This is a genomic window from Neolewinella marina, assembly GCF_002631205.1.
Classification (GTDB): domain Bacteria; phylum Bacteroidota; class Bacteroidia; order Chitinophagales; family Saprospiraceae; genus Neolewinella; species Neolewinella marina.
The window spans coordinates 519,044-633,518 of the sequence record NZ_PDLO01000002.1 but is presented as its reverse complement, the minus strand read 5'-3'; the positions used below and the strand labels follow the sequence as shown (position 1 = coordinate 633,518).

The 114,475-nt window shown below is 61.6% G+C and carries 97 protein-coding genes, 2 tRNA genes and 1 riboswitch (2 of these 100 cut by a window edge); of the genes, 49 read left to right on the top strand and 50 right to left on the bottom strand.

The features are described from left to right. From rpsE to CGL56_RS08060, 6 genes are all read left to right on the top strand, one after another. A protein-coding gene (gene rpsE / locus CGL56_RS08085; protein ID WP_099106015.1) for a 30S ribosomal protein S5 crosses the window boundary here: on the top strand, nt 1-434 show its 3' portion. The gene continues 142 nt to the left of window position 1, outside the view; 434 of the gene's 576 nt are visible here — the last part of the coding sequence; its start codon lies off the left edge, out of view; it ends in the stop codon at nt 432-434. 43 nt (nt 435-477) lie between these two features. After that, nucleotides 478-654: a 50S ribosomal protein L30 gene (gene rpmD / locus CGL56_RS08080; RefSeq protein ID WP_099106014.1), complete on the top strand. Its 177-nt coding sequence runs from the start codon at nt 478-480 to the stop codon at nt 652-654. A 113-nt stretch (nt 655-767) separates the two neighbouring features. Then, a complete protein-coding gene (rplO, locus tag CGL56_RS08075; protein ID WP_099106013.1) occupies nt 768-1,214 on the top strand; it encodes a 50S ribosomal protein L15 in 447 nt (148 codons plus the stop codon). A gap of 11 nt (nt 1,215-1,225) precedes the next feature. Continuing rightward, nucleotides 1,226-2,596, top strand: a complete 1,371-nt coding sequence (secY, locus tag CGL56_RS08070; RefSeq protein WP_099106012.1) for a preprotein translocase subunit SecY — start codon at nt 1,226-1,228, stop codon at nt 2,594-2,596. Between the two features lie 110 nt (nt 2,597-2,706). Further along, nucleotides 2,707-4,098, top strand: coding sequence for an MATE family efflux transporter (locus tag CGL56_RS08065; protein WP_245851942.1), 1,392 nt, complete (start codon nt 2,707-2,709; stop codon nt 4,096-4,098). Between the two features lie 3 nt (nt 4,099-4,101). After that, entirely contained in the window at nt 4,102-5,346 is a 1,245-nt protein-coding gene (locus CGL56_RS08060; protein WP_099106010.1) for a BaiN/RdsA family NAD(P)/FAD-dependent oxidoreductase, read from the top strand. A 601-nt stretch (nt 5,347-5,947) separates the two neighbouring features. Here the strand turns inward: CGL56_RS08060 and CGL56_RS08050 are convergent. Next, entirely contained in the window at nt 5,948-7,513 is a 1,566-nt protein-coding gene (locus tag CGL56_RS08050; RefSeq protein WP_099106008.1) for a sodium:solute symporter family protein, read from the bottom strand. 77 nt (nt 7,514-7,590) lie between these two features. Here CGL56_RS08050 and CGL56_RS08045 point away from each other — a divergent pair, with 77 nt between their 5' ends. From CGL56_RS08045 to CGL56_RS08020, 6 genes are all read left to right on the top strand, one after another. Continuing rightward, entirely contained in the window at nt 7,591-8,292 is a 702-nt protein-coding gene (locus CGL56_RS08045) for a M15 family metallopeptidase (RefSeq protein WP_245184063.1), read from the top strand. Nucleotides 8,293-8,307: 15 nt separating this feature from the next. Then, nucleotides 8,308-9,849, top strand: coding sequence for a BCCT family transporter (locus tag CGL56_RS08040; protein WP_099106007.1), 1,542 nt, complete (start codon nt 8,308-8,310; stop codon nt 9,847-9,849). Between the two features lie 121 nt (nt 9,850-9,970). Next, the gene (locus CGL56_RS08035) at nt 9,971-10,942 is read left to right on the top strand and encodes an AAA family ATPase (RefSeq protein WP_099106006.1); all 972 of its coding nucleotides are present in this window, start codon (nt 9,971-9,973) and stop codon (nt 10,940-10,942) included. A 26-nt stretch (nt 10,943-10,968) separates the two neighbouring features. Continuing rightward, on the top strand, nt 10,969-11,334 hold the full coding sequence (locus tag CGL56_RS08030; protein WP_099106005.1) for an SET domain-containing protein: 366 nt from the start codon (nt 10,969-10,971) through the stop codon (nt 11,332-11,334). Nucleotides 11,335-12,181: 847 nt separating this feature from the next. Continuing rightward, the gene (locus CGL56_RS08025) at nt 12,182-12,835 is read left to right on the top strand and encodes a hypothetical protein (RefSeq protein WP_143470661.1); all 654 of its coding nucleotides are present in this window, start codon (nt 12,182-12,184) and stop codon (nt 12,833-12,835) included. An 85-nt stretch (nt 12,836-12,920) separates the two neighbouring features. Further along, nucleotides 12,921-13,793 carry a glycosyltransferase family 2 protein gene (locus CGL56_RS08020; protein ID WP_099106003.1) on the top strand — a complete coding sequence of 291 codons (873 nt, stop codon included), beginning with the start codon at nt 12,921-12,923 and terminating at the stop codon, nt 13,791-13,793. Here CGL56_RS08020 and CGL56_RS08015 read toward each other — a convergent pair. The 3 genes from CGL56_RS08015 to CGL56_RS08005 are packed head-to-tail and all read right to left on the bottom strand — an operon-like array spanning nt 13,759 to nt 16,281. Continuing rightward, a complete protein-coding gene (locus CGL56_RS08015; RefSeq protein ID WP_099106002.1) occupies nt 13,759-14,727 on the bottom strand; it encodes an L-histidine N(alpha)-methyltransferase in 969 nt (322 codons plus the stop codon). The genes CGL56_RS08020 and CGL56_RS08015 overlap by 35 nt on opposite strands. A 3-nt stretch (nt 14,728-14,730) precedes the next feature. Continuing rightward, the gene (gene egtB, locus CGL56_RS08010) at nt 14,731-15,984 is read right to left on the bottom strand and encodes an ergothioneine biosynthesis protein EgtB (protein ID WP_099106001.1); all 1,254 of its coding nucleotides are present in this window, start codon (nt 15,982-15,984) and stop codon (nt 14,731-14,733) included. A 9-nt stretch (nt 15,985-15,993) separates the two neighbouring features. Beyond that, nucleotides 15,994-16,281 (bottom strand): DUF427 domain-containing protein, encoded by a 288-nt coding sequence (locus CGL56_RS08005; RefSeq protein WP_099106000.1) that lies wholly within the window; start codon nt 16,279-16,281, stop codon nt 15,994-15,996. Between the two features lie 76 nt (nt 16,282-16,357). On the opposite strand from CGL56_RS08005, the gene CGL56_RS08000 reads away from it, so the two are divergent. Then, complete coding sequence (locus CGL56_RS08000) at nt 16,358-16,978, top strand: TIGR04282 family arsenosugar biosynthesis glycosyltransferase (RefSeq protein ID WP_167641597.1); 621 nt, start codon at nt 16,358-16,360, stop codon at nt 16,976-16,978. Nucleotides 16,979-16,990: 12 nt separating this feature from the next. Here CGL56_RS08000 and aroC read toward each other — a convergent pair whose 3' ends face one another. Together aroC and CGL56_RS07990 are read right to left on the bottom strand one after the other, a co-directional pair. After that, nucleotides 16,991-18,073: a chorismate synthase gene (aroC, locus tag CGL56_RS07995; protein ID WP_099105998.1), complete on the bottom strand. Its 1,083-nt coding sequence runs from the start codon at nt 18,071-18,073 to the stop codon at nt 16,991-16,993. Nucleotides 18,074-18,126: 53 nt separating this feature from the next. Continuing rightward, on the bottom strand, nt 18,127-19,104 hold the full coding sequence (locus tag CGL56_RS07990) for a glycosyltransferase family 2 protein (RefSeq protein ID WP_099105997.1): 978 nt from the start codon (nt 19,102-19,104) through the stop codon (nt 18,127-18,129). Between the two features lie 48 nt (nt 19,105-19,152). Here CGL56_RS07990 and CGL56_RS07985 point away from each other — a divergent pair, with 48 nt between their 5' ends. Further along, on the top strand, nt 19,153-20,052 hold the full coding sequence (locus CGL56_RS07985; protein WP_099105996.1) for a glycosyltransferase family 2 protein: 900 nt from the start codon (nt 19,153-19,155) through the stop codon (nt 20,050-20,052). 2 nt (nt 20,053-20,054) lie between these two features. After that, nucleotides 20,055-20,534: a pantetheine-phosphate adenylyltransferase gene (gene coaD / locus CGL56_RS07980; RefSeq protein WP_099105995.1), complete on the top strand. Its 480-nt coding sequence runs from the start codon at nt 20,055-20,057 to the stop codon at nt 20,532-20,534. On the opposite strand, the gene recR is transcribed toward coaD, so the two are convergent. Beyond that, the gene (gene recR, locus CGL56_RS07975) at nt 20,499-21,098 is read right to left on the bottom strand and encodes a recombination mediator RecR (RefSeq protein WP_099105994.1); all 600 of its coding nucleotides are present in this window, start codon (nt 21,096-21,098) and stop codon (nt 20,499-20,501) included. The genes coaD and recR overlap by 36 nt on opposite strands. 157 nt (nt 21,099-21,255) lie before the next feature. Here recR and CGL56_RS07970 point away from each other — a divergent pair, with 157 nt between their 5' ends. Continuing rightward, nucleotides 21,256-22,584 (top strand): pyruvate dehydrogenase complex dihydrolipoamide acetyltransferase, encoded by a 1,329-nt coding sequence (locus CGL56_RS07970; RefSeq protein WP_099105993.1) that lies wholly within the window; start codon nt 21,256-21,258, stop codon nt 22,582-22,584. Between the two features lie 29 nt (nt 22,585-22,613). Here the strand turns inward: CGL56_RS07970 and CGL56_RS07965 are convergent, their stop codons facing one another. Continuing rightward, nucleotides 22,614-24,794: a T9SS type A sorting domain-containing protein gene (locus tag CGL56_RS07965; protein ID WP_167641598.1), complete on the bottom strand. Its 2,181-nt coding sequence runs from the start codon at nt 24,792-24,794 to the stop codon at nt 22,614-22,616. Nucleotides 24,795-24,943: 149 nt separating this feature from the next. Here CGL56_RS07965 and CGL56_RS07960 point away from each other — a divergent pair, with 149 nt between their 5' ends. After that, nucleotides 24,944-25,930: a TerC family protein gene (locus CGL56_RS07960; RefSeq protein WP_099105991.1), complete on the top strand. Its 987-nt coding sequence runs from the start codon at nt 24,944-24,946 to the stop codon at nt 25,928-25,930. Between the two features lie 7 nt (nt 25,931-25,937). On the opposite strand, the gene CGL56_RS07955 is transcribed toward CGL56_RS07960, so the two are convergent. From CGL56_RS07955 to CGL56_RS07945, 3 genes are read right to left on the bottom strand one after another with little or no spacing between them, the layout of a single operon-like run. Further along, nucleotides 25,938-27,044, bottom strand: a complete 1,107-nt coding sequence (locus CGL56_RS07955) for a TRAP transporter substrate-binding protein (protein ID WP_099105990.1) — start codon at nt 27,042-27,044, stop codon at nt 25,938-25,940. A gap of 55 nt (nt 27,045-27,099) precedes the next feature. Further along, the gene (locus CGL56_RS07950; RefSeq protein ID WP_099105989.1) at nt 27,100-27,783 is read right to left on the bottom strand and encodes a LytR/AlgR family response regulator transcription factor; all 684 of its coding nucleotides are present in this window, start codon (nt 27,781-27,783) and stop codon (nt 27,100-27,102) included. After that, nucleotides 27,780-28,805: a sensor histidine kinase gene (locus tag CGL56_RS07945; RefSeq protein ID WP_099105988.1), complete on the bottom strand. Its 1,026-nt coding sequence runs from the start codon at nt 28,803-28,805 to the stop codon at nt 27,780-27,782. Before CGL56_RS07945 ends, CGL56_RS07950 begins: the two co-directional genes overlap by 4 nt. Nucleotides 28,806-28,993: 188 nt before the next feature. On the opposite strand from CGL56_RS07945, the gene CGL56_RS07940 reads away from it, so the two are divergent. Next, the gene (locus CGL56_RS07940; RefSeq protein WP_099105987.1) at nt 28,994-31,372 is read left to right on the top strand and encodes a TonB-dependent receptor domain-containing protein; all 2,379 of its coding nucleotides are present in this window, start codon (nt 28,994-28,996) and stop codon (nt 31,370-31,372) included. Nucleotides 31,373-31,375: 3 nt separating this feature from the next. On the opposite strand, the gene CGL56_RS07935 is transcribed toward CGL56_RS07940, so the two are convergent. Then, nucleotides 31,376-32,044, bottom strand: a complete 669-nt coding sequence (locus CGL56_RS07935) for an IMPACT family protein (protein WP_099105986.1) — start codon at nt 32,042-32,044, stop codon at nt 31,376-31,378. A 578-nt stretch (nt 32,045-32,622) separates the two neighbouring features. Between CGL56_RS07935 and queE the strand changes: the two genes are divergently transcribed. Then, nucleotides 32,623-33,258, top strand: a complete 636-nt coding sequence (queE, locus tag CGL56_RS07930; protein WP_099105985.1) for a 7-carboxy-7-deazaguanine synthase — start codon at nt 32,623-32,625, stop codon at nt 33,256-33,258. Between the two features lie 119 nt (nt 33,259-33,377). Continuing rightward, entirely contained in the window at nt 33,378-33,587 is a 210-nt protein-coding gene (locus CGL56_RS07925; protein ID WP_099105984.1) for a hypothetical protein, read from the top strand. 64 nt (nt 33,588-33,651) lie between these two features. Here the strand turns inward: CGL56_RS07925 and CGL56_RS07920 are convergent, their stop codons facing one another. Continuing rightward, nucleotides 33,652-35,121: an NAD-dependent succinate-semialdehyde dehydrogenase gene (locus CGL56_RS07920; RefSeq protein ID WP_099105983.1), complete on the bottom strand. Its 1,470-nt coding sequence runs from the start codon at nt 35,119-35,121 to the stop codon at nt 33,652-33,654. 91 nt (nt 35,122-35,212) lie between these two features. Here CGL56_RS07920 and CGL56_RS07915 point away from each other — a divergent pair, with 91 nt between their 5' ends. Both CGL56_RS07915 and CGL56_RS07910 read left to right on the top strand, forming a co-directional pair. Next, the gene (locus CGL56_RS07915) at nt 35,213-35,764 is read left to right on the top strand and encodes a type 1 glutamine amidotransferase domain-containing protein (RefSeq protein ID WP_099105982.1); all 552 of its coding nucleotides are present in this window, start codon (nt 35,213-35,215) and stop codon (nt 35,762-35,764) included. A gap of 167 nt (nt 35,765-35,931) precedes the next feature. Continuing rightward, nucleotides 35,932-36,005: transfer RNA gene (locus CGL56_RS07910), tRNA-Asp, on the top strand. 108 nt (nt 36,006-36,113) lie between these two features. Here CGL56_RS07910 and CGL56_RS07905 read toward each other — a convergent pair. Then, complete coding sequence (locus tag CGL56_RS07905; RefSeq protein ID WP_099105981.1) at nt 36,114-36,677, bottom strand: hypothetical protein; 564 nt, start codon at nt 36,675-36,677, stop codon at nt 36,114-36,116. Nucleotides 36,678-37,140: 463 nt separating this feature from the next. Between CGL56_RS07905 and CGL56_RS07900 the strand changes: the two genes are divergently transcribed. The 3 genes from CGL56_RS07900 to CGL56_RS07890 are packed head-to-tail and all read left to right on the top strand — an operon-like array spanning nt 37,141 to nt 41,982. Further along, the gene (locus tag CGL56_RS07900; protein WP_099105980.1) at nt 37,141-37,794 is read left to right on the top strand and encodes a DNA methyltransferase; all 654 of its coding nucleotides are present in this window, start codon (nt 37,141-37,143) and stop codon (nt 37,792-37,794) included. After that, nucleotides 37,791-39,407, top strand: a complete 1,617-nt coding sequence (locus tag CGL56_RS07895) for an Eco57I restriction-modification methylase domain-containing protein (RefSeq protein ID WP_099105979.1) — start codon at nt 37,791-37,793, stop codon at nt 39,405-39,407. The genes CGL56_RS07900 and CGL56_RS07895 overlap by 4 nt, the downstream gene beginning before the upstream one ends. Continuing rightward, complete coding sequence (locus CGL56_RS07890) at nt 39,397-41,982, top strand: DEAD/DEAH box helicase family protein (protein WP_099105978.1); 2,586 nt, start codon at nt 39,397-39,399, stop codon at nt 41,980-41,982. The genes CGL56_RS07895 and CGL56_RS07890 overlap by 11 nt, the downstream gene beginning before the upstream one ends. A gap of 86 nt (nt 41,983-42,068) precedes the next feature. Here CGL56_RS07890 and CGL56_RS07885 read toward each other — a convergent pair whose 3' ends face one another. The 11 genes from CGL56_RS07885 to CGL56_RS07835 all read right to left on the bottom strand — a co-directional run bounded on the left by CGL56_RS07885 (nt 42,069) and on the right by CGL56_RS07835 (nt 54,470). Next, nucleotides 42,069-43,214, bottom strand: coding sequence for a BT4734/BF3469 family protein (locus CGL56_RS07885; protein WP_099105977.1), 1,146 nt, complete (start codon nt 43,212-43,214; stop codon nt 42,069-42,071). Then, nucleotides 43,211-44,728, bottom strand: a complete 1,518-nt coding sequence (locus CGL56_RS07880) for a DUF3987 domain-containing protein (RefSeq protein ID WP_099105976.1) — start codon at nt 44,726-44,728, stop codon at nt 43,211-43,213. The genes CGL56_RS07885 and CGL56_RS07880 overlap by 4 nt, the downstream gene beginning before the upstream one ends. Nucleotides 44,729-44,829: 101 nt before the next feature. Then, on the bottom strand, nt 44,830-45,111 hold the full coding sequence (locus CGL56_RS07875; protein ID WP_099105975.1) for a helix-turn-helix transcriptional regulator: 282 nt from the start codon (nt 45,109-45,111) through the stop codon (nt 44,830-44,832). Between the two features lie 90 nt (nt 45,112-45,201). Then, nucleotides 45,202-46,857, bottom strand: a complete 1,656-nt coding sequence (locus CGL56_RS07870; protein ID WP_143470659.1) for a hypothetical protein — start codon at nt 46,855-46,857, stop codon at nt 45,202-45,204. A gap of 218 nt (nt 46,858-47,075) precedes the next feature. Next, on the bottom strand, nt 47,076-48,566 hold the full coding sequence (locus CGL56_RS07865) for a site-specific integrase (RefSeq protein ID WP_143470658.1): 1,491 nt from the start codon (nt 48,564-48,566) through the stop codon (nt 47,076-47,078). A 165-nt stretch (nt 48,567-48,731) separates the two neighbouring features. Then, nucleotides 48,732-49,253: a DUF937 domain-containing protein gene (locus CGL56_RS07860; RefSeq protein ID WP_099105972.1), complete on the bottom strand. Its 522-nt coding sequence runs from the start codon at nt 49,251-49,253 to the stop codon at nt 48,732-48,734. A 79-nt stretch (nt 49,254-49,332) separates the two neighbouring features. Further along, entirely contained in the window at nt 49,333-49,572 is a 240-nt protein-coding gene (locus CGL56_RS07855) for an anti-sigma factor (protein ID WP_099105971.1), read from the bottom strand. 93 nt (nt 49,573-49,665) lie between these two features. Beyond that, on the bottom strand, nt 49,666-50,100 hold the full coding sequence (locus CGL56_RS07850) for a DUF2147 domain-containing protein (RefSeq protein WP_099106095.1): 435 nt from the start codon (nt 50,098-50,100) through the stop codon (nt 49,666-49,668). Between the two features lie 163 nt (nt 50,101-50,263). Next, entirely contained in the window at nt 50,264-51,661 is a 1,398-nt protein-coding gene (locus CGL56_RS07845; RefSeq protein ID WP_099105970.1) for a peptidylprolyl isomerase, read from the bottom strand. Between the two features lie 8 nt (nt 51,662-51,669). Then, entirely contained in the window at nt 51,670-52,530 is an 861-nt protein-coding gene (locus CGL56_RS07840; protein WP_245184065.1) for a hypothetical protein, read from the bottom strand. After that, on the bottom strand, nt 52,527-54,470 hold the full coding sequence (locus CGL56_RS07835; RefSeq protein WP_099105968.1) for a peptidylprolyl isomerase: 1,944 nt from the start codon (nt 54,468-54,470) through the stop codon (nt 52,527-52,529). The genes CGL56_RS07840 and CGL56_RS07835 overlap by 4 nt, the downstream gene beginning before the upstream one ends. Before the next feature lie 131 nt (nt 54,471-54,601). Between CGL56_RS07835 and CGL56_RS07830 the strand changes: the two genes are divergently transcribed. Beyond that, complete coding sequence (locus CGL56_RS07830; RefSeq protein WP_099105967.1) at nt 54,602-57,502, top strand: FAD-binding and (Fe-S)-binding domain-containing protein; 2,901 nt, start codon at nt 54,602-54,604, stop codon at nt 57,500-57,502. Between the two features lie 7 nt (nt 57,503-57,509). Here the strand turns inward: CGL56_RS07830 and CGL56_RS07825 are convergent, their stop codons facing one another. The 4 genes from CGL56_RS07825 to CGL56_RS07810 all read right to left on the bottom strand — a co-directional run bounded on the left by CGL56_RS07825 (nt 57,510) and on the right by CGL56_RS07810 (nt 61,373). Beyond that, nucleotides 57,510-58,112, bottom strand: a complete 603-nt coding sequence (locus CGL56_RS07825; RefSeq protein ID WP_099105966.1) for a trimeric intracellular cation channel family protein — start codon at nt 58,110-58,112, stop codon at nt 57,510-57,512. A 296-nt stretch (nt 58,113-58,408) separates the two neighbouring features. Then, nucleotides 58,409-59,005 (bottom strand): DinB family protein, encoded by a 597-nt coding sequence (locus CGL56_RS07820; RefSeq protein ID WP_099105965.1) that lies wholly within the window; start codon nt 59,003-59,005, stop codon nt 58,409-58,411. Nucleotides 59,006-59,040: 35 nt separating this feature from the next. Beyond that, a complete protein-coding gene (locus tag CGL56_RS07815; protein ID WP_099105964.1) occupies nt 59,041-59,835 on the bottom strand; it encodes an SDR family NAD(P)-dependent oxidoreductase in 795 nt (264 codons plus the stop codon). A 56-nt stretch (nt 59,836-59,891) separates the two neighbouring features. Next, complete coding sequence (locus tag CGL56_RS07810; RefSeq protein ID WP_099105963.1) at nt 59,892-61,373, bottom strand: alpha-amylase family glycosyl hydrolase; 1,482 nt, start codon at nt 61,371-61,373, stop codon at nt 59,892-59,894. 176 nt (nt 61,374-61,549) lie between these two features. Between CGL56_RS07810 and CGL56_RS07805 the strand changes: the two genes are divergently transcribed. Together CGL56_RS07805 and CGL56_RS07800 are read left to right on the top strand one after the other, a co-directional pair. Further along, nucleotides 61,550-62,065, top strand: a complete 516-nt coding sequence (locus CGL56_RS07805; protein WP_099105962.1) for a PepSY domain-containing protein — start codon at nt 61,550-61,552, stop codon at nt 62,063-62,065. Between the two features lie 45 nt (nt 62,066-62,110). After that, on the top strand, nt 62,111-62,752 hold the full coding sequence (locus tag CGL56_RS07800; protein ID WP_099105961.1) for a DedA family protein: 642 nt from the start codon (nt 62,111-62,113) through the stop codon (nt 62,750-62,752). A 15-nt stretch (nt 62,753-62,767) separates the two neighbouring features. Here the strand turns inward: CGL56_RS07800 and CGL56_RS07795 are convergent, their stop codons facing one another. From CGL56_RS07795 to CGL56_RS07785, 3 genes are read right to left on the bottom strand one after another with little or no spacing between them, the layout of a single operon-like run. Next, nucleotides 62,768-63,736 (bottom strand): succinylglutamate desuccinylase/aspartoacylase family protein, encoded by a 969-nt coding sequence (locus CGL56_RS07795; protein ID WP_099105960.1) that lies wholly within the window; start codon nt 63,734-63,736, stop codon nt 62,768-62,770. Next, a complete protein-coding gene (locus CGL56_RS07790; RefSeq protein ID WP_099105959.1) occupies nt 63,723-64,691 on the bottom strand; it encodes an ATP-grasp domain-containing protein in 969 nt (322 codons plus the stop codon). Before CGL56_RS07790 ends, CGL56_RS07795 begins: the two co-directional genes overlap by 14 nt. Next, nucleotides 64,688-66,127 carry an ATP-grasp domain-containing protein gene (locus CGL56_RS07785; protein WP_099105958.1) on the bottom strand — a complete coding sequence of 480 codons (1,440 nt, stop codon included), beginning with the start codon at nt 66,125-66,127 and terminating at the stop codon, nt 64,688-64,690. The genes CGL56_RS07790 and CGL56_RS07785 overlap by 4 nt, the downstream gene beginning before the upstream one ends. Before the next feature lie 200 nt (nt 66,128-66,327). Between CGL56_RS07785 and CGL56_RS07780 the strand changes: the two genes are divergently transcribed. Beyond that, a complete protein-coding gene (locus CGL56_RS07780; protein WP_143470656.1) occupies nt 66,328-66,822 on the top strand; it encodes a hypothetical protein in 495 nt (164 codons plus the stop codon). A 72-nt stretch (nt 66,823-66,894) separates the two neighbouring features. Next, nucleotides 66,895-69,717 (top strand): TolB family protein, encoded by a 2,823-nt coding sequence (locus CGL56_RS07775; RefSeq protein ID WP_099105956.1) that lies wholly within the window; start codon nt 66,895-66,897, stop codon nt 69,715-69,717. 16 nt (nt 69,718-69,733) lie between these two features. Here CGL56_RS07775 and CGL56_RS07770 read toward each other — a convergent pair whose 3' ends face one another. The 4 genes from CGL56_RS07770 to CGL56_RS07755 are packed head-to-tail and all read right to left on the bottom strand — an operon-like array spanning nt 69,734 to nt 74,921. Beyond that, nucleotides 69,734-70,393, bottom strand: a complete 660-nt coding sequence (locus tag CGL56_RS07770) for a CBS domain-containing protein (RefSeq protein WP_099105955.1) — start codon at nt 70,391-70,393, stop codon at nt 69,734-69,736. Nucleotides 70,394-70,419: 26 nt separating this feature from the next. Then, on the bottom strand, nt 70,420-71,346 hold the full coding sequence (locus CGL56_RS07765) for a TPR end-of-group domain-containing protein (protein ID WP_099105954.1): 927 nt from the start codon (nt 71,344-71,346) through the stop codon (nt 70,420-70,422). A 41-nt stretch (nt 71,347-71,387) separates the two neighbouring features. Next, entirely contained in the window at nt 71,388-72,635 is a 1,248-nt protein-coding gene (locus CGL56_RS07760; protein WP_099105953.1) for a PP2C family protein-serine/threonine phosphatase, read from the bottom strand. A 45-nt stretch (nt 72,636-72,680) separates the two neighbouring features. After that, a complete protein-coding gene (locus tag CGL56_RS07755) occupies nt 72,681-74,921 on the bottom strand; it encodes a patatin-like phospholipase family protein (RefSeq protein ID WP_099105952.1) in 2,241 nt (746 codons plus the stop codon). 23 nt (nt 74,922-74,944) lie between these two features. Here CGL56_RS07755 and CGL56_RS07750 point away from each other — a divergent pair, with 23 nt between their 5' ends. From CGL56_RS07750 to gyrB, 3 genes are all read left to right on the top strand, one after another. Further along, nucleotides 74,945-76,177: a class I SAM-dependent rRNA methyltransferase gene (locus tag CGL56_RS07750; protein ID WP_209280325.1), complete on the top strand. Its 1,233-nt coding sequence runs from the start codon at nt 74,945-74,947 to the stop codon at nt 76,175-76,177. A 51-nt stretch (nt 76,178-76,228) separates the two neighbouring features. Next, nucleotides 76,229-76,927, top strand: coding sequence for a glycosyltransferase (locus tag CGL56_RS07745; protein ID WP_099105951.1), 699 nt, complete (start codon nt 76,229-76,231; stop codon nt 76,925-76,927). Between the two features lie 143 nt (nt 76,928-77,070). Next, complete coding sequence (gene gyrB / locus CGL56_RS07740; protein ID WP_099105950.1) at nt 77,071-79,035, top strand: DNA topoisomerase (ATP-hydrolyzing) subunit B; 1,965 nt, start codon at nt 77,071-77,073, stop codon at nt 79,033-79,035. A 93-nt stretch (nt 79,036-79,128) separates the two neighbouring features. On the opposite strand, the gene CGL56_RS07735 is transcribed toward gyrB, so the two are convergent. Further along, the gene (locus CGL56_RS07735) at nt 79,129-79,647 is read right to left on the bottom strand and encodes a Dps family protein (RefSeq protein ID WP_099105949.1); all 519 of its coding nucleotides are present in this window, start codon (nt 79,645-79,647) and stop codon (nt 79,129-79,131) included. A gap of 79 nt (nt 79,648-79,726) precedes the next feature. Between CGL56_RS07735 and CGL56_RS07730 the strand changes: the two genes are divergently transcribed. Next, nucleotides 79,727-80,152 carry a ribonuclease P protein component gene (locus CGL56_RS07730; protein ID WP_099105948.1) on the top strand — a complete coding sequence of 142 codons (426 nt, stop codon included), beginning with the start codon at nt 79,727-79,729 and terminating at the stop codon, nt 80,150-80,152. Here CGL56_RS07730 and CGL56_RS07725 read toward each other — a convergent pair. Next, a complete protein-coding gene (locus CGL56_RS07725; protein ID WP_099105947.1) occupies nt 80,135-81,385 on the bottom strand; it encodes a dipeptidase in 1,251 nt (416 codons plus the stop codon). The genes CGL56_RS07730 and CGL56_RS07725 overlap by 18 nt on opposite strands. Before the next feature lie 210 nt (nt 81,386-81,595). Here CGL56_RS07725 and CGL56_RS07720 point away from each other — a divergent pair, with 210 nt between their 5' ends. Next, a complete protein-coding gene (locus CGL56_RS07720) occupies nt 81,596-83,809 on the top strand; it encodes a transferrin receptor-like dimerization domain-containing protein (RefSeq protein WP_099105946.1) in 2,214 nt (737 codons plus the stop codon). Nucleotides 83,810-83,857: 48 nt separating this feature from the next. Continuing rightward, nucleotides 83,858-84,346: a hypothetical protein gene (locus tag CGL56_RS07715; RefSeq protein ID WP_099105945.1), complete on the top strand. Its 489-nt coding sequence runs from the start codon at nt 83,858-83,860 to the stop codon at nt 84,344-84,346. A 6-nt stretch (nt 84,347-84,352) separates the two neighbouring features. On the opposite strand, the gene CGL56_RS07710 is transcribed toward CGL56_RS07715, so the two are convergent. Next, on the bottom strand, nt 84,353-85,459 hold the full coding sequence (locus CGL56_RS07710; protein WP_099105944.1) for a VWA domain-containing protein: 1,107 nt from the start codon (nt 85,457-85,459) through the stop codon (nt 84,353-84,355). Then, nucleotides 85,452-86,771 (bottom strand): serine hydrolase domain-containing protein, encoded by a 1,320-nt coding sequence (locus CGL56_RS07705; protein ID WP_099105943.1) that lies wholly within the window; start codon nt 86,769-86,771, stop codon nt 85,452-85,454. Before CGL56_RS07705 ends, CGL56_RS07710 begins: the two co-directional genes overlap by 8 nt. Nucleotides 86,772-87,266: 495 nt before the next feature. Here CGL56_RS07705 and CGL56_RS07700 point away from each other — a divergent pair, with 495 nt between their 5' ends. Together CGL56_RS07700 and CGL56_RS07695 are read left to right on the top strand one after the other, a co-directional pair. Beyond that, the gene (locus tag CGL56_RS07700) at nt 87,267-89,552 is read left to right on the top strand and encodes a DUF5682 family protein (RefSeq protein ID WP_099105942.1); all 2,286 of its coding nucleotides are present in this window, start codon (nt 87,267-87,269) and stop codon (nt 89,550-89,552) included. Between the two features lie 264 nt (nt 89,553-89,816). Then, a complete protein-coding gene (locus tag CGL56_RS07695; protein WP_099105941.1) occupies nt 89,817-90,929 on the top strand; it encodes a DmpA family aminopeptidase in 1,113 nt (370 codons plus the stop codon). A gap of 5 nt (nt 90,930-90,934) precedes the next feature. Here the strand turns inward: CGL56_RS07695 and CGL56_RS07690 are convergent, their stop codons facing one another. Then, a complete protein-coding gene (locus CGL56_RS07690) occupies nt 90,935-92,842 on the bottom strand; it encodes a TonB-dependent receptor plug domain-containing protein (protein WP_099105940.1) in 1,908 nt (635 codons plus the stop codon). Between the two features lie 140 nt (nt 92,843-92,982). Further along, nucleotides 92,983-93,179: riboswitch (cobalamin riboswitch) on the bottom strand. A 104-nt stretch (nt 93,180-93,283) separates the two neighbouring features. Here CGL56_RS07690 and CGL56_RS07685 point away from each other — a divergent pair. After that, nucleotides 93,284-95,506 carry a DUF5916 domain-containing protein gene (locus tag CGL56_RS07685; protein WP_187305574.1) on the top strand — a complete coding sequence of 741 codons (2,223 nt, stop codon included), beginning with the start codon at nt 93,284-93,286 and terminating at the stop codon, nt 95,504-95,506. A gap of 88 nt (nt 95,507-95,594) precedes the next feature. Beyond that, complete coding sequence (gene porG / locus CGL56_RS07680) at nt 95,595-96,470, top strand: type IX secretion system protein PorG (protein ID WP_143470655.1); 876 nt, start codon at nt 95,595-95,597, stop codon at nt 96,468-96,470. Here porG and CGL56_RS07675 read toward each other — a convergent pair whose 3' ends face one another. Together CGL56_RS07675 and CGL56_RS07670 are read right to left on the bottom strand one after the other, a co-directional pair. Then, nucleotides 96,471-97,568: a quinone-dependent dihydroorotate dehydrogenase gene (locus CGL56_RS07675; RefSeq protein ID WP_099105939.1), complete on the bottom strand. Its 1,098-nt coding sequence runs from the start codon at nt 97,566-97,568 to the stop codon at nt 96,471-96,473. 9 nt (nt 97,569-97,577) lie between these two features. After that, entirely contained in the window at nt 97,578-98,393 is an 816-nt protein-coding gene (locus tag CGL56_RS07670; protein ID WP_099105938.1) for a universal stress protein, read from the bottom strand. A 95-nt stretch (nt 98,394-98,488) separates the two neighbouring features. Between CGL56_RS07670 and CGL56_RS07665 the strand changes: the two genes are divergently transcribed. The 3 genes from CGL56_RS07665 to lpdA all read left to right on the top strand — a co-directional run bounded on the left by CGL56_RS07665 (nt 98,489) and on the right by lpdA (nt 102,405). Further along, nucleotides 98,489-99,637 carry a DNA polymerase III subunit gene (locus CGL56_RS07665; protein ID WP_099105937.1) on the top strand — a complete coding sequence of 383 codons (1,149 nt, stop codon included), beginning with the start codon at nt 98,489-98,491 and terminating at the stop codon, nt 99,635-99,637. An 87-nt stretch (nt 99,638-99,724) separates the two neighbouring features. Continuing rightward, the gene (locus tag CGL56_RS07660; RefSeq protein WP_245184067.1) at nt 99,725-100,930 is read left to right on the top strand and encodes a PSP1 domain-containing protein; all 1,206 of its coding nucleotides are present in this window, start codon (nt 99,725-99,727) and stop codon (nt 100,928-100,930) included. Between the two features lie 71 nt (nt 100,931-101,001). Further along, nucleotides 101,002-102,405, top strand: a complete 1,404-nt coding sequence (lpdA, locus tag CGL56_RS07655) for a dihydrolipoyl dehydrogenase (protein ID WP_099105935.1) — start codon at nt 101,002-101,004, stop codon at nt 102,403-102,405. A 32-nt stretch (nt 102,406-102,437) separates the two neighbouring features. On the opposite strand, the gene CGL56_RS07650 is transcribed toward lpdA, so the two are convergent. The 5 genes from CGL56_RS07650 to CGL56_RS07630 form a co-directional block, all read right to left on the bottom strand. Beyond that, the gene (locus tag CGL56_RS07650; RefSeq protein ID WP_143470654.1) at nt 102,438-103,478 is read right to left on the bottom strand and encodes an endonuclease/exonuclease/phosphatase family protein; all 1,041 of its coding nucleotides are present in this window, start codon (nt 103,476-103,478) and stop codon (nt 102,438-102,440) included. Between the two features lie 8 nt (nt 103,479-103,486). Beyond that, a complete protein-coding gene (locus tag CGL56_RS07645; protein ID WP_099105933.1) occupies nt 103,487-104,500 on the bottom strand; it encodes a rhomboid family protein in 1,014 nt (337 codons plus the stop codon). Nucleotides 104,501-104,583: 83 nt separating this feature from the next. Continuing rightward, nucleotides 104,584-105,450 (bottom strand): rhomboid family intramembrane serine protease, encoded by an 867-nt coding sequence (locus CGL56_RS07640; protein WP_099105932.1) that lies wholly within the window; start codon nt 105,448-105,450, stop codon nt 104,584-104,586. Nucleotides 105,451-105,520: 70 nt separating this feature from the next. Next, entirely contained in the window at nt 105,521-107,365 is a 1,845-nt protein-coding gene (mutL, locus tag CGL56_RS07635) for a DNA mismatch repair endonuclease MutL (RefSeq protein WP_099105931.1), read from the bottom strand. 42 nt (nt 107,366-107,407) lie between these two features. Beyond that, nucleotides 107,408-107,728, bottom strand: coding sequence for a hypothetical protein (locus CGL56_RS07630; RefSeq protein ID WP_099105930.1), 321 nt, complete (start codon nt 107,726-107,728; stop codon nt 107,408-107,410). 174 nt (nt 107,729-107,902) lie between these two features. On the opposite strand from CGL56_RS07630, the gene CGL56_RS07625 reads away from it, so the two are divergent. The 5 genes from CGL56_RS07625 (at nt 107,903) to CGL56_RS18630 (ending at nt 111,465) form a co-directional block, all read left to right on the top strand. Further along, nucleotides 107,903-108,388 carry a DUF6702 family protein gene (locus tag CGL56_RS07625; protein ID WP_099105929.1) on the top strand — a complete coding sequence of 162 codons (486 nt, stop codon included), beginning with the start codon at nt 107,903-107,905 and terminating at the stop codon, nt 108,386-108,388. Between the two features lie 40 nt (nt 108,389-108,428). Beyond that, nucleotides 108,429-109,505, top strand: coding sequence for an ATP-binding protein (locus tag CGL56_RS07620; RefSeq protein ID WP_099105928.1), 1,077 nt, complete (start codon nt 108,429-108,431; stop codon nt 109,503-109,505). 156 nt (nt 109,506-109,661) lie between these two features. Further along, nucleotides 109,662-110,624 carry a methylenetetrahydrofolate reductase [NAD(P)H] gene (metF, locus tag CGL56_RS07615; RefSeq protein WP_099105927.1) on the top strand — a complete coding sequence of 321 codons (963 nt, stop codon included), beginning with the start codon at nt 109,662-109,664 and terminating at the stop codon, nt 110,622-110,624. 68 nt (nt 110,625-110,692) lie between these two features. Further along, nucleotides 110,693-110,766, top strand: a tRNA-Met gene (locus CGL56_RS07610). Nucleotides 110,767-111,138: 372 nt separating this feature from the next. Beyond that, entirely contained in the window at nt 111,139-111,465 is a 327-nt protein-coding gene (locus CGL56_RS18630; protein WP_099105926.1) for a GIY-YIG nuclease family protein, read from the top strand. A gap of 133 nt (nt 111,466-111,598) precedes the next feature. Here CGL56_RS18630 and CGL56_RS07600 read toward each other — a convergent pair whose 3' ends face one another. Beyond that, nucleotides 111,599-112,363, bottom strand: a complete 765-nt coding sequence (locus CGL56_RS07600) for an NIPSNAP family protein (protein WP_099105925.1) — start codon at nt 112,361-112,363, stop codon at nt 111,599-111,601. A gap of 109 nt (nt 112,364-112,472) precedes the next feature. Here CGL56_RS07600 and CGL56_RS07595 point away from each other — a divergent pair, with 109 nt between their 5' ends. Further along, nucleotides 112,473-113,744, top strand: a complete 1,272-nt coding sequence (locus tag CGL56_RS07595; protein ID WP_099105924.1) for an alpha-amylase family glycosyl hydrolase — start codon at nt 112,473-112,475, stop codon at nt 113,742-113,744. Between the two features lie 68 nt (nt 113,745-113,812). Here the strand turns inward: CGL56_RS07595 and CGL56_RS07590 are convergent, their stop codons facing one another. Then, nucleotides 113,813-114,475, bottom strand: the 3' portion of a protein-coding gene (locus CGL56_RS07590; protein WP_099105923.1) for an aldo/keto reductase. It continues 201 nt past the right edge of the window; only the last 663 of its 864 coding nucleotides appear in the window; the start codon falls outside the window, past its right edge; the stop codon is at nt 113,813-113,815.

Here is a 114,475-nt window from a genome sequence, read left to right as displayed (position 1 = left end):
TAACCAAGGGTGGTCGTACCTTCACCTTCGCCGCCATCGTGGTGGTGGGTGACGGAAAAGGCAAAGTTGGCCACGGCATGGGCAAGGCCCGTGACATCTCGGAGGCCATCCAGAAAGCCACCGACGTAGCCCGCAAGAGCATGATCAAGATCCCGCTCTTCAAGGGTACCATCCCCCACGAGCAGCTGGGTAAGTACGGCGCCGGTAAGGTGCTCCTGAAGCCTGCCAGCGAGGGTACCGGTGTAATCGCCGGTGGTGCCATGCGCGCCGTCCTCGACATCGCCGGGGTACACAACGTACTGGCCAAGTCGCAGGGTTCTTCCAACCCCCACAACGTGATCAAGGCCACCATCGATGCCCTGCAGAAACTGCGCAGCCCCCAGCTGATCGCCAAGCAGCGCGGCATTTCCATGGAGAAACTTTTCGAAGGCTAGCCCTCATCCACCCCCCGACTCCCGTCGGAACAAACCATGTACAATGGCAACCCTTAGAATCACCCAGGTCAAAAGTGTCATCGACCGGCCCAAGAGCCAGAAAGACACGATGAAGGCCCTCGGTATCAAAAAAATGCACCAGACCGTCGAGCGTGAGGATACTCCGGTAATCCGCGGAATGGTTAACAAAGTGTCCCACCTGGTCGTCGTAGAAGAGTAGTGCCCCGCGCCGGCCGTCACCACGGGTTTTCCCGTCCTACCACTGCCCACGCGGGTAGTGAAATCCCCGGCCTGCGCCAGCTATTCCCCTCCAGCGACCTAAACTAAGAAGCAATGGAACTCAATAATCTCAAACCCGCCGCCGGCTCCACCAAGTCGGGCAAGCGGATCGCTCGCGGACAAGGTTCCGGACGCGGTGGTACCTCCACCCGCGGCCACAAGGGCGCCAAATCCCGCAGCGGCTACAAGAGCAAGCGCAACTTCGAAGGTGGCCAGATGCCCCTCCAGATGCGGCTGCCCAAGCGCGGTTTTAACAGCCCGAATCGCGTAGAATACGTAGCTTTGAATCTCGGCAACCTCCAGGCCATTAGCGAAAAGCACGGTCTGACGGAAATCACTCCCGTAACCCTCTTTGACGCCGGTATCCTCAAGAAGGACGTCCGCTTCAAAGTACTCGGAAACGGTGAGCTGACCACCGCGCTGACCATCACGGCTCACGCCGTCAGCGCCACCGCCAAAGAGGCCATCGAGAAAGCAGGTGGTACCATTACCATCGCCTAAACTACCCTGCCATGAGGTTTTTCGAGACAATTAAAAATATCTGGTCGATTGAGGAGTTGCGGAACCGCATCCTCTTCACCCTCGCCCTTATGGCCGTTTACCGCCTTGGTTCTTTCATCGTTCTTCCCGGAGCGGACATTGCCGCTCTCGAGGCCAGCCTGGCCAACCGGGGAGACGCCAATGACCTGCTGGGACTGATCAACCTCTTCACCGGCGGGGCCTTCAACAACGCTTCGATCATGGCCCTGGGCATCATGCCCTACATTACGGCCAGCATCATCGTGCAGTTGCTGGGCTTTGCGGTCCCTTACTTCCAGAAGCTTCAGAAGACGGAAGGAGAGTCGGGCCGGAAAAAGCTGACCCAGATCACCCGGGCCCTTACGGTGGCCATCACCCTGGTACAGGGTGCCGGTTACCTCACCTACATCCGGTCACAGGGAGGCGTAAGCCCCGCCGTGTCCGAATCGGTGTTCTGGATTTCCGGCATCATCATCCTCTCTACCGGCACCATCTTCGCGATGTGGCTCGGTGAGCGGATCACGGACCGCGGCATCGGCAACGGTGTATCCTTGCTGATTACGGTCGGCATCATCGTCGGACTGCCCGCCGCCCTCGGCTTCGAGTTGCAGTCGCGGTTGCAGGCCGGAGCCCTGCTCATCTTCGTTCTGGAGATGCTCGGCTTCTTCCTGGTAACCATGGCTACGGTGATGATCGTGACCGGTGTCCGCAAGATTCCGATTCAGTTCGCCAAGCGTATGGTGGGACGGGGAGTCGGTGCGGCCCCCTCTACCACGGCCCGGGATTACATCCCCCTGAAGGTAAACGCCTCGGGCGTCATGCCGATCATCTTCGCCCAGGCGCTGATGTTCGTACCCGCCAGCCTGGCCGGCTTTGCCGGTGGCGACGCGGAGACCAGCTGGCTTGCCCTGCAGTTCAACGACTTTACTTCCCCGCTGTACAACATCGTATACTTTGTACTGGTGGTGGCCTTCACTTACGTCTACACGGCGCTGGTGGTCAACCCCAGCCAGTACACCGAATACCTGAAGCGCCAGAATGCCTTCATTCCCGGCGTGCGCGGCGGCACGGAAACCGAAGAATACATCGACTCGATCACCAGCCGGATCACCCTTCCGGGATCCATCCTGCTCGGCCTGATCGCCATCCTCCCCGCTTTCGTAGCCGGGGTTGGCATCAACCAGCAGTTCGCCATCTTCTTCGGGGGTACCTCCCTGATCATCATGGTGGGTGTGGTGCTCGATACCCTACAGCAAATTGATACATATCTGCTCATGCGGAAGTACGACGGACTTTCTAAAGAAGGACGTCTGCAGGGCCGGGGAACCGGCAGCCGGATGCAGCAGATCGGTGCCGATTTCTAGCCTTCAAAATCATAAGTGTTACGGAACGGATGTCCCCCGCGGGGCATCCGTTCTTTTTTGGGACCGACCGCCGGTCTTCCCGCCTTAACTTCCGGAAACCCTCCCCCCCCGTGCGTAACAACCGCTTTGTCCAACTCGTCTTGTCGGCTGTACGCGGAGAAGCCTACGACTACACCTCGGGGAGTATCCGCAAGTCGATCGTCCTGCTGTCCATCCCGATGATGCTCGAGATGGCCATGGAAAGCGTCTTTGCCCTGGTGGACACCTTTTTCGTCGGGCGCATCGGGGTGGAGGCCCTCACCACCATCGGCCTGACGGAGGTGATGATGACCCTCATTTACAGCATCGGCCTGGGGCTGAGCCTGGCCCCCATGGCCTTGATTGCCCGTTTCGTGGGCGAAAAGAATCCGGCCCTGGCGAGCCGGGCGGCCGGTCAGTCCATCGTCCTCACCCTGGCCATCAGTCTGCTCATCGCGGTACCGGGCTACCTCTACGCCGCCGAACTCCTTGCCCTTATGGGGGCTGATGCCTCCGTGGTAGCCGCCGGGGTGGGGTACACCCGAATCATGTTCGCCAGCAACGGCGTCATCATGCTGCTCTTCCTCCTCAACGGCGTGTTCCGGGGGGCGGGGGAGCCCGCGACGGCCATGCGCGTTCTCTGGCTCGCCAACGGGATGAATATTCTGCTCGACCCCCTCTTCATTTTCGGTCTGGGGCCGATTCCCGGATTCGGAGTCGAGGGGGCGGCCATTGCCACGACCATCGGTCGCAGTGTGGGGGTGGGGTACCAGCTTTACATACTCTTCAGTGGCCGGTCGGTGGTCCGTTTGCGGCTGGGTGGGTGGCGGCTCGACCTGGGGATGCAGGCCCGCGTACTCCGCGTTGCCGCTACCGGGGCGTTTCAGTACCTCATCGGCTCGGCCAGCTGGATCTTCCTGGCCCGGATCGTTGCCAGTTTCGGCCCTTCGGCGGTGGCCGGCTACACGGTTGGCATTCGCCTCATTCTCTTTACCCTGCTTCCCGCCTGGGGCATCTCCAACGCGGCAGCGACTTTCGTGGGACAGAACCTCGGGGCGGCCCGGCCCTTACGGGCCGAGCGGGGCGTTTGGTGGGCGCTGGGCATCACCAGCCTTTACCTGGGGCTGCTCTCCATGGGGTACTACTTTTTGGCGCGGCCGCTGGTGCAGGGGTTCACCCAGGATCCCGTGGCCATCGGCTACGGGGTGGATGCCCTGCGGATATTCGCCATTGGTTACGTCGTCTTTGGGCTGGGCTTGATTCCCATTCAGGCCTTCAACGGGGCGGGGGATACCGCTACCCCCTCCCTGCTCAACTTCATCTGCTTCTGGCTCATTGAAATACCCCTGGGCTACTATCTGGCCATCAACCTGGGATACGAGGTCAGCGGGGTAGTCTGGGCGGTAGTACTCGCCGAATGCGTACTGGCGGCCATCGCCATAACGCTGTTCCGCCGGGGCCGCTGGAAAACCAAAGTAATCTGACCTATGACGACGGACACCCTGATCATTGGTGGCGGAGCCGCCGGCTTCTTTGCCGCAATCCACCGCGCGGCCAACCGACCCGGAGAACGGGTGGTCATCCTGGAACGCGGCCGGGCGGTACTTGAGAAAGTTCGCATCAGTGGCGGCGGGCGGTGCAACGTCACCCACGCCTGCTGGGAACCCCGGGAGCTCGTGAAGTTTTACCCCCGGGGCGGTCGGGAATTGCTGGGGCCCTTCCACAAGTTCGCCTGTGGAGATACCATGGGCTGGTTCGCCGACCGGGGGGTGGAACTGAAGATCGAGGACGACGGCCGGGTGTTTCCAGTGTCCGACGATTCCCAGACCATCATCGACTGCCTGTGGCAGGAGGCGAAGCGGCTGGGGGTGGTGGTGGTTACCGGCGCCCGGGTGGATTCCATCGCGGCACCCGCGCCCCGCCGCCCGGATGCTGCCGCGGAACCGTCGTGGTGGACCGTAGGGGTCGGCGGACAACGCTACGCCTCCCGGGAGCTCGTGGTGACCAGCGGCAGCAACCCTGCGGTGTGGAAAATGCTGGCCGGACTGGGGCATACCGTCGTGGATCCGGTCCCCTCCCTTTTCGCCTTCAACATCCGCGATCCCCGGCTGCAGGGACTGGCGGGCATCAGTCTGCCCTGGGCCCAGCTGCACATTACCGGTGATGACCTGCGGGCGGAGGGCCCCCTGCTCATCACCCACAAGGGGCTGAGCGGACCAGCGGTGCTGCGCCTCAGCGCCTGGGGTGCGCGGCAATTGCATCCCCGGAGCTATAACTTCGACCTGGTGGTCAATTGGATCGGGCAGCGGGCCCAGGACGTAAGTGCCACCCTCGCGGAACTGCGGGGAGAACGCAGCCGGCAGCAGATCGGCAAGCGCGCCCAATTCGAGATTCCCCTGCGCCTGTGGCAGTCCCTGCTCGCCGCCGCCGGCATTCCCGAAGACCAGCAATGGGCCCAGCTCTCCAACGACCAACTTGACGCCCTTACGGAGCAACTTGCCGGGGGCATATACCGGGTGACGGGGAAAGCAACCAACAAGGACGAATTCACCACAGCGGGCGGCGTGGACCTGCGGGAGGTGGACTTCCGCACCTTCCGCTCCAAGCGCTACCCTTCTCTCTCCCTGGCGGGGGAGGTACTGGACATAGACGCCATTACCGGCGGATTTAATTTTCAGGCGGCCTGGACGGGTGGTTGGCTCATTGGCCAGCAGCCACCGCTTGCGGACTAGAGACCCTCTACAAGCAGCAGGGAGGTCTCCGGCAATGCCTGCTGGGGGGCGGGGGCAACGGGATCTTGAACGGCGTAGGCGGTCGTATCTCTGCTACTGGCCGGCGCGCTCTCCGCAAGCACGGCGGTGGGGGCGGTATGCTCGCACTCCGGCCGTGGCTCAAGGCGGTGGCCGGTCAAATGGCCGGCCGCCTCCGGGGAGTAGGAAGTAAAGGATGTGATAAAGGTGGATGGTGAAGCGGTCGCGGCGGGTGGTCCGGCCAGGAAGGGACCTGAGTTCGCAGGCGGGGGAGCCGATACAACGGGTGTCTCGGGAGAGGGGAAGTAGGCATCCCTGACAGTTCCAACTACCATATAGATGATAGTTGCCACCGCCATCATATACGGCGAGGTAAAAAACTTCATGTTGTGTTGTTCAAGCGAACCAAAAGGTTCAGTGTTGCGTAAGTCAAAACCTAATAATCGGAATTGGCAATAGACCAACTCCACAAGTAATATACGGCCTTGGATGTTCAATAGTCAAGGGCGAAATACAGAAATTGCCCAGACGTTCATCTATTTTGGCTGAAGTGCGACAATTAACCGCTTTTTCCGGGGGCGGCTTATCGGTGGCTGGAGTCCGGAAGCCGCTGGTTAGGGGTCAGGCGGGACACGGCCATGCTGGCCAGCAATCCGGCCAGCATGGCCGTGGTCCGGAAGGGGAAGTCGGCGGGGTAGGGCAGGAAGGCTGGTAACCCCAGGGTAGCGTCACCACCGCCGAAACGCAGCAGGGCGGCCAGCCCAAAACCGGCCAGGGCACCGTAGCGGTTGGTCCGGGGATCGAAGAGGGCGCAGACCAGAGCCGGAAAGAGCAGGCAGTAGACGAAGTCGGAACACAGGAACCAGAGGGCGTAGACGCTCCTTACCTGGAAAGCGATTAGGGTGGCCGCCACTCCGACGATCCAGATACACCGTTGAATCAATACGGCCAGCCGGCTGTCCGGCATCCCGGGATCCACCAGGGGTTTGTAGACGTTCCAGACTCCCATGCTGCTGGCGCTGAGCACGCTGCTGTCTACGCTGGACATTACGGCAGCGGCAACGGCTCCGAGGCCGATGACCGCCACTACCGGATTGGTCAGGTAGCGCACTACCCAGGGCAGGGTGGCGCTGGCGTCGGGGGGAGGCCCGGCGGCGATCAGCGACCAGTCGACCGTGGCGGAGATCATTCCGATCAATACCGGAGCGACGGCGGCCAGCAGGCACACCACGCCGGCAATCAGACTGAGACGGACGGCCGTGTTCTCATCCCGGGCCGCCAGTACCCGCTGGAAGTAGACCTGCCAGGGGATACCGCCGAAGACGAGCAGCAGGGCATAATCCCACCACGTCCAGTACGCCCCGCCAAGCGCCTCCCGCGAAGGGAAGGGACTGGCCGCCGCGCCGAAGGTGTCGCGGTAAGCAGTCCAGGTAGCCCCGAGCCCTCCGGTGTACGACAGGGCAAAGGGTACGATGAGGGCCAGGCCGATGAAGAGGATAAGCAACTGCACCACGTCCGTCATGGCTACCGCCCACAATCCCCCCAGGGCGGTATAGGCCACGGCAATAGTAGCCGAAAGCAGGATGGCGGTGGTGAGGTCGATGCCGAGTACGGTGCCGAAGGTGGCCCCCAGGGCGGTGAGGATGGCGGCGGTCCAGAATAGCTCCCCCGTGAGGGCGGGCAGGAACAGCACGGCCGTCAGCCGCTCGCCGTAGCGCTCGGTCAGGGGGTCGAGCATGGTGCGGTAGCGCCGCCGCCGCATGGTGCGGGCGAAGAATAGTCCGCCGATCACCAGCGAGAGGGCGTAGCCCCAGGGGGCCTGTACCCACACCAGCCCCTGGGTGGCGGTGTATTCCGCCGTCCCGTTGATGAAGCCGCCGCCGACCCAGGTGGCGCTCATGGTGAAAATGGCCAGGTAGAGGGGCAGGCTGCGGCCGGCCAGCATCATGCCGTCGGCGTCGTTGTCCTCCTCCCGCCGCCGTCCAGCGGCCCGGGCGCCGATGTAGTAAACTACGGCGTAGAAGACCGCCATGCTGAAAAAGGCCGGCCAGTGCACGTCCTCCTCGGTAAACCAATAGAGGTAGGCCGCCGCCCCCCCCAACAGGGTGCCGAGGAGCAGCAGGGGAAGTCCTTGGGAACGGAGGGGCATGGGGCAGTTGCGGGGTGAAGGGCACAAAGTACTCTGCCGGGACCTTACTCGCCGGCAAAATCCATACTTTACCCACCATGCCACGCCTTGCCTTTTCCCTGCTGCTTGCCCTGCTGTTCACCGCCTGCGACCGCGGCAACCCGGAGCCGGGTGGACAGGAGGTGCCCTTTCCCGTAGCTCTGGCTCCGGCCCCGCCTCCACCACCATCGCTCCCGGCTCCGGTGGACTACGACACTTCGGAGTGGACGGAACTGATCCGGCTGGATTCCAGTATCGTTCTCGAAATCCGCTACGCTACCGACAACAACTTCATGGAACAGCAGATCTACGATTGTGGCCGCTGCTTTTTCCGGCCGGCGGTGGCCCGGGCCCTGCTGGCGGTCCACGAGGACCTGGGCAGGCGCGGGCTGGGCCTCAAGCTGTTCGATTGCTACCGGCCGGGCCCCTACCAGCAGCGGCTGTGGGACGTGATGCCCGACGCCCGCTACGTGGCCCACCCGGCCCGGGGCAGCGTCCACAGCCGGGGCGCGGCGGCCGACCTCACCCTGGTGAACCGGACGACGGGTGAGGAACTCGAGATGGGAACCCCCTACGATTTCTTCGGGGAGGAGGCCTATACCACCACTACCAATTTGCCGGCGCCAGCGGGCGAAAACCGCCGCATCCTGCAGGATGCGATGGTACGGTATGGCTTCGCCACCATTCGAACGGAGTGGTGGCATTTCAACTTCCGGGGGCCCCGTTTTCCGCTCAGCGAGTGGACGTGGCCCTGTCCGTAGGCAAAACGCTCCCTCTTGCCCGATACCCTCTCCCGCATCCGCTACGCCGTTCTGCTGCCGCCCCTGCTGCCGCTGCTCGGCTGTGCCGTGGTGGCCCTGCGGGAGCCGGTGGGCCTGATCGCGGCGGCCCAGGGCGCGAGCGACTGGGTGCTGGCCCACTTCGACTGGCTCTTTTCCTGGTCGTGTACCGCTTACCTGCCCCTGCTGCTGGCCGTCTACCTTTCTCCGCTGGGCCGGACCGTCATCGGTGGGGCCGGAGCCACCCGCCTGCTCACCCCCTGGCGCTGGTTTGCCGTCACGGCCTGTACCACCATTGCTACCGGCATCCTGTTCTGGGGGATTGCCGAGCCGATCTACCACTTCAGTGACCCACCCCCGGCCGGGGAGGAGAATCCGGCCGTATTTGCCCTTTCCACCCTGTTCCTGCACTGGACCCTCACGCCTTACGCCATCTATACGGTGGGCGGACTGTTATTTGCCCTCGGGTTTTACAGTCACGGACAGCCCTTTTCCCTCAGTACCCTGCTGCGGCCGCTGCTGGGGCCCCGGGTACACACCCACGGCGGGGCCATCATCGACGCACTGTGCCTGTTCGCCCTGGTGGCCGGGATGGCCGCGGCCCTGGGCGCGGGGAGTCTGGCATTGAGCGGGGGGCTGTCTGGCTACTTCGGCGGCGGAGCGACGGGTGCCACACCCGGTCGATTGGCCGTGATCATTGGCGTGGTGGTCACCGCCTTCAGCATCTCGGCGGCCACGGGCCTGCAGCGGGGTATCCGGCTCCTTTCCAATTACAACATCATCGGCTTCATGCTGCTGGCGGGTTTCGTCTTTCTCGCGGGCCCTACCCTCGACACCCTCCGGCTGGCGGGCGGGGGGCTGGCCGACTACCTGGCTACCTTCTGGGCGCGGAACCTGGGCTTCGACTCCGGCATCCCCGAAGCCTGGAGCCACGCCTGGACCGGCTTCTACTGGGCCAACTGGTACGCCTGGGCGCCGATCACCGCCCTCTTTCTGGGGCGGCTGGCCCGCGGCTATACGGTGCGGCGCTTCATCGAAGTGAACCTCCTGTTCACCTCCCTCTTCGGGGCGGGATGGATGGTGGCCTTCGGAGGCACGGCCGTGATGATCGATGGGCAGGGTGGGGGCGTGCTCACGACGGCCCTCACCGCCGGTGGGCCGGAGGCGGTGGCCTACGCCCTGCTGGCGGAACTGCCGGGACTAGCCGTAACTGCCCTGCTGTTTCTCCTACTGGTGTTCCTGTCCTACGTGACGGCGGCGGATTCCAACGTGTCGGCGATGAGCGCCCTCTGCATGCGCGATACCGGGCCGGCCTCCGCCGAGGCGCCCCTGGGGATGAAGCTGCTCTGGGGCGCCACGATTGGTCTCACGGCCTGGGTGCTGGTCAGCTACGCGGGGCTGGACGGCATACGCCTCATTTCCACCCTGGGTGGTTTCCCGGCCATGCTGTTGTTCCTGCTGGGAGCGGTGGGCCTGGGGCGACTGGCCTGGAAAAGCTGGCGGGGGGCAACAAACGGAGCGACCAACCGTAAACTATGACATACCTTGAATGCGGATTGCCCGTTTTCCGTACGGCGCTGGCCTGACCCGGCCATCTGCCCTGCTGTAAGTGGACCACTCCACCCCGAATTAACCCAAACCCCACGCTACCGTACCGCCCATGGCCACCCCCCGATATTCCTCCGACGTCGAAGCCGTCGATGCCCTCGCCCAAGCTTACCAAGACCTGCGTACCGAGATCGCCAAGGTGATCGTGGGGCAGCAGGAAGTAGTTAAATCGGTTTTGATTTCCCTGTTCAGCAATGGGCATTCCCTGTTGGTGGGCGTGCCCGGACTGGCCAAGACGCTGCTCGTCTCCACCATTTCCGAGGTGCTGGAACTCGACTTCAAGCGGGTGCAGTTCACTCCCGACCTGATGCCCACTGACATCACGGGCTCGGAGATCCTGAACGACGCGCGCCACTTTGAATTCAATCCCGGGCCACTATTCGCCAACATCGTGCTGGCCGACGAGATCAACCGCACGCCCCCCAAAACCCAGGCCGCCCTGCTGGAAGCGATGCAGGAGCGGTCGGTGACCGTGAGCGGGGTGCGCCACCCCCTGCCGGCCCCCTTCTTCGTATTGGCCACCCAGAACCCCATTGAACAGGAAGGCACCTATCCGCTGCCCGAAGCCCAGCTCGACCGCTTCATGTTCAACATTCCCCTGGATTACCCCTCTTACGAGGAGGAGCTTGCCGTCGTGCGGGGCACCACCGGGGTTACCCGCAACAGCGTACAGCACGTGCTCAGCGGCGCGGACATCCTCTACTTCCAGCAACTGGTCCGCAAGATCCCCGTCAGCGACAACGTACTGGAGTACGCCGTGAAGCTGACCGGCAAAACCCGGCCCAACACCAGCCGGGCCGGCAAGGACGTCAACGAATACATCAGCTGGGGAGCGGGCCCCCGCGCCAGCCAGTACCTGGTCCTGGGCGCCAAGTGCCACGCCGCCATCAACGGGAAGTACAGCCCGGACATCGAGGACGTACAGGCCATCGCCAACTACGTCCTCCGCCACCGCATCGTACGCAACTACAAGGCCGAAGCCGAGGGGGTAACCGAGGAGCAGGTCATCCAGGGCCTGTTCTAGGGTAGCGGCGCTGCCAAACCCCAACCATGCTTCACCTCCCCTTTCTCTACATCCGGCCCAGCCCCCTCGGGGGGCGGGGGGTTTTTACCGCGGAGGCCATCGCGGCGGGCACCGTTGTGGAGCTGGCCCCCGTGGTCGTACTCAGCGCCGAGGACCGGCAAGCCATCCACGCCACGGGGCTGCACGACTACTACTTCGTTTGGGACGGAGAAGGGGCCGCCATTGCCCTGGGGTACGGCTCGCTCTATAACCACTCCACCACCCCGAACCTGGATTTCGAGATGGATTACGACTTCGACCAGATCCGGTTTACGGCCCGGATGCCCATCGCCGCGGGGCAGGAATTGCTCATTGACTACGTGGTTGGTGGGGGGGAAGAGGTGTGGTTCTGAATCGGAGGGAAAGACCCCGCGCATATTGCCCGGAAACAGTCTTGTCAATTATCGAAAGGGAATGCGGGAAATGGGTATCGTTTTGAATTTAATCAAAGATATATGGCGTTTCATTTGATGAACGATAAATCTAATCCAAAATCATTGCGAAACGTTGTATGTTTGGGGTCAATGATTGCATCTTTGCTAATGCAAGGACGAAGCAACGGCGGCGTTCATAATTTGTAAGGTGATGAAATTGGCAGCCATGCCCGCTTGTCTCGCGGGTGGGGAGGTCGGGATAAACCCAGTTCAGCGCTCCGCGTGAGCGATGCTCTCCGGAGCACTGAAACGGGCTAACCGCCCCGTGCAGGTTCGACTCCTGCCCTTACAGCGATAACGTACCCATTATTGGAGAAGCACGATTTTCCAGCGGGTACCATTTTGTAAGGTGATGAAATTGGCAGCCATGCCCGCTTGTCTCGCGGGTGGGGAGGTCGGGATAAACCCTATTCAGCGCTCCGCACGAGTGATGCTCTCCGGAGCACTGAAACGGGCTAACCGCCCCGTGCAGGTTCGACTCCTGCCCTTACAGCGATAACGTACCCCTTTCCGGAGAAGCACGATTTTCCGATGGGTACCATTTTGTAGGGTGATGAAATTGGCAGCCATGCCCGCTTGTCTCGCGGGTGGGGAGGCCGGGATAAACCACCGTCCAGTGCTCCGCGTGAGCGCCGCTCTCCGGAGCGTTGAAAAGTGGCTAACCGCCCCGTGCAGGTTCGACTCCTGCCCCTACAGCTACGCTTTATTCGGGTTTCCCGACATACGAATGGGCGGCCGCGTTGTTTGCATGCCGCAACCCGAAGCCTTGATCTCCATCATAAGCATCCTTTCCCGCATCCGCCTGCGGTGGCGCCGTCTGCGCCGGCCCCTGCCCCCTTCCGTCGTCGCGACGGCCTGGGCGGACCGGGCTTTTCAGTTCCTCGACCTGCTGTTCGTCTTTGACCTTTACGAGGCCGTGAGCAACCGGCTCACCCCGGGGTTGCGGCGACTGAGCCCCCGGGAGAGGATACTGCTGCAGCCGATTTTTGGCGACAGCGTTCCCTACGACCTTATCCGCATCGACGAGCGGGCGCAGCTGGGGCCGCGGCAGTACCGCTTTCTGTACGTCAGTTTTCACACCATAAACTCCTGGGGCCCGATTTCCGAGCCCACCCTGGTGCACGAGGTGGTCCACGTGTGGCAGTACGTCCACCACGGCGCCCTTTACATTCCCCGGGCCCTGGCCGCCCAGCGCACGGCGGCGGGCTACGACTATGGGGGATTGCCCGGTCTGCGGGCGGCCGAATCCCTGCTGTCCTTCAACTACGAGCAAATGGCGGACGTCATCGAGGACGCCTACCGCCTCGCCAACGGTTACCCGGCCCAGTGGCTGGGCGGGCGAACCGCGGAGGCGCTGCCGAACTATTATCGGTTTATGTACGATCTTCGGGTACGCCAGCTGCCGCAACCCTATTGGTAGTCCCGGACGCGCAATCCGGAGCGGCCGACGTTAGTAGGGTCAGGGCGATCCCCGACCCCATTTTTGACCACGATTACTGAGGTATATGCTTTCCATTTGTATTCCCGTCTTCGGGTACGACGCCCGCCCCCTGGTGCGGGAACTGCTGCGGCAGGCAGAGGCCGTAAGCGAATCGCTCGAGATCCTGGTCTACGATGACCACAGCGAGGACCGGTGGCGGGAGCTGAACCGGGAACTGCGGGAAATGCCGCGGGTCCGCTATACCGAGCTACCCCAGAACGTGGGCCGCGCCGAGATCCGCAACCGGATGGTGCGCGCCGCGGCCGGCAACCGGCTGCTGATGCTGGATGTCGACAGCTGGCCCAACCCCGAACTGCTCGTGCGCTACCTCAGCGCCCCGCCCGCGGCCGTGCTGGTGGGCGGTACGACCTACGCCGAAGAGCCGCCGGAGAATCCCGATTACCTCCTGCACTGGCGCTACGGCCGTCACCGGGAAACCGTGGCACCCGCGCGCCGCCGCCAGGGGCAGTACCTGCAGTTCCAGAGCAACAATTTCATGGCCGAGCGGGACGTATTGCTCACCCACCCCTTCCCCCAGGTAAGGGGGTACGGCCACGAGGATACGCTGTGGGGGCAACTGCTGGCGCCCGACGGGATCGAAATCACCTACATCGACAACCCCGTCGACCACCTGGGGCTGGAACCCACGGAAGTCTTCCTGGAAAAACAGCGGCAGGCCATCGAGAACCTCAAGCAGCTGCGCCGGTCGTATCCTACCCTCACCACACGGCTTACGCGGTTCGCGGATCGTTACCCGGTGCTGTCCCAGGTGGCGGAGTACATTCCCGAGCGGGTACTGCTGCGCTATCTGCTGCGTACCCGCAACCTGAAGGCCCTCGACGTGCTGAAACTGAAGTGGTGGATCAGTGCGTGGGTACCCGCCATAAACTATCGGTGAAGTAGCCCCGGGCGTCCTGCAGGTGGCGCAGGCAGGTGAATTGGGCGGCTTCGGCCATGCCCTCGATTTCCCGCAAACTGTACTTCTGGCTGATCTCTACGGCAATCGCCTGCCATGCCCGAAAGGTGAAGGTTTGGTTGAGGGCCCGGATGGTGACCTCCTGGGCACTGGTGGGCAGCAGGTAGCTGCACGCGGCCCCGGTGGCGGGGTTATAGGTTTCCCAGTGCCGCCAGTGGTCGAGGTCAAAATTACCTTCCAGTTCGCGGTTGATGCGGTGGAGGAGGTTGAGGTTGAAGGCGGCCGTGTGGCCCGTCGGGTCGTTGTAGGCGGCCAGGATCACCGCCGGATCCTTTTTTAGGTCGAAACCGGTCAGCAGCAAATCCCCCGCCGCCAGGAACCCGCGGATGCGCTCGAGCATCCGGACGGCCTCGCCGGGATGGAAGTTGCCGATGTTCGCCCCGGGGAACAGTACCAGGCGGCGGCGACTACCCGTAGAGCGGCCCAGACGATCGAGGGCCTCAAAGTAGTCGCCCTGGATGGCCTGGAATTCCAGTTTTGGCCACCGCAGCCCAATGAGATCGCGGACTTCGGCCAGGGCGGCGGCGTTCAGGTCGATGGGGCGGTAGGCGAAGCGGGCCCCGGCCGCCAGGAATTGCTCGATGAGGAGCTGGGTCTTGCTGCCGTCGCCGGCGCCGAGTTCGATCAGGTCGAAGGGGGCGCCGTCCAGTTCCTCCAGCAGGGCGGGGGCGCAGCTACGGTAAATCTCCGCTTCGGCCCCCGTGAGGTAGTACTCCGGGCAACGCATGATCTGCTGGAAGAGCGCATTGCCGCGCTCGTCGTAAAACCACTTGCTGTTGAGGGTGGGTTGGGGTTGGGAGAGGCCCTGGAGTACGTCCTGTCCGAAAGGGGTAAGGGTGGTAGCGGAGGCGGTCATGGGTTAGCGGTCTGTGGCGAGCCGAATGCCGGTGAATTGCCAGCGTTTGTCGGTTTGGAAGAAGTTGCGGTAGGTCGGCCGGATATGACTCAGGGGGGTGGCGCAGCTGCCGCCGCGGAGGACCATCTGGTTGACCATGAATTTTCCATTGTACTCCCCCAGGGCGCCCTCGGGGCGGGGGTAGCGGGGGTAGGGCAGGTAGGCCGAGTTGGTCCACTCCCAGCAGTGACCGAGTAGCTGGTGGTCGTCGGCGTGGCGGGCGGCGGTGGGGTGGTAGCTGCCCCTTTCCACCCAGTTGCCGTCGCGGTCGGGCTGGGGTTCGTACTGCCGGCAGGCCACTTCCCACTCGAATTCGGTGGGCAGCCGCGCCCCGGCCCAGCGGACGTAGGCGTCGGCTTCGTACCAGCTGACGTGGGTGACGGGCAGGTCCGGATCGATGTCCACCAGTCCGCCGTTCAGGGTATACTGCCGCCATGCGTCGCCCTCCGGGTACCAGTACAGCGGGGCTTTCACCTCCAGGGTGCGCGCCCATTCGATGCCCTCCATCTGCCAGAGCTCAAAGCGGGAGTAGCCCCCGTCGCGGATGAACGCCAGGTACTCGCCATTGGTCACCAGGCGGGAGCCGATGCCGAAATCCTGCAGCAGTACATCGTGGCGGCTGAGCTCATTGTCCCAGCAGAAACCACCCCCCGCGTGCCCGATGGAATAGCGTCCTCCGCTTACCGGGAGGAAGCGGTGGGCAACGGGTGGGGGGCTTTCTGCTTCCCGGGGTTGGTAGATGGGGTACAGGGGGTTGCTGCCGAGGATGTACTTGATGTCGGTCAGGAGCAGTTCCTGGTGCTGCTGCTCGTGGTGAAGGCCGAGTTCGGTGAGGGTGTGGACGGTTTCGTTGCCCTCCTGCAGCAGTTTGCGCATGGCCGTATCCACGTGCCGCCGGTATTCCAGGATCACCTCCAGGCCCGGGCGGGTCATGTTGCCGCGTTGGCTGCGGAGGATGCGGGGTCCCTGGCTCTCGTAGTAGCTGTTGAAGAACCAGTTCAGCCGCTCGTCGAACCGCCGGTAGCCGGGGAGGTGGTCGGCCAGGATGAAGTTCTCGAAGAACCAGGTGGAATGGCCGAGGTGCCACTTGGGCGGACTGACGTCGGGGGCGGGCTGTACCGTGTAGTCTTCGGCGGTCAGGGGTTCACACAGGCGGACCGACTGCCGGCGGACGCGGTCGAAGTGGGGGAGGATACTGGGGCTGCTGGCTACTGTCACGGATATTGGTTATTGCTCCTTCACCTCCACCCCTTTCCAGAACGCAAGGTGGCCTTTGATGTGTTCGGCGCGGGGGTAGGGCTCCGGATAGTACCAGGCCGCGTCGGGGTTGGTCTGCCCGTCGACCGACAGGTGATAATATTTGCAGTCGCCTTTCCAGCCGCAGAAGGTGGTGGTCTCGCTGGCTTTGAAGTACTCGGGACGAATGCTTTCGGGGGGGAAGTAGTGGTTGCCTTCCACCACTACGGTGCGGTCGCTTTGGGCCAGCAGTTGGCCCTTCCAGGTTGCTTGCATCATGATCGGTCTGCTCGGAGGTCATGTAACCCGACCTTGGGCGCGGGGGTTTGGCCCGGCGGTGGCTTATCTTGTCGCCATGCAGCAACCCGCCGTGATCGTAATGGTCAAGAACCCCATTCCCGGAAAAACCAAGACCCGCCTGGCCCAGGACGTGGGCAACGACATGGCCCTAGAAATGTACGGCATCCTCTGTCGGCACACCCGCGATCAGCTGCTGGCCCTCGAGGGGGTGACGCGCTACCTCCACTATTCCGACCACGTAGCGGTGGACGACGACTGGCCCAACCGCGCCTTCATCAAGCTGGTGCAGGTGGGGCAGGGACTGGGCGAGCGCATGGCCGCGGCCTTCGACCACGCCTTCGTGCGGGGGCACGAGCGGGTCATCATCATCGGCAGCGATTGTCCGGGGCTGACGGCCAATATCCTGCGCCAGGCTTTGTCCGAACTGGAGCGCCACGCCCTGGTGGTCGGTCCGGCCAACGACGGGGGGTACTACCTGTTGGGGATGCGGCATCCGCATCCGGAACTGTTCGCTGATATGGAGTGGAGTACCTCGGCAGTGCTCGATGAGACCCTGGCGCGGGCGCAGGTGCAAGGTCTCCCGGTGGCCCGCCTCCCGGTACTTTCCGACGTCGACCACCTGGAGGATTGGTTGGGCTACGGCTGGCCCCTGCCCGAAGGGCTGGAGGAGGAATAGGCGATTTGTACGCTACAGCCGGTTGACCCGGGCGCGCAGGCAGTGGTCGGCCAGGACCAGGGCGGCCATGGCGTCCACGATGGGCACCGCCCGGGGCAGTACGCAGGGGTCGTGGCGGCCCTTGCCGACGACGGTCACCGATTCACCGGCCTCATTCACGCTTTCCTGGTCGGAAATGATGGTGGCCACCGGTTTGAAGGCCGCCCGGAAATAGATGTCCTCCCCGTTGGAAATGCCTCCCTGGATGCCCCCGCTGCGGTTGGTGCGGGTGCGCACCCGGTCGTCGGCGTCGGTATAGAAGGCATCGTTGTGGGCGCTGCCGCGCAGGGTCACCCCGGCGAAACCGCTGCCATACTCGAATCCCTTGCAGGCGTTGATGCTCAGGATGGCTTTGCCGAGATCGGCGTGCAGCTTGTCGAAAACGGGCTCGCCCCAGCCGGGGGGTACCCCGCTGATTACGCACTTGACCACGCCGCCGATGGTGTCACCCGCCTTGCGGACGGCCAGGATTTCCTCCTCCATCCGTGCCGCGGCTTCGGGGTCGGGGCAGCGTACGTCGTTGGAGTCGATGAGCGACAGGTCCAGTTCTTCGTGTTCCTTGCCGGTGCGGATGTCGCCGACCTGGTCGACGTAGCTCCGGATCTTGATGCCAAAACCCGCCAGCAGTTGCTGGGCTACGGCGCCGGCCGCTACGCGGGCGGCGGTTTCCCGGGCCGAGGAGCGGCCGCCCCCCCGGTAGTCGCGGTGGCCATACTTGGCAGCGAAGGTATAGTCGGCGTGGCTCGGCCGGTACTTGTCGTAGATGTGACTGTAGTCCTTGCTGCGCTGGTCCTGGTTGTAGATCACCATTCCGATCGGGGTACCGGTGGTCTTGCCCTCGAAGGTACCTGAGAGCAGTTCCACGCCGTCGCCCTCCTTGCGTTGGGTGACGATCCGGCTTTGGCCGGGGCGGCGGCGGGCCATTTCCCTCTGGATGGCCTCTACGTCGAGGGACAGTCCGGCCGGGCAGCCGTCGATGGTTACCCCCAGGCCAACGCCGTGGCTTTCTCCGAAGGTGGTGACGCGAAACAGGGTACCGTGGGTGTTGCCGGACATGAGGAGCGCAGGATCTGGGGCGGGGGTTCAGGAAGGGCCGCTAAGGTAATCGATTAGGCTTTCAGCCGGCGCTTAAGCGCGGCGGGTAATACGGTAGCCAACGCCAGCCGCAGCCGCTCGAGGTTGCGGAATCCCAGATAGGGGTAAAGCCGGGTATAGCGGCCCACCAGTTCGTAGGGGCGGTCGATGGCCCATTTTGCCGCCGGGCCAAAATGGATGCGATAGGCGACCGTTGCCGCATCGAGATCATAGGTGGCCAGGATGCGGATGGCGCGCAGTAGTGCTCCGAGGAAGAAAGGCGCGTTTTGCTGGAAATAATCCGGCCGGTTGCTGCTGAGGAAATTAATGGTCTCCACGATCAGATCAACAGCTTGGGAGGTTTGGAGGGCCTTGTTGTTGTTGGTTACCCGATGCTCTCCAGCGTGGTGGCGGTAACAGCTACGCACAACCGGATCAATGACGTAGTTGGTCCCCGCCTTTAGCAGCCGAAGGTGCAGATTGGGGTCGTCATAATACGGAGTAGCTTCATTCCAGTTGTTGACCCGGGCCAGGGCCTCACGGCGGTACAGGTTGGCGTTGGTGTTGCCGACGCGGTGGTTCATCACCAAACCGCGAAAAGGGTCCGGATCGGGGATGGATGTGTCGGTCGATCCGTCGGGCCATAAGTTATAGTAGGCTCCAATGACCCACTGGGTTCCTTGATCGACCATTTTAAGTTGGGCGGCTATTTTATCCTCTTCTAAGAAGTCATCAGCGTCTAGAAACTGGACCCACTGTCCCGAAGCGACCGCAAGACCGACATTTCTCGCTGCAGGAGCCCCTTGTTTGTCAGCTGTCAATAGGCGGACGTGATTAGGGAATCGATCCCGAAAATGATGTAGAATATCAGGACTTCTGTCCGTGGAATTATTATCAACCAAAAGGAGTTCCCATCCCCCCGGCACTTGTGACCCTGCCCGAATCGCCGACTCTATTGCTTCGCATAAATAGTTCTCGGCATTGTAAACAGGGATGATTACGGATAGGTCCATAGTCTAGAGAGTTTGCACTGTTATTGGTGCGAAGCTTACCTTTAACCGATGCAATTAACGGTGATTATCTGCACTTACGCTCGTGAGAGTCTATTGGAAAACAGTTTAAAGACTTTGTGTAAACAGACGATTGACCGGTCCCACTATGGTATTGTGGTCGTTGATAATGCGTGTCGCCCGGAAACCCAACAAGTGGTAGAAAAGTACGGAGCGCAGTACGTAATGGAACCTAAGATTGGGCATAGTGTAGCGCGGAACCGTGGAATGCAAGTTACGCGAAGCCCCTGGGCACTTTATCTTGATGATGACATTCAAGCTCCGGTAGATCTAATTGAAAAGTTCCTGGCTAGGATAGTCACTGCACACTACGCCGCCTTGGGGGGTGAGGTGCGCCACTGGTTTTTAACTACCCCACCTAGGTGGCTCGTCCGATACTATAATAAACCTTACCGGCCTGTTGGTCAGACTGAGTATGGGGAACTAAAAGGTGAAGAATATCTTATCGGATGTTTGATCGCGGTTCGGAAATCAGCATGGGAGGCTGTAGGAGGATTTTCAGATAGCGTAGGCATGCATGGAAAGGAGGTAGGTCGTGGAGATGAGGATGAATTTCAACTCCGATTACGGGCAGCAAACTACAAGATTTATTATGACCCTGAGATCTATATTGACCATTTAGTCCAACCCTATAAATATACGCTAAAGGGTCAACTCCAGTTAGCGTATGCATCAGGCCGGGATGGAATAGGGATGCGCGGTAATCATGTTTTGAGCTTGTGGGAATTGTTCCTTCGCCTGGCTTTAATTACTGGTTACAGTGTGCCTTTTAATGTAGCAAGGGTTCTATTTAAACCGGGCTATTACTGGCAGAACGGGATAGTGGATTGCCTTACAAAATATTATTTCGCGTGGGGAGAATTTTTCCCCCACAGGTACAGCAAACGCTAGACATGAAAACCGCCGTCTTCCCCGGATCCTTCGACCCCATTACCCGTGGCCACGTAGAGCTCGTCAAACGGGCCGTACCCCTGTTCGACCGGATCGTGGTGGCCGTCGGTACCAATAGTCAAAAACAGACACTGTTTGATCTGGAGCAGCGCATGGCGTGGTTGCGGGAGGTTTTCGCCGACGAATCGAAGGTAAGCGTGGACAGCTTCGAAGGACTTACCGCCCATTACTGTAGCAAGATCGGAGCCCGCTACCTGCTGAGGGGGCTCCGCAACGCCAGTGACTTCGATTACGAAAAGACCATCTCTCAGCTGAACGAGATCGTGGGGGAGGGGCTGGAGACGATCTTTCTAATCAGCCAGCCGGCCTACAGCCACATCAGTTCCACCATCGTACGGGAAATCATCAAGGGCGGCGGTAATGCCCGGCCTTTCCTTCCGGAAGAGTTACAGCTTCCGGCGCGCTACGATACTACGACCTAGCGTCACCTCGTCGGCGTATTCGAGCTCACCGCCGAAGCTTACCCCCCGGGCGATGCTGCTGATCTGCACCTCGGCCTCCGCGAGCTGCTTGTTCAGGTAGAAGATGGTGGTGTCGCCCTCGATGGTCGGACTGATGGCCATGATGACCTCCTCCACCTCGCCGTCCCGGGCCCGGCTGATGAGGGTGTCGATGTTCAGGTCGGCCGGCCCCACGCCTTCAATGGGGGAAATTACCCCGCCCAGCACGTGGTAAACGCCCCGGTACTGCTGGGTTTCCTCGATGGCCATCACGTCACGGATGCTCTCCACTACGCAGATGATCGACCGGTCGCGGCGCTGGTCGCGGCAGATGCTGCAGGTGGTCTGGTCGCTGAGGTTGCCGCAGGTGATGCAGTGCTGGATATTTTCCCGCATGCGGGCCACGGCGTGGGCCAGCTGGACACTGTCCTCGGTGGGGCGTTGTACCAGGTCGAGGACGAGCCGCAGGGCCGTTTTCTTGCCGATTCCCGGCAGGGAGGCAAAGGCATTGACGGCGTCTTCAATGAGGCGGGAGGAAAATTGCATGCAGAAAAGTGATCTAGAAGGGTAGAAGCGGTAGGTTAGGGGCGTAAAGAGAAGCAGGGCCCGGGGAAAAAACAATCGGTGAGACAATGAGTTTGTTTATCCCGGGAATAGGCCGCAAATTTGCCGCTCCCCGACAACGACCTAAAATAAAGAGATTATGGCTGAGGTGATACGCATGCCCCGGATGAGTGATACCATGGAAGAAGGCAACATCGTAGCCTGGCTCGTGGAAGAAGGTGACGCCGTGGAACCCGGCCAGACGCTCGCCGAGGTGGAAACCGATAAGGCCACCATGGAGCTGGATTCCTTCTTCGAGGGAACCTTGCTCCACATCGCCGTAAAGGAAGGTGCCGTGCCCATCGACGGCGTCATCGCCGTAATCGGAGAGGAGGGTGAAGACTGGAAGGCCGCCATCGAAGGCGCCGGCAACGGTTCCAGCGGAGAAGCTGCTTCCGGACCGTCGGATTCCGCCGAAAGCGACAACACCGCTCCCGCCGAGGCCGCCCCGGCGACCCCCGGTCGGACCACCACCGACGAACAAGGCGGCGACGACCGCCTGAAGGCCAGCCCCCTGGCCCGCGCCATGGCCAAGGAGGCCGGCATCGACCTCAAGGGCATCAGCGGCACCGGTGAAGGAGGCCGCATCGTGAAGCGCGACGTGGAGGAAGCCCGGACGGCACCCGCGCCCGCCGCCCAGCCCCAAACGGCCCAGCCCGCCCCCGCCCCCGCCCAGCAGCCCAGCCCCAACGTGACCGTGGAGCAACCCGCCGCCAAGGTGCCCGGATTCTCCTTCGGCGGTGGAGAGGCCAACTTCGAACAGACCACCGTCAGCCAGATGCGCAAGGTGATCGCCCGCCGCCTGGGCGAATCGAAGTTCACCGCCCCCCACTTCTACGTGACCGTAGAGATCGAAATGAGCAAGGTCTGGGAGCTGCGCAAGCGCATCAACGAGGTTGCCCCGGTGAAGATCAGCTTCAACGACCTGGTCGTCAAGGCCTGCGCCGTCAACCTGCCCAAGCACCCGGCCATCAACTCCAGCTGGCAGGGCGACCACATCCGCGTGAACAAGGACGTGAACATCGGCGTCGCCGTAGCCATTCCCGACGGACTGCTGGTCCCCGTGATCCGCTACGCCAACATGAAGTCGCTGAGCCAGATCAACACCGAAGTGAAGGAGCTGGCCGGCCGCGCCAAGAACAAGAAACTGTCGCAGGACGAGATGACGGGTAACACCTTCACCATCTCCAACCTGGGCATGTTCGGTATCGAGGAATTCACCGCCATCATCAACCCGCCCGACGCCTGTATCCTGGCCGTTGGCGGCATCAACGACAAGCCCGTCGTCCGCGACGGTGAGGTAGTTCCCGGCAAGATCATGAAGGTGACGTTGAGCAGCGACCACCGCGTGGTTGACGGAGCTTCCGCCGCCGGATTCCTTAACGACGTGAAAGCTACCCTGGAAGACCCCATCCGCCTGATGGTGTGAGGGGCTGACCGCCGTGCCGGTGGTCTACCCTAGCGTACCTGAACCTTAACCGCCAGTTGCCGCTGGTGGCTACGCACCCGTAGCAGATAGACACCCGGAGCAAGTCCCGCGGTGGATATCCGCTGCGGGTGCCCTGCTTTCGGGGGGTAGGTGGCCACCCGTTGCCCGAGCGCGTTGTACAGCTCAAGGTCAAGGGGAGTTTCGGTTTCTGCCGTCACTACGGTTAGGGGTGAGCCGGCTGCCACGGGATTGGGGTAGACGGCCAGTAAGTTTTTCCCCTCCTCCGGATCGGTAGTGGGCGTAGCGTCTCCCCGGAAAAGTTTATCGGCCCGCTCGTAAGCGTCGCGACCGACCAGGCGACCGATGCGCCGCCCCGGAATGTCATCGGCCGGAGGGTGGATGCCGCCCCAGATCCGACTCAGGCTGGTTTCCGCCGCCGCGTCCTGGTAGGTGGCCCACTGGAGTACGATGTCTTCGCTGGGGCCTTCCTCGAATACCAGAAATTCATTCTTGCGCGCCACGAATTCACCCACTCCGCCGGGAAAATAGGGGGTGCCCGTCAGGGCGGTCAGCACGGTGGCGGCCGCGGCGCTGAAGGTGGAGTGGCCGGATACGTAGCCCGCGAAGTTGGGGGTCACGAAGTTGGGCCGCTGATAGGGCTCCCAGACCGATGGATTGATCCAGTCGACCCCCGCCGCTTCGATGTCGGCGTCGTCGATGAAGGAATTGCCGATCCAGGCACGGGCCTTCACGGTCATCAGGGCGGTACTGTTCACCACCTCCTGCCCGCTTTCGACCAGCTCGATGAAGCCGGGGTCGAGACGAATGCCCCCGGGGTGGTAGAAGCGGTGGTCTTCCACGGTGGCCTGTCCGCGGCTGGCCAGGAAGCGGATGGCGCTGATCGGGCGGATGTAGTCGTATTTCCCCTTGATGCTCCAGGCCGTGATGGCGGCGTCGTGCATGGCGCCGCCGAGGGTGAGGTAGGCCTTGACGTCGTATTCCAGGGTAGGCAGTTCTTCCCCTTCCCCCCAGAGGCGGCGACTGAACTCGGGGTGATCCATCACCTGATTGAAAATGGTGAACCAGTGGCCGGGCGGGGTCTCCGAATCGGGGCCGTCGGCCCAGAATTCGGCCAGCACCCTGGTGTAGTCGCCCCGCAGCACGAAATTGTCGGGATAGGGTTCCCCGGTGGCGGGGTTTACCGGGTGGCCCGCCCCCGGCTGCCCCCCGGCGTGCTCGTCGTAGAAGGCCCGGTATTCGGCGGCGGTTTCCGGGAGGTCGTCAGAAGCGTTTCCGCGCGCTCCGGGAGAAATGTTCCAGCGGACACTATCCGCGGGGTCGAGGTGGCTGGACCACTTCAGCACCGTCTCGAAGTTCCAGCGGTAGAGGTTGAGGGCGGCGGTATCGGTGGGGTCGTAGTAGGGCGGCGGACCGGGGTCGTGGTACACCGGATTGTTGCCGTAAATCGGCCGGCTGGCGGAGGGTAGGGTCCGGGCCGCGGCGGGGATGGCGAAGGGGGTGACCCGGCCCCAGCTGGCCCCGAGAAAGCCGGGGATGTTGCCGATGGGATTGCCCGACTGGTCGACCACCGTGCCGGGAAAAGCCAGGGGCTGCCAGTGGTTGGGGTCTTCCAGGGTCAGGATGCTGAAGGGGCGGTCGAGGAACAGCGGGGGATTTACGGGGTCGGGGTAGCCGGCATTGGCGTAATCCAATGCCTCGTTTGCCCCGTCGGTCATCCCGTGGGCAATGATGCGGGCGGCGACGTGGTTGCCCAGGGCGGCGGGTCGCGCCCCGTCGGTGTAGTCGGCGGAGGTGTAGGTGGGGTCGTAGCCCAGGCGCTGCATCAGTCGGTCGGCGGCCAGGCGGATGGTATCGTAGCCGGGCGCCCTGGTGTAACGGTGCAACAGCAGCCGGTAGGCCGCGTAACTGAGGGCTTCCTCCGTGGCTGCGTGGGCATTGGGGTAGGGGGGCAGCCCGGAGGAGTCGAGGCGCACCAGAACCGGCGTTCCGCGGCGGTTAACGGTAGCCCAAACATCGTACATGGCCGCCGCGCCGTGGTAGAGGTTGCGGGCGTGGACCACCGGGCGGGCAAAGTCGTGGCGGATGGCCAGGAGGTACACCTCATTCCACTGCCGGGCTACGGAAGGTTCGGACTGAGCAGTCAGGCCGCAACTCAGCGCAAAAGATAAAATCAGGCAGCAAAGGCGCATCAAGACAAGGTTCGTGTACCGGTGTAAAGGTAACGACAGGGGGCGGGGCGGCGGGGCGCGGGTGCCGTGAATAATGGTCGGGTAGTAGGCACCGTGGGCGGGAAACATCCCTTCGGGCCATCTGTTAATAAGGCCTACAACCATCGCCAATGCCCATTCTCTGGATCAGCTTTGCCATTTTCGTGGCATTGCTACTTTTCCTGGACCTGTTTGTTCTCAACGCCAAGGACCACGTACCCCGTACCCGGGAAGCCCTGGCCCAAACGGCAATCTGGATGTCGATCGGCCTGGCGTTCAGCGGGGTGATCTACCTCGCCTACGACAATGGGTGGGTGACTTCCGACCAGCTTCCCCGCACCGCCATGATCAACTACCTTACCGGTTACCTGGTGGAGTTGTCGCTGAGCATGGACAACGTCTTCGTAATTGCGGTCATCTTCGGCTATTTCCGGGTGCCAGCCAAGTATCAGCACCGGGTGCTCTTCTGGGGTATCCTCGGCGCGGTGTTCTTCCGCCTGGCCATGATTCTGGCCGGAGTATATCTGCTGGAGCAGTTCGACTGGATGTTCTACGTCTTCGGCGTGTTGTTGCTGTACAGTGCCTACAAGATGGTGGGCAAGGGCGATGAGGTACATCCGGCGGAAAACCCCGTAATCCAGGTCGTCAAGCGGGTAGTGCCCGTTACCCACGAGTACCACGGCCACGATTTCTGGATCCGCCTGCACGGCAAGCTCCACGCGACCCCCCTGTTCGTCGCCCTGGTGATGGTGGAAACCACCGACATCATTTTTGCCGTCGACTCCATCCCGGCCATTCTGGGTATCACGACCGACTCCTTCATCGTCTTCTCCTCCAATATTCTGGCCGTACTCGGACTACGGGCCCTCTACTTCGTCCTTTCCTCGATGATCGACAAGTTCGGCCTGCTCAAGTACAGCCTCGCCCTCATTCTCACCTTTGTCGGCATCAAGCTGATGCTCCACGAGGTGTGGCATCCGGCGGAGTGGGTCAGCCTGACGGTAATTTTCGTTACCCTGACGGGGGGCATCCTGCTCTCGCTGCTGCGCAAGGCACCCACTCCCCATCCCCCCGATCCCACGGAGATCCGCGAACCCACCGAAGTACCGGATATCTAGGCCTGGCTCAGCTCAGGCTGTCGTAGAACCACTGTTCCGTAATCTCATTCCAGGGTTTGGCCTGCTGCCGGAACCGCTGGATGGAATCGTACACCTCGCCGGTAATGGCGTCAGTGGCGGCGTATTCCTCCATGACCTCCGCCGCGGCCCGGCGGGCCCGGTCGAGTACTTCCGGGGGGTAGGGGCGGATGGAGAGCGTTGGGACCTGCTGTAGCCTGGCCAGGTATTCGGCGTTCTTCGACTCGAAGGCCGAGAGCGTATACAAATTGATGTAGTGGGTGGCCACCTCAAAGATGCGCTGGAGGTCGGCCGGCAGGGATTCGTACTTATCGCGGTTCACGAAGAACTCAAAACTCGTTCCCGGCTCGTGCCAGCCGGGATAGTAGTAGTAACGGGCGATTTCGTGGAACCCCATCACGTAATCGTGGTAGGGACCTACCCATTCGGTGGCGTCGAGGATGCCGCGTTCCAGTCCGGTGTAGATCTCACCCCCCGGCAGAAGCACCGGCGTTCCGCCCAGCCGTTCCAGGACGCGACCGCCGAGTCCGGGCATGCGCATCTTGAGTCCCCGGAAGTCGGCAATGCCCCGGATTTCCCGGTTGAACCATCCGCCCATCTGTACGCCGGTGTTGCCCCCGGCGAAGGGAACCAGCCCAACGTCGGCGTACAGCTTCCGCCACAATTCCATGCCGCCGCCGGCGATCAGCCAGGCGTTCATCTGCTGGGCATTTAAGCCGAAAGGAAAGCCCGCGAAGAACTGTGCGGCCGGAAGCTTACCGGCCCAGTAGTAGGCCGCGCCGCTGCCCACCTCCGCAGCCCCCTGACGCACGGCGTCGAAGGCCTCCAGGGCAGGGACGAGCTCACCGCCGCCGTAGACGGTGATGTTGAGGCGGCCGCCGGACATCTCGCGGCACAGGTCGGCCAGCATCTGGCACCCTTCTCCGAGGATCGGAAAGCCGGGGGGCCAGGTGGTGACCATCTTCCAGTTGTATTGCTCACCGCTAACGGTGGCGGTGGCCGTCTGGGCCTGTCCCCGGCCGCCGAGCAGCCGCAGGGCCACCGGTAAACCAATGGTGCCGGCGGCCACACCCTTGAGTACTGATCTGCGGTTCATGGAGGTTAAGGTACGGTGCCCCAGGGGTTCCCCGGCGGTCCACTGGGTGCCCCGCCTAGCGAACCAGCCGTTCCAGGAAATCATCCTTGTACGTACGCCCGATGGGGATGGTGAGGTGGTCCGGCAGGAAAATTTCGTTGCCGATGACCCGCTCGACGTGGTGGAGGTTGACCACGAATGACTTATGGACCTGCAGGAACTGCTGTCCGTCCAGCCGGTCGAGCCAGGCCCGCAACGAATCCGTGGAGAGGTGCTTTTTCTGGGCGGTTACCAGCTCGGTATAGTCTGCTCCGGCCTGGAGGTAGAGCACCTCCTGGAGGTTGATGCGTACGTGCTCGTGGCCCGATTTGATGAAGATGTCGACGGGATGCTCCGCCGTCGGGGCCGCCGGGCGTTGGGTGGGGACCTTGTTCACCGCCTTGACGAAGCGCTGAAAACTGAAAGGCTTCAGGAGATAGTCCACTACGTCCAGCTCGTAGCCTTCCAGGGCGAATTCGGAATAGGCCGTAGTGAGGATGACGGCGGGCGGGTGGGGAAGCGACTTGAGAAAATCGAGGCCGGACAGCTTCGGCAGGTTGATGTCAAGGAACATCAGGTCAATGGATTCCCGGCGCAGGTGGTCGGCGGCCTGGAGGGCATCCGGGTAGGTGGCCCGCAGGTCGAGGCTGCCGTAGTCGGTAATGTACTTCTTCAGGATCCGCTGGGCGGGCGGCTGGTCTTCGACGATCAGGCAATTCATGGGGCGGCGGTGCTGGTGAGTTGCAGACGGAGGTGGACGACGAAACGGGTGCCGGAATCCTCGATGCGGAGTTCGTGGGCCGGGCCGGGGTAGAGCAGCTGAAGGCGCTTGCGGACGTTGGCCAGGCCAATTCCACCCACAGCCGGGGTGTCGGCAATAACCGGGGCATAGTCGTTGGCGCAGCGAAAGACCAGGGTGCCGTCGGGCGTAAGCCGGAGGTCAATGTCGATGCGGATGTTGTCGGACTGCCCCGCCTGCCCGTGCTTGAAGGCATTCTCGATGAAGACCAGGAGGATGAGGGGGGCGATGCGGTGGTTTCCCGCGGACACCGGAGCCTGGAAGGATACCTCCCCCCGGTCTTCGATCTGTAATTCGTACAGGCGGGTGAAATTGCGCAGCTGCTCGATCTCCCGCGACAGGGGCACGTACCGCTGCCGGCACTCGTAGATCATGTAGCGGAGCACGGCGCTGAGCTCCAGGATGATTTCGGGCGTCTTGGGCGATTGTTCGATCGCGTAGGAATAGAGGTTGTTCAGGTTGTTAAACAGGAAGTGGGGGTTGATCTGGGATTTGAGGAACTCCAGTTCACTCTCCTGCATCAGACTCCGCAATTGCTGCACCTCCCGCTGCCCCCGGGCGGCGTCCCAGGCGAACTTTCCCGCCGCCAGGATGGTCATGATGGGCAGAATCTGGGAGAGGGTAAACAGGACGCCGGGGAAACTCCCGGCCCGCTTGCCCGCGAAGTAGATGGGCTCGAGGATGAGTTCCTCGGTCACGATCACCAGCACGATCACGGTGGCAACGCCGAGCAGGAAGCGGCCGTAACGGTGGCGGTAGATGTAGCGCGGCAGCAACCAGTAGCTGATCAGCAGGGTGGCCAGGGTGTACTGGATGAAATAGGTGACCTCAAAAGGCTCCAGATGGGGACTGGTCCGGTCGAAGGCGTAGAACAGGAACACCACCAGGTGCAACAGGAGCTGGTAGCCGATCTCGGAAGCCGTAATGGGAGAGCGGGCGGGCATGGTGACCAAGGTAAGTATCCCGGGAACGCCAGGACAAACCGCTTCCGGTGAACGGCACAATCCCTCCCCCCAACGCCGGGTGGCGGGTCGGACTGTCGTTGGCGGGGCGGGGATTGCCGTTCGGGGGAATGGATTTGCCGGTTACTGTGGGGAGTTCCATTTTTGAGGGACAATCAAGTTATACCCCGATGCACCACTTTACGCTGTCTGCTGCCCTTACCCTGCTCCTGGTCCTCTTGCACGGCACCTGCGTCCGCGCCCAGACCACGGTAACGGGCAGGGTGGTCGACGCATCCGGGGGGCAACCCATCGAATTCGCTACGGTGATGGTGGCCGATGCCGCTACCGGTACTTCCCGCGGCGGGACGACTACTGACCCCACCGGGAATTTCAGCGTAACGGCACCCCAGGGAGATTTCTACGTGGAGGTCAGCTTTATCGGCTTTCAAACCGCCCGCATCGACGACATTGAGGTAGCGGGGGGCGAGGCCAGTCTGGGCGTAGTTGAACTGGTCTCCCAGGGACAGACCCTGGACGAGGTGACCGTCCGCGCGGAGAAGTCCCAGACCGTATTCAAGCTCGACAAGCGGGTGTTCAACGTGGGGCAGGACCTCAGCAGTACCGGGGCCAGTGCCCTGGAGGTGCTCAGCAACGTCCCTTCGGTGACCGTAACCATGGAGGGGGCCGTACAACTGCGGGGAAGCGGCGGCGTGCAGATCCTGGTCGACGGCAAGCCCTCGGTGATCGCCAGTGAACAGGGTAACCTGCTGGGCACCCTGACCGCCGACATGATCGAGAGCGTGGAGGTGATCACCAACCCATCGGCCAAGTACGACGCCGAGGGGACCAGCGGCATCATCAACATCGTGCTGAAGAAGGAAGAGAAAAAGGGGCTCAACGGGGCCGTCTCCGTAAATACCGGCGTACCCGACAACCACAGCGTCGGGCTGAGCCTGAACCGGCGCACCGAAAAGTTCAACCTCTTCAGCCAGCTGGGCGTCGGCTACCGCTCCCTGCCCGAGGACATCACCACCGTCAACCGGGACCTGAGCGACAACACAAGTTTGTACAGCACCGGGGAGGAATTCCGCAACGAGACCTTCTACAACGTGGTGCTGGGCACCGATTACCACATCAACGAGCGGAACGTGCTGACGCTGTCGGGTAACTTCGCCTACGAGGTGGAAGACCAGCCGTCCTTCACGGAATTCCGCCTGGAGGACGCCGCCGGGGAAACCGCCTCGCGCTGGAACCGGGAGGAAACCACCGAAGCCACCAACCCCAAGTACCAGTTTGAATTCCAGTACAAGCGGGATTTTGAGGACCACAAAGACCACGACCTGCTCTTCAGCGCCATCGGCACCCTGTTCAGCAAGGACCAGGCCTCGGAATTCGTCAACACCACCCTGTCCGGGGACGACAGAAGCGGCCGGCAGCGCACGCGCACCGATTTCGGCGAGCAGACAAACACCTTCAAACTCGACTACACCCGGCCCTTCACGGAAAAGCTCACCGTGGAAACCGGGACCCAGTACGTCACCGACGACGTGCAGAACGACTATTCGGTCAGCAACTACCTGAACGAGGTCTTCGTCGAAGACCCCAGCCTGACCAACGTCTTCAACTGGCGGCAGAACGTGATGGCCGCCTACGCTACCGCCGGCTACGACCTGGGCGACTGGGGCGTGAAAGTGGGCCTGCGGCTCGAGAACACCGACCTGGAAACCGTACTCGAGACCACCGACGAGACCAACACCCAAAACTATACCAACCTCTTCCCCAGCGCCCACACTTCCTACCAACTGACGGAGGCCATCTCCTTCCAGGGGGGGTACTCCCGGCGGGTATTCCGGCCCCGGATGTGGGACCTGAACCCCTTCTTCAACCTCCGCAACAACTTCACCATCCGCACCGGTAACCCCAACCTGCAGCCGGAGTATACCGACAGCTACGAGCTGACGAGCATTTACATCCTGGAGCAGGCCTCGCTGAACTTCGGGGTGTACCACCGCTACACCACCGACGTAGTGGAACGGGTGACCACTTTCCAGGACAACGTGAGCATCAGCAAACCCATCAACGTAGGCACCAACCGGGCCACCGGGGTGGAATTCAATGCCAAGTACGAGCCATTTGAATTCGTGACCCTGACCGGCGACGTGAACTACAACTATTTCAAGCGGGAGGGGGAGCTGGAGGACGTCTCCTTCGACTTCAGTGCCGACCAGCTCAACGGGCGGGTAAGCGGAAAATTCGACCTGCCGCTGGACATCGACTTCGAAGTGACCGGCAACTACCAGAGTGCTTACCAGACCGTCCAGAGCGAAGTGTCCAGCTTCGTGTTCATGGACCTGGGCCTGCGCAAGCGGCTGTTCGAGGGCCGGGGGGCGATCAACTTCAGCGTACGCGACCTCTTCGCCTCCCGCATCGAGGAGCGGGTACTGGAGCAGCCCACCTTTTACCAGTACAGCCGGGAACTCCGGGGCACCTTCGTGACCCTTGGCTTCAGTTACGGATTCGGCAAGGGGGAAACCATGGAGTACCTCGGGCAGCGGCGGCGGTTCTGATCCTCAGCCGTCCGTTTCCACGGACACGGTCAGCCCGTCAACGGCATAGTCGTCGTCCACCGTCTCCAGATATACCCCCGCCACGGCGGCCTTCAGGCTCCGCAGGGTGGCGGCGGCCTGGGAGCGCGGCAATTCCAGGGTTACGGTGGCCCGCTCGGAGAAGTCCTGAGCGGCCATTTCCAGGTTCAGCTGACTCAGGGCGCCCATGACCGGCGTCATGAGGGCGTAGCCGAATTCCAGCGTCACGGTAGTGGTAATGGTACGTACGCCAAGGGGGGCTTCCTCGATACACTGGCGGGCGGCCTCGCGGTAGGCATTGATTAGTCCGGAGGTGCCCAGTTTCGTCCCGCCGAAATAGCGCGATACCACGATGACTACGTCGCTGATGCCGGCCCGGTCGATTTGTCCCAGAATGGGCTTCCCGGCCGTGCCGCCGGGCTCTCCGTCGTCGTTGGTGCGCCAGCGGTCCGGCCCCGGCCCCAGGCGGTAGGCGTAGCAGTGGTGGTTGCACTTCGGATGAGCGCGCCGCTGCTCTTCCTGTACGGCCAGGGCCTCTGCTTCATTGCGGACGGGGCGCAGTACCGCTACGAACTTGCTGCCGCGATCCCGGAATTCACCTTCGGACGGGCCGAGGGGGATGCGGTACTGGTCTTCGGGGAGCTCGGTTTCCATGGTGGGGCAATATACGCCGGGGTGGCCCGGGGCGAGGGGGCAGCCGCTCTCCTGGAAAGGAGGCAAACGACAGCTGTGGGACTGGTGAGATGGTCACGGTCAGACCTTTTGGGAAGGGTGCACTGTAGGGGTTGGTAGGGGAAGCGGTGCGGAGGTAGGGGCGGGGCCCGGGGGATAGTGGCCTGGGGATAGAAGTTTCGGGATAGTCTTCCGCGGATGGACGGCTCCCCTGAGTGGGTGGGAGAACCCACCCGACCGCCGCCGCGCTGGCTCCCCCCATCCGTCCTTACCACCGCCCACGCCGGTGGCCCTTCATCTCCTGGCAAAGGAGAACGAATCGGAGGGCAAAGGACAACCCGCACCCTTTCCGTCCGGTACCGGGGCACGGAGGGCAGATCGTCTATACTGTTGTATTGGTCCGACGGGGATGGGGGCAATCCGGAGGTAATTGATGCAGCAGGGGCACCGTCGGCAGACTTTCAAGGTAGGGTTCATGAATGAATAATGCAAACATTTTGTGGTATTTACTGCGACGAATACCGATCAACCCCGGGTGCCGCTCAGTTGTCTCCATTGCCATGTCGCGTACCTACAAGATCAAAGAGTGCTTCTACACCCTCCAGGGCGAGGGGGCGCAGGCCGGCCGGGCGGCCGTGTTCCTCCGGTTCACGGGGTGTAACCTGTGGAGCGGGCGGGAAGAGGACCGCCACGCCGCCGTCTGCAAGTTCTGCGATACCGACTTCATCGGCACCGATGGCACCAATGGGGGGCGCTACACGCTGGTGCAGTGCGTGGAACTGGTAGCCTCCCTCTGGCCCGGAGGTGGTCGTCCCTACGTGGTGTGCACCGGGGGGGAACCACTATTACAACTCGACGTGCCCCTCATTGAGGCGTTCCAGGCCGCGGGATTCGAGGTGGCCGTCGAAACCAACGGTACGCTGCCCGTTCCGGAGCAAATCGACTGGGTTTGCGTGAGCCCCAAGGCCGATGCTACCCTGGCCGTTTCCGTAGGGGATGAACTGAAGCTGGTTTACCCGCAGACGGAACCTTCCGCCCACCCCTCCCGGTTTGCCGAGCTGGCATTCTCCCACTTCTTCCTCCAGCCGAAAGACGAGGCCGGACAGAACCACCTGTCCGCTACGGTAGCCTACTGCCTGTCGCACCCCCAATGGCGCGTAAGCCTGCAGACCCACAAGATCATGGGCATCGAATAGGTAGAACCGGCTTATTTAGTCTGTTTACAAACTACGGCGTATCAGCTGTTTAGCCGAACAATAAATTGCCGGCAGGCCTTTTATTGGTGTATCTTTTAACCAATAAAACTACATACGACATGGAAGCCACCTGCAAAAATTGTAACCACTGGGAACACGAAGCTCCCGCAGTACAGAACCGGGAAAATTTCGGCGAGTGTGAAGTGCTCAGCGAAAGCGGCATGAAGTACGTTCTGCCCGTGCTGCAGAACCAGTCTGCCCCCACCGGTGCTGAATTCCTGACCGAAGCCAACTTCGGCTGCAATCACTTTTCGCCCGGACGTTCCTGATTACCCACGACATTTATCGACCGTCGAAGCCACGTTTCCTCCCGGAAGCGTGGCTTCGGCAATTCTAGCCCCCGCCGGGCCCAATGCCGCCCCAGCACAGGTACTTGATGGTGAGGTAGTCGTCGAGTCCGTATTTGGAGCCCTCCCGGCCAAATCCGCTTTCCTTGACGCCACCGAAGGGGGCAACCGTGGTGGAGATCAGACCGGTATTGATCCCGACCATCCCGTATTCCAGGGCTTCGGCCACCCGCCAGATGCGGGCGTGATCGCGGCCGTAGAAGTAGGCCGCCAGGCCGTAGGGGGTGTCGTTGGCCAGGGAAATGACCTCGGCCTCCGTATCAAAGCGGAAAACGGGGGCTACGGGCCCGAATATTTCCTCGCGAGCAAGGTCCATGGTAGCGTTCGCATCCAGCAGTAGCGTCGGCTGGTAACAGAGGGCGGCGGCGTCCGACCGGCCCCCGCCGAGGACAACCCGGGCACCCTTTTCCACCGCATCAGCCACCATTCCTTCCACCTTTTCCAGGGCGGCGGTATTGATCAAAGGGCCGATGTCGGTGCCCGGGGCGGTACCCTCCCCGACGCTCAAGGTGGCCACCTCCCGGTGGAGCGCCGCCACGACGGCATCATAAATACCCGATTGTACGTAGATGCGGTTGGCGCAGACGCAGGTCTGCCCCCCGTTGCGGTATTTGGAGACCATGGCACCCGCGACCGCGCCCTCAATATCCGCATCGTCGAAGACAATGAAGGGGGCGTTGCCTCCCAGTTCCAGCGACAGCCGCTTCAAGGTGGCGGCCGACTGCTCCATCAGCGCCTTGCCGGTAGCGGTACTCCCGGTGAAGCTGAGTTTCCGGATGCGGGGATCACTGGTCAGCACCTGCCCCACTTCCCGGGGGCGGCTCGTCGTCACTACGTTGAATACCCCGGCCGGAAACCCCGCCTCGGCGGCCAGGTAGGCCAGGGCCAGCGCGCAGAGGGGCGTATCCTCCGCCGGCTTCACCACTACCGTACAACCGGCTGCCAAGGCCGGGGCTACCTTGCGGGTAATCATGGCGATGGGGAAGTTCCAGGGGGTAATGGCGGCTACCACTCCCACGGCTTGCTTGATGGTGAGGATGCGTGAATCGCTCCGGTGGCTGGGAATAACGTCGCCGTAGGCCCGCCGCCCCTCCTCGGCGAACCACTCCAGGAAGCTCGCTCCGTAAGTGACCTCCCCCCGCGCCTCACTAAGGGGTTTGCCCTGTTCCGACGTCATCAACAACGCCAGGTCATCACGGTGGGCGTGCAACAGGTCGTGCCAACGGCGCAGCAGCGCGGAGCGTTCGCCTGCGGGCCGGGTACTCCAAGCGGGGAAGGCTGCCTGGGCGGCGGAAACCGCTCGTTCCGTTTCCGCTGCCCCCAGATCGGGTACTTCCCCGAGGGTGACCCCCGAAAAAGGGTTGTGCACGGGGAAGCGTTCACCGCTGTCCGCCGGGATCCAGTTCCCGTTTACGTAGGCGGCGGATCGCAAAAGACTGGGATGCTGAAGGTTCATGGCTAGGACTTTTGGTTCGGGTGGCGCTATCGAACACCGGAATTGGGGCAAGAGTACTATGGATACACCTGAACAACCAAAACAACAAAATATGCAACTCAAGAACCTGAAAGTCGCCGCCCTGGCCACCACTGGATTCGAGGAAGTAGAATACACCAAGCCCCGCAAGGCGCTGGAGGACGCCGGTGCCCAGGTTTCTCTCATCAGCCCGCAGTCCGGCAAAATCAAGGCCTGGGACGGCGACGACTGGGGAGGAGAACACGAGGTGGACGTAGCCCTTGACGCCGCCGATCCCGCCCATTACGATGCCCTCCTCCTGCCCGGGGGCGTGCTGAGCCCCGACGACCTGCGCATCAACGACCAAGCCCTTAAATTCGTGAAGGCGTTCTTCGAGCTGGACAAGCCCGTGGCCGTGATTTGTCACGGAGGGCAAACCCTGATTTCCGCAGGATTGGTCAAGGGTCGGACCATGACGGGCTACCAGTCCATCCGTCCGGACCTCGCCAACGCCGGCGCTACCGTTAAGGATGAAGAGGTGGTCGTCGACGGCAAGCTGGTTTCGAGCCGGAATCCCGGCGACCTCCCCGCCTTCAACCGAAAAATGATTGAGGTTTTCGCCCAGCGGGCGGCGGCCACTGCCTGATAAGGCGGGCAGAAAAAATTATATCGGATTAACTTTCTGAACGTCAGTGAACTACCCATGAATGAGCCCTGAAAGACTAAATTTTTGTCTGAAATGCTTGCACCATCGAATTCAGTGATGGTATATTTGCGTCGCAATCGGGCAGGAAGCTGCTCAAAAGCACACCAGGTTTGGTAGTTCAGTTGGTTAGAATGCCGCCCTGTCACGGCGGAGGTCGCGGGTTCGAGTCCCGTCCAGACCGCTCCCTGGTAACCCAACTCCTTGTACATCAAGGGGTTGGGTTTTTTTATTGTCAAAATTGATGTCAAACGCCTCTTGTCTTTGGCAGTAGCCCACTAACAATGGTCGCCTAAGACCAACCTTTGAAGCGGGCCAGGCGAAAGAAAGCATCGTCATGCTGCCACTGAGCCTGCATGTGTTTGACGTAGGCTTTTGTGTAAAGCCCTTTGTACTTCTTTGGCTTGCCTTTTGGCCAAGGTTGGGGAGCGGGCTTTGCCAGCCGCATCATCTTGCTTTCTGTCTGGCTAGCATACATCGCAGATGAAAAAGCTTTTTGACTGTAAAAGTGCCGGCCAATCATGTAGAGCTTGCGGCACTGGTTACCTGTTTTCGGGCAGATAAAGTACCAAACTTTTCCACGATCCTTTCCTAGGTTGCTGGGTTGGGGTGAAAGTCGTACCTGTTGCCTGACTATCTCTTCCGCCTTGGTTTGATAGCCGATGGTCAAGTATGCCACATCTTCGTGGGTTTCCATTAGTAGGGAAGCACTCCCATCGCTGCGGCCGCAATAGGACCACTGAATTGTTCCGTAGATACGCTCCCCTGTCCGAAAATACTTTCGATCAATCAGAAAGCGGAGGGGGATTGATTTATGGTGCTCGATGATCGGCGTACCGGGGCTGGGTCTTCCCATAATATATAACCTAGATAGTTAAGGATGCACTAAACTCAAAGGTACGAAATTTACTTCCAATATTTGGTGTAATTCACTGATAGATAGGTTATTGTAAATTGAATTGCCTGGATATTGTATCGGTTTGAAAAATTTAGGGTTGTAAAGTTGTTCTACCCCCGCCAACCCCCATCAATCAACTCCGCCTGTCCCAAGCTGCTCATCATCTCCGGAGCTTTTCCGCTTCCTGCTGCTGCTTTGCCGTTTACTGAGGCATGAAGGCCGTAGCGATAGCCTCCAGGCCCAGTGGGGCGTCCCCGGCCTACCATAGCAGGTCGCGGAGGGTGGTCACCTGAGCGGTGAGGTCGTTCGCCGGTCCACTTCCGCTTTTCGGCTATCACGTCCATGGGGACTATTATTTGGCTAACTTGCAGTAATCGTTTCAATAGGAAAACCTAGTTTTAGCACCTCGTTACTTATAAATATGAGTCTAGTCAAGTCCAAAAAGCGAGTCGCAGACCATGGGGAGGTGTTTACGCCGCAGTGGATGGTAGAGGCTATGCTCGATCTTGTCAAAGCTGAAACGGAGCGTATTGACGCCCGCTTTCTTGAGCCAGCTTGCGGTAGCGGCAACTTCTTAGTAGCTGTCTTGCGCCGCAAGCTTGCCGCCGTTGAGATGCGGTACGGGCGGTCCCAATTCGAGCGGAGGCAATTCGCGCTCCTTGCGCTTATGAGCCTGTACGGGATCGAATTACTGGCGGATAACATCGCCGAATGCAGGGCTAACCTTTTGGATACGCTGGTCGAAGCACAGGATTTGGACGAATCGGACGACCTTTACCGCGCTGCCTCTCATGTGCTCAACTATAACCTCGTCCACGGCGACGCGCTTGCCATGCACACAATCGCAGGCGAGCCAATCACGTTCGCCGAGTGGGGATACTTGGGGAAGGGAAAATTTCAGCGGCGCGATTTTCGGCTTGATGTGCTGACCCAATCAGCGGCCTTCAGCGCCAAGGATTCACTCTTCGCGCATGTGAATAAGCATGAACTTTTCACGCCCATTCAGACTTACCCGCCAGTAACGTTACGCGACCTTGCCGCAGCAGCGAATACCAACCTTTTGCAATCCCCATGAGTCAGCAAGCCCGGTTCGTCCTCCGGAGTCGCAACCCTGACGTACTCTCGTGCATCGCGAACCTTTCCAACGACGAGGTCTTCACGCCGCCCGAGTTTGCGAGTAAGATGCTCGACACCCTCGCAGATGCGTGGGCCGCCGATCACAATGGGGCCAACCTTTGGGCCAATTCCGACGTGCGATTCCTCGATCCGGTCACGAAGTCCGGTGTGTTCCTCCGCGAGATCACCCGCCGCCTGTCCGACGGGCTGGCTGAGCAGATGCCGGACCTCGAAGCGCGCGTAAATCATATCCTGACGAAGCAGGTCTTCGGCATAGGCATCACCCAGATCACGGCACTGCTCGCGCGGCGAAGCGTGTACTGCTCGAAGCGCGCCGACGGCCAGCACTCCATCGCCCGCAGCTTTGACGATGCCGACGGCAACATCTGGTTCGAGCGCACAGAGCACACTTGGGAGAAGGGACGGTGCGTCTTTTGCGGCGCGAGCCGAGATACCTTAGACCGAGGCGATGACTTTGAAACCCACGCTTACGCCTTTATCCACACCAACAACATCACCGCTCGCATTGCCGGGCTATTCGGAAACGACATGCAGTTCGACGTAATAATTGGCAACCCTCCTTACCAACTTTCAGACGGCGGCCACGGAACGAGTGCCGCGCCCATCTATCAACTATTCGTGGATCAGGCTAAAAAGCTCGATCCGCGCTTTCTTGTGATGATCATCCCATCTCGATGGTTTTCGGGAGGGAGGGGGCTGGCCGAGTTCCGCGACTCGATGCTCAACGACGACCGCATCCGCTCAATTGATGACTACCTCAGCGCATCCGACGTATTTCCCGGCGTCGGTCTGAAAGGCGGTGTCTGCTATTTCGTATGGAATCGGGACAATCCAGGCCGCTGCCGCATTCGTACCCATTATAAGGACTGGCCTGTCTCGGAGGCTTCGCGTTCATTAATAGAAGAAGGGGCAGACATTTTTCTTCGGTTCAATGAAGGAGTTTCGATCCTAAAGAAGGTTATTAGTGTAGAGAGTGGCAACGACGAATTTCTAGCACTTCCTGAAGGAAAGCGCTTCGCCGATCTCGTCAGTTCATTGAGGCCATTTGGATTTCGGACCTATTTTCGCGGCAAGAAGGTTAAATCGACAAACGATGTTCTGATTTACCAGAACGGAGGAATAGCTTACGTAGATCGCGACTCTATCTCGACCGGCCAGGAGTTAATCGATAAATGGAAGATCTATATTGGCCGCGCCGCACCAGGGACAGGAAACAAAGACACGTACCCACACCGCATTCTCAGCACGCCTTTTGTGGGAGAGCCCGGTTCCGTCTCGTCAGAAACTTACCTGTGTATTGGGCCTTTCGACTCAAAGACAGAGGCTGAGAATGCATTGTTGTATATCACATGTCGCTTGACTCGCCTTCTGGTTCTCCTTCACAAGCCGTCTCAAGACGCGACGCGGAGGGTGTACACATTTGTACCTAAGCAGGACTGGACTAAACAGTGGACCGACGAGATGCTGTACGAAAAGTATGGCATCACAGAAAACGAGGTTACGTTCATTGAGTCCATGATCCGCCCGATGGAAGTTGCCAATGACAAATAAGCCTTCAATTGAAGAGATACTCGCGCCCAAACCCGAGGTGCGCCTTTACATCTACGCATGGTCACCCGACGAGCCGCCTGCTGCATACGAAGGGTTGATCAAAGTAGGACAGACAACGTTGGACGACGTTAATTTCCGAATAAGGCAGTCACAGGGTCAAATGCGGCAAGCGTACACGCTGCACTTGACCGCCCAAGCGGAGCGTCATGACGGGACGACCTTTCGGGACAAAGACGTGCGGCAGCGCCTTATAGAAAAGGGCTTTGAGAACGTCATTGTTGAAGGGTCAATTGAGTGGATGCGCTGTACCCCGGACGATGTGAAGACGGCCGTTACCGAATTACAACGGGGGCTCCGGCTAACCGGCACACACCATCAGACGTTTTTGATGCGCCACGAGCAGCGTGAGGCCGTCGAAAAGACACTCTCATACTACAACTCGATCTGGGAGGAGGACTCGAACGCCGTCCCACGCTTTCTTTGGAACGCTAAGATGAGATTTGGCAAGACGTTCACTACCTATCAGCTTGCCAAGCAAATGAACGCACGGCGCGTGCTCGTGGTCACATTCAAGCCAGCCGTAGCCGATGCGTGGCAAAGCGACCTCGAACAGCATGTCGACTTCGACGGCTGGCAATTCTTCTTACGCACAACGGACAGCAATCCCGAAGCCGCCGACCCTGACAGACCGCTTGTCTACTTTGGATCGTTCCAGGATTTACTCGGTACCGATGAAGCAGGCAACATTAAGCTCCGGAACGAGTGGCTGCACACCCTAAATTGGGACCTAGTTGTGTTTGACGAATATCACTTTGGCGCGTGGCGCGAGACGGCCCAGGAGCTTTTCGAGGGAGAAGAAAACGCAAGCGCTGACCTCAAAGGCGAATATGGCACTAACCTGTCCGGCCGTAAAAATAAAAAGGCCACCATTGAGGACTTTGAGAAAGAGTTCACCGAGTTAGGGGACTCGGAGACCAACTTCTTACCCATCACCACGCGAGCTTATCTCTACCTCTCCGGCACTCCGTTCCGTGCCCTCTCCACGGGCGAGTTTATCGAGGAGCAGATATTTAACTGGACCTACACCGACGAGCAGCGCGCCAAAGAACAGTTTGCGATAGAGCATCCTGAAGAGATCAATCCTTATGCCGCGCTCCCCCAGCTCCGCCTCTTAACCTACCAAATGCCGGATGAGCTATTAGCGATTGCCTCAGGAGGGGAATTTGATGAGTTCGACCTCAACGAGTTTTTCAAGGCCTCGGGACGAGGCGCAGCCGCGCGATTCAGGTATGAGCGTGACGTCCAGAAGTGGCTAGACGTCATTCGCGGTGACTACGCCCCGGCAGCACTCGACAATCTCAGAACCGGGACGCGCCCTCCTTTCCCATATTCGGATGTTCGGCTCTTGCCCTATCTCCAACATGCCTTTTGGTTCATGCCGAACGTGGCCGCCTGCCACGCGATGGCGAACCTGTTAAGGGCGCGGCATAACATATTTTGGCGAGATTATACCATCGTCGTTGCCGCCGGGGCGTCTGCGGGAATCGGGCTGGATGCGCTTCCACCCGTTCGCCGGGCTATCGGAAGTGGGTTTGATACGAAAACTATTACGCTCTCTTGCGGCAAGCTAACAACAGGTGTTACAGTTCCCCAGTGGTCGTCGATCCTCATGCTCCGCAACTTGCGGTCGCCAGAAACCTACTTCCAGGCCGCTTTCCGCGTACAATCACCGTGGTCCATCAAAAATCCTCATGGTAATAACCCTAACGAAGAGGAAGTCCTGAAGCCAGTCTGTTATGTCTTCGACTTCGCACCTACGCGAGCTCTCCGCCAACTCTCCGAGTACGGAATTGGACTTTCTCCAAATGAGCCCAACCCTGAACAGGCAGTTAGCGATCTTGTTTCTTTTTTGCCTGTCCTCGCTTATGATGGCGCGAACATGACTCAAATTGATGCGGGCGGAATTCTAGACATAGCAATGGCGGGCACATCAGCCACTCTGCTGGCTCGCAAGTGGGAGAGCGCGCTGCTAGTCAACGTGGACAATGAAACCCTTCGGCGCGTATTAAACGATCCCGAAGCTCTTGCGGCCGTGGAGCGGATCGAGGGCTGGCGTTCCCTAGGTGACAATATTATTGAGACCATCATCAACAAGAGTGATAAGATTAAGGAGATCAAAGCAAAAGGTAAAGAGCGAGACCTCTCCACGAAAGAGAAGAAAGAACTGACGGCTGAGGAAAAAGAGTTTAAGTCGAAGCGCAAACAGATTCAGGCGAAGCTGATCAAGTTCGCTACGCGAATCCCCGCATTTATGTATCTGACCGATTATCGCGAAAACACGTTGCAGGACGTAATAACTAAGCTTGAACCCAACCTCTTTCTGACCGTCACCGGTCTGACCGTTGAAGACTTCCATCTCCTTGTAAGATTGCGGGTATTTAACACCGAACAAATGAACGCGGCTGTTTTTGCGTTCCGGCGTTACGAAGATGCTTCACTACGTTATACAGGAATTGAGAGTCACGAAGGGCTTACTCACTACGGGCTGTACAACACCGTGGTAGCAAAAGAGTGAGAGTTTATTTTCCCCTCATCCCCTTCACGAATGAAAAAATCATTCTCGACTAGCAATAGGTGAAACATAGGTGGGTCGTGAAATTCTCAAGAAATATGGAGAGGCATCCATTGGTTGTCATATTTCAGAAATGCCCGCTCATCAGCAGTAAGTTCCTTCAAGTCATCATTGGCGTACCAAGCATTGATGGGTAAATCATCAGCGTCAAGAAGTTCCCCGGCCTGATTGCGGCTCCAGCCCGCTGGCATCTGCGGCGGACTCGGCTGAGAGTTTTTTTCCGTGGGCTTTATCACTGCTTGCCCATGCATCCTTTGGTGAAATTTATGTGTAGGCGTTGGGGTCAAGTCTTTGTAGCGGATCCCATGGTCAGCACATAGAGCAAAAAGTGTTCCTAAGGTTGCACTACCAGGGCTCCGGAGAGCGGCATCAAATTGCTTATCGGCTTGTCCATGCCGGTATTTTGGATAGAATCGTGAAAGGCGGTGAAAGTACCCCCTTCCCCCTTCGCCTAAACCGGCGGCTAGTGAGCGAGCTAGTCCAAACCAATCAAGGTAACTAGGTGCTATGTCGATTTGCGATTGCTCAACTGCGTCTACGCAGACCTTAACGCGTTCTTCCTCCGTGGTCCGGGGAGTTGTAATAACACACAGCTTTGGCGCTTCAGGAAAACCATCAAAAGCTGGAGCGTGATGATTGAAGTACGCATCAGGATCGTAGCTGTAGAACCTTGCACGGGCTACGTTACGGCAAGCAGAATCCACTCGGATACCATAGGTTAGGAGCCACGATTTGAGCGCATCAAAATGATCTTGGTGGAGTTGGGGATACTTTATTGGCACGATAACCATATAGCCATTGCCCCGTACGGATCGGCCGACATAGGCGGCATTGGCGAGATTGCGAAGTTGCCCATCCAGTACGTCCCAGTTCTCAAGGTGCGGGTTATCGTCAGCATCAATGTCCAAACAGATAAGCCCAGAATGCTGCAGTAAGTCCTCATCTTTTCGTCCATCTGAAAAGGTGCCGGAAACAGTTACCAGGGGCAGCTCCTTTTTCATTTTCTTCTGCCTGGTAGGGTCGGCTTCGGCACGGATCGCTTCGACTAGTCCTCGGTGCTTATCTGAGGTTAACCAGGTAAGAAGGTTTATTGTCTTCGCTTCGTTCGTGGACAGCACGTTGGGATAAGAACTGACCAAAACGTTCAGGACGGAGGTGTCTGTCGCAGTACTCATACTTTTCCCGATTTAGCGTTGAGAATGGCAGGCTGAGGATTACCCACCGGGACAATGGGACGTTGGGACGGTATCCAGGGGGACGCCTTGGGTGTCTGATTATCAATGCTTTGCAATGTCCCTCTGCCAACTGTCTCGCTGTCCCATCGTCCCAGGGGGGACTCCTTGTGGGTAGGAGTGCCGCCCTTGTTTCCGCTCTTTACCCCTAAGGATTTACAGTACCTATGCAGTTTGCTTTTTGACACCTTCGCGTGTCGTGCCGCATCGCGAATGCTCATCCCGCTTCGCACCAATTCGGCACCTAACTTTTCGGCTTCGCTTGCCGGTTCATCAGCTTCAAGACTCTCTTTACTATCTGGGAAAGAGTGATAGACGTCCAAGCTCACTTCCGTCAGTATTTCAGTAATCCGGAGGGCGGCAGTAAAATCCTTATCTGTGCATACGATTCGCTCTGGTAGCTCTTCTAGGCTGTGGTATATTCGTAGCGTAGACAACAGCATGGCAACCCGGAAATGAATGAGGGCGAGACGGGTAAATACTCCAAAGGCATCCTGACCAGTGGCGCTCAAGAAAATGGGGAGTTTTTTCCGGTAGTACGCCACAAAGGCTTCCTCTTGCTCTTTGGTACAGCAAAAAATAATGTGCTCGTCTAGACCTTTCAGGTAAGTGTAGAGCTGATAAACTTCTACCCCCAGCTTCTTGAACTCATCTTCGTAACTGGCTTTTGAAGGGTCGAAGACATTCCGAAACGATGTCTCCGGTTCGATGGTCAAGTAAAGGAAGCGGCTGAATAGGCCATTGCGAACGTTCGGAGTCAACCGGCGTTGTTGATCCGGGGTGCCGGTTAGTAGAACGGCAAGCTCCGGCCGTTTGATTTTCGCACTCCGGTCTACGTCCCGGCGGGTCATGGACACTGGCTCATGGTGAAAGCATTTACGTAAAACGTCGGAGTATTTTCCATGGTCGCTGGCCAATGTCTGAGCTAGGGTATCACCCTCCGTTTCGCACATTATTCCCTTGCCGCCGTTGTCGGCTAAGGTTTGAATAAAGGCGGACGCGGAGGAGTTGGCAGCGATAACCAGCCCCACTTCTTGCGGCCGGCTTCCTTTACGTTCCTCCGCGTCCAAGGCAGCCCAGGCTTTGCAGTTGCGTTCGTATTCCCTTTCGAGTTCATCTTCGATAGGTGCAAGGAGGTGGCGTGCAAAGCTCGCACCGCCCTTTCCAGTACCGTAGTCCCCAATGATAAACACGTACAGTTGGGGAGAAACTAGTTTCCCGTCGTAAACACCTTGGATGTTCGGCGTCACACCTGACAGCAATGCAAGGGCACTGACGAGAAAAACCTGTTTATCGTTCGGCTCTACTAGCAGATGGACGCCTTCGCGAAGTACATAGGGAAGGGCGTCGATAAGGTCCGCATCAAGTAAAGCAGGTGATGGTTTGGGGCTATTACTTTTCTCTCCATACGAAGCTCCGGGAGGGATGATAGCTTTGGTTGTTTGGTTAAGATTCATGTTTCCACGTTTGTGGACCTTCCAGCTACTCCTTACCTTTAATCCGTCACAGATTTTATAGGAAAGGGGTTGCTTACGGGCGGCCCTTTTTTATTGGTAGGTTACTGTTTGATGAGGGCTAAGACTTCCTGCCTTTTGAAGCGGACTTGCTGATTGCCGAAAGGATACTTGGCCAGCTTTCCTCGCCGCACATAATTGTCTATAGTTGCTGTGCTTACATTCAGCAAGCGGGCAGCTTCTCTCTTTTTCAGGTACTCCTCCCCCTGGCCACCAGTGGGCAGCTTCATCAAGGTCAGGCAAGCCTTAACGGCGCGAAGGGTGGTTTGCTCCAGAAGCTCTTCCAGTTCGGCCGGCGTAGTAAGGATGATGTTGTTTGTACTCATGGCATCATTGATTTAGTGATGCCACAAAGAAGGGGGGGGCGCTTTCTGCCAAATCTGCCATTTCTGTTTTTGGCAGTTTTGGCAGTTTTTCTACAAGGCGGAGTGCAACTCTACTCGGTCTTCTTTTTGGTCTTCAAGAGAGTACAATGGCATTCGACTAGAGCCATCACTAATATTAGTGTGAAAGTGAGTGGCAGCGACGGGGCAAAACTCTTGAACGGTCGGGGTGGGTCCCATGAACAGCCCTTTCATTCTAATCACGTCCCATAGGATCGGTAATCTATTTTTCTTTTTAAGCCACTTACCGTTTTCGGTAATCCACCGCAGTTCGGTAAGTGCGGTTTCAACCTTGTTTAAGGTGATTCTGTCGAAATAAGCTAAGAGCCCATTTGACTCTTCCGGCTGTTGTAGCTTGGTAGTCGCTCCTCCTACTGCCCTCAAATAGTCATTGAGAAAATCCCGGTAAACGCTATACATGAAATAGGTGTGGTCAGCATTTCGCCGCGCTATCTCAGCCTCCCGCTGTTGGGTTACGATGCCGCTATCTCTAACCTTTTTAGTGTCGCGTGGGGTGTTGTCAGCAACTTCTTTTTCGTGAGCTATCTGCTGTTGCTGCTGTAGAAGTTGTTCCCAGCGAGATAAGAACTCGGCTACTTGTTCTTCAACCACTTCGGGCCGATCTTCATACTTGGCGAGCACCTCCTTCCAGTGGGCGCATTGTCCGGCAAGGATGGCTTGTTCACTTATACCGCTCCATTTTGCATTGTCAGGATAGAGGTTCCAGTTGGCGCGAATAATTTCAGCAACCCGGTCCCATGTTTCAACTCCTACTCGCCGTTTGGTAGCTTCAAGGGCAGTCAAGGCTTGCAAGTGTTTCGTACGCTCGATGTCATCTAATGGCGGACGGTAGTCCTCCGGAACGGCTTCCCAACTAAGGTGCCAAGGCAAGATCGTTTCCCTGGGTTCTCCGCCGGCAAGAAGGTTCCAATGCCTAGCGCTTAGCTCCCCCTGTAAATAGTCCAGGGCGACTTCGGCGTCTTCTCCGCATATTCCTTCTAGGTACAAATGTGGTGCTTCGCTCTGCGTTAACTCCTCTAAGTAGGTGACAAAATGGGTTGGGGGGGTAGGCCATTCCAAGCCGATTTCCCCGGCTGCTTCCCCCCGTCTCCACGCGTTTCGCAACCGCAATTTCAGGTCAGGGTGACTGTACTCTTCCATCAGTCTCCAGCGACCCACATAGTCCAGCGGAGGATGAGTGACGTGTCGCGCTTCAATGCCCTCCGGAAGATTAGTGGCGAATACTTCACCCGTTTCCGGCACTATCAGTTCACCAGATTTCGGGTCAAATGCTTTTACGACGTTCTCCCCTGCTAGCCGTAGGAAAAAGGAAGCCAACCGTCTGTAGGCTAAAGCCCGGCAATTGACTTCTAATTCGTAAATCGCACGAAGTTGTTCATTTGTCCAGTCAGTACCGGGTTCCTTGAAGTGGTTAAGATCGCTTCTATCTCGAGCAGCGACTTCCTTCCATTTTCTGTAAAGCCGCGCAAATTGATGTCCTAACTCGCTAGGAGTAGCTAACTCCATCTCGATTCGTCGCAAGCCCTCATTTAGGTTAGCAATGTGTTCCAATACACATTCTGCTTGAGCAGGTTCGGGAATTGAACTTACACCTGAACGCTCTAGGCGATCGACCGTTAAGTTGACTACTTTCTGAGCCCACTTTGGACTAGGGTGTATATTTGCCATGCACATTTGTTTGCGGTGGTGCACCATTGATACCAAGCGGGCTGCCCCGTCTTATTCTATCCATCGCTGGAACGGTACCGCCAAAATAAGGCAGCCTCATTTGTGGCAGGATGTGCTCAAATTCAGGTTTTGGGAGGTCCGTATCACCCTTGAACGTGTTAGCCTATTTTTAGGCGGCTATTTGATGCCAGTAGCAGAGGAAGCGGAATGTCCTCTATTTAATTGTTTCCGACTGAGCCAACAAAAGCGGGGGTGGATTGCTCAAGGAGTTTTTTAGTGGCTCGCTCCTTTTGGAACTTGCGGACAGCCTCCAAGCGTTCAGCGAAAAGGTCAGCTGCCCTCTCAGGCGTTGTGCAGATGTACTTAAAGAAAGTGTCCTCTCGGGCGTGGCCAGTGATTTGCATCAGCAGGGCAGCGGGAAAACCAAGTTCGTAAAAGTTGGTGGCGAAAGACCGGCGGGCATCGTGGCTTCTAATCCGTTCGTACTTTGGGAATGATTCGGTCACTGTTTTGCCTGCGCGAGTATGAGTATGGGTCATGCGCTCATCAAGCCCGGCCAGTTTAGCGGCGACTTTGATGTTTTCGTTGTACGTCTGATCTGCCGTCAACGGTAACTTCCAATCGTACTTTTCTAGAATGGCCCGGGCCTCTGGCATCAGAGGGATGTGAACGTATTTGCTAGATTTGCCAGTGTAAATTTTTATTTGCTCATTCCCCTTGTCGCTGACGTAGTAGTGATCTCGAGTCACCCGCTTTGCATCACTTCGGCGTAATCCTGTGTAAGCGTTCAGGACAAATAAGTCCCGTGCCTTTTCAAGGTGGGGTTGGTCGGAAAGGTCACAAGCTAGAAACTGGGCTAGCTCATCTTCATTGAGATAATGGCGGTATGCTGCTTCCTCTGATAATTTGAACTCAGGTAAGAGGTAGGCTTTATTTTCGTGAAAGCCCTTGGCCCCTACATCAGGCCCGGCAGCTTTCATAATGTGTCTCAATCGATAGAAGATATTGGCCACTTGGTTATGGCTCAGGTCGAACTCCTTCCGCTCTAGAAAAGCCCGAAACTTGCGGGCAAAGGATTTGTCAATCTCTCTCCAGTAGATCGATTTGTTGGTGTGTGCTGCGTACCTTTCTAAGTACGTCGCAGTGGTAGCGAGAGGGTCAAAGTTCCGAGGGTTGCTGGCTGTAGCTTTTTGTTCCTCAACGTAGAAACGTGCGAAGCCGTCAAGGGTGTTGATAACCTCTTTTGGCAAACCAATTTTCCCGTCTCGCTCTTCCACCAACCTTTCTTTCAGGTCTTCAGCTGTTATGCGGGTGTTGTCAGTGTAGATGCGGAGGGCTAGGTCTTCCCACTTGTCAAGAATGGCGTTGATGCCTCTTGCGTGGTTACCGTCTAGGTTGGCACGACCATCTAATCGCTTGCGCTTCTTGTCCCAATAGGATGGGTTGACACTTATGCCAGGGGCAAACCGAATGCGCCCCCCATTTACAGTCATGGTTAGATAGACTGTTCCACTCTCTTTGGTAGCATTGTAAATGTTGAAGTTGACTTTTGGCAATCTGTGTGCCATAACTGATGTCATTTGGCAGTGAAAAGGTGAGTCAAAGCTACGTAACTGCCAATTCAGTTGCCAAAATATTTTACCTGTTTTTGTTAGGTTTAGCCTTGAAAACCTTGCTGTGTAAAGGTCTTGGCGGCTGAAGTCGATCAAACTCAGAAATTCGTAAAAATTACCGTCGATCCCGTCCAGACCGCAAAGGGTCTCCCAGTTTGGGAGGCCCTTTTGCGTTTTACGATATTGGGTACGCAGTGTACCGAATACAAAAAAGGGCCCGCCGGATTGGCGGGCCCTTTTCGTTTGTGGGGATGTCGGGGGCTACTTGAAGAGGTTTCCGAGTCCGCCGGCGAGTCCGCCGGACTTGTCGCCGTCTTTATTACCCCCCAGCATACCCTTGGAAAGGCCGCCAAGCAGGCTGCCGGCGTCGAGGCCAAGAACGGACATCAGGCTGCCCTGGTCGATGCCATCGCTGTCGCCGGCCTCGCGGGTCTTGCCGGCCAGCTTGTTCAGGATCATGGGCAGGGCGATGGTGCTCACCTTCTGGGCCATGGCTTCGGGGATCCCGAGGCGGCTCGTGAGCTTGTTGATCATTTTGCCCGCGATGCCCTGGTAGACGAGGTTCTGCATCAGGCCACCCCCGGCGGAGCCGTCCGAAGCACTCTTCACCATGTCGAGGATGCCGCCGATGTTGCCACCACTGATGGCGCTGGTGACGCCTTCGTGGATGGATTCCTTAGCCAGGGGCACAGCCTGTTCGGCCTGGGCGGCCCCGAGGCCGGTTTGCTGGGTGAGGGTGGAGACCACCTGCCCTTTAACTGCGTCGATGATGGATTCTAGCATGGTTGCTCAGTTTTGGTTCAGATGTAGTATAACGAAAAAAGCACTACCGGGGAGGGTAGTGCTTTTCTCGTGGGTGGTCTTAGTAGCAGAGCTGCGGTGCCGGCTCGTTGCGGGCGTACCGGAGGATCGCTTTAACGATGCGCTGCCGGGGGCTGAACCGCACCTTGGGCAAGTTGGCCTGGGCTTCGACCAGGCGGGTGAGCTCGGTAACCAGGGCCGGATCGGCGGCGAGTGCCGCCTCGGTGGCCTGCACCTGGTCACGGCTAGCCTCACCGTAGACGTAGGCTACTAAATCTTCTTGGGTAAACTGTTGCTTCATGGAAAGAGTGTTTGTGTTATTCAAAAGTGTGAAAGAAAGACGCCCGAGGAGGGGTAAAACGTTGCCTCCGCTCAGGCCTTTAAATGTAGGGATTTATTCCCTAATCCATTCCTGGGTCCGGTACAGCCCGGTCCAGTGTTTCCCGCGCACGTAGAGCACATCGGGATGTTTATCTTCGTACCAGACCGAAAGGCGGTAGGTAGCTCCTTTTTGGGGGTCCAGGATGGTGCCCCCCGTCCATTCGCCGGCAGCGTCGCCGTCGGCCTTCAGGTCTTCAACGATGACCATCCCGAGGATGGGCTGGTTCTTTTTATGGCCTTCGCAGTCCGAACAGACCGCCGTGGTATTGCCGGTCAGGATCTCCACGACTTTCCCGTAGTACGCGCCACCTTTGGCGTATATCTCTACCACGCTCTTGGCCTTTCCCGTTTCCTCGTCGGTGGTGGTCCACCGGCCTTCCGGACTGCCGATCTGCGCAGATAATTCGCTGATCGCCAGGAAAGAGAGTATGATAAGCAGGTACTTCATCGCTTTGATGGTAGTATAACGGGCCATGGGGTGGGCATGGTGTTGCGTTAAGGTATTTTATTTGCTATACCCTATTGCCCCGTAATAAAGCGATGCGCGCAGCAGCGGAAAACCGCCCGAATTTCGCAACGGTAGCTTCCCCACCGGGAATGTACCGTACCCCTTAGCGACCGGTCACGATCTTGCCCTCGCGGTTACCGACCGTGATCTTGCGGCTGTCCTCCAGCCAGACCTGGATCTGGGGGCAGGAGTGGTAGCGTTCGTCCACGTTGATGAAGGTGGAGCCAACTTTTCGCTGGATCCAGTCGCTGAGGTATTCCTGCTGCTTGGCGTTGCGGGTGGCGTCCTGGATTTTGGCGTAATCCTGGCTCAGGGTAGCCCGGTGGGGGGAGGTGCGCGATTGCAGCTGCACGATGCGCAGCAGGGGGTCACCCGAGGGACCGCGGAATTCCAGTACGTCGCTCAGGGAGTCCAGCTCCAGCTCATCGATGGCGAAGTAAATGTCGGGGTCCAGGTCGCCGATCTCGAAGAAGGTATTCCCGCTGGCGGGGTTCGACATCCGTCCGTCGTTGTTGTAGCTCTGCACCTTGTCGTAGCCGAAGCGCTTGACGGCGTAGCTGAAGTCAAAGGAATCCACCCGGATGAGGTTGGCGATGCTGTCGAGGAACTGCCGGGACTTCTCCAGGTCCGCCTCGGTGATTTCGGGCTGCATCAGGATGTGGCTGACGCGGATGGAGTTTCCACGGCGCCCCACGAGCTTGATCAGGTGGTAACCGAATTCGGTTTCGACCACGCCGCTGATTTCGTCGGGGTCGAGGTTGTAGGCCGCCGCTTCAAATTCGGCCACGAATTTGCCGCGCTTGGTCCAACCCAGGTCGCCACCGCCCCGCGCGCTGCCGTCGGCGCTGAACTTGCGGGCGGCTTCCTCAAAGGTGATTTCCCCGTTGATGATCTGCTCCCGCAGGCTCTCCAGCTGCGCTACAATGGCCTGTTTGGTGGAATCGTTGGCGGTGGGGCGGACGACGAGTTCGCCCACTTCCACTTCGGAGTTGAAGTAGGGCAGGCTGTCGCGGGGAATGCCGGCGAAGAAGGATTTCACTTCCGCCGGAGTAACCTTCACCTCGCGCACCACCGAGGCGCGCATCCGGTCGACGGCGAGCTGCTCGCGCAGGTCCTCGCGGAACTGCTCCTTGGTGGCGGTGATGCTCTGCCCGTAGTAATCCTCGAACTGGTTGATGTCGCCGCCCATATAGCTCAGGATGCGGTCGATCCGGGCGTTCAGCTGTTGCTCCACCTCGGAGTCGCTCACCTCGATGCTGTCGAGTTTCGATTGGTTGTAGAGGAGCTTGCCCACCAGGGTCTGGTCGAGCATGGCGCAGCGGGCTTCCGGCGGAATGGGGGTGTTGCTCTGCGACTGCGCCAGGGCGTACTGTTCCTCCAGGTCGGAGAGCAGTATGTATTCACTGCCGACGCGGGCGATCACCTCGTCGATCACGGTGCCCTGCTGGGCAAACGCGCTGGCGGTCAGGAGGCACAGCAGGAGGGCGAGGATGTTGTTCATGTTTCCGATTAACGGTTGGTAAAAAATTCAATGTTGTCGCGGTGGAGTTCCCGCTCGAAGATGTCTTCGCGCGTACGCTCCAGTACTTCCCGCTTGCGGGCGTGCAGAATGGCCCGGCGGGCCTGGTTTTCCACGTAACTCAGCGGGGCGATTTCCTTGCGCCGCTTCATTTCGAAAAGGCGAAAGTAATACCGGTGGGTCCCGTCGAGCTGACTAAACTCCCGTTTTGAGTTCACATTCTCGGGCGTAAGGGTGCCCTCGGGCAGCTGCTGGGCAATTTCGTCGAGGCCGTACCAGGCCGAATCGTTCAGCAGGGCCACCTCGGCGTACTTGCGGGCGTAGAGGGCCAGGGCGGCGGTATCCTGGGGTTTTCCGTTGTTCCAGAGGTCCTGCAGCTCCTCCTCTTTCGGGGTGGGGAAGGGTACCCGCATGAAGAGGCAACGCACGATGGGCTTCTCTAGTTGGTATTGCTCCTTGGTGGCCTCGTAGAATTCCACCAGTTCTTCCTGGCTGATCACGCTGTCCAGCTTGGTGCTCACCAGTTGTTCCTCGTAGCTGCTCCTTACCAGGCTGGCGCGGTAGTCGCGCACCAGGCGGTCCAGATTCAGGTCGCTAGGGGTATGCTGTTCGCTTTCCCAGAGCAGGATGGCGTCGCGGGCCCACCGGTTGGCGAAAGCCTCGATGATGACGGCACTGTCGGCCGCCGTAGCGCCCTCGGGGAACATGCCCTCCATCTCCGAGAGCCGCAGCTCCCGCTGGTGCACACGCGCGAGTACCGGATCGTCGGGGTTCTCCGGCTCCGGTTCACCGCAACCCACGGCCGCGGCCACCACCAGCATTGCGGCGGCTATGGCGTGGGAATACCTCAAGGCTTGATCAGTTTGGCGAGGACTTTCTTGTTGCGCTGGACGGTAAACTCCTTGCGCAGGCTGGCCACCCACTCCCGCTCCAGCTGGTCCTGGTAGTCGGCAATGACGTAGCCCCGGGCCTCGTGGAGTTCCTTGGGGCGGGCGGGCAGTACCTCCGCGACAATTGAAAAGCTTTGCGCACCGGTGGTCGCGTCGGTTTCCGGAGCGGTGCGGCTGCCGGCTTCCAGTTTGATTCCTTCGGGCAGCCGGTCGGCCTCGTAGAGGGATTCACCGCTCGCTACCGTTTCCGGGCCGAATTGCTCGACTACGCTTTCCCGGTCGTGACCGGTGGCGTAGTCCATAACCTCGGCGGCGGTGGGGCCGCCACTGCTGATTTCGTAGGTGATCACCCGCGCCCGGGGGCCGAAGCGGTAGTCGTCGCGGTGGGCCTCGAAGAAGCGCTGCAGGCCCAGGGTATCTTCACTGGCCTTGTCCCAGACCTCCAGTTTGGTGGCTTCGAAGAGGAGGATGCCCTCCCGGTATTCCCGCATCAGGGCGCGGAATTCGGGGAACTTTTCTTCCAGCTGGGCTTCGGCGTAAGCCTTTACCTGTTCGTCGGTCCAGCCCTCGAAGAGTACGTCCACGGCTTCCGCCGGGGTGTAGCGGCGCTCCAGGCTGGCCCGCAGGCGGGCGTTGCGCATCAGGTAGGCGTTGAAGTCACTGGAGGCCAGCTTCCGGTCGCCGATGGTCAGCAGCACGGGGTCGCCAGCCGGCTGGTTCAGCGCGGCGTCGAGCTGGAAGAAGTTCGAATCCAGTCCGGCGATGTAGGCCTCAAGGTTTGCGTCCATGGTGGTCGTTCCGTACTCTTTTTCCAGCCGTTCCAGCAGGGCCCGCTGGGCTTCGGCGTAGCGGGGGTCCTGGCGGACGGTGGCTTCCAAAAGAGGGCGCTCGTCGTCCAGGGGTTGTACGCCGCGGCGGGAAACGCGCTTCAGAATGTGGAAGCCAACGGGGCTTTCGATCACGGGGCTGACGGCACCGTCCTGCTCCAGGGCAAAGGCGGCGCGTTCAAAGTCCTTGTCGTAGCGGTTGATGCCGAAGAAGCCGATGTAGCCCCCCTGGTTGCGGGTCTTGTCGTCCTCGCTGTAGGTGGCGGCTACCTCCGCGAAAGGGGTGCCGGCGTCGAGGGCCTTGCGGGCTTCTTCCGCTTTGGCGCGGGCCGCGGCCGCGTCGCCCTCGGGGTCCTTGCGCAGCAGGATGTGGGCAATCTCCACTTCACCGTAGGCGGGCCGGGTAGCGTGCTTCAGGGCGAGGTGGTAGCCGGCCGGGGTGCGGACCGGTCCGATCACCGCGCCGGTGCGGGCTTCGTAGAGCGCCTTCTCCAACCGGTGCATGCCGCGGGGCAGGGGAGCGCTTACGAATCCGATGCGGCCGCCTTCGCTGCGGCTGTAGGTGTCCTGGCTCAGCTGGGTGGCCATCTTGGCGAAATTCTCCGCGGTGATCCGTTGCTGCAGCTCCCGGGCGCGCTCGTAGACGGCCAGGGTATCGGCGGGATCGGAGGAGGGGATCGAGAGCAGGATGTGGCTGAAGTCCACGTCCTCCTGCTTCCGCGCGTAGAGGTCGCGCACCAGCTGGTCGGTGACCTCGCGGTCGATCAGGTAATTGTCGGCCAGTTGCTTGCGGTAGCCCTCCAGTTCCTGCTGCAGGGTGGCTACGGTGTCGAGGCCCATCTGCCGGGCGCGGGCGACCTTGAGCTTGAATCGCTCGTAGAGGTCGAGGTATTCCAGGACGCTGGCGCGGCTGAAGTCGGCCGAATCCCCGTTGGTTTTGGTGTAGATATAGCGAAATTCACCCACCGTAACCGGCGACCCGTCAACGGTAAAGAGGACGTCGTCGTCGTTCTGTGCCGCGATGGGCAAGGAGAGGAACAGCGCGCAGGCGAGTCCGAGAATAGACTTGATCATGTATGACAGTTGTGTCCAGAAGCGTTATGCCGCCCAGCCAACGGGAAGCGCAAAAGTAACCATTTTCGGCCGCTGCTTATTGTGACGGCCCCGGAGCCGCCCGGAAGGGGGCCGCTTCGTACTTTCACGCCATGCCGATTCCGCCCTGGTCCGAACTGGCCGCCCGCCTGTCGGGTGAGCTCGAAACCGATACCCTCTACCGCATCCTGTACGCCACCGACGCCAGTGTGTACCGGGAGGTGCCCCGCGCCGTGGCCTTTCCCCGCACGGAGGCCGACGTGGTGGCCTGCGTTGCGTTCTGCCGCGATCACCGCATCCCCATCACCCCCCGCGCCGGGGGTACCAGCCTGGCCGGTCAGGCCGTAGGGAATGGCTTGGTGGTGGACGTGAGCCGCCACCTGCGCGGCATCCTGGAGATCAACCCGGCGGAGGGCTACGCCATCGTGGAGCCGGGGGTAATCCGCGATCAGCTGAACGCCGCCCTCCAGCCCCACGGGTACTGGTTCGGCCCCAACACCAGCACGGCCAACCGCTGTACCCTCGGCGGCATGTTCGGCAACAACAGCTGCGGCAGCACCAGTATCACGGTGGGCAGTACCCGCGACCACGTGCTCGAGGCCCGGGTGGTGCTGGCCGACGGGAGCCTGGTCACCGTGGGCGCCGGCGCGCAGGTGCCGGATTCACCCCGACTGGCCGCGGTCCACCGCTTTCTCGACCGCCACCTTACTGATCCCGAGCAGCGCAGCCGCATCCTGGCGGCCTATCCCAAGGCCGGCGTAACCCGCCGGAACAACGGCTACGCCCTGGACATCCTGGCCGGACAGTCGCCCTACGACCCCGCCGGCCCGCCCCTGAACCTCTGCACCCTCCTGGCCAGTTCGGAGGGCACCCTGGCCCTGACCACGGCCCTGAAGGTCAACATCCTGCCCCTGCCCCCGGCTGGGTCGGCCGTGGTGGCCCTGCACTTCCGCAGCATCGACGCCAGCCTCCGCGCCACCCAGCTGGCGATGGAGTCCGCACCCTTCATGTGTGAGCTAATGGACGATACCATCCTCCAGCTCGCCCTCCAGAACCACGACCAACGGAAGAACGCCGCCTTCGTGGAAGGCAACCCCCGCGCCCTGCTGCTGGTGGAGTACCGCGCCGCCACCGACGCCGAGGCCCTCCGGCTGGCCCGGGCCCTCGGCGACCGGCTAACCGAAACCGGGCGGCTCCCGGAGCCCCCTTACGCGGCACCCGCGCTCGCCGGCTCCGAAAGCACCAATAAGGTCTGGAACCTGCGCGCAGCCGGCCTCGGCATCCTCGGCAACATGGTGGGCGACGCCAAGGCCGTGGCCTGCATAGAGGATACCGCCGTGGCGCTGCCCGACCTGGCGGACTACATCGCAGAATTCGAGGAACTGATGCGGCTCTACCAGCAGAACCCCGTCTTCTACGCCCACGCCGGCGCCGGGGAGCTGCACCTGCGGCCCATCCTCGACCTGAAAAAGACCGCCGACCGAGAGCGCTTCTACGAAATCACCCGCGACGTGGCCCGCCTCGTCAAGAAATACCGCGGCAGTCTGAGTGGGGAGCACGGCGACGGCCGGGTACGAGGACAATTCCTCAGCGAGATGCTCGGCCCCGAGGTATACGCACTGCTCGTCGAACTCAAGCGCACCTGGGATCCCGAAGGCATCCTCAACCCCGGCAAGATCGTGGAGGCACCCCCCATGAACGAAAGCCTCCGGTACGAAGCAGACCCCCCCGATCCGGTCTACCATACCGCCCTGGATTTCAGCCACGAACAGGGGATCCTGCGCGCCGCCGAGAAATGCAATGGCTCGGGCGATTGCCGGAAACTCACTGGCGGGGCCATGTGCCCGAGCTACCGCGCCACCCTGAACGAAAAAGACAGCACCCGGGGCCGCGCCAACGTATTGCGGGAAGTACTCACCCGCAACCAGCGCGAAGACCCCTTCACCCACCCGGCCCTGGCCGAAGCCATGGACCTGTGCCTGAGCTGCAAGGCCTGCACCAGCGAATGCCCCAGCACGGTCAACATGACCAACCTGAAGGCCGAATACCTCTACCAGAAGCAGCAGACCGAAGGCATCTCCCTCCGCACCCGCCTCATCGCGGCCAACGAAACCCTCTACCGGCTGGGGGGCAAGATGCCCCGCCTGGCCAATGCCGTGCTGGACCTCACCGCACCCCTCATGAAGCGTGTGGTGGGCATCGCTGCGGAGCGGTCCCTGCCCCGCTTTCCGGAGGAGTCGCTGCGGACCTTCTACGACCGGGAGCGCCCCGCGGCGGCGGGCAAACGGGGGCGGCTATACTTCTTCGGCGATGAATTCATCAACTACCAGGACGTGGCCGTCGGTCAGGCCGCCCTCCGCCTCTGGTGGAAGCTGGACTACGAGGTCATCTGGCCCCGCCACGCTGGTAGTGGGCGCGCCCAACTGAGCAAGGGACTGCTGCGGGAAGCCCGCCGCCGGGCCGCCGACAACGTGACCTGCTTCCGCGACCGGGTAGGGGAGGAGGCCCCCCTGGTGGGACTGGAACCCTCCGCCATCCTGGGCTTCCGCGACGAATACCCCAAACTGCTGCGCGGCGAATTGCAGACCCAGGCCACCGTGCTCGGCACCCACAGCTTCACCTTTGACGAGTGGCTCTACCGGGAGTTCAGCCTGGGGCGGCTCTCCGCCGCCGACTTCGGGCTCCAGCGGCGGGAACTCTTCGTCCACGTCCACTGCCACGAGAAAGCCCTCGGCGAGGCCGGCAAATGCGCCGCGGTACTGTCGCTGCCCCCCAACTTCTCGGTAACCCTCCTCGACAGCGGCTGCTGCGGGATGGCGGGCAGCTTCGGCTACGAAGCCGAGCACTTCGCGGTCAGTCGTACCATCGCCGAACAGTCGTTGCTGTCCAAACTGCGGGACCGCCCCGCCGGAGCACAAATCGTCGCCTCCGGCACCAGTTGCCGCCACACGGTAAAGGATGAACTCGGCGAAAGGGCCTGGCACTCCGCCGAGGTGCTGCTCTCGAGTTGGTAACCCCGGGTTACACCCCGATGGCCAGCGACCACCCCCGCCGCACGGCGACGTAGCGGATCACCACCACCGTGGCGATGGCCGTGAGGGTGCTGAGGGTTGTCAGTCCGGAAAGGGACTCCAGGCCGAGGTACACCACGCCCCCGGCCAGACAGGCCGTAGCGTAAATCTCCTTGCGGAAGATGAGGGGCACCTCGTTGGTCAGTACGTCGCGGAGCACGCCGCCGAAGACCGCCGATACCACCCCCATGATGAGGCATACCTCCACCGGGAAGCCCGCCGCCATGGTAGTCCTCACCCCCAGCACCGTAAATACGGCAATGCCGACGGTGTCGAACAGGAACATGCCCCGTCGCAGCTTCACGATGGTCTCCCGAAAGAGGTAGGCGAGCAGCAGGCCGATCGCGATGGCCAGCAGGTAGTGGCGATTGGTGAGCCACCCCACCGGCGAGCGGCCGATCAGCAGGTCCCGGATGGTGCCCCCGCCCAGGGCGGTGACGAACCCGATGATGAGGGAACCCACCAGATCAAATTTCTTGTCGATCGCGGTCAAAACACCGGAGATGGCAAAAACCAGGGTGCCGATCAGGTCGAGGGGGTATATCCAGTTCACGGGGGGGAGTTAAGGGAAGCCAACGCTTTGCCCCCGCGCCCAGTTGCCCCCGCGGATTAATTCCAGAGGCGGATGCGGGAAAGGGAAAGGAGTAGAATTCTGCGCATGAGACGGAAAATTTTGGTTGGAGGTAGGATCAGGTAGGCAAATGCCCCTGATAGCGGCTACGGCCACAGAATGGGCAGGCCGCAACAGACGCGCAAAGGACGCTTCCGACTCCGCGGATTCCTAAAGATGTTTCGACAATTGTTACGAGTGGAGGCGTTGGTGTGCTGGACGGACAAACCTGAGCTACTTCACCGTCCGGCCGAACCCCGAAAATGGTTGACCTGGGGATTACCGGGGTTGCCCGTCATGCGACGCAGGGTAACGAGCTGGCCGGTGTGGTAAATAGCGTCGGCCAGGGGGCCGTTGATGAGGTTCCAGACGGGGAATTCCGAATACTGTCCTCCCGAAGAAAACCGCAGCCGTTGCTCGCCGAGTTCCGTGGACGATTGGCCGCTGAACAGTGCGCTGGCTTCCGCCAGTCCGCGGAGGGTCCGCTCCCGCAGGGCGGGGTAGGTGGTCGGAGCGGGCTCCGCCTCACCTTTTCCCAGGGTGTCCCGGCGGGCGGCGGCGAGGATCATCCGGGTCAGGCCATCGATGTGTTCCAGGGTTTCGTGGGCGTTCCGCGCCCCTTCGGTGGGGCGAAAGGTCAGATCCTCCTCCCGCAGGCCTTCGGTAGCCCAGTAGTAGCGAAAGCCCAGGGCGTCGACCATCCGCGACAGCACGGTGCCCGCGGCGTAGTCGGTGGGGTAGGCGGAGATGTCCGCGTAGGGCAGTAGGCTATCGGTCTGGGCCGCGGAGCGCAGGAGCGGGGCAACGACGAGGAGCAGCAGGGTGAGGTAGCGCATGGCCCAAAGGTAGGCAGTGACTTTCCACCTTGAGGTCATAGGTCGATCGTCTGCACCGATCCCCCGTCAACCCGATAGTTGGCCCCGACCACGAAGCTGGCCCGGTCGGAACAGAGGAAGGCGATCACCGCGGCCACCTCCTCGGCCTCGCCGCGGCGGTGGAGGACCAGGTGGGGGCGCTGCTCGTTCAGGAAGGTATTGATGGCCTCTTCCCGGGAGGCGTCCAGTTTCTTGGCCCGCTTGTCCATCATGCCGTCGGTCATGCCGGTGGCGATGAAGGCCGGGGCTACGGAGTTGATGCAGACGCCGTCGATGGCGTACAGCTGGGCCGTGCCCTTGACGAAGGTGAGCAGGGCAGCCTTGGCGGCGTTGTAGACGGCCTCGTCGGAATAGGGCTGGGCCACGTTCTCGGAGGTGACGTACACCACCCGGCCCCAGCCGCGCTGGCGCATGCCGGGGACGAAACAGCGGGCCATCTGTACGCCCGTCAGGAAGTCGATTTCGAAGGCTTCCCGGTAATCGTCGATGCTGACGTCCTCCAGGGGATCCCCCTTGGCGCCGGTCACCCCGCAGGTGTGGACGAGGATGTCAATTTCCCCGGCGGCTTCGGCGACCTTTTTAACGCCTTCCTCCAAGGTCAGGTCCGCCACCACCGTAGTGCAGCGGTCTCCGCCACCGAGGCGGTCGGCGGTTTGTGACAGCCCATTGCCGTCGATGTCGGTCAGGATGAGGTGGACGCCTTCTTCGAGGAGGAGGCGGGCGGTGGCTTCCCCCATGCCGCCGGCGGCACCGGTGATGAGGGCTTTTCGGTCTTTGATTTTCAGGTCCATGCAGCTGTAACCGGGCGGCCGAAGCGAGGTTCGGCCGCCCGGTTGCGGGGGCTGCGCTACTTGTTGGAGAGCACTACGTACTCCCAGGCGCCCAGTTCCCGGCTTTGTCCGGGCTGCACTTTTACCTGCTCGTTGGCGAAGACGTCGGTGTAGGTCCCGGCGTAGTCGCCGGTGCCCAGCTCGAAGGATTGGGGGGTGGCGGAGAGGTTGATCATCACCACCACGCGGTCGCCGTTCTTCTCCCGGGTAAAGGCGTAAACGTTCTCGTCGGTGCCGGTCTGAATCTTGACCAGCTCCCCGCCGTGGGGGCCGTTCCAGAGGGCCTGGTTGCGCTCCTTTAGTTCAAAAAGGGTGCGGTAGAAGTCGGCGTATTTGTAGTTGCCCCACTCGACCTCGTCCTTGGTGAAGAACTCGAACTGCTTGTCCACGGCTGATTCCTGCCCAGTGTAGATCAGGGGCATGCCGGAGAAGGTGGCGGTCAGCACGGCAAAGGCCTTGTGGCCCTCGCCCATGCGCTGGAATTCGGTGCCGGCCCAGGAGTTTTCGTCGTGGTTAGAGGTGAACATCATCTTGTAGCCGCGGTCGTAGAGCGAGTCGTACTTGGCGAGTACCCGGTCGATTTCCAGGGCGGTGACGCGGTCCTCGGCTTCGCTTTCCTCCCGGGCGATGTTGCTCAGGTCGGTGGTGGCGGCCCGGTGGGCACCCTGGCTGCGGGCGATCTGGTTCAGCACGTGGTGCATTTCCCAGCCGTAGTCCATCACGAAGGCACCGTTGTTAACGATCTCCGGCACTTCGGCTTCGGCCAGCATGAACAGAGGACGAATCCGGTAGAGGGAATCGGCGGCCTGCTCGATGAAGTCGACCGGAATGCCGTGGGCCACGTCTACCCGGAAACCATCAACGTTGGCTTCCCGCACCCAGAAAGCCATGGCGGCGATCATGCTGTCGCGGAGCTCCGGGTTGTCGTAGTTCAGGTCGGCCACGTCGGTCCATCCCCAGCTTTCCCCGGTGTGGGGGTTGATGGGGTCGGTGATCTTCCCGTCCTTCTTGGTGTAGAAGTCCGGGTGCTCGGTGATCCAGGGGTTGTCCCAGCCGGAGTGGTTCGGGATCCAGTCGATGATGGCGTACATGCCCGCGGCGTGGATGGCGTCGATCATGGATTTGAAATCCTCCATGGTGCCGAAGTCCGGGTTGACGCCCTTGTAATCGGCCGCGGCGTAGGGACTACCCAGTTCTCCCTTGCGGTTCTTTTCGCTGATGGGGTGGACGGGCATGAACCAGAGAATATCGACGCCCATTTCCGCCAGCCGGGGAATGTGGTTCTCGAAAGCGGCAAAGGTTCCTTCGGGAGTGAAGTGGCGCAGGTTTACCTCGTAGATGACGGCATCTTTTTCCCACTCGGGAATGCGGGGCTCCACCGCCAGGTCGGAAACCTCGGTGGTGGTGGAAACGAGGTCGGCCTCGGCCCGGCGTTCGCAGGCGGTAGCCAGCAAACCAACGGTCAGGAGAGGGAGGAGGGAAAACAGGAATCTTTGCATTGCACGAATTTACTAGGACCTACAACGCCCGGTAACTCCCAGGGTTGGGACCTCCCCCTTCTTACAACCGATTCCCCCTCCGGCAGGGCATAAATTTTCCGATCCGATTGGACAATTCCCCGGCGTGGCTAACTTTGTGTAAGATTAGACTAATTCCAGATAACCGACTTGACCCCATGAATTCCAACCGCCCCACCAGCGCCACGATGCGCATCCTGCACCGTTACCTCGGCTTCTTTCTGGCCGGCATCATGGCCGTGTACTCCATCAGCGGCGTGGTGCTCATCTTCCGGAACACCAACTTTCTGAAGCAGCAGGTGATTGTGGAGCGGCAACTGGAAGCCGGGCTAGCGCCCGAAGCCGCGGCCCAGGAGCTGCGACTGAAGGAAATATCGGTTGAGCGTGAGGAAGCCGGGGTACTTCACTTCAAAGGGGGCACCTACGATGCCGCTTCGGGGCTTGCCACTAAGGAGGAGATGAAGTTGCCCTTTCTGTTGGACAAGATGACCGACCTGCACAAGGCAAACACCAAAAGCCCCCTGTACTTCTTCAATATCTTCTTCGGGCTGTCGCTGCTGTTCTTCGTGATCTCGGCATTCTGGATGTTCCTGCCGGCCGGGCGCGTCCTGCAGAAGGGGCTGATTTATACGGCAGCCGGTGTGGCCCTCACCCTCCTGTTGCTCTTCGTGTGACGGATTTGCAACAATTTGCCGCGGCCACGCGATTATGTCACTGACATGGGTGAGCTAGCGGACTTTTTCTTCCACATCGACGACAGCCTGCGGCAGGCCACCCTCCTTTACCCGGTGGCTACCTACGGCTTGCTGTTCGCGGTCATCTATACCGAGACCGCATTCTTCCCCCTGGCGCCCTTTTTCCCCGGTGATGGGCTGCTTTTCGCCATCGGCGTGCTGTGCGCCGGAGCCCTGCTCGACCCCTGGTTGATCTTTTTTCTGCTCACGATTGCGGCCACGCTGGGTGCCTGGACCGGCTACCGCCTGGGCCGCCGCCTGGGGCCGGTACTCTTTGAACGCTTCCGCTGGCTCAACCGCGGGCACTACGACCGCGCCCACGTATTTTACCGCAAGTACGGAGCCACGGCCCTGTTCACCTCCCGCTTTCTGCCCATCGTAAAGGCCCTGGTACCCTTCATTGCTGGCGTGTCGGAGATGGACCCCGGCCGCTTCGGTCGCTACAACGTGCTGAGCGCCGCCCTCTGGGTGGGTTCTTTGGTGGCCCTGGGCTATTACCTGGGCAACGTGCCCCTCATCCGCGACCACACCAGCTTGCTGGTGATCGGGCTGGCGGTCATTTTCGTGGGCGGACTGCTCATTTCCCTCCTGGTCAAGTTGCTGCGCCGGATGGGGCGGCGGGTCTGAACCTTTCCCCGCGACCTACAAGATGCCGAGGTGGAGGATGCGGCCCCCGCTGCGGTTCACCGGCATGGTACTCTTGCCAATCACCACCCCGTCCTCCGGGGCTAGGTACTGTTCCTTCAGGCTTCCGAATACGTCGCGCTGGGTAGCGATGAGATCCCCGGCCTTCAACGCCCGCAGCAGTTCCACTTCCAGCGTCAGCAGCCCACCCGTGTGGGTGTAGATCCAGTAGCTGCGCTTGCAAATCACCGGTGGCGAGGCGGGGGGAATGATCTCGTCGCTCGTCATCTTCAGGTAGGAAAGGACGTTGTGCACTCCTTCGGTGCCGTTGCGGATGAGCTGCCGCTGGTAGACGCCGGGGTTGCCCACCTCCAGCGTTACGGCCGGAATGTCGAGGGCGTCGGCGGCACCCCGCAGGGTACCGTCGCTGGGGGGATTGTGGACAATGAGCTGGGGGTTCTGGAGGATGGCCAGCTGGCGGGTGGTTTCCTGCGACATATCGGCCCGCACGTAGTAGGTGTTTACCCGTCCGCGGCTGGCGGTGTGCAGGTCGAGCAGGAAGTCGAAGTGACGGATCACCCGGTCCATCAGCCGGAAGGCGTAGACCTCGCTGGCGCGGCCGTTTTCCTTGCCGGGCATCACGTGGTTGAGGTCAAAGCCGTCGGTGTAGACCCGCGTTTGCCGCAGGAAGGCCGGGACGTTGACCACCAGCACCCCGATGATGGTGCCCCGCAACTGGGTTATGTCCAGGTCGGCAAAGAGTCGCTGAATGATGCGGATGCCGTTGAGTTCGTCGCCGTGTACCGCGGCCGTTACGCCGAGGGTGGGCCCCTCCGCGCTGCCCTTGGCGCAGAGGATGGGCACCCGCACGGGTTCGCCGAGGCCGTCGCTGATGACCCTGAGCCAGTACTTCCGGATGGTGCCGGGTTGCTGGTCGATCTCTTCGAGGCTCAGGATGGTGGGGATTTCGGGGTTAGCAGCGCTCATAGCAGTAGGAGAATAGTTCGTCGATTGCTTGCTGGAGGATGGGCCGCCGCGTTTGCGACTCGGCCTGGGGGAATCCGCCGATGCTCAGCGTATTGATTTCGGAAAGTACGCGCTGGCCGTCGTCATCGACCAGGGTATCGACCCCGGCAAAGCAGATGCCGTGATCCAGTAAATGGGGCTTCAGGGCCTCGACCATGGCCTCCTCCCGCGGGGTCACCTCCGCGGCTACGGAGCGGCCGCCCTGGGCCACGTTGCACAGCCATTCCCCGGGCGGGGGGATGCGGAGGGAGGCGGCCAGGATGCGGCCGTTGACCACGAGGATCCGCTTGTCGCCCTCGCTGACGTTTCGGAGGAATTTCATGGCCAGGTAGGTAGTCACCCCGTTGGTAAAAAGATGCTCCACTTCCTGGCGGGGTTGATCGACGCGCACGATGCCCTGCCCCCCGTAGGCGCGGAGGGGCTTCAGGACAATGGGGTGTTCGGCGGCGAAGTCGGCCACCTCGACCGGGCTATGGACCAGGCGGGTGGGCGGGGTCCAATCCGGAAAGTTGGTCAGGAAGGACTTGGTGCTGGTGGCCCGGATACCCGCCGGGTCATTGACCACTATCGGCGCGCAGTCGGCCAGCCGGTGGACAAGGTGGTCGAAGAAGCGGTCGCTCACCGGGTGGGGCAGGCGCAGCCATACCACGTCGTAATCCGCCGGGTCCAGCTCCCGCAGGGTCCCGCGAAAGGCGTAGCCTTCGGGGGAGTAGTGCAGCCCGGCCTTCACGGAAAACCCCTGCACCCGCGCGCCGTCGCCCTGGAAGAAGGGGCGGTTGACCTCGTCTCCCCGGCTGGCCACGTCCACCCTGGCCGCCCGCGGATCCTCGACCAGGGTGTTGATCAGGGCGTAGAGGGAGTTCTGGTCGGAGTGGCCGCTGTGGTCGGTAAGTACTAGGAAGGTCAGGCGCTTCATGCGAGGATTTCGGAGAGCAGGGTGGGGTCGTCGTTCAGGCTGGTGAAGAGCCGCAGGCTGAACTTGCCCTTGCTGTTGAACAGTTTGTGGGCCATGCGGTCGATGGCGATGGTGCTGAGCACCGTCTGGATGTATGCCTCGATAAGGTCGTCGAGCCCGATGCCGAGCTTGTTGAAGTCGCGGCGGTCCATCAGCAGAAGGCGGTCGGTATCGCTGGTCCACTGGTTTTCGCCCAGCTTGGCCGACAGGTTGGTGCCCAGCATTTCCCAGGAGTCGGCCGCTCCGTCGAGCTGGTCGGCCAGGGGGGTGCCGGCGCGGCGGCTGTAGCAGGCCAGGGGCCGGATGCCCTGCTCGGTGCTGCTGACCATGAGGCGGATGTCGCTGACGAAGGTGCGCCCCTTCTTGTCGGGGATGGTGCCCACGTGGAAGAATTTGCCGTCGCCCCCGGTGGAGCTCCATTTGTAGTTGCCGATGAGGCTCTGCACGATGAAGCGCTCGTAGTCGATCGGCTCGTTCATGAATTCTTCCAGTTCCCGGGCGTTGGTGATGGTGTACACCCCCTGGCCGGCGTTGCTGTAGGGCACCTTCACCACGGCCTGGCCGCCGAGTTTGGCCACCCAGAGGGGGATTTCGTTGTGGCTCACGTCCCAGATGGTCTCCGGGGTGTGGATCTTGAGGCCGTACTTGCGGATCTCCCCGTTGAAGAAGTCGTAGGCCTTGGCGGCCACCATCTTGTTGCGCCCCCCGGCCAGGCAGGTGACGATGGGGTTCAGAATGCGCGTCTTGCAGGTGGTCGGCAGGCGGTTCCAGGGGCGCTGGGTCACGTAGCGGAAGGCGGCCCGCAGTACCACCCACTTGCCGCGGTGGCGGGCCTCCAGCCAGCCGTCCTTTATCCTCAGGTTACGCTCTTCGGCGCCCAGGTAGTCGCAGATGTAGAGCACCTCTTCCTGGAAGGCGTCGGCGATGGCCGCGGCGTATCCGCTGGCCTCCATGGGGTTCTTGTCGTAGATCACGGCCAGCCGCCCCTCCCGGTTGTTGGGCCGTTTTTCCACCATGGGCTTGAAGGTGCGCTCCACGAGCACCCGGTAGCCGCCCTCCTCCTGGTGGTCGTCGAGCAGGGGCATGGATTTCTGGCCGGAGGGGCAGGAGTTGTTCTCGATGACGACCATCCGGCGGCGGCCCTGGGCGGTGGTCGCGTTGATCAGGTCGGCCCCGCCCCAGAGGAAGTACTTGCACTGGTAGGTCAGCATCTTGCGCAGCCCGTCGGGGTCCACCAGGGGGTTCAGGTGACAGTAGCGGGTGACCATCCGTTCCCGGTCCAGGTTCAGAAAGAAGCTCACCATAGGGTGAATGGTAGCGTTGAGGGCCTTGGGGTACCAGTGGGCCTCGGCTTTGAAGGTGCCGGGAGCGACGGATTGGACGGGCGGATTGATCAAGGGGGCGTTATTAGGTTTTAGTGCGCGAACGCGGGTGCAGGGGATAAGGTTAAAGCCGAGGGTGATTGGGTTTTGGTATTTGTGCGCAGCGAACCAACGCGGCGCCCATTTACAACGTCTGACCGGCCAGCCGGTGCGCAAGCCAGCCATCCGGAGGTAAACACCATCCACCGGCGATGTGCCGGTCAAATCCGCCGCGTATGCGATATATTTTTCTGCTTAGTCTGCTTTACACCCTCCCGGCTTGCGCACCGCTCCCCCCGGGGGGTGGCCAGTCTCCGGCGGAGCCCCTGGTGTTCGGCTACCGGGCCGGATTCGGGGTTGAAACCTTTTACCGGGTAGCCGACGGGCGGCTCTACGCCAGCCCCTACAACGGCGTGCCCACGAACGACCCCGCGAACCGCTACTACGCCGACAGTCTCGCTACCCGGGAGGCGGGCTGGTCGCTCATCTCCGACCCGGAACTGACGGCCCGCGCCCGCCAGCTCGCCGAGGATTTCCCGGCGGGAGCCTTCTCGGAACTGCCCCGGCAGGCCTGTGATGCACTGGCCTACGACGGGGGTTGCCCCTACGTAGGGCAATACCACCGGGAGGAGGGAACCTACCACGACTGGCACGGCAACTACGCCGAGCAGCCCACGGCCGGGGCGTTCATGCAGCGGGTGGATTCGCTGGTAAAGGCGTTGGGTGAATGACCAGCGGGGTGATCAATCGCGGCGGGTAAGCGGGATTTGTCCAATATTGTGGCTGCCCCAGAAAGCCACGCCATGAAACCAATCCTTGCCGCTATCCTGCTCACCCTCTCCGGTCTGCTCACCGCCCAGGACCTTGGCCTCCACCCGCCGGAGGTGGACTGGCAACAGCTGCGGGCGGACCACGTCCGGGTGATCTTTCCCCGCGGCTACGAATCCCGCGCCCGGCGGGTGGCCAGCCTGGTGGACCGCCTGGCCACCGACCACCAGCGCAGCGTGGGCGACCGGCTCTACGACTTCGACCTCGTCCTCCAGACCCCCAACATGGCCATCAACGGATACGTGGGGCTGGGACCTTTCCGCTCCGAGTTCTACGTTACCCCGCCCCAGGGTTTCAGCCGGCTGAGCAATACGGACTGGGTGGACCTGCTGACCATCCACGAGTTCCGCCACGTGCAGCAGACCAGCAACGAACGCCGCGGACTCACCTATCTGGCGAGCGTCCTCCAGGGGCAGCTGGGGTGGGCCGTACTCTCCGGCATCGCCACCCCGAACTGGTTCACCGAGGGCGACGCGGTAGTGGCCGAAACCGCCCTGACGGCCTCCGGGCGGGGGCGCACCCCGGCCTTCAGCGGCGACCTGCGGGCCCTGCTCGACCAGAATGTCATCTACCGCTACCCCAAGGCCCGCAACGGAAGCTTCCGCAGCCTGGTCCCCGATCACTACCGCTACGGCTACGCCATGGTGACCTACGCCCGGGAAGCCTTCGGCAACGACGTCTGGAAACCCGTACTCCAGGAAGGGGCCGCCTTCCGGGGACTGCTCTATCCCTTCAGCCGCGCCCTGCGCCGCGAGACCGGCCTGACTACCCGCGACCTGTACTACCGCACCATGGCCGACCTGGAGCAGCGGCAGGACAGCGCCCTCCAGGAACGCCGCCCCTTGCGCGAGGGGGAGGCCATCGGCAGCGCGCAGCGCCGCGACATCCGCGATTACCGCTTTGCTTTCCACGACGGTCAGGGGCGGCTTCTGGCCCTCCGCAACAGCTACCGGGAGCTGCCGGCATTGGTCGAGGTAGGCAACCCTGACCGTGTCATCACCCGCGTCGGCATCCAGCGGGAACCGTGGCTGGCCGGCTCCCACCGCTTCGCCCTCTGGACGCAGTACGGGCAGGACCCCCGCTACACCAACCAGAGCTATTCCGATCTCGTGGTGTACGAGCTGGCTACGGGCCGCCGCCGCACCCTGACCACCCGGGGACACTACCTCGCGGGGAGCTTCAGTCCGGACGAGCGCCGGATCGTGGCCGTCTGGTTCGACCCCCTGGCCGCGGCCCCCGAGCTCCACCTGCTCGACGTAGCCACCGGAGCGCTGTTGCAGCGCCGGGCGGTATCCGCCAATAACCTGGCCTGGCCACGCTTTTCGACGGACGGCGAGCACATTTACTTTCTGGGGCAGACCCACGCCGGGGTGGCCATCCAGGCCTGGCACCCCGCCACGGACGAAGTGACCACCCTGCGGCCATCTTCTCCCGCGCCGGTCGATATGCTCTCGGTAGCGCCGAGCGGGGAGCTCCTGTACTCCGGCGGCCGCACCGGGGTGGACAACGTGTACCGGTTGGATCCCGCTACCGGAGCCGTCAGCCGCCTCACCGACGTGGCGATCGGCGCGTATTATCCCCGGCAATCCGGTACCGACCTCTACTATTCGAGTCCCACCCCCCACGGTGAGCGACTGCGGAGATTATCGCTGTCCGACGTGACAGCGGTGCCGGCCGCGGAGGGCATTACCCCGGGCATCTTTGAGCGGCCCGCCGCCTTCGCCGCCGAGGCCACCGTGCTGCCGGCCGAGCTGGAAGTTGAGAATTACCCCATCCAGGATTTCAGCAATACGCTGGGGGGCATCAAACTGCACAGCTGGTCGTTCAACGGCAGCTACGTGACCCCGGGCCTGGCCGTGGAATTTGCCAACGCCCTGAATACCGCCGAACTGGTCCTGGACGGGCGGTACAACATCAACGAAAACCGCTATTCGGGGGGGGTGACGGCGGCCTACGGCGGACTGTTCCCGGTCATTGAACTGGCGGGACGCTACCGCGACCGGAATACTGTCGTTCAAGTGGCGGACATCGACAGCCTTTCCTTCGTCGGCCAGGAATTCATGCAATTGACGGTGGGCCCCACGGCTACGGTACCGCTGCAGTGGGTGGCCGGGAATACGGTGACCACGATTCAACCCTCGGTGGGCTACCAGTACTACGCCCTGCGGCAGACCGAGGCCGGCCCCCTGCCGCCCAACTTCGGGAACCTCTCACTCGGGCTGTCGGCCAGCCACCTTCTGCGCACGGCCTACCGGCAGGTACAGCCCCGCTGGGGGGTACTGGCTTCGCTGACCTACGACCGGGCCCTGGGCACTGCGGCCTCCGGGGAGCGCTGGCTCGCGCAGGGCTCGGTGTTCCTGCCCGGCGTAGCCCTCACCCACGGCATTCGCTTAGATTTGGCGGCCCAGGGGGAGCAAGCCGAGAACCTGTATCAGTATCCTGACCTGTTCCGCTACGCCCGCGGCTACAACGCCCCCCTGAACGACCGGGTGTGGCGGCTGGGCGCGAACTACCAACTGCCGTTGCTGTATCCGGATCTGGGAATTTTGGGCATCACCTACTTCAAGCGCATCCGCCTGAACGCCTTCTACGACCTGAGCCGTTTCACCATCGACGCGCCCCGGGAACTGACCTTATCGGAAAACAGCGCGGGGGGGCAGTTGTACTTCGACAACGTCTGGCTCAACGCCCAACTGATTACGGTGGGAGTGGAGGCCGCATACCGCCTGAACCGGGACTTCTTCTCCAGCGACGAGGACGACCTGCAATTCCGCTTGCTGGTCAGCGGCAGCTTTTAAGGGGTAGCGGGGAGCCCTAGACGTTCAGGTAGTTGATCAGGCTGTCGAAGCGCTCGCGCAGGGTGTCCTGCAGGTGCTTCTCGTTGAAGCTAGCCTTCACCACGTAGTTGAAGCGCTCGAAAGTGGCGATGGTACCGCCGATGTTCTGGCTGTTCAGCTTGAGGGTCACCTCCACCTGGTTGGAGTCGGCCAGGCCCCGCACGAAGGAGCTGAGCACGATGGCGTTGTCGCTCTCCACGATGCGGGCGATCTCGGAGAGGCTGTAGTCGTGGCGTCCCAGCTCCAGCACCACGATGGAGCCCGGGTCGCTGAAGGTACTCGACTGGGCAAAGAACCGGAGGAGGTCTTCACCGGTCACCATGCCAACGTAGTCGCCATCGCGGTTGATGACGGGCACCACCGTGAGGTTGTTGTCAACCAGTTGCCGCATCACGTCGTAGAGGTGATCGTCGGGGTAGACCGAGGGTGGCAGCTGGGCCACGCGGTAGGTGGCCACCGCTTCTTCGGGGTCGGCGTCGAGGACGTCGCTCTCCGAGATGACGGACACGAGCTTGGTCCCGTCCACCACGGGGAGGTGACGGATGTAGAACTCGTTCATGATCTCCAGGGCCTCTTCTCCGGTATCGGAGGGGCGCAGGGGAACGAGGGCGTCGGTGAGGAGGAAGTCGGCGGTCATGGTATCGGGAAAGTAGGGAATAATTCTCAGCCGAGGAGGCGTCGCTTCTGGGTAGCGAACTCTACCTCGGTCAGCAAGCCTTTCTCACGCAGTCGGGCCAGCCGCTGGAGTTGCTCCAGCAGTTCGTCGTGGACGGGGGCGGCGGGCGCGGGTGCCCCTTCGGTATCGGAGGCTACCAGGGGGTCTTCGGTGTTGGGCACGCGCTGGGGTTCGGCGGTAGCCAGGCGGAAGTTGTTCCGCTCGAAGGCCGGGAAGGCCGGCTGGATGCGCAGGTAGGCCAGGCTGTCGTGGTTGCGGATGCGGTCGAAGTCGTCGAAGCCCAGGGCCACGGCCCGGTCGAGGTGGTAGAAGGCGCGGTCGGCCTCCTCCTCCACGGAGTAGGCACAGGCAATGTTGAAGTGGGCGGCCACGTCGCGGGGATTTTTCCCCAGGGCTTTCTGGAAGGCCTCGATGGCCCGGCGGTATTCGTAGTCCTTGAAGTAGTGGACACCCCGCTCCCGGTCGGCCCGCCCCGCGTCGCGGCGGCCCGCCCGCTGGGGCACCGGTTCGGTGCGCTGGTTGTTGCGCTCCTTGTCGCGGCGCTCACGCTCCCGTTCCATTTCGGCCCGTTGCCGTTGCCGCTCCTGAAAGCGCCGTTCTCTGTCGGTCATACTGCCCGTATTGTAGGGTGGCGCGGCCGGCCCCGCGTGGGGAGTGGCCTGCGCTACCGGTTGATTGTATTTCAAGTCGAATTCCCGCCGCTCCATGGACAGCAGGGTGATCGCGTCGATGATGCCGAAGATAGCCGCCAGGGAGATAAGCATGATGGTGAAGGGGCTCGGGCCGGCGGACAGCGCCAGCACGAAAAAAAACAGGTGAGCCATGCCAAGTCCCTTCTGGCCGAGGTAGAACCGCTGGAGGCCGACGATGCCCCCGAAAAAAGCCAGAATTGCCGCGATCGTCTTCTCTTTCATCTCACTGATGGAAACGGACTAACGCTGGTTTTCGTTCTGGTTCAGTCTCCAAAAATGCGGCAGGTAAGGATGGTCAGGTCGTCCGGATACTCGTTGTCCTGGCGGAAGGCTTCCAGCTTCGCCTGGAGGTTTTCGTTGAACGACTTCGCCGAGCGGTAATACTGCCGGCGGGCAAACTGGTAAAGGATTTCCTCATCGAAGGGCTCGCCGGCGGCACTCTGCAGGTCGGTCAGCCCGTCCGTATAGGTGACGATGAGGGCCTGGGGCGGCAGGTCCACCACGCCGACGTTGAGCATGGGCAGTTCGTCCATGGAGCCCAGCACGGTGGTGCCTTCGCTGAGCAGCTGGAATCCTCCTTCACTGACGAGCACGGCGGGCGGGTGGCCGGCGTTCACGTAGCGCAGCTGGTGGGTTTCCCGGTCGTACTCGGCCACGAAGAAGGTCACGAACCGTTCGCCGCCCGTGATGCGGAAGACGCTTTCGTTGATTTCCGTTACGAAGTCGTACAGATCGGTACGCTTGCGGATGAGGGTGTGGAAATTGGCCTGGAAGTTGGCCATCAGCAGGGCGGCGCTCACCCCCTTGCCGGTAAAGTCGCCGATGCAGAACACCAGCTTGCCGTCCACAAATTCCCGGAAATCGAAGTAGTCGCCGCCCACCCCCAGTTTGGGGCGGTAGATGGCACTCAGCTCGTAGTGGTCATTGGCGGGCAGGTCCTTGGGGATGAGCATGCCCTGCACCTTGGCCCCTAGGTCGAGGTCGGCTTCCAGTCTTTCCTGCTCAATCTGACGGCGGAACAGCCGCTTATTTTCGATGGCCACCGCGATCACGTTGCTGATGGTGGTGATGATCTGCACCCGCTCGAACATGTCCTCCTCGTCGCTGAAGCTGCCGATAAGGATGAAGGCGATCGGCCGCTCCTTGTGCAGCACGGGAATGACGTGCTCGAACTGGCTGAACAGCGGGTGCTCCGGATCGTGGATGGTGACGGTGCGCTTCAGCGCCTGGAGTTCCTGTCCGTAATCGATCCCCTCGGGCAGCTCCACCTCCTCCAGTCCCAGGGAGGTAGCCATGCGCCAGGCCTCGTCGTGGTCACTGTGGCGGACGAAGAGGGCCATCTTGTTCACCCCGAGTTCCTGCCGCAGGAAGGCCTGGTACATCTGGAAGAGGTCGTCGGCCGAAACGTTGTTGTTGATGGCCTGCGTCATCTGCAGCAGCCGCCTGACCTGTAGCTGGCGCAGATGGAGCTCGCGCTCCAGACGGTTAATGCGGGTGAGGGGCTGTGACATGGGGGTAAATATAGCTTACGGGCGGGGCAAATACCCGCCGGGGGGTTACCGGGGCAGCAACTGCAGCAGCTCGTCAATCTGACGCTGATGATAGGGTTCGTCCAGGGCCCGCAGGACGTGGCTCTTCTCGAAATCCGTCAGGTGGAGAGATACCGAGGTGCGCAGCGGATCGTCGGCTTTGGGCTGGTAGTTGAAGCGGAAGAGGTGGAAGCGGTCCGGGCCGAGCGAACGGTAAAGGTTGGCCAGCAATTCCTCCTGGTCCAGGATCTGCAGCCCCAGGATATTACCCGCCACGCCCAGCGGACTGAATAGTCCGGTGATGACGCCGCGGCGCCCGTCGTCGGCCAGGCCCTGCTCGCGGAAGGCGCTGATCTGTACCAGGATTACCCCCGAGGTGTTGGCTTCGATCCAGTCCTCGAACACGTGAATGAAGCGGGCGGCCGAGGCGATGCCGTAGTTGTCGCGGTAGCCCGCGTCCATGAGGCGGATCAGGGGCTCGGTGGGCAGGTTCACCTGGGGTAAGACGTAGGGATAGGATGCGCTGGCCCGAAGGGCGGAACTGAGCCGCAGGCTGTCGGCTTCCTGTTCCCGCAGCAGGCGGCCGAAGTCGACCATATCGGGCAGCAAGCGAACGCCGCCGATCCGGGCTACGGGCGGGGCCATCATGTAGCTGACGCCCTGGGGGGAGATGACCATCCGGCGGCCGTCCTCGACGATGCTCGGGGTGACGAACAAGAGGGGCACCCGGGCGGTGACCTCCGCCTCGCGGTAGGCGGAAAGCGGCTGGTTGAGCAGCTGGTGGGTGGCCCGGTTGTAGGCCTGCTCGAAGGCGAAGCCCCGGTCGCGGCGGTAATATTGGTCGCCTACCTTCACCTGACGAAAGGGGAGGAAGATGTCGTTGCTGACGATGGAGAAGGCGGTGGGGTTCAGCAGGTCGGTACTCACGTCCTCCAGCCGCTGCAGGTGGCCGCGGGCGAAGGTAGTGGCCGGCTGCTGGTAGGCTTCCCGCAGATAAGCCAGGCCGAGGATGCCCCCACTGGCTCCCGTCATGAGGGCGGTGGACCGCAGGAGCCGGCCCTCACTGCAGGCCTCGATGCTCTGGGTGAGGTGAGTGGCCCAAAGGGAGGCCGTAAGTCCGCCCCCGCTGGCGCAAAGGATGACCAGCTTGGGCTTGTCGGTTGGCTGCTTTTCGTGCCAGCGTTCGAGGATGGCCGTGGTGTTGGCCTTGTCCGCCTCCAGGTTGGCGGGGCGGTAAAGCGCACGCAGGCTGTCCAGGGAATAGGGGGCGCGGCTGTCGTACCGCAGTCCGTAGGCGTGGTTGCCGTGGTCGAAGAAGGGGGTGCTGGTGAGGAAATTGACCAGGATGAGCAGCAGGATCAGCAGGGGGAGCCGCCAGGCGGCAAACCAGTAGCTGACCGCCCCGATGATGGAGACGAAGAGGCTGAACAGGATGAAGAAACTGGCTCCCGCCGGCAGCTGAAAGGCCGGCCGGTCAACCAGCACGCCGAGCACGACCAAAATACCGATGGTGGCAAACTGCAGGATGAGGGCGTTGAGGTGGTTCTGGCGGAAAATGTTGCGCAACAGGGCCGTGTCGTAGTGGGCCACGGAGCGTACCCGCTGGAAGCGCAGGTTGGGGTTCAGGTAAAAGCGGACCTGGAATGGGTTGTCGAACTGATGGACGAGCTGGGGCCCGAGGGGAGTGCCCCGGTAAGGACGGTAATCGGACTGACCCGGCTGGCTGGGGCCCCGGTTGGGCGGTGGGTCGCGGTGGCCGGTGTAGTAGTGGATGTCCCGGTTGGTCAGGTTGAAGTAAATGGCGTAGAGAAAGAGGCTAAGCGTCAACCCGACGACCAGTCCGGAGAGCGCCTGCCCCTGGGTGCCCGCCCCCTCGGCCAGGTGGTGGAAGCGGATGAGCTCCACGCAGTAAGTAATGAAGAAGGCCAGCGGCAGGAGGGCATTGTTCAGACAGTACTTGAAGAAGGGCCTCGAAAGGCTGGCCAGAAAGTTGAAGTAGCCCCCCATCAGCAGATAGGTGCTCAGGTTCCACGTCATCACGAAAAACCCGAAGGCGAGTCCCACGATGAGGAAGGAGAAGTAATCGGAGCGGCCCAGGTACTCAGGATCCAGAAAGAGGTACTGCAGCCCCAGGCGGGGACCCAGGGCCCCGCTCATCATCAGGAGCAGGAGCAGCCACATCGACAGCAGCAGGTAGTGCGTGCGGAAGTGGAGCAAGAGCAATTGCACCGGAAAGGAACGGTAGATGTTGTAGAGGGCCGCGCGCATACCGCAGCAAATTACCGTTATATTTGCCGCCCGCAAATCTTGTCCCGGACATCCCACACCCAGCCCTCCCCCCCGCCCGCCTCGCCACCCGTCTTACTCCCCAGGGTGAGCGCATCCTCCGCTCCGGCCATCCCTGGCTGTTCGACGGAGCCGTAGATTCCGTAAAGGGGCCGGGCAAGGCCGGAGACCTGTCCATCATCTTCGACCGCAAGAAGGACCGCTTCCTGGGGGTCGGACTGTACGATCCCGACTCGCCCATCCGCATCCGGGTGCTGCACCAGGGCAGTCCCATCAAGATCGATACCGCCTTCTTCGCCGACCGCATCCAGGCGGCCCGCAAACTGCGCCTGCCGCTGCTGAAAAAGAACACCAACGGTTACCGCTTCATCCACGGGGAAAACGACGGACTGCCGGCCCTGGTCGTCGACGTCTACGCCGGAGTAGCCGTCATCAAACTCTACAGCCCGGTGTGGTTCCCCTATCTCGAGGAGCTGCTGCCGCTGATCCAACGCGCCGCCAAGGCGGATACCGTGGTGCTGCGGTTGGCCCGGGTGGTAAATCCTGTCGGCGGGCTAACCGACGGCGCCGTCCTGGCGGGGAAGCTGACGGAGCCCGAAGTCGTCTTCAAGGAGCACAACCTCCAGTTCCTGGCCCACGTGGCGGAGGGGCACAAGACCGGCTTCTTCCTGGACCACCGCCACAACCGCAAGCGGGTAGGGGAGTTGTCGGAAGCCCAGGACGTGCTGGACGTCTTCAGCTACGCCGGGGGCTTCAGCGTCCATGCCCTGGCCGGCGGCGCCTACCGGGTGGTGAGCCTCGACATCAGTGCCCCAGCCCTGGAAGTGGCCCGTCGCAACGTGGCGCTCAACTTCGGCGCCGACCCCCGCCACGAAATCCTGGTGGGCGACGCCTTCCAGGAACTCGAGCAACTGGCCCGCCGCAAGGAGGATTTCGGATTGGTGGTTGTGGATCCCCCCAGCTTCGCCAAGCGGGAAAAGGAAGTGCGCGGGGCTCTGGATGCCTACCGCCGCATCAATACCCTGGCCGTCCCCCTGGTAAAACCCGGTGGCATCCTGCTGGCGGCTTCTTGCTCCTCCAGGGTAAGCAATGAAGACTTTTTCGCCACCGTCGAGAAGGTGCTGAAGCGCAGCGGCCGGGGCTACACCCTGCTGGAACGCAGTTACCACGACGTGGACCACCCCATCGGCTTTCCGGAAGGGGCCTACCTGAAGGCGGGCTATTATCGCCTGGACTGAAACCGTCTGACCCCGGCCTCCGTAGGTGGTTGAAAACCGGTCAATTCGTCCATGCGTCTCCACCTGATCATTCCCGTCGTCAACGAGCGCGACAACCTGAACACCCTGCTGCCCTTCCTCTCCGCCGAACTGGCGGGGCGGGGCACCATTACGGTCGCCGACGGGGGCAGTACCGACGGCACCCGGGAAGCCTGTAATGGCTACGCCGGGGTACGCCATCTGGCGTGCACCTACCGGGGGCGGGCCCGGCAGATGAACGAGGCCGCCGCGCTTGACCCCGACCGCTACGACGTACTCTATTTCCTCCACGCCGACGCCCGGCCACCGCGGGGTTTCTACGATGACATCCGCCGCAGCGTTGCTTTCGGTCATCCCGTGGGGTGCTACCGCTTCCGCTTTGACTCAGCCCACCCCCTGCTGGCCATCAACGCCTTCTGTACCCGCTTCAGCGGACTGGCCTGCCGGGGCGGCGACCAGTCGCTCTACCTGACCCGCGCGGCCTGGAACGAACTGGGGGGCTTCGACGCCAACATGACGATCATGGAGGACTACGACATCATCCAGCGGGCCTGGGACCGCTTCCCCTTCCGGGTGATCCCCCGCGCCGTGACGGTCTCCGCCCGCAAGTACCGCGCCAATGGCTGGCTGCGGGTGCAACTGGCCAACCTGACCGTATTCCGGATGTACAAAAAGGGGGCGCCGCAGGGGGCCATGGTAGAGCGTTACCGGCAGATGCTGAAGCCCTGGTGAGAGGTAGCGACAGCCTTTATGCGGACCGGGCATTCCGACCCTTCCCCCGGCACCCGCACCCGTGAGAAACAGGCCCACGGAATGGCGGTTTGGCGACCCCTTTTTGCTAGGAAAAGTGGCATAATTTTTGTACTTTTGTGGCTATGACAGTAAATAATGAGCTGGCCCAAAAAGGGAACTACGGTGCGGACAACATCACCGCCCTCGAAGGGCTCGAAGCCGTCCGCAAACGCCCCGGGATGTACATCGGCGGCACCGATACGCGCGGCCTCCATCACCTCGTATGGGAGGTGGTCGACAACTCCATCGACGAACACCTCGCCGGCTACTGCAGCCGCATCGATATGATCATCCACCCGGATAACTCCATCACCGTCACCGACGACGGACGGGGTATCCCCGTGGGCAATCACGCCAAGCTGGGCAAGAGCGCCCTGGAGGTGGTCATGACCGTCCTCCACGCCGGCGGTAAATTCGACAAGGATACCTACAAGGTGTCCGGCGGTCTGCACGGGGTAGGGGTATCGTGTGTGAATGCCTTGTCGAGCCACCTGCGGGCCACCGTCCACCGCGACGGAAAGATCTACCAGCAGGATTACAGCCAGGGTAAGCCGCAGAACGAGGTGCACGTAGTCGGGGAAGCCGAGAAATCCGGTACCACCATCCACTTCACCCCCGATCCGGAAATCTTCGAATCGCTGGTCTACAAGTACGAGACGCTGGCCAACCGCATGCAGGAACTCGCCTTCCTGAACAGCGGGCTGCAACTCAGCATCACCGACGAGCGGCAACTCGACGACGAAGGGAAATTTGCCCGCAAGGAGTTCTACAGCGAAGGCGGCCTGGCCGAGATGGTCAAGTACCTCGACGAGGGCAAGCAGGACCTGATCGAGGAAGCCATCTACGTGAAGTCCAAGGAGGACAACGTGGAGGTAGAGGTGGCCATGCAGTACAACACCACCTACCAGGAGAACATCTACTCCTTCGTCAACAACATCAAGACCCGCGAGGGCGGTACCCACGTGAATGGTTTCCGCCGCGCCGTCAACCGCCTCTTCACCAAGTACGGGGAGGAGAACGGCCTGTTCAAGAAACTGAAGTTCAAGGTCAGCGGGGAAGACTTCCGCGAAGGCCTCACCGCCGTGGTTTCCGTCAAGGTGCCCGAGCCCCAGTTCAAGGGACAGACGAAGGGAGAACTCGGCAACAGCGAGGTGACCGGCATCGTGAGCCGCGCCGTCGGCGAGAGCGTAGGCCACTGGCTGGAAGAGAACCCCGACCAGGCCAAGCGCATCATCGACAAGGTGATCATCGCCGCCACCGCCCGCCACGCCGCCCGCAAGGCCCGCGAGATGGTGCAGCGCAAGAACGTGCTCACCGGCACCGGACTGCCCGGCAAGCTGGCCGACTGCTCCAACAAGGACCCCGAAGGATCGGAAATCTACCTGGTCGAGGGCGACTCGGCCGGTGGTACCGCCAAGATGGGCCGCAACCGCGCCTTCCAGGCTATCCTGCCGCTGCGCGGTAAGATCCTCAACGTGGAGAAGGCGATGGAGCACAAGATCTACGAGAATGAGGAGATCAAGAACATGTTCACCGCCCTGGGCGTGAGCATCGTGGAGGGCCAACACGGCGAACGGGTGCTGAACCTGGACAAGCTGCGCTACCACAAGATCATCATCATGTGTGACGCCGACGTCGACGGCAGCCACATCGTGACCCTCATCCTGACCTTCTTCTTCCGCTACATGCACGCACTGGTCGACCAGGGCTACGTGTACATCGCCCAGCCGCCCCTCTACCAGGTGCGCCGCGGCAAGCAGTTCCGCTACTGCTGGACGGAGGAGGAACGCCGCGAGGCCATCGCCAACTACAGCAAGCACGAGAACGACGGCGCCGTGAAGGTGCAGCGCTACAAGGGTCTCGGTGAGATGAACGCCACCCAGCTCTGGGAGACGACCATGGACCCCGATACCCGTATGCTGCAGCGCGTCACCATCGAGGAAAGCTCCGAGGCCGACCGCGTCTTTAGCATGCTGATGGGCGACGAGGTACCCCCCCGCCGGGCCTTCATCGAAGCGAATGCCAAGTACGCCAAGGTGGATGTTTAACTGGTTGCTGGTTACGCAAATAGCAACTAAAGAAAAAGCCCCGATCGGATCACCGGTCGGGGCTTTTTACTTGCTAGTGGTTCGGGCGGAGGGCTACTCCAGTTCCCGGGTTGCTTCGAAGAGGAACCAGGTCCGCCGTTCGGTGGCGTTGATGTAGTCCTCGAGCAGGCTGGCGCCGCCGATGTCGTCGGCTTCCTCACAAACGCTGTGGGCTTCGCGCAGGTTGTGGGCCATTTTCTTGTTCTCTTCCATCAGGTCGAGCAGCATGTCGCGGGGGTGGACCTGGGCGTTATCGTTGTCCTGCACCTTCTGCAGTTTGGCGATCTGGCCGATGCTGGTGATGGTCTTGGCGCCGAGTTTCCGGACGCGCTCCGCCAGGGGGTCGACGGTAGCGATGAGTTCCTCACTCTGATCGTCGAGCATGAGGTGGTAGTCGCGGAAGTTGCGGCCCGACATATGCCAGTGGTAGTTCTTGGTCTTTACCCATAGGGCGATCAGGTCGGCGACCAGGGGATTAAGTGCCTTGGCTACCTTTTGGACATCTTTGGGATCCAGATCGGTTGGGGTGTTGAGTTCTTTTTTGCTGATGTTGTTGCCGGGTGACTTGGTCATTGTTGCATTTATTTGCGTTCCCTTCTAGAACGGGAGGGGGACGAACCAGGTTCGTTCATCCTTCGTCAAGCCGACCGCCATGTCCCAACGTTTCCCCACCTCCGAACGCCTCAAATCACGGCGGGAAATCGGCCGTCTCTTCTCTCCCGGTACCGGGTCGGTGGCGGCCTACCCGGTACGCCTCCTGTACCGGTGGGCGGAGTCGCCGCGGGGGGATCAAGCTTGCCAGATCACCTTCGTAGTACCCAAGCGAAAGTTCAAGCGGGCCGTGGACCGCAACCTCCTCAAGCGGCGGATGCGGGAGGCCTATCGCCTGAACCGGGAGCTGCTGCTGCCCCAGGGCCCCGGAGGGCAGGTGCCGGAGGTAAGCGCGGGTGCCCGGCCACCGCAGCTGATTCTGCTGCTCATGTATACGGGAAAGGAAGCGCTGCCGTACGCCGTCATCGAGCGCAAGGTGAAGAAGGTGCTCACCCAGCTGGGGGAGCGGCTAGCCGCGGGCGGATGAGGCCGCCTCGACGGCCCGCCACACGCGCAGGACGTTGCCCGAGAGGATCTTCTGGATGTCCTCGTCAGTGTAGCCACGCTTGAGCAGGACGTAGACCAGGTTGGGGTAGTCGGCTACGTCCTTGAGGCCGGTGGGCAGGCTATCGCCCACTCCGTCGTAGTCGGATCCCAGGCCGACGTGGTCGATGCCGGCGATCTGCACTACCCGGTCGATGTGGTCGGCAACCATTTCGACATCGGAGTACAGGGTGGGGTTTTCCAGTTGGAAGCTGTCGGCCAGGGCCTCCGCTTCCGGCGTGCGGTTCTGCAGTCCGCGTTCCGCCAGCAGGTTCATGAAGACTTCCCGCAGGCTGTCCTGCCGGCTGCGCAGGGCGCCGTCGAGGAAGGTGGAGCCGAAGTTGATCTGAATCACGCCCCCGTTTTCTCCCATGCGCTTGATCATCTCATCGTTCATGTTCCGTTCGAAGTCGGGGGTGAAGTGGCGCACCGAGGAGTGGCTGGCGATGACGGGCACGTCGGTGATTTCCATCACGTCCCAGAAGGCCGCGTCCGAGATGTGGCTGACGTCAACCATGACGCCGACGCGGTTCATTTCCCGCACCACCTCCTCGCCGAAGGGGCTCAGCCCACCGTTCGTGCCTGTGGTGTCGTAGCTGCTGTCGGAGATCAGGTTGTCCTTGGCGTGGGTGAGGGTGATGTAGCGGATGCCCTTGTTGAAGTACTGCTCCACGCGGCTGAGGTCGTCCTCGATCGGTGAGCCGTTCTCCATGCCCATGGGCAGGCTGACGAGGCCGCGGTCGAAGTTGCGCTCGATGTCGTCGGGGCTCAGGGCGGGGGCGAATTTATCAGGGTGGGCGGCGATGATGCCCTTCACCATATCGATGAGGCTGTCGGCCAGGGCGGGGGAGGCCCCTTTTTCCTCCTGCAAGTTGCTGGGGATGTAGATCGACATGAAGGGGGCGTCGAGCCCTCCCTCCACGGCGCGGACGTAGTCGAAGTCGCCCTCGTCGGTTTCAATGGGAATGCCCAGCATTTCACGCTCGAGGCGGAAGTTCTTCACCTTCAGGCGGTAGGGGAGGTCTACGTGTCCATCCACGATGATGTAAGCGTGGGCGAGGCTGTCGGCGTGGGCGCGCAGGGCTACGTCCGACATTTCCGGATCGGTCTCGGGGGCGTCGGGGCCACAGGAGTAGAGCAGCGATGCGGACAGGCAGAGCAGAAGGAAGCGAAACATGGGCGGGGCGATTTTGGCGGGGTGGGGGGGGACCTCTTGCGGACAAACATAGGTAAGATTTGGGTTAGTGGTCGGACGGGTAAGTGGTCCAACCGGTTAGTCGTCCGACCGGTTAGTGGTCGGACCACTTAAGTCGTCCGACCACTTCACAGTGGACCACTAGTAAGAAAGATTCCCTACTTTTCCAAGCAACTAACCGACACAACCCCAATGCGCCACCTCCTGCTCCTCAGCGGCTTCCTCCTGCTGGTTTCCCCCCTGACCGCCCAGTCCACCGAACCGCTCATGGGCTTCACCCCCAGCGGCAGTGAGGCGCAACGGAAACTGGAGGCCACCTACGACGCCCGCATCACGCCGGCCAACTTGGACGAATGGATGAAGTACATGACCGCCCGACCCCACCACGTGGGATCGCCCTACGACAAGAAGGTGGTCGACTTCATGGCCGACAAGTTCCGCTCCTGGGGCTACGATGTGAAGGTGGAGCGCTTCGACGTACTCTTCCCGACGCCGAAGGTGCGCAAGCTGGAGTTGATTGCCCCCACCCGCTACACCGCCATCCTGCAGGAGCCGCCGGTGGAAGGGGATGCGGCCACCCATCAGACTGAGGAAGCCCTGCCCCCCTATAATGCCTTCTCCGTGGATGGCGACGTGACCGCCGAGTTGGTCTTCGTGAACTACGGGGTGCCGGCCGACTACGAGGAACTCGAGAAGCGCGGCATCGACGTAGCCGGCAAAATCGTGATCGCCCGCTACCAGGGTTCCTGGCGCGGCATTAAACCCAAGGTGGCCGCCGAGAAGGGAGCCATCGGCTGCATCCTCTACTCCGATCCCGAGGACGATGGCTACTACCGGGGGGATACTTACCCCGAGGGCGCCTACAAGAATGAATACGGAGTACAGCGGGGAGCGGTAGTAGATCTGCCCCGCGCCCCCGGCGACCCCCTGACGCCCGGATACGGCGCCACCGAGGACGCCAAGCGGCTGCCCCTGGAAGAGGCCGAAGGACTAACGGAGATTCCCGTACTGCCCATCTCCTACCACGATGCCCTGCCCCTGCTCGAGGCCCTCGGCGGTCCCGTGGCTCCAGCCGCCTGGCGGGGTGCCCTGCCGATCACCTACCACATTGGCCCCGGGCCGGCGAAGGTGCACCTGCAGCTGGAGTTCAACTGGGACCTGGCGCCGGCCTACGACGTAATCGCCACCCTGGAAGGCAGCGAATACCCCGACGAATGGATCCTGCGCGGCAACCATCACGACGCCTGGGTACACGGCGCCAACGACCCGATCAGCGGTATGGTGGCGGTGATGGAGGAGGCCCGCGCGGTAGGGGAACTCGTGAAGCAGGGCTGGCGGCCGAAGCGCACCATCAAGTACGCGGCCTGGGGCGCTGAGGAACCCGGACTGCTAGGGTCCACCGAATGGGTGGAAACCCACGCCGAGGAACTGAAGGAAAAAGCCGTGGCCTACATCAACACCGATGCCTCCGGGCGCGGCTTTCTCAGCGCGGGAGGCTCCCATACGCTGGAGAAATTCTTCGGACAAATCACCGAAGACGTGATGGATCCCCAAATGGGCGTTAGCGTCTTTGCCCGCCGGAGAGCGGAAGCAGCGGTGAATGACGGTGAGGAACTGAAGCATTTCCCACTGTCGGCCCTGGGGTCGGGATCGGACTATTCCCCTTTCTTCCAGCACCTCGGCATCGCGGCCTTCAACATGGGCTTCGGGGGTGAAAGCGGAGGTGGAGAGTACCATACCATGTACGACAGCTACGACCACTACAAGCGCTTCAAGGACCCCAACTTCAGCTACGGCGCCGCCCTGGCGCGGGTGGCGGGGCGGACAACCCTGCGACTGGCCAATGCCGATGTGCTGCCTTTTGAGTTCACGCGACTGGCCACGACTTTGCAACAGTACGGAGAGGAAGTAACGGCCCTGGCCGACCAGACCCGGAAGCAAACCGCCCGCCGGAACCGGCTTATCCAGGAAGAAGCTTACCAGCTGGCCGCCGATCCCACCCAGCCTTTCCACGCCCCCGAGGTGCAGCCGGAGGTGCCCTACCTGAATTTCGCACCGCTGCAGAACGGACTGAGCCGCATCAGCAGCCTGGCCGACGACTACCGTACCGAAGCCGCTGTACAACTTCCCGCGGCGGAACGGGAGCGGCTCAACCAGCTGTTCACCGACCTGGAGCGCCACCTCACGCGGCCCGAGGGACTGCCCCGGCGGCCCTGGTTCATCCACCACGTCTACGCACCAGGCTTCTACACCGGCTACGGAGTGAAAACCCTGCCGGGCGTACGGGAGGCCATCGAGCAGCGCGATTTCGAGGAGGCCCAGGAGCAGATCGAAAAACTCGGAAAAGTGCTGGAGGCCTACGCCGGACAAATGGAGCGCATCATCGGCGTAGCGGCTACCCGCTAGCCAACTATCTTCGTGGCCGGACCCTCCCTTCAGCCAACCTACCCCGGAATGCGCCTGACCTTACTGCTCTTAGTCCTCTTCCTCGGCACCAGCGTCCGCGCCCAGCGTGTGCTGCTGTTCGAACAACTGACGAGCTCGAAAAGCGAGCGGGTGTACGAAGGGGAAGCCCTGCGGTTCCGGATGAAGGGCGACAACTTCTGGCAGGAAGGCTACATCCGGGAGATGCGCCCCGACATCCAGGCCCTGGTCATCAACGACCGCTACATCCTTCTCGAGGAGATCGACGCGGTATTTCTGGGGCACACCATCGCCAGCAAGCTGGGGTACGGACTCATAACTTTCGGCGCCGGCTGGTCGTTCTTCGCGGCCCTCGGCTACGCCACCGACAAGATCGATGAGACGAACTACAGCGTGGACGACGCCCTGGTGACGGCCGCCTCCGTGGGTACCGGATTCCTGCTCGTGAAACTCCTGGGCCGCCGCAAGTTTCGTCCCGGAAAGTACAAGCGGCTACGGGTAGTGGATCTCAGCTTTTAGGCAGGCTCAGGCGTGGCCATACAGGGCCTTGGCAAGTAATTCCGGGAAAGCTTTTGGGGTAGCGGCGAAGGGTTTGAGGCCCAGTTCCGTTAGCAGCGCCGCAACCTGCTGGTCGTAGGCCGGCGCTCCCTGGTCGTTCAGCGCCAGCAGCGGCAGGAAGGTCAGGCCGGAGTGCTGGAGGCGGCGGACGCTCTGCATCATATTCGGGATTGAGCCGCCCTCAAACAGGTCGCTAAGCAGGATAAGGACGGTGTCGCGGGGAGCCACGTTAAGCTGTTCGGCGTAGCGCAGGGCCCGGCCGATGTCTGTACCCCCGCCGAGCTGGAGGGCGAACAGGAGGTCCAGGGGATCGGGCAGGCGGGCGGTAAGGTCAACCACGCTGGTATCAAAGGCCACTACGTGGGTACGTACGCTGGGCAGGCTGGCCAGGACGCAGGAGAGCACCCCGGCGTAGACCACCGAGGTGGCCATGGAACCGCTCTGGTCGATGAGCAGGATGACGTGCTTCAGGCCGGTCCGGCTGCGGTGCTGTCCGCGCAGTTGCACGGGCAGTACCGTGCGGTGGTCGGGCTGGTAGTGCTTCAGGTTTACCCGGATGGTCTGGTGCCAGTCGATATCGCTGTGGCGCGGTCGCCGGTTCCGGACCTGCTGCCGCTTGCGACCGCTGATGGCCTGCAGGAGGGGCTGGCGCAGCTGTTTTTCAATTTCCTCGACTACCCGGCGGACGACCAGGCGGGCGGTTTCCCGGCTGCGTTCGGGCAGGACGTTCTTCAGGGTTAGCAGGGTGCCGACGAGGTGAACGTCGGGCTGGATGGTCTCCAGCAGTTCGGGTTCCAGCAGCATTTCCTGGATACCAAGCCGTTCCAGGGCATCCCGCTGCAGCAGCTGCACGGTATCGGTGGGGAAGTATTTGCGGATGTCGCCCAGCCAGCGGTTCACGTTGGGACTGGAGGGGCCGAGTCCGCCCTTACGCTCATCACTGTTGTAGAGGGCTTCGAGCACGGCATCCATGCCGGCGGCCCGGGCGGGGAGTTCGGGGCCTCCTTCCGCTCCCTGAGCGTCCTGCCCGAGGATCAGCCGCCACTTGCGCAGGTATTCGTCATAATCACTCATAGGCGGCGAGGATCCGTTGAATGAGTCCGTCAAAGTTGGTGACCTTGTCGTCCGAATGGCCCAGGCGGGCGACGACCAGGCCCTGGGTGGGCAGTATGAACACCCGCTGGTCCTGGAAGCCGCGCATCATGTAGGCATCAGCGGGGATGGACGGCGTATCCGGCCCCGGAAGCCACAACTGGGCGCCGTAGTTTCCTTCGCTTCCCGCGGCGGGTTCCCGCATGAATTTGATCCAGCTTTCCGGGATGAGTTGCTCACCGTTCCACCGTCCGCCCTGCAGCATCAGCTGTCCCAGCCGCGCCCAGTCGCGGGCCGTAGCCCAGCCATAACTGCTCCCCACGGGGCGCCCGCTTTGGTCGGGTTCGATGAGCAGGGAGGGGGCTACGGCACCGTAGAGGTCATCGAGGAAAGCGTACAATTTATCGTTGCTCCCCAGTTCACTGCGCAGGTATTCCATCAGGATGTTGGAGGTGCCGCTGGAGTAGTTCCATTCCGTTCCGGGGGTGGCGATCAGTTGGCTCCGCAGGGCAAAGTCGGCGAAGTCGGGTCGCTCGTGCAGCATCACGGTGGCGTCGGTGAGGCTGCCGTAGCCTTCGTTCCAGGCCAGTCCTGAATTCATCCGCAGCAGGTCAGCGAGGGCGATTTCCGACCGGGCATCTTGCCAGTAGTCGGGGAATAATGCCGTAAGGGCAGTGGCCGCGGCCGCGGGTTCCGGGTAAGTGGCGGAATCCCGGTGGAGATAGGCCCCCACCGCGAGTCCCGTCAGGGTTTTGGTCATGGACCAGCCGAGGAGTCGGCTGTTGTGGTCGTAGCCGGGGGCGTAGCGTTCCGCCACGAGTTGACCGTCCTTCAGGACGACCAGTCCGCGGGCACCGCCGCCGGGGACGGGCTGCATGCCGTAGTCCAGGGCCGCGGCCAGAGCTGGGGGCGCCGTAGTAGCAACCGGCAATGGGAGGGTAGCCGGTATCTCCGCTTGGCCCACCGCGGGGAGGGGCCGCGCCGCGTCGTTGACCAACACGCAGCCCCTACCGGGCAGGTAGACTGCCTGCCGTTCGACCAGCCCCGCCAGGGAGGCGGTCACCGTGTCGCTTTCATGTTGAAGGGTGAAGTGGCCCAGTACGCTGAAGTTGAGATCGTGGGCACTGATTTCGTCAAGTTCCCGTCCCTGCAGGAAGTGACAACTGCAACCGTGCTTCGCGGCGTACCCGCCTCCGATACTGAGCAGTGGCTTGACCCACAGGAAGGCACTGAACAACAGTACGATCATCAGGGCCAGTCCAATCAGCCAGCGTTTCAGGGGGGTAACATGCATGGGGTAAAGATACTCAGGGGGTGGCGGGCGGAACCGTCAGGCAACACCGCGAAATGGAGTAAAATAACAAACAATTTGTATTTTAATACGCCAGGGCCTATCTTGAGAGTCATTGCCGGCGTTGATCCTCTCACTACAGATCCCCTTTCTCACCTCATTTCGCGTCGGGTCATTCGATACATAGGCAGTTCTTCCCGCCGTTACCCGGTACCGGACGGTGCAGGGTGGGCTGTCGGTTAACCCTCGATCCGTCGGCCGGTATGTTCTCCGACGGAAGGGCCACCGGCGTGGGCGGTGGTAGCGGCGGATGGGGGGAGCCAGCGTGGCGGCGGTCGGGTGGGTTCTCCCACCCACTCTTCGGAGCCCCCTGCCCGCCCGATATCTTTACCCATTATCCCCTGCTCGCCCAGCCAATTCCCCGCCCGCCCGACTTCTGGACCTACCACCCCCACCCCCCACCAGCAGCAAAACCCGCTCGGGTACTACCTTCACCCCATGCAGCTCCGCACCTTTGGCATTCGGCACCACGGCCCGGGCTCCGCCCGGCGGTTGCGCGACGTGCTGGACCGCTGGCAGCCCGATCTGATCCTGTTGGAGATGCCGGCCGATAGTCAGCCCGTGCTGCGCCAACTCACCACCCGCGGCATGCACCCCCCCCTGGCCCTGGTCCTCTACGACGCGAAGGACATTGAGCGCGCCAGCTTCTTCCCCTTTGCCCGCTTCAGTCCCGAATACCAGGCCATCGACTGGGCCGGTCAGCACGGTGTGGAGTTACGGGCGATCGACCTGCCCGCCCGCCATTTTCTCGCCGTACGGGAGGAAGAAAAATTCATTCTTTTCCCTACCGAGGAGCCGGATACCCCCTCCCGGCTGCCCGGCAAATCGCGGCGGGAGCTGGCCCGCCAACTGCGCACCGACCCCCTGTCGGTCGTGGCCGAGCTGGCCGGCTACCCCGACAGCGAGAGTTGGTGGGATGCCACCCTTGAACGCAGCAATGAAGGGGCAGACGCCACCTTCGAGGCGATCCTGGAAGTCGTCACCGAACTGCGACAGACCTTCCCCGAAGCCTCCAACGACGAAAACGAGCAGCGGGAAGCCTATATGCGCAACGAGATCCGCAAGGCCCTCCGGGAATCCCACGAGCGGGTTGCCATCGTGGTGGGAGCCTGGCACGGACCCGCCGTCGCGGACACCCCCGAACGCAAGGCGAGTACCGACAAGGCCATCCTCCGCGGCCTGCCCAAGGTGAAGGTCAGCCAAGCCTGGGTACCCTGGTCTTTCCCCCGTCTGGCCCGAAGCGGGGGCTACGGCGCCGGCGTCACCTCTCCGGCCTGGTACGCCACCCTGTTCGACTTTCCTGCCCAAGCGGTCGACCGCTGGATGGCCGCCGCGGCCCAACTGCTGCGGGAAGCCGGCTTTGAAGGCAGTCCGGCCATGGCCACCGAGGCCGCTGGCCTGGCCACCACCCTGGCTACCCTGCGCGACCACGAACGGCCGGGAATTGAGGAACTGGAAGCCGCAGTGCTGACCACCCTGGCGGCTGGACAGCGCGAAAGGCTGGAGCTGATCCACCAACGCCTGACGGTAGGAACCGAAGTCGGCTTCGTGCCGCCCGACGTGACTACCGTCCCCTTGCTGGAAGACCTGCGCGCCGAAATCAAGAGTACCCGGATGACCAAGTGGTGGGAAACCGCCGGCCAGCACTACCTGAAGGCGACCAAGTCCGATCCCCGTGGGGGTATAGACCTCCGCACCCCGAATGACCTGCGCAAAAGCCACCTGCTCCACCGCCTGAACCTCCTCGACATCCACTGGGCTAAGCTGCAGCCGGAGGGGCCGGACAGCCTGAGCAGTTTCAAGGAAGTATGGCTGCTGGAATGGCAACCGGAATTCAGCCTGCTGGTCATCGAGCGGGGCAGCTACGGGAACACCGTCGCCTCCGCCGCGGCCGCCTATACCCTGGAAAAGGCCGCCGCCCTGACGATGGTCAAACCCCTGGCGGAGCTCACCCTGCGGGGGTTGCAGGCCGGGTTGCCGGAGGTGGTTCCGGCCCTGATGAAACTACTGCGCGCCCGGGCCGCCGAAACCACCGACGTAGTAGCCCTGCTGTCCACCCTGCCCGCCCTGGTGCAGACGAGCCGCTACGGCGACAGCCGCAAGACCGACACCACCGCCCTGCTGCTGGTGATCGACGAGTTGCTGCCGCGGCTCACGGCCGGCCTGCCCGCCGCCGCTACCCACATCGACGACGAACGCGGACACCAGCTGGTGGAACTCATCGCAGCCGCCCACTATCACCTGGCCCAACTCGACAATGACTCTCTGGATACCCTCTGGATCGACGGGCTCACCCGCACTTCTACCGCTGGCGTTCACCCGGCCGTGGAGGGGCACTGTCTGCGGTTGCTGACGGACCGGGCCGTCATTTCCGGCTCCACCGCGGCCGACCGGTTCAGCCGGGCGCTGTCCCGCAGTCGGGGCGCCCAGCCGGTGGCGGAGTGGATTTACGGATTCCTCTTTGGCAGTGGACAGTTGTTGCTCCACCACCCCCCGCTGTTCGCCCTGATCGACGAGTGGGTAGCCGGACTGGAGTGGGAAGATTTCGAACAGGTAGTGGCCCTGCTGCGGCGTACCTTCTCCGACTTCTCCCGCTACGACCGCCGCAAACTGATGGAAATGGTAGAGGGCGATCAGTCTATGGATCCGCCGGAAAGCCCAGATGCTCAACCCATTGCGGAACAGGAAACCCTGCTTGCGGACCTGCTGCGCTGGATCGCCTAAAATCTTTTGAGAAATCCATCCGGAGGCGTGACCTTTCCTTTCCCCCTCCGTCAGAAGGGGCATTAGAGGCTACATACACCCCCACAGGGGGGCTATGAACAGAGACACGGATTTCAACAAGAGACAATTTCATAAGACATACATTTCTTCCTGGTTTTTTGAGATAGCTACCGCTCACCCAATTGGATAATCAATTTTTGCGCGCGCTCCCTGTACAGGGGGCGCGCGTTTTCTTGTATACCACCCCCGCCGTACATTTCGGATATGGCCCCGCCCCCCCGTATCCCCCTGCTCCTCCTGCTTATGCTGTTTACCCTTAGCGCCTACGGCCAATCCAGACCCCGCGACCTCGGCGTGAAATTGGGCGTCATGCACCCCGGTCCCCTCAACGCCATCACCGACGTGGCCGGCGTTAGGGTAGGGCACACCACCCGCATCGAAGGCGACAGCATCCGCACGGGCGTGACGGCCGTGGTACCCCACGGTGGTGACCTGTACCGGGAGAAGGTGCCCGCGGCCATCCACCTCGGCAACGGCTACGGCAAACTGGCCGGATATACCCAGGTGGAGGAACTCGGAGAACTGGAAACCCCCATCGTGCTGACGAACACCCTTAGCGTAGCCACGGCCATGAACGCACTGGTTACGGCCTGCTTGCGCGACAATCCCCAGGTGCAAAGCGTCAATGCCGTGGTAGGTGAAACGAACGATGGCTACCTCAACGACATCCGCGGCCGCCACGTCACCGAAGCCGACGTCCACTCAGCCCTGAGCGCCGCCACGGAAGGCTCCGTCACGGAGGGGAACGTAGGCGCGGGCACGGGTACCAGCTGCTTCGGCTGGAAAGGAGGCATCGGGACGTCCAGCCGGAAACTGCCGGAGTCCCTGGGTGGCTACACGGTAGGCGTGCTGGTACAGACCAACTTCGGAGGCGTGCTCCAGATTGCCGGCGTGCCCGTTGGTCCCCTCCTCGAACGCTATTACTTCCGCGACGAGTTGGAGAGCCACGCCGACGGCAGCTGCATGATCGTGGTGGCCACCGACGCTCCCCTTGGCGTCCGCAACCTGAAGCGGCTCGCCCAGCGTGCCATGCTCGGCCTGGCCCGTACCGGCGGCATAGCGAGTAACGGCAGCGGCGACTACGTAATCGCCTTCTCCACCGCCACCGGCAACCGTATTTCCGTCGGCGCCGGCGCGGTACGTTCGCTCACTGAACTGAGCAACGGAGCCGTCACCCCCCTGTTCCTGGCCAGCATCGAGGCTACGGAGGAAGCCATCATCAATTCCCTCTTCGCCGCCGAGGACATGACGGGGCACGGGGGTAACCACCGGGAAGCCCTGCCCGTGGAAAAGGTGCTGGAGTTACTGAAAAAATAGCGCCTTTACCACCGCCAGGCCGCGCCCGCACGGGGCGTAACCCCCAGGGTCCCAAAGCCCGTCACCTCCGTAAATCGGGTGTTGGTCAGGTTGCGCACCTCCGCGAAGAGGGTCAGCTTCCGGTCCGCAAGCAGTTGCCGCTCGGCGTACACGTTGACGATCAAGTAGGGTTCCAGTTCCGTCGTGAAGCGAGTAAAGTCGGCGTCGAAGTATACATCAGGGCGTTCGCCGGTGTAACTGGCCGTGATGCGCGCCAGGAAAGGCACCCGGGCCTGGTAGGTAAGCCCCAGCAGTCCGCTCAGTCGCGGGCGGCGGAAGAAGTCCGTGGTCTCCACCGTACCCCCCTGTCCGTCGGGCGACTGCAGTTTGCCCCGTACGTAGGTGGCGTTGCCGGCGAGGCGCCAGCGTTGCCCCAGGACCGTGGCGGCCTCCACCTCCACCCCGCGGTCGACCAGGGCATCCTGGTTCTGATAACCGAGGGTATAATCGTAGGTCACGATGCGGTCGATGTTGCGTTGGAATAGAGTGACCGCGCCCCGGAATTTGCCCGAGGGTCCCTGCACCTGCGTTCCCGCCTCCACCGAAGTTGATACCTGGGGTTCCAGCTCCGGATTGGCGCCGAAGGGTCCGCCCAGCTGGTCCAGGGTAGGGCTCTGGAAGGCCGACGCCACCGACAGCCGGCTGCTCACGACCGGGGAGTGACGGTACCCCAACGCCACCGAGGCGTTGGCCTGCCCCCCGAAACTCGAGTGGTGGTTGTAGCGCAGGCCCGTCTCCAGCAATAGTTTTTCGGAGAGCTGGAGGTTGAGCTGTACGTAGGGACTCAGGTTGCTGGCCCGGAGGGTATCGGCGGCTTCACTATCCATTTTCAATCGCTCGTGGCGCAGTTGTCCGCCCACCGTCAGGGTCAGGGCCTGGCCGGGGAACCAGTTCACGAAGGCATCCGCCTGCTGGGCCCGTCCGCCGTAGTCGGTCGCCCCGTATACCGCATCCGTGAAGGTGCGGTCGGTGGCCGCGTAGGAGTACCGCCCCCCGACGGAGTAGTTATCCCGGCGGTAGTCCACGGAAAGGGCCGGCAGCCACAGTTCGTTCGCGTAGCGGTTGTCGGCGTCCTGGAAAGCCCCCGCGTCGTAATCCCCCGTGAAGGTGGCGCGCCGCAGACTGGGCCGCACGGTCAGTTCTTCCGTCGGGCGGTAGGTCAGGCTTCCGTGGAAGGTTTGGCGGCGGGCCCCGTCGCGGGCAAATTCTTCGTTGCTGCCGTCCGGGGGTGTCGCCTCGCTGATGCCCTGGGTCGTAAAGTAGTCGTAGCCCAGGCGGTAGTCGAGCTTGCCGGTGGCCCCGGCGGCGGAGGCTTGGGCTTCCCAGGTGCCGTAGCGCTGGGCGGCGGCGCGCAGGTGCAGGGAAAGGGGAGGGGAGGCCTCCCCGTCAGCCGGGTCCGCCGGATCAATGGTGACCAGGTTGATCACCCCGGCCACGGCGTCGGAACCGTACAGCAGGGAGCGGGCGCCCCGCAGGATCTCAATGCGCTGGAGCCCCTCGAGCGAGAGCAGCCGCAGGTCGACGGCGCCACCCAGGGAGGAGGGGTCGACGAGCGGCTGCCCGTCCACCAGGATCAGGGTGTACTGGTTGGCGCCGTTGCGCAGGAAGAGGCTGCGGTCCTTGCCGAAGTTGCTGTAGGCCCCGTTCACCACCAGGCCCACCTGCTCGTTCAGCAGCTGGGCCAGGCTGGCCGAGCGGGCGATGGTCGCCGAATCAATCACGGTCACCCGCTCGGCACTCCCTGACAAGGGGCGGGTGTAGCGGGTACCGGTTACGGTCACCGCATCCGAGGTGGTCGTGAGGGGCGGCAGGGATTCCTGGGCCGCGAGGCGCAGGTTCAGCAGGAGGACAAGAATAAAAAGGAGCCGGAGCATTGGATCAAGGGGTTTTACCGGCGGCGGGGGCGTGCGGGATGGGTGCAGCGCAACAGGGGAGCACACCAGCGACTGATGAACCTCCGCACTGCCCGTGGCGGCGAACCGATCCAGCCCGCTCCTTCGCACCGAGGAACAAAGCAGTATGGCGCTACCGGGCAGGTCTTCTGGCTCACCCCCCTGGCCGTCGCCTTCCCGGATCGGAGGATCCAGTGGCCAATGGACGGCAGGTACGCGGGGCTTACAGCTGCGGGGACAGCTCCGGATTTTCACCGGATTCCCTTATCCCGATTGCCCAACGAAGGTAGGCTTTTTGACCCGGCGCTAATTACTTTTTGAATTCAGGCTACCTTTAAGGTTTTTACAGATTGCCGACCCGACCAACCGCTCCGGTGGCGGAAATAGGGCAGGCGGCCGGTAACCCTTACCACCCCGTATTACGTGAAGCTTCTCCTCTCCTGTCTCTTCCTCCTGTTTGCCGCGTACGCAAGCGGGCAGTCCCGCATTTTCGACGATCGCCAGGCCAACCTGCCGCCCATGGCCACCGCCGTGCGGTTCACTGAGGGCATTGAACTCGACGGCCGCGTGGAGGAACTGGAATGGCAGGGCGGACAGCCTGCCAAGGACTTCTGGGAAACCTTTCCCAGCGACACCTCCCGGGCGACCTACCCCACGGAAATCTACTTCGGCTACGACGACCGCAACCTCTACGTGGCCGCCATCTGCCGCACCCCCGGCGACCGCTTCATCATCCCCAGCCTGCGGCGCGACTTCCGGGCCGGCGGCAACGACAACATCACCTTCGTTTTCAACCCCTTCCGCGACCAGACCAACGCCATCGTCTTCGGGATGAACCCCTACGGCGTAAACCGGGAAGCCCTGATCTACAACGGGGGCGAAAACCACGAAGACTTCCGGGAGGAGTGGGACAACAAGTGGCGGGGCGAGAGCTACATCGGCGACGGCTATTGGTCGTGCGAACTGGTCATCCCCTTCTCCAGCCTGCGCTTCCCCGACGGTTCCCCTGAATGGTACTTCAACAGCTACCGCTTCGATACCCAGAGTAACACCCGCAGTACCTGGCACCGCATCCCCCAGAACCAGATCATCATGAGCCTGGCCTACATGGGCTCTCTGAAGTTCGTCGGCGGCGCACCCCAGGCCCAGGGCAAGAACATCGTGGCCATCCCCTACGCCGGCGGCAGCATGCGGCGGGACTACGAGGCCGACACCCCCACCTCCTTCGACGGCGACGTGGGTGGCGACGCCAAGATCGGCATCGGCAGCGGCCTGAACCTGGACCTTACCGTCAATCCCGACTTCAGCCAGGTAGAAGTGGATCGTCAGGTCATCAATACCACCCGCTTCGAGGTCTTCTTTCCGGAGCGCCGCCAGTTCTTCCTGGAGAACGCCGACCTCTTCGGCTCCTTCGGCTTCGAGCGCGCCAACCCCTTCTTCAGCCGCCGCATCGGGGTGACCCGCGATACCACAACCGGCGAAGGCCTTCAGAACCCCATCTACTTCGGCGCCCGCCTCAGCGGCAAGGCCAACGACAACTGGCGCATCGGACTGCTCAACATGCAGGCGGCCCGTAACATCGAGCAGGGGCTGCCGAGCTTCAACTACACCGTGGCCGCCGCCCAGCGCCGGCTGGGTGCCCGCAGCAACCTCGGCGGCATTTTCGTGAACAAGCAGAATTTCACCAACTTCTCCGACAGCACCGAACGCAATGCCAACTTCAACCGCGTAGCGGGCTTCGACTTCAACCTGGCCACCCGCGACAACGCCTGGAACGGGAAGACCTTCGTCCACCGCAGCTTTTCCCAAAAACCCGGAGGCGACGACTACACCCACGGCCTCAACCTCGAATTCCGCCACCGCCACTGGAACGTGGAATACGACCACCTGTACGTCGGTGAGGACTTCAACGCCGAAGTGGGCTTCGTCCCGCGCCGCGGCTACCTCACCAGCGGCGTGGAGGCGGCCTACCTCCGCTACCCCTCGAACCCGGCCGTCATCCAGAAGGGTCCCGTCATGATGGCCCGCATCTTTTCCCAACCCGGTGACGGGCTTACCGACCGCAACCTCATGGTGGGTTACCAGTGGAGTTTTGCCAATACCAGCCGACTCAACATGGGCGCGGGCTACGAATACATCTTCCTTTTCTCGGACTTCGACCCCTCCCGCACCGGGGCCACCCCCCTCCCCGGCGGACAGGGCTATGGCTTCTGGCGTACCGGCGCCGAATACCGCAGCGACGGCCGCAAACGGTTCAGCACCGGCCTGGAAACCGAGCTGGGACAGTTCTTCAACGGCTACGGCTACAACCTCTCGGGCAACCTGGAGTACCGCTACCAGCCCTACGGGAGCATCGACCTGCGCTTCAGCTACCAGTACGTCGACCTGCCCGAGCCCTACGCCTCCACCGCCCTCTTCCTGATCGGGCCGCGGATCGATTTCACCTTCAGCAAGTCGGTGTTCCTCACCACCTTCGTTCAGTACAACGAGCAGATCGACAACATCAACCTGAACGCCCGCCTGCAGTGGCGCTTCGCACCGGTGAGCGATTTCTTCCTCGTCTACACCGACAACTACGACAGCTTCGACCTGGGGGTCAAGAACCGCTCCCTCGTAGCCAAGGTCACCTACTGGCTGAATATTTAGCCACGGCGCGGACGCGGGTGCCGGGGCCGGGGACCGGGGGCAATCTTTCCGGGCGCCGGTACGTTACGCCTACCATTCTACTCGGTACATGCGGCAAACTATCGTATTCTTCTTCCTGCTTTTCACCTCCCTGTTGCCGTCGGCCCTGTCGGCCCAGTTGCAGATGCGTGGCCTGGAGGCTGGCATCTGGGCGGGAACGGCCTACTACCTCGGCGACCTGAATACGGAGTTCCGGTTCAACCGCCCCAACCTAGCCCTCGGAGTAGCGGGGCGCTACAATTTCAACCACCGCCTGGCGGCCCGCGCCAGCCTGAACTACGGCAGGGTGGAGGCCCGCGACAGCGACAGCCAGAACACCTTCGAGCGGGAGCGGAACCTGAGCTTTTACTCCGACGTCTACGACATCACCGGCCAGTTCGAATTTAATTTCCTGCCCTACTACCACGGTAGCCCGGAGTACTTCTTTACCCCCTACGCCTTCGTGGGTTTCTCCGTCTTCGGCTACAACCCCAAGGCTATCTCGGACGGCGGCAAGGTCGTGAACCTCCAGCCCCTGGGTACCGAGGGACAGGCACAGGGTGAAGAATACAGCCGCCTGAGCGCCGCCCTGGCCTACGGCGTCGGTATCCGCTGGGACCTGACCTACGAGCTGAGTATGGACGTCAACCTGAGTATGCGCAATACCCTGACCGACTACCTCGACGACGTGAGTACCACCTACCCGGACCTCCAACGGCTTAAAGCCCGGCGGGGCGACCTGTCCTACGTCATGAGCGACCGCAGCAACCCACTACCGGGCGGCGAGAATGTACCCCGCGACTTTACCCAGCGCGGCGACGACTCCCTCAACGACCACTACCTCTTCCTGGGGGTGGGGATCAATTACTACTTCGGCGATGTGCTCTGCCCCAAGGTCCACAAGGGCAAAAAGCCCCGCAAGCCCACCCGGCCGAAACACCGCTGATTAACGGCTGGCCTCCGCCACGAGCGATTTCTTGATCTTCTTGACCAGTCCCGGCCCGGCGTAGACCAGTCCGCTGTACACCTGGATGAGTCTCGCGCCCGCGGCAAACTTCTCCTGGGCGGAGGCCACGTCGTCGATGCCCCCAACCCCGATGATGTCCAGTTTACCCCCGCTCTGCTGACTCAGGTAGCGGATGACCTCCGTCGACCGTTCCCGCAGGGGGGCGCCGCTCAGTCCGCCGGCTCCCATTTCCTCCACCCGCCGGGCGGGGGTGATGAGGGGTTCCCGCGCAATGGTGGTATTGGTCGCGATGATGCCCGCCAGTTGGGTCGCATCTACGATCTCGAGGATATCGTCCAGCTGCCCCTGCGTCAGGTCGGGAGCAATCTTCAATAGAATGGGCTTGCGCTGCCAGAGCTCCCCGGGGCGGCCGAGCTTGCCGTTGGTCGCGGGTTTGGCCGGTCGGGCCAGCTTGTCGTTCAATTCCTGCAGGGTGGTCAGCAGGGCCGTCAGCGGTTCGCGCTCCTGCAGGGCGCGCAGGTTGGGCGTATTGGGGGAGCTTACGTTGACTACGAAGTAGTCGACCAGGGGAAACAGCTTTTCGAAGCAGGTCACGTAATCGCTGGTGGCCGATTCGTTGGGGGTGACCTTGTTTTTGCCGATGTTGCCCCCAAGGATGACCTTGGGTGGGCGGCCATCGCGGAGGAGGCGCCGGGCCAGGGCATCGACGCCCTCATTGTTGAACCCCATGCGGTTGATGAGGGCCCGGTCGGCGGGCAGCCGGAACAGTCGGGGTTTGGGATTGCCGTCCTGGGGCAGGGGAGTGACGGTACCGAGTTCCAGGAAGCCGAACCCCAGGCTGGCCATGTCCTTGTAGTATTTTCCGTCCTTGTCGAAGCCGGCGGCCAGGCCCACGGGGTTGGAAAACGGGAGGCCGAAGACCCGCCGCTTCAGCGCGCGGTCCTCATAGCGGTAGCGCCCCCGGAACAAGTCACTGACCCCCGGGGTGGAAAGGGTGGCGGCCAGGCCCTGTACGGTCAGGCGGTGAGCGTCTTCGGGGGGGAGCTGGAACAGTAGGGGCTTCAGGGCGTGGTACATGGCCCAAAGCTACGCATCCTGTAGCACGAGCATGGGCACCTCGCTCTCGAAGACGACCTTGCTGACCGTGCTTTCGTTGAACAGGCGGCCGAAAAATCCGTGGTCGTGGTAGATCATGCAGAGCAGGTCGGCCTGGTGAAGCTTCACGGTGCTTTTAATGCCATCGCTGATGCTGCTGCTCTTGTCGCTGCGCACCTCCATCCGGTAATCTACTCCTCCGAGGTACTCCGGGAGGCGGGGATCGTAGCCTTTTCCGTCGCCGTCCTCGTCGCCGTGGTAAACGATCAGTTCGGCGTTGTACGCTTCGAGGATGTCCAGGAGGGGCTTCAGGACGTGGGGCCCGGCGAAGGGCTGTTCATCCACCGACAAAATGACCCGGCGGATGGGGCGGTGGGGGCAGGTGGTGGGCACGACCAGCACCGGCAGTTTGGTGTTCTTGATGACGGAGTTGGCCACGCTGCCGGTGAATATTTCCCGGGCGGCGCTGGAACCGCGGGTCCCCATAACGAGGAGGTCGTAGCCCTTGGCCTTGGCCACGCGGGTGATGGTGGGGCCAGGTGCGCCGTCGACGGTATGCACGTCGATGCTCACCCCGTCTTTCAGCCTGGGCTTGACCTCCTTGAGCACTTTCCCCATCGTTTCCATCGCTTCGTCGCGGATGTGCTCTTTCATGTTGACGAGTACGCCGGCGGAGCTGGAATAGGGCTCCTCAATGGCCGAAACCAGGGATACAAGACTGCCGAAATGATTGGCCAGGGAAACGCCGTAGGCCACGGCGGTATCGGCGCTTTCGGAATAATCGGTGGCGACCATAATCTTCTTCATGGGAATCTTTTGCTGTGGAACGGGAATCTAGATACGGGGTTTACGGAAACTAGACAAGTCCACCCCGGCCGGTTTCGTACCTTTGCCCTCCGATCATGACCTTCGATCAGCTCATACACCAGCCCCCCGGCCTCGGCCAGTTGCGCCAGATGGCGGCGACCGATCGTCTGCCCCACGCCAACCTCCTCCTTGCTCCGCCGGGTGGTGGCGGACTGCCGGCTGCCCTGGCCGTGGCGAACCTGCTGTTGTGCGAAAACCGCCAGGGGCCGGAAGGGGATACCAGTTGCGGACAGTGCCGCGCCTGTCGCAAGACGGCCGGAGCCATCCACCCCGACCTCCACTTCGTTTTTCCCACCGTGGGCAGCAAGGTCACCAGCGACCCCTTCCTGCCCCAGTGGCGGGAAGCCCTGAGCGAAAACCCCTACCAGGAAGCCAACGACTGGCTGCAGCGCATCGGCGCCGAAAACAAGCAGGGGAACATCAACCGGGAAAGCTGTGCCGCCATCCTCCGCAAGCTGAACCTCAAGATCTTCGAGGGCCGCTACAAGGTCATGCTCATCTGGCTGCCCGAATACCTCGGCAGCGAAGGCAACCGCCTGCTGAAGATGATCGAGGAGCCCCCCGAGCGTACCATCTTTTTGCTGGTGGCCGAGCGGATCGACCTCATCCTGACCACCATCCTCAGCCGCTGCCAGCTCACCAAGTTGCTGCCCCCGACCAACGAAGAGATCGCCGCGGCCCTGGGCACCCGCGGGGTTCCCGGCACCCGCGCCGTCGCCGCCGCCCGCCTGGCCGCCGGCAACTACAACGTGGCCCGGTCTCTGGCCGAAAGCGACGCCGACAGCCACGGCCCCCGGCTGATCAACTGGATGCGCGCCTGCTTCCAGGGCAGCCCGGCCCGCCTCCTGGAATGGACCGAAGAATTTGCCGGCCTGGGCCGCGAAAGCCAAAAACACTTCCTGCGCTACTGCCTCCACTTCTGGCGGGAATTCCTCCTCCTCTCGGTAACCGGCAACGCCAACCAGGTGGTGCGGCTGCCGGAAGACGAGCTGGAAAGCGCTACCAAACTGCTGCCCTACGTCGACCACGATCAGCTGGCCGCCATCACCCGGTTGTTGAGCGAATGCGCCGAACACATCGAGCGCAACGCCAACCCCAAGATCCTCTTTCTGGACGCGGGCATCCAGATCCACCAACTACTCCGCCAACCCCGGCCCGCCGCGGCCGCTACGGCGTCATCATAAAATCGATATGCAATGGGATGTACATCCTGCGGAACCCCCCAAGGCTGCGGCAGCAAAGGCAACTGCGGCACGGGTTCCTGTAACAAAATGAGCACCTTCGACTGGCTCTCCCACCTCGGGATCGACGACAGCTACGCCACCGATATCGTGGAGGTCAGCTTCAAGGACGGAGCCTCCAAGGGCTTCTACCACGCCCCGCCCCGGCTGGGGGTCTACACCGGCGACTACGTAGCCGTGGAAACCAGCAATGGCTACAACATCGGCTGCATTACCCTGAGCGGCGAACTCGTCCGCCTGCAGCTCAAGAAGAAAAACATCAAGGAGGTGAAGGTCACCGAAAGCGTACTGCGCAAGGCCAACGACCGCGACCTCGAAAAGATGCACGAGGCCCGCCAACTCGAATACCCCGCCCTGCTCAAGGCCCGCGTCATCGCCCGCACCAACCACGTGCCCATGAAGGTGACCGACGTGGAGTACCAGGGCGACTGCCGCAAGGCCACCATCTACTATACGGCCGACGAGCGGGTCGACTTCCGCCAGCTCGTCCGCCAGTTCTCCCACCAGCTGCGGGTAAAGATCGAGATGCGGCAGATCGGTCCCCGGCAGGAGTCCGGACGCCTCGGCGGCATCGGCAGCTGCGGCCGGGAGCTCTGCTGCTCCACCTGGCTCAGCGACTTCCAGAGCGTCAACACCGCAGCGGCCCGCTACCAGAACATCGCCATCAACCAGAGCAAGCTGTCCGGCCAGTGCGGACGCCTGAAGTGCTGCCTCAACTACGAACTGGATACCTACATGGAAGCCCTGGAAGCCTTCCCGAAGAAGGCCGACAAGCTGCGTACCGAGGCCGGCACGGGTATCCTCATCAAGACCGACATCTTCAAGGGGCTGATGTACTACACCTACCGGGAAGACCGCGGCCTGCTGTTTCCGATTCCGGTGGATAAGGTGCACGAAATCGTCGCCCTGAACAAGGAAGGGCAGAAGCCCGCTGACCTCCAGAGCTTCCAGGTGGTGACCGAAACCAAGGACGACATCTTCGAGTACGAAGACGTCACCGGAGCCGTCGAACTGCCCGCCGAGAAACGCCGCCGCAAGGGGGGCAAGTCGACCAAAAGCCGCAAGTCCGGCAGCCGCCGCAAGAAATCCGCTTCCGGCAGCGGGGAGAAGGAATCTAAAAGCACGCCCACCGCGAAGACCGAACCGAAAGGCGACAAAAGCACCGGCAAGAAGCGGCGGTCGCGCAACCGCAACCGCCGGCGCCCGCGCAAGGACAAAGGGGGCGGCGGGGAATAAACCCGGCTCCGGCTTCATCTTTTTATTCACCGGTAAGTTTCTTTACCTGACCAATTTATCAAGACACCCACATGGATTTTGACGTTACCATCGTAGGCAGTGGTCCGGGAGGCTACGTGGCCGCCATCCGCGCCGCCCAACTCGGATTCAAGACCGCCCTAGTAGAGCGCTACAACAGCCTGGGCGGTACCTGCCTCAACGTTGGCTGTATCCCCTCCAAAGCCCTGCTCGACAGCTCCGAGCATTACCACAACGCCCACGAGAAGTTCACCGACCACGGCATCGAGCTGGCGGACCTCAAGGTGAACATGCCGCAGATGATCAAGCGGAAGAACGAGGTGGTCGACCAAACGGTCAAGGGCGTGGAGTTCCTGATGAAGAAGAACAAGATCGAGGTCTTCTACGGCCACGGCACCTTCACCGGCCCCCACGAACTGAAAGTGGCCATGAACGAGGGCGAGGACCGCACCCTGAGCTCCAAGTTCTTCCTCATCGCCACGGGCTCGAAGCCCATCACCCCGGCGATGTTCAACTACGACAAGAAGCGGGTGATCACCAGCACCGAGGCCCTGAACATCAGCGAAGTGCCCAAGAGCATGGCCGTCATCGGCGGGGGCGTCATCGGGCTTGAGCTCGGCAGCGTCTTCGGCCGCCTGGGCACCGAGGTCGACGTCATCGAACTGGAAGACCGCATCCTGCCCACCATGGACAAGGACTGCAGCAAGGAACTGATGCGCGCCCTGAAGAAAACGGGACTCAATTTCTTCCTCAGCCACAAGGTCACCGCCGTGGAGGGCGCGGACGCGGGTGCCAAGATCACCTTCGAGAAGCAGAGCAACGGAGAATCCACCACCAAGGAATACGACTACTGCCTGCTGGCCATGGGCCGCCGCCCCTACACGGACAACCTGGGACTGGACCAGGCCGGCGTCAAACTCGACGACCGCGGCCGCGTCGTTGTCGACGACCACCTGCAGACGAGCGTACCCCACATCTACGCCATCGGCGACGTGATCCGGGGTGCCATGCTGGCCCACAAGGCCGAGGAGGAAGGCATCTTCGCCGTGGAACACATGGCCGGACAGAAGCCCCACGTCGACTACAACCTCATCCCCGGAGTGGTGTACACCTGGCCGGAAGTGGCCGCCGTCGGCAAGACGGAGGAAGAACTGAAGGCCGCCGGCGTGAAGTACAAGTCGGGTAAGTTCCCCTTCAAGGCCCTGGGCCGCGCCCGCGCCAGTACCGACATCGAAGGAATGGTCAAGGTGCTGGCCGACGCCACCACCGACGAGATCCTGGGCGTCCACATGGTAGGGGCCCGCGCCGCCGATATGATCGCCGAAGCCGTCGCCCTGATGGAATTCCGCGCCAGCGCCGAGGATGCCGCCCGCATGAGCCACGCCCACCCGACCTACACCGAGGCCTTCCGCGAGGCCGCCCTGGCCGCTACGGCGGACCGGGCGCTGCATGTGTAGTAAAGTATTGGTCAGTTCCCGCCGGCCCCTGCCTACCGGCTAATCACCATACGCAGGGGCCGGTGGTCCGACCAATTCGGGCTGAGCCGCTCGATGCTTACGACCGACAGGCTGGTGTCGACCAGGAAGTAATCGATCCGCAGGCCCGGTAGCGGCCCTGTGAAGGTGGTGCCCAGTCCCCGGCCCCGCGCCACCCAGGCATCCTTCAGCCGCGGCGAAAGGATCTGATTGTAGGTATAGGAAGAGGGCACGTCGTTGAAGTCACCCCCGAGGACGACGGGGTAGGGGCTGGTCTCGACCGCGGTGCGGATATCCTCGGCTTGCTGAGCCCGGAGGCGGGAGGTGCGGCCGTAACCCGTGAGCATATGACCAAAGGTTTCCAGTCGATTGGAATAGCTACCATCTTCCTGGATGTTGTCCGCCAGGCCGCTAATCTGGTTAGACTCCAGGTGAGCGTTGATCACCCGTACCGTTCCCAGGGCGGTTTCTACGTCGGTGACGATGTAGCCGTTGTATTCGTTGGGCTCCGTAAACGAGGAAGTTACCGGTTGGACAGAACCGGCGTAAGTGGCAACGAGGGTGCCTTCCTTCTGGTGCCGCTGATCCAGTCGTTCGGCGGCCTGGATGGAGGAGATGTAGTTCATCCGGTTTTTGGCCGGCCGGACCTCCTGCAGCAGGGCGACGTCGGGATTGAAACTGCGGAAGGCATCGGCCACCCGGTTGTGATCCACATCCTTGCCGTCGTAGGAACGGAACAACCGCTGGTTCCCCGTAACGAAGGTGACCGTTGGGCCGACTGCTCCGTCACGCTCATCACCGCCCGGCCAGGCGAACAGCTGGTCGAGGACGGGGATGGAGAACAGGATTACCGCGATGGGTAGCATGGCACCCGGCCAGTGGCGACGCGACAGGGCAAACAGCGCGTAAATGGCCGTAAGAACCAGCAGCCCCGGCAGCAGCAGGGCAATGATGGCGGGGGGCCAGAACACCTGGGGCGGGACGTAACGGGCCAGTAGCCCGAAGGCGGCCGTCAGGGCAATGAGGTTGCCGATGAGGGATAGGAACCAACGCACGGGTGGGGTCAATTGCGGTTACTGGCGCGGAACAAAAATTCCTTTTCCTCCTTGGAAAGGCTGTTGTAGCCGCGTTCCTTGATTTTATCGAGAATGGCGTCCAGCTGTTCCTGGTGGGTGGCCTCGCTGTCCAGGGTGGTGGAGGGTCCGCCGCCGGACTGAGGGGTACTGCTGCTGCCAGCCCGCCGCATGAAGCTCGGACGCTGGGGGCCGGCCGCCGTTTCCTTGACGGATTTGCCCCCCCGGAAGGCGGCCCGGGGCCCGCGCTTCGCGTGATCTTTGCTTGGCCGCAAAAGGCTGTGGTAGAGGTCGTCCACTCCACGAATGGCGGCCTGTACCGGGGTGGTCAGGTCGGTGCCGCGGCGCAGGTACCAGGCAAACAGGAAGCCCATGGCGATACCTCCGAGGTGACCGAAGGTGCCACCCGTGTTGACGTCGCTGCCGAGGCTGATGATGTTCATGATGACGACGAAAGCGACGATGTACTTGATGCGAACGGTGCCTAAAAGGAGGAGGCGTAGGCTGTAGTCGGGCGCAAAGACGCCCGTGGCTACCACGATGCACATCACCGCGGCGCTGGCCCCGAAAGCGTAGTGGGGCACCGAACCGTCGCCCGCAAAGCCGGTCAGCGCGGCCCCCAGGAAGAAGAACACGGCACCCGCGAGCCCGCCCAGAATGTACAGCGGGAGTACCCGCCGGTCGCCCAGCAAATCCCCGAAAATGCGGCCGAACCAGAACAGCCAGAGCATATTGAAGAGAATATGCCAGAAGCCCTCGTGGAGGAACATGTGGGTGAAAATCGACCAGGGATGGGTGAGCATGTGCCACCCGGAGTTGGAGATCGCCAGGAAGTTGCGGATGTCCAGGTAAAGGTTGGGGGTCTCCCAGCCGTTGAAGATCCGCAGGAACACCCACGCCAGGTTGATCAACAGGTAGATCGCCGCGTTCACGATGATGATGCGGCTGATCATGTTGCCATAATCGAACTCCCGGCGAATGTCGTCCCAGATGGATTGTAGCATAATTGGCGTAGGTCTGCCAGTAAAAACGTTTCGGGGGCGAAAAGATTTAGGATCGCGCACTTAAAGCCCTCCAAACTACAATTTTACCGCGGTACGCCCCGGTCCCAGCGCTGGGCGCCGGCCGGCGGATCGGTCCGGTACCAGAGGTAGGCCAGTACCCCGCCGGCGATGGCGCCGCCCAGATGCGCGAAGTGGGCAATGGGGTCCCAGCTGTATTCCATGATGCCGAGGAAGAGGTCGACCGCCAACAGGACGGGCACGAAGTAACGGGCCCGGATGGGCACCGGCAGAAAGATCAGCATGAGCTTGAAGTCGGGGTACAGGATGGCAAAGGCGGCCACCACCCCGTAGAGGGCCCCGGAGGCCCCCACCATCGGTACACTAGTCTTGAAGTCGATGTACTCCTGCATCATGCCGACGCCATCCCGCAGCGTCTGTTCCGCGTTGGCCCCGCCCAGCACCAGCTCATTCTGAATATTGGCGATCACGGCACTGAGCCGGGTGCCGTCGTCCATGTACAGGTCGCGGGTGTTGACCGAGTCAAAGAAGGCATTGAAATTGGCCAGGGAAGGTTGGCTCTGGAAGGCCGTCACGATGTCCTGCATGCGGTCCACCTGCCACCAGGTGTAGCCAAAGTGGAGGGCCACCGCCCCGGCCGCGGCCGCTAGGTAGAGGAAAAGGAAGCGCTTGCTGCCGTAGCGGGCCTCCAGCAGGGGGCCAAACATCACCAGCCCGAACATATTGAAGAAGATGTGGGCCAGGCCGCCGTGGACGAAGAAGTGGCTGACCAGCTGAATGGGGTGAAAGCGGTCGCTGGTGGGGTAGTGGAGGGCCAGAAAGTCGGAGAGCTCCCGCGTATCGATGCCCAGGTAGGGCAGCAGAAACAGGATGGCAAAGACCGCCACGTTGATGATGAGCAGGTTCTTAACTACGGGGGTCAGCGGCGGCATGCAGGCGATGATTTGTTAACTAATGCTTCGGGAGGGCTTCCGGTTTCCGCAGGCCGGCAGGGGCACGAAGCTATCCCTGGAAGAGCCGCTCGACCTCGTCGAGCTCATACTTGACGTAACACCGCCGGCCGTTGGGGGCTACCCGGGGCTGGCCGCAGGCGAACAGCCGGTCGATGAGCGAACGCATCTCGGCCTCGTCGAGGGCGGTGCCGCGTTTGATGGCGGCCGCACGGGCCAGGGTGCGGGCCAGTCGCTCGTGGCCGTCGCTGGCCAGGTCGACGTTGTTTTTGTACTGCTGCAGCAGTTTCTCGAGGAGTTCCAGCTCGTTGTTGCGGCCGGCCAGTTCGGCGGGGATGCCTCGCACGATGAAGCTGCCGCCCCCGAAGGCTTCCAGGTCGAAACCCAGTTGGTTGAGCTCCGGCAGGAGAGACGCCATCAGGTCGGCGTCGGCGTGGGCCAGGTCGAGCGTCTGGGGGAAAAGCGACGCCTGGGAGGCCGCGGGCTTCTCCCGCAAGGTGGTCAGGAAGTTTTCGTAGAGGATGCGCTCGTGGGCCGACTGCTGGTCGACCAGCAGCCAACCGCTTTTGATGGCGCTGACGATGTAGCGCTGGTGCAGCTGATAGGGGGCTCGCCCCTGGGTGGGGGGGGAGTCATCTTCTTCCTCTCGGCCCATACGGCTCTGCAGCACCTCCCCGGTATCGGTATCGACCTCAACGCTGAGGTTGTCGTAGAGCTTTTCCCAGTTGCGGAGGTTGCTGGTGTGGCGACCGGCCTCCGGATCGGAGGGGGCCCGCGGCGTCTCGCGGTTCATTTTGCTGGGCAGGGCCTCGTCGGGGTCGCTGCCACTGTTGATGCTGGACTGCAGGGTGGTGCGGGAAGGAGAGAAGGGATTGTCGGACTCGAAATCGATGGTGGGCATGATGCTCGCCCGGCCCAGGCCGTGGCGGATGGTGGCCTTGAGGTAATTGTAGATCAGGCGCTCGTCCTCGAACTTGATCTCCTGCTTGGTGGGGTGTACGTTGACGTCGATCCGGGCGGGGTCGATTTCCAGGAAGATGACGTAGAAGGGGTAGCTGTCCTTGCTCAGCAGCTCGTCGTAGGCCATGGTAACGGCGTGGTGGAGGTAGCTGCTGCGGATGTAGCGGTCGTTGATGAAAAAGAACTGCCCCACCTTGCTCTTGCGGGCGGCCTCCGGCTTGCCCACATAGCCGCCAATGCTGAGTACGTCGGTTGATTCTTCAATGGGCACCAGCAGGTCGCGGTACTTCTTGCCGAATACTGCAATGATGCGCTGCCGCAGGTTCCCGGCGGTAAGCGAGAGGTCCAGTTTGTCGTTCACGTGGAGCTCGAAGCGCACCGAGGGGTGGGCCAGGGCGATCCGGATGTACTCCTCGCGGATGTGGCGCAGTTCGACCGAATCGCTCTTCAGGAAATTGCGGCGGGCCGGGACGTTGTAAAACAGGTTCCGGACGGCGATGCTGGTTCCCGGCGGAGCGGCGGCCGGCTCCTGGGTGATCACTTCGCTGGCTTCGACCACGAGGCGGGTGCCGAGCTCGTCGGGGGCGCGGCGGGTTTTCATTTCCACCTGGGCGATGGCCACGATGCTGGCCAGGGCTTCCCCCCGGAACCCCATGGTGTGGAGGGTGAACAGGTCCTCTGCGGTCCGCAGCTTGGAGGTGGCGTGGCGCTCCAGCGACATACGGGCGTCGGTTTCGGACATGCCGCAGCCGTTGTCGATGACCTGGATCAGGGTCTTCCCGGCGTCCTTGATGATTAGGTTGATCTCGTCCGCGCCGGCGTCCACGGCATTTTCCACCAGTTCCTTCACCACGCTGGCGGGGCGCTGGATGACCTCGCCGGCGGCGATCTGGTTGGCAATGGCGTCGGGGAGTAGCTGGACGAGATTATCCGTCATAGCGGAGAAGAAGCAGTTAGAGGAGCCACAAAGTAAGCAAGTTTAGCCCAGCATCCTTTCCAGCTCCGGCATATAGATGTTATACAGTATATAGGTGATGACCACCAGGACGATCATGATGATGACCAGGCTGTAGTTGGACTTTCTCACCCTTTCGTTGCGGTAGCGACCGGCGGCTTCGCCCCCGGTCCCCTGACGGAAGCCGCCGCGCAGGCGGGTCTTGATGCCTTCCACGCCACCGTTTTGCAGGGTTTCGATCCGCTGCCGCCGCTCCTCGGCCTCCTCCTTCTTGGGATCCCAGTAGCGGGGCTTGTAGGAGAACTGCTGGTTCTTGGGGGTTTTGAAGAGGCGGAGGAAAGCCATAGGGGGACGATTTATTGGTTAAAATAACGTCTTTAGGAGGGAAAAGATGCGGGTGAGAGTGGTCGGACCGGGAAGTGGTCGGATGGCTTACCGGTCGGGCGAGCATTTATCCCCCAGCAACCCTCCACCCCCGGAATCGGTTAACTTTGTGATTTCCGATAACCGCCAACCGCTATGCAATTACTGCTCACCCTTCTGCTGTTTTTCTCTCCTCCCGTTCACGATTACCACGTTTCTAAGACCAACGTGCGCTACGTGGCCGAACGCGGTCAGGTACAGGTGGAAATGCAAGTCTTCGTCGATGACCTCGAAGACGCCATGGTCGATGCCGGTGCCCCACGACTCGACATCGGAACCAAGGACGAACATCCCGAAACCAATCGCTACCTCACGGCCTACCTCGACAAGCATTTCCGGGTGGAGTGGAACGGCGAGAGCCTGCCCGTACAACTGGTCGGGTATGAACTGGAAGACGACATGCACGGCCTCTGGATCTATCTGGCCGCCGATGACGTGGCCGACCCCGAGGGAATAACGGTGGAGAATACCGTGATCACGGAGTATTACGCCGACCAGAAGAACATCGTAAAGCTCTTCAATGGTCAGCAGCGCCTGGCTACCCTGCTCATGGACCGCAACCGACCCGCGGGCAAGTACTAAGTCCGGCACCCCCTCTGCATCCTCCCTATCTACCACCAGTATGACCGAAACCGAAATCCTGCGCCCCCACGCCGAGGATGCCTACGCCCACGAACTCAGCGCCTTGGAAGCCACCGACCAGGACGTGCGCCCCGCAGGCTGGCGGCTGAGCCCGAAGGCCGTTGTGCGCTACATCCTGGGGGATACCCTGGAAGATGGTACGGTGATCACTACGAAGTACTTCGGCGAGCGCCGCCTGATCGAGGTGGCGGTGGCCAGCCTGGTAACCGACCGGGCCCTGCTGTTGGTCGGGGTGCCCGGAACCGCCAAGACCTGGCTGAGCGAGCACCTGGCCGCGGCCATCAGTGGCGATTCCACCCTGCTGGTGCAGGGCACGGCGGGCATGAGTGAGGATGCCCTGCGGTACGGCTGGAACTACGCCCGGTTGTTGGCCGAGGGGCCCAGTGAGGCCGCCCTGGTACCCTCTCCCGTAATGGTGGGCATGAAGACCGGCAAACTGGTCCGGATCGAGGAACTCACCCGGGTACCCAGCGACGTGCAGGATGCCCTGATCACCGTGCTTTCGGAAAAGATTCTCCCCATCCCTGAGCTCAACCGGGAAACTCAGGCGCGGCGGGGCTTCAACGTCATCGCCACGGCGAACGACCGGGACCGGGGGGTGAACGAATTGTCGAGCGCCCTGCGCCGCCGCTTCAATACGGTGGTGATGCCCCTGCCGGCCACCCTGGAAGAAGAAGTCCGCATCGTGGTCGACCGCAGCCGAGCCGCCGCGGAGCGGATGCAGTTGCCCCCCATCAAGCAGGACGCCGCCGCGGAAATCACCCGCCTGGTAACCATCTTCCGCGAACTGCGCAGCGGCCGCACCGAGGACGGCCGCACCCAGCTGAAGTCGCCCAGCTCCACGCTGTCGACCGCCGAGGCCATCTCGGTCGTCAACCAGAGTCGTGCCCTCAGCCACCACTTCGGCAACGGCGACATCGAAACGGAACACCTGGCCGCCAGCCTCTCCGGCGCGGTGGTCAAGGAGCCCGAACAGGACAGCGCCGTCTGGCGGGAATACCTAGACCTGGTGGTGAGGAACCGGCAGGGCTGGGAAGACCTGTACGCCGCCCTGTAGCGGGCAGACTACATACCGTATATCGGGAATGGGAACGACCCTATTTAAAAAACCGGACTGATTACCTTTGCATTCCCGAATCAGCCTCTTGTCCGGAACCTGGTTCAATCCTCATTGGCCAAGCCCTGTATGCCAGCGGCAGCCCACTTGTTATCTATGCGCGTCACCGAACATTTTGAACGGGCCAACGGCCAAACCCTCATCAGCTTTGAAGTCCTCCCCCCCCTCAAGGGCGGAAGCATGCAGGCGATCTTCGACACCCTGGACCCCCTGATGGAGTTCGACCCGCCGTTCATCGACGTCACCTACCACCGGGAGGAATACGTCTACAAGAAACGCCCCAGCGGGTACTACGAAAAGACGGCCATCCGCAAGCGCCCCGGTACGGTGGGCATTTGCGCCGCCATCATGCATCGCTACGGGGTGGATGCCGTTCCCCACCTCCTCTGCGGCGGGTTCACCAAGCAGGACACCGAGAATGCCCTCATCGACCTGGCCTTCCTCGACGTCCAGAATGTACTGGCGCTGCGGGGCGATGCGCGCAAGTTCGAGGGGCGGTTCGTGCCGGAAAAGGAGGGCCACCACTACGCCTGCGAACTGGTGGGGCAGATCGTCGATATGAACAACGGTCACTACCTGGACGAACTCATCAAGGACGAGCACGCCAGCAAGACCAATTTCTGTATTGGCGTGGCCGGCTACCCGGAAAAGCACTTTGAGGCCGCCAACCTCGAGCACGACCTGCGGTACGTCAAGGCCAAGGTGGAAGCCGGGGCGGACTACATCGTTACCCAGATGTTCTTCGACAACCAGAAGTACTTCGACTACGTCGACGCCTGCCGCAAGGTCGGAATCAACGTCCCCATCGTACCCGGCCTTAAGCCCGTCACCAAACTCTACCAGCTGAACTCCCTGCCGCGGATGTTCCACATCGACCTGCCCGACGACCTGGTCACGGCCATGACGAAGGCCAAGGACGCCGAAGCGCGGGTGCAGGTAGGAATTGAGTGGTGCACGGCCCAAAGCAAGGAGCTGAAAGCCCGAGGCGTACCCTGCCTTCATTACTACACCATGGGCGACAGCTCGACCATCCGCGCGATCGCCGAACAGGTTGCCTGAAAGGAATCCTGAAAATTCATTGCAAGTTTGTCTAAAGCCCGTATATTTGCGGCCGCTTCTGGCAAAATGGCGCGGTAGCTCAGCCGGTTAGAGCGCAGGATTCATAATCCTGAGGTCGGGTGTTCGAGTCACCCTCGCGCTACGAAAAAGGACTTCCCCGTTTTGGGGCGGTCCTTTTTTCATTGGTGGAGCAGGATTCATAATCCGGAGGCCGGCCCCGACCCCGATGGCTATCGGGGTCGGGGGAGTCACCCTCGCGCTACGAAAAAGGACTTCCCCGTGTTGGGGCGGTCCTTTTTTCATTGGTGGAGCAGGATTCATAATCCTGAGGTCGGCCCCGCCCCGATGGCTATCGGGGTCGGGGGAGTCACCCTCGCGCTACGAAAAGGACTTCCCCGTTTTGGGGCGGTCCTTTTTTTATTGGTGGAGCAGGATTCATAATCCTGAGGCCGGCCCCCGCCCCGATGGCTATCGGGGTCGGGGGCGTCACCCTCGTAGTACCTAGCAAAGGGCAGTGTGCAAAGAGAGCGTATCTTTTGCTGTGGCTCATGTATACATCCTTTACAGTAAAAAACTGGATCGCTACTACATTGGTAGCACTGCCTTGAATGTGGAAGAAAGGCTGGCGCAGCACAACTCGGTCCAAATGGCGACGGCAACCACTAGTCGTGGACAGCCGTGGGAACTGGTTCTGGTCCTGAAATGTACAAGCCGATTACAAGCCCAGCGTGTCGAGGGACACATCAAAAGAATGAAGAGCCGCGTGTACCTTCAAAACCTACAGCAGTATGATACGCTGCGGGCGAAGCTGTTAGCGCGTTACGCAATTCAAGATTCATAATCCTGAGGTCGGCCCCGATAGCTATCGGGGTCGGGGGAGTCACCCTCGCAGTAAATGGCAAAGGGCCTGTCCGGTTATGGACAGGCCCTTTGCAGCTCCTGAGATACCGCTAATTGCGGGTAATCGGGTTCGGTCAGACCGGCACGAGGAAGGTGCGGCGGATGTTGGATACCGAATTGGCGAATTCCGGGAGGCCCTTGATGCGGACCCACTCCGGGTGGGCGCTGAACTTGCTCCAGTTGGCGTCGCGTTCCTCCATGTCGTCAAACTGCAGGAGGTAGGCCAGGGCGGGGCGGTGGGGGCCGGCGATGAGATCGCCGTAAAACACGGCATCCAGGTCGGTGTCCTTGAAGATTTGCACTTCGTGGTCGTTGAACATGCGGATCTTCCGGCGGACGGCGTCCTCGGAGTAGCCTTCGTAAATGCGGAGCTCGAACAGTCCTGCGTTCGGGTCGGTACCTACGGATTTGGGCATGCCGTCGAAGGCGCGCATCAGCCAGGTGGTAAAGCGGGCGTAGATGGGCTTATCGGCCGATACCGCGTCGTATTCCTTGGCGGCGGACTGGTAGACCTGGTCGTCGGCCAGCGATTGGGCGGCCACGTAGGTGGCCGCATCCGGGTAGCTGATCATCGCGTGGAGCTTGGCCGGATTGGGCTGTCCGTATTCGTGGAAGAGGGCAAACTGGGTCGCACCCTTGCGCAGCAGGGCGGGGTGGAGGGCATTGGTAAGGTAATCGCGCAGCAGCTTTTCGTTGCCTCCGAAGTTCATCTCGTAGGTGCGCCACTCGATGATCTCGTTGTCGGCAGCGGGTCGGGTACGATTCATTGCTCCCAGGGGGCTTCCGGCGACGGCCACGGCACCCGCGGCACCCGCCTTAATGAAGTTTCTTCTTTGCATGATGGTTCTTTTCCGGAAAGATAGAACTTCTGGGCCGGCCGGCGACTATAGGAACGATTGGGTATCGCCCAAAAATGCCTCTATTGCCAATCCCTAAACGCTCCTCACTATGCAACACCCGGAATGGTCCCGCAACGCCGTCCTTTACCAGATCAACACCCGACAGTTTACCCCGGAGGGTACCTTCCGCGCGGCGGCCGGTGAGCTGCCCCGGCTGAAGCAACTGGGGGTGGATATCCTCTGGCTGATGCCCGTCCATCCCATCGGTGAGAAGAACCGCAAGGGAGAACTCGGAAGCCCGTACTCCATCCGCGACTACTACGGCGTGAACCCGGAGTTCGGTACCCTCGAGGACCTGAAAGACTTCGTAAGCCAAGCCCACGAAGCGGGTATGAAGGTGATCCTCGACTGGGTAGCCAACCATACGGCCTGGGACAACGCGCTCGTGGAGCAGCACCCCGAATGGTACGCCCGCGACTACAAGGGCGACTTCCGCCCCACGCCCTGGTGGGACTGGTCGGACATCATCGACCTGGATTACCGGCAGCCGGAGCTGCGCACCTACATGCGCGAGGTGATGGAATGGTGGGTACGCGAGGTCGACATCGACGGCTACCGCTGCGACGTGGCGGGCTACGTGCCGGTGGATTTCTGGGAGGAAGTGCGTCAAAGCCTGGATCAGATCAAGCCCATCTTCATGCTGGCCGAGTGGGAGAGCCGCGACCTTCACCGCGCCGCCTTCGACGCCACCTACGCCTGGAGCTGGCACGAAACCCTCCACCGCATCGCCCACGGGAAGGATGGGGTAGGGGCCCTTTTCGTCTACTACTCCTGGAACGAGCGGGCTTGGCCGGAAGACGCCATGCGCCTGGCCTTCACAGACAACCACGACAAGAACGCCTGGGAAGGTACCATGTACGAAATGCTGGGTGACGCCCTCGAAGCGGCCATCGCCCTTTCCTTCATCGGCGAGGGCATCCCCCTGATCCACAACGGGCAGGAAGCGGGGCTCGACAAGCGACTAGCCTTCTTCAGCCGCGACCCCATTGAGTGGAAGGAGCACCCCTTTGCCGAACTGTTTGCCCGCCTCAGCGCACTGAAAAAGGAGCATTCGGCGCTGGCGAATGCTCCCTGGGGGGCTACCATGATTCGGGTGCCGAACAACCATGAGTCGGAAGTGCTGAGCTTCGTGCGGCAGGACGAGAACGGCAAGGTTTTTGCCATCTTCAACTTTTGCGGCGAAGCGCGGACGGTACGTTTTTCCGAACGGCTGTATCCGGGGGTGTACACCGACGGGATCACCGGCAAGCAGGAGGAAATTTCCGTAGACGAAGACGTAGCCCTCCAACCCTGGGGGTGGAGGGTCCTTCTCGGAGTATAGGTTATGGGTTTATTGGGGCAGCACCTCTCTGCGGGCTACCCCAATAAACGGTCGTCCAGAGGCGTGACTTAAATCAGGTCATTCAACGTCTGGAGGTCCTCCTCCTCAAGATCGATGGCGGCGGCCCGGGTATTTTCCTTCAGGTGTTTTACGGAACTGGTGCCCGGGATCGGCAGGATGTTGTCGCTATGGGCCAGCAGCCAGGCAATGGCGATCTGGTAGATGCTGCTGTCGTACTTGCGGGCAATGCGTTGCAGTTCCGGGTTTTCCAGGGCGCCGGCGTCGAGGGGGTACCAGGGGATGAAGGCGATGTCGTTTTCGCGGGTCCAGGCCACCTCGTCCGCCCACTGCCGGTCGGTGAGGCTGAACTTGTTCTGTACGCTCACCACTTCGAAGTGTTGCTGGGCCTGCTTGATCTGGTCTACGTTGACCTCCGAGAGGCCGAGGTGACGGATCAGGCCTTGCTGCTGCAGTTCGGCGAGTTTGCCGAGGAATTCATCGGCCGGGACCTTCTTGTCGAAGCGGTGCAGCTGGTAGAGGTCGATCCGTTCCAGTTTCAGTCGTTTCAGGCTGCCCTTCAGCGCGGCCTCAAGATGTTCCGGGCGGCCGTTTACGGGCCATTCGTTCGGGCCGGTGCGCTCCAGTCCTCCCTTGGTGGCGATGAGTAGCTCTTCGGGGTAGGGGTGAAGGGCTTCGGCGATCAGTTCCTCGGAAACATTGGGGCCATAGCT

Bases quoted from the DNA above. Each gene is read 5' to 3' on its own strand.
- rpmD (WP_099106014.1), top strand. From the start codon at position 478: ATGGCAACCCTTAGAATCACCCAGGTCAAAAGTGTCATCGACCGGCCC.
- rplO (WP_099106013.1), top strand. From the start codon at position 768: ATGGAACTCAATAATCTCAAACCCGCCGCCGGCTCCACCAAGTCGGGC.
- secY (WP_099106012.1), top strand. From the start codon at position 1,226: ATGAGGTTTTTCGAGACAATTAAAAATATCTGGTCGATTGAGGAGTTG.
- CGL56_RS08060 (WP_099106010.1), top strand. From the start codon at position 4,102: ATGACGACGGACACCCTGATCATTGGTGGCGGAGCCGCCGGCTTCTTT.
- CGL56_RS08050 (WP_099106008.1), bottom strand. From the start codon at position 7,513: ATGCCCCTCCGTTCCCAAGGACTTCCCCTGCTGCTCCTCGGCACCCTG.
- CGL56_RS08045 (WP_245184063.1), top strand. From the start codon at position 7,591: ATGCCACGCCTTGCCTTTTCCCTGCTGCTTGCCCTGCTGTTCACCGCC.
- CGL56_RS08035 (WP_099106006.1), top strand. From the start codon at position 9,971: ATGGCCACCCCCCGATATTCCTCCGACGTCGAAGCCGTCGATGCCCTC.
- CGL56_RS08030 (WP_099106005.1), top strand. From the start codon at position 10,969: ATGCTTCACCTCCCCTTTCTCTACATCCGGCCCAGCCCCCTCGGGGGG.
- CGL56_RS08020 (WP_099106003.1), top strand. From the start codon at position 12,921: ATGCTTTCCATTTGTATTCCCGTCTTCGGGTACGACGCCCGCCCCCTG.
- CGL56_RS08015 (WP_099106002.1), bottom strand. From the start codon at position 14,727: ATGACCGCCTCCGCTACCACCCTTACCCCTTTCGGACAGGACGTACTC.
- CGL56_RS08005 (WP_099106000.1), bottom strand. From the start codon at position 16,281: ATGATGCAAGCAACCTGGAAGGGCCAACTGCTGGCCCAAAGCGACCGC.
- CGL56_RS08000 (WP_167641597.1), top strand. From the start codon at position 16,358: ATGCAGCAACCCGCCGTGATCGTAATGGTCAAGAACCCCATTCCCGGA.
- aroC (WP_099105998.1), bottom strand. From the start codon at position 18,073: ATGTCCGGCAACACCCACGGTACCCTGTTTCGCGTCACCACCTTCGGA.
- CGL56_RS07990 (WP_099105997.1), bottom strand. From the start codon at position 19,104: ATGGACCTATCCGTAATCATCCCTGTTTACAATGCCGAGAACTATTTA.
- CGL56_RS07985 (WP_099105996.1), top strand. From the start codon at position 19,153: ATGCAATTAACGGTGATTATCTGCACTTACGCTCGTGAGAGTCTATTG.
- coaD (WP_099105995.1), top strand. From the start codon at position 20,055: ATGAAAACCGCCGTCTTCCCCGGATCCTTCGACCCCATTACCCGTGGC.
- recR (WP_099105994.1), bottom strand. From the start codon at position 21,098: ATGCAATTTTCCTCCCGCCTCATTGAAGACGCCGTCAATGCCTTTGCC.
- CGL56_RS07970 (WP_099105993.1), top strand. From the start codon at position 21,256: ATGGCTGAGGTGATACGCATGCCCCGGATGAGTGATACCATGGAAGAA.
- CGL56_RS07965 (WP_167641598.1), bottom strand. From the start codon at position 24,794: ATGCGCCTTTGCTGCCTGATTTTATCTTTTGCGCTGAGTTGCGGCCTG.
- CGL56_RS07960 (WP_099105991.1), top strand. From the start codon at position 24,944: ATGCCCATTCTCTGGATCAGCTTTGCCATTTTCGTGGCATTGCTACTT.
- CGL56_RS07955 (WP_099105990.1), bottom strand. From the start codon at position 27,044: ATGAACCGCAGATCAGTACTCAAGGGTGTGGCCGCCGGCACCATTGGT.
- CGL56_RS07950 (WP_099105989.1), bottom strand. From the start codon at position 27,783: ATGAATTGCCTGATCGTCGAAGACCAGCCGCCCGCCCAGCGGATCCTG.
- CGL56_RS07945 (WP_099105988.1), bottom strand. From the start codon at position 28,805: ATGCCCGCCCGCTCTCCCATTACGGCTTCCGAGATCGGCTACCAGCTC.
- CGL56_RS07940 (WP_099105987.1), top strand. From the start codon at position 28,994: ATGCACCACTTTACGCTGTCTGCTGCCCTTACCCTGCTCCTGGTCCTC.
- CGL56_RS07935 (WP_099105986.1), bottom strand. From the start codon at position 32,044: ATGGAAACCGAGCTCCCCGAAGACCAGTACCGCATCCCCCTCGGCCCG.
- queE (WP_099105985.1), top strand. From the start codon at position 32,623: ATGTCGCGTACCTACAAGATCAAAGAGTGCTTCTACACCCTCCAGGGC.
- CGL56_RS07925 (WP_099105984.1), top strand. From the start codon at position 33,378: ATGGAAGCCACCTGCAAAAATTGTAACCACTGGGAACACGAAGCTCCC.
- CGL56_RS07920 (WP_099105983.1), bottom strand. From the start codon at position 35,121: ATGAACCTTCAGCATCCCAGTCTTTTGCGATCCGCCGCCTACGTAAAC.
- CGL56_RS07915 (WP_099105982.1), top strand. From the start codon at position 35,213: ATGCAACTCAAGAACCTGAAAGTCGCCGCCCTGGCCACCACTGGATTC.
- CGL56_RS07905 (WP_099105981.1), bottom strand. From the start codon at position 36,677: ATGGGAAGACCCAGCCCCGGTACGCCGATCATCGAGCACCATAAATCA.
- CGL56_RS07900 (WP_099105980.1), top strand. From the start codon at position 37,141: ATGAGTCTAGTCAAGTCCAAAAAGCGAGTCGCAGACCATGGGGAGGTG.
- CGL56_RS07895 (WP_099105979.1), top strand. From the start codon at position 37,791: ATGAGTCAGCAAGCCCGGTTCGTCCTCCGGAGTCGCAACCCTGACGTA.
- CGL56_RS07890 (WP_099105978.1), top strand. From the start codon at position 39,397: ATGACAAATAAGCCTTCAATTGAAGAGATACTCGCGCCCAAACCCGAG.
- CGL56_RS07885 (WP_099105977.1), bottom strand. From the start codon at position 43,214: ATGAGTACTGCGACAGACACCTCCGTCCTGAACGTTTTGGTCAGTTCT.
- CGL56_RS07880 (WP_099105976.1), bottom strand. From the start codon at position 44,728: ATGAATCTTAACCAAACAACCAAAGCTATCATCCCTCCCGGAGCTTCG.
- CGL56_RS07875 (WP_099105975.1), bottom strand. From the start codon at position 45,111: ATGAGTACAAACAACATCATCCTTACTACGCCGGCCGAACTGGAAGAG.
- CGL56_RS07870 (WP_143470659.1), bottom strand. From the start codon at position 46,857: ATGGCAAATATACACCCTAGTCCAAAGTGGGCTCAGAAAGTAGTCAAC.
- CGL56_RS07860 (WP_099105972.1), bottom strand. From the start codon at position 49,253: ATGCTAGAATCCATCATCGACGCAGTTAAAGGGCAGGTGGTCTCCACC.
- CGL56_RS07855 (WP_099105971.1), bottom strand. From the start codon at position 49,572: ATGAAGCAACAGTTTACCCAAGAAGATTTAGTAGCCTACGTCTACGGT.
- CGL56_RS07850 (WP_099106095.1), bottom strand. From the start codon at position 50,100: ATGAAGTACCTGCTTATCATACTCTCTTTCCTGGCGATCAGCGAATTA.
- CGL56_RS07845 (WP_099105970.1), bottom strand. From the start codon at position 51,661: ATGAACAACATCCTCGCCCTCCTGCTGTGCCTCCTGACCGCCAGCGCG.
- CGL56_RS07835 (WP_099105968.1), bottom strand. From the start codon at position 54,470: ATGATCAAGTCTATTCTCGGACTCGCCTGCGCGCTGTTCCTCTCCTTG.
- CGL56_RS07830 (WP_099105967.1), top strand. From the start codon at position 54,602: ATGCCGATTCCGCCCTGGTCCGAACTGGCCGCCCGCCTGTCGGGTGAG.
- CGL56_RS07820 (WP_099105965.1), bottom strand. From the start codon at position 59,005: ATGCGCTACCTCACCCTGCTGCTCCTCGTCGTTGCCCCGCTCCTGCGC.
- CGL56_RS07815 (WP_099105964.1), bottom strand. From the start codon at position 59,835: ATGGACCTGAAAATCAAAGACCGAAAAGCCCTCATCACCGGTGCCGCC.
- CGL56_RS07810 (WP_099105963.1), bottom strand. From the start codon at position 61,373: ATGCAAAGATTCCTGTTTTCCCTCCTCCCTCTCCTGACCGTTGGTTTG.
- CGL56_RS07805 (WP_099105962.1), top strand. From the start codon at position 61,550: ATGAATTCCAACCGCCCCACCAGCGCCACGATGCGCATCCTGCACCGT.
- CGL56_RS07800 (WP_099105961.1), top strand. From the start codon at position 62,111: ATGGGTGAGCTAGCGGACTTTTTCTTCCACATCGACGACAGCCTGCGG.
- CGL56_RS07795 (WP_099105960.1), bottom strand. From the start codon at position 63,736: ATGAGCGCTGCTAACCCCGAAATCCCCACCATCCTGAGCCTCGAAGAG.
- CGL56_RS07790 (WP_099105959.1), bottom strand. From the start codon at position 64,691: ATGAAGCGCCTGACCTTCCTAGTACTTACCGACCACAGCGGCCACTCC.
- CGL56_RS07780 (WP_143470656.1), top strand. From the start codon at position 66,328: ATGCGATATATTTTTCTGCTTAGTCTGCTTTACACCCTCCCGGCTTGC.
- CGL56_RS07775 (WP_099105956.1), top strand. From the start codon at position 66,895: ATGAAACCAATCCTTGCCGCTATCCTGCTCACCCTCTCCGGTCTGCTC.
- CGL56_RS07770 (WP_099105955.1), bottom strand. From the start codon at position 70,393: ATGACCGCCGACTTCCTCCTCACCGACGCCCTCGTTCCCCTGCGCCCC.
- CGL56_RS07765 (WP_099105954.1), bottom strand. From the start codon at position 71,346: ATGAAAGAGAAGACGATCGCGGCAATTCTGGCTTTTTTCGGGGGCATC.
- CGL56_RS07760 (WP_099105953.1), bottom strand. From the start codon at position 72,635: ATGTCACAGCCCCTCACCCGCATTAACCGTCTGGAGCGCGAGCTCCAT.
- CGL56_RS07755 (WP_099105952.1), bottom strand. From the start codon at position 74,921: ATGCGCGCGGCCCTCTACAACATCTACCGTTCCTTTCCGGTGCAATTG.
- CGL56_RS07745 (WP_099105951.1), top strand. From the start codon at position 76,229: ATGCGTCTCCACCTGATCATTCCCGTCGTCAACGAGCGCGACAACCTG.
- gyrB (WP_099105950.1), top strand. From the start codon at position 77,071: ATGACAGTAAATAATGAGCTGGCCCAAAAAGGGAACTACGGTGCGGAC.
- CGL56_RS07735 (WP_099105949.1), bottom strand. From the start codon at position 79,647: ATGACCAAGTCACCCGGCAACAACATCAGCAAAAAAGAACTCAACACC.
- CGL56_RS07730 (WP_099105948.1), top strand. From the start codon at position 79,727: ATGTCCCAACGTTTCCCCACCTCCGAACGCCTCAAATCACGGCGGGAA.
- CGL56_RS07725 (WP_099105947.1), bottom strand. From the start codon at position 81,385: ATGTTTCGCTTCCTTCTGCTCTGCCTGTCCGCATCGCTGCTCTACTCC.
- CGL56_RS07720 (WP_099105946.1), top strand. From the start codon at position 81,596: ATGCGCCACCTCCTGCTCCTCAGCGGCTTCCTCCTGCTGGTTTCCCCC.
- CGL56_RS07715 (WP_099105945.1), top strand. From the start codon at position 83,858: ATGCGCCTGACCTTACTGCTCTTAGTCCTCTTCCTCGGCACCAGCGTC.
- CGL56_RS07710 (WP_099105944.1), bottom strand. From the start codon at position 85,459: ATGAGTGATTATGACGAATACCTGCGCAAGTGGCGGCTGATCCTCGGG.
- CGL56_RS07705 (WP_099105943.1), bottom strand. From the start codon at position 86,771: ATGCATGTTACCCCCCTGAAACGCTGGCTGATTGGACTGGCCCTGATG.
- CGL56_RS07700 (WP_099105942.1), top strand. From the start codon at position 87,267: ATGCAGCTCCGCACCTTTGGCATTCGGCACCACGGCCCGGGCTCCGCC.
- CGL56_RS07695 (WP_099105941.1), top strand. From the start codon at position 89,817: ATGGCCCCGCCCCCCCGTATCCCCCTGCTCCTCCTGCTTATGCTGTTT.
- CGL56_RS07690 (WP_099105940.1), bottom strand. From the start codon at position 92,842: ATGCTCCGGCTCCTTTTTATTCTTGTCCTCCTGCTGAACCTGCGCCTC.
- porG (WP_143470655.1), top strand. From the start codon at position 95,595: ATGCGGCAAACTATCGTATTCTTCTTCCTGCTTTTCACCTCCCTGTTG.
- CGL56_RS07675 (WP_099105939.1), bottom strand. From the start codon at position 97,568: ATGTACCACGCCCTGAAGCCCCTACTGTTCCAGCTCCCCCCCGAAGAC.
- CGL56_RS07670 (WP_099105938.1), bottom strand. From the start codon at position 98,393: ATGAAGAAGATTATGGTCGCCACCGATTATTCCGAAAGCGCCGATACC.
- CGL56_RS07665 (WP_099105937.1), top strand. From the start codon at position 98,489: ATGACCTTCGATCAGCTCATACACCAGCCCCCCGGCCTCGGCCAGTTG.
- CGL56_RS07660 (WP_245184067.1), top strand. From the start codon at position 99,725: ATGAGCACCTTCGACTGGCTCTCCCACCTCGGGATCGACGACAGCTAC.
- lpdA (WP_099105935.1), top strand. From the start codon at position 101,002: ATGGATTTTGACGTTACCATCGTAGGCAGTGGTCCGGGAGGCTACGTG.
- CGL56_RS07645 (WP_099105933.1), bottom strand. From the start codon at position 104,500: ATGCTACAATCCATCTGGGACGACATTCGCCGGGAGTTCGATTATGGC.
- CGL56_RS07640 (WP_099105932.1), bottom strand. From the start codon at position 105,450: ATGCCGCCGCTGACCCCCGTAGTTAAGAACCTGCTCATCATCAACGTG.
- mutL (WP_099105931.1), bottom strand. From the start codon at position 107,365: ATGACGGATAATCTCGTCCAGCTACTCCCCGACGCCATTGCCAACCAG.
- CGL56_RS07630 (WP_099105930.1), bottom strand. From the start codon at position 107,728: ATGGCTTTCCTCCGCCTCTTCAAAACCCCCAAGAACCAGCAGTTCTCC.
- CGL56_RS07625 (WP_099105929.1), top strand. From the start codon at position 107,903: ATGCAATTACTGCTCACCCTTCTGCTGTTTTTCTCTCCTCCCGTTCAC.
- CGL56_RS07620 (WP_099105928.1), top strand. From the start codon at position 108,429: ATGACCGAAACCGAAATCCTGCGCCCCCACGCCGAGGATGCCTACGCC.
- metF (WP_099105927.1), top strand. From the start codon at position 109,662: ATGCGCGTCACCGAACATTTTGAACGGGCCAACGGCCAAACCCTCATC.
- CGL56_RS07600 (WP_099105925.1), bottom strand. From the start codon at position 112,363: ATGCAAAGAAGAAACTTCATTAAGGCGGGTGCCGCGGGTGCCGTGGCC.
- CGL56_RS07595 (WP_099105924.1), top strand. From the start codon at position 112,473: ATGCAACACCCGGAATGGTCCCGCAACGCCGTCCTTTACCAGATCAAC.